Genomic DNA, 115,343 nt, shown 5'->3' with positions numbered 1-115,343 from the left:
GCGTACGACTTCAGCTCGCCAAAGCTGCCTTCATAATGCTTGTCGATGGTTTTACTCAAGTCGCCTTCGGCCAGCGCCCCCATCACCCGCACCACGTCATCGATCGAACCACCGGTGGTCGCCATCAACTGGTTCATGCCGTCACCCAACTCCTTCTGGAAGCCCTTCAGGCTGGACGCATCGATCCGCGACGTGAAATCGCCATGGTTGGCCGACTCCACCACGCGGCGCTGGCCTTCGATCACCAGGTTCAGCTTGCCGACGGTATTGTTGGCATAGGTTTTCAGGTTGCCGTACGCGCCTTCGTACTGGCGGGAAATCGTCTGGCTCAAATCCCCTTCGGAAATCGCGCCCATCACCCGGCCCACATCGTCGATCACCAGGTTGAGTTTGCCAATGGTGCTGTTGGTGTAGGTTTTCAGCTGGTCAAATGCGCCCTCGTACGGCTTGTCGATGGTTTTCGTCAAATCCCCCTCGGAGACGGCGCCCATCACGCGCACCACGTCCGCCACGCTGGCGCCGGTCGTCACCATCAACTGGTTGAGGCCATCACCCAGGTCTTTCTGGAACCCCTGCAAGCCGTCGGTATCAACCCGAGCATGGAAGTCGCCCCGGTTGGCGGCGGCCACCGCCAGTTTTTGGCCTTCCACGACTTTATTCAACTTGACCACCATGCTGCCCATGGCATTGAGCAACTGGCCGGTTTCATCGCGGCCGCCTTGCGCCACCTGCATGCTGACATCCCCCGCTTCCAGCCGCTTCGCCACCTCCACCGCTTCCCGCAGGGGACGCGTGATGGCCATGGTAATCAGCGCGGCGATGCCGATCGACACCAGTACCGCCACCACCGCCACGGTAATCACCAGCGTGCGCGTACTTTCATACGATGCGGCGACTTCGTCGCCCGAGCGGTCCATCAGTTCGGACTGGAAATGCGCCAGCGCATCGAGCGCTCCCCAGAACGCTTCATTGGCCGGCACCAGTTCGGCGCGCAGGAATTCCGCCGCTGCCTTGCGGTCGCTTTTGGCCAGCGCATAAAACGGTTCGTATTTGGATTCGGCCAAGGTGCGCTTGTCGTTGACGTCCTTCAGCAATTGCCGCCCGCGCTCGATGGTCACGAGTTTTTGCAGCTTGCCCAGCGCTTCCGCTATTTCCGTGCGGTTGGTTTCCGCCGCGCGGTGGGCCTTTTCCGATTCCGCCTCGCTGGTGGCAATCAGCATGGTGCGGAAGTGGCGCGCATTGTCGAGGGAATTTTTCACCACGTCCTGCACCAGCACGTATTTGACGTAGCGGTCGTCCAGGATCAGCCGGGTTTGTTCGTTGACTCCTGCCAGCCGTTGTACCGAGACAACAGCCAGTATCAGCAGTAGCGCAACCACACTGCCAAACCCCAACCCTAGCCGGCCGGCTATCTTCAAATTCCTGAACATAGTGATATCCCTGTTAAGCGAAACGCTTGGAGTACGGAAACCGCGGCGCGGTATCACGCAGCGGTATCAGCTGGGAGGAGTCAACAGGGACGCGGGGGCGGGGCGGCCTTTATTTCCGGCAAAATTTTTATTCCAGAAAGCAACTCCTGGAAATCATTATGCACATTGATCTGGCGCAGAAATCTATCGAAATGTCACATGATCAGATCAATGATCACTACGCCAATTTATTTGCCGGGATCAGCCACCATCCCAGTTGTTCGCGGATGCGCTCCGGTGCGGGCGGGGGAGTTTGTTCGATGCGGCGCTGTTGCATCAGGTCGCGGACAGCCTTCTTGGAAGGATGCGTGGTTTGCGTGGTGCTCTGGCTCATGATGGCCTCCTGCGTGGTCACTGTTTTGCTGCGGTACAGTGACATGGTGCGCCGGTGCAGGGCCGCGACAGGCTGGGAATACAAGCAGGTTCGCGGTGCTGTTGCAGCTTTAAGTGGTGCGCTTACCAGTATTAGCGACCGGAAACGGCTGTTTCATTAGCCAAAAGTTGTAACAACCAGTTGGGCGTGGCGGCCAAGCAACGGCCCAGCCGCGCCGGGCAACCACGTGATTTCGCACGCGGCTAATTTAATGCCGCCTCGACAACAGCTGCCGCATCCAGCAAGCGCCCTTCCGCCCCCGGCGCGCAGGCCAGCATGACCGCCGGCGCCAGTCCGGTCGCCGGGTCCATGAACTTCCAGGCCGGGATCGAGATGGCGGGCAGATCACAATAATTGCAAAACGTAATCGGCGTCACCAGGCCGTTCGGGCCCGGCCGCAAGGTCTTGCGGTTCATATCGCCATGGCGCGGCGCCAACATGCCCAGCGGTGGCAACAGCAACACGCCATCGCTGCCCAGCAAGGCGCGGTAGCGGGCGCGCGCCTGTTCAAATGTGGCCGCCAGCTTGCGCGCGGCGCGCTCGCTGTGCGGCTTGATCGCTTGCGCCAGGGTGGCGTTTTGCAGCAGCCACAGGAACAGGCCACGGTCGATGGTGGCGCGTCCCGTCAATTGCCGCAGCGCCTCGCCCCAGACATTGAAACACCCCGCCTCCGGCGTGCTCAGCAGGCGCTGCCATTCCTCGGCGCCATCGTGCAAGATGGCGGCCGGGACTTTGAAAAACAGGCTGCCGACATCGGCGAATTCCGCCTTGCCGGCCGGATCGCGGCGCAGGCCGGCGCCGAGCAGCGCCTGTTGCGCGGCGGCCAGCGCCATACCGATCGCGGCATCGTCAATCCGGAATGGAAACCCGTCCGGTCCGATCAGGCGCATGCCCTCGACGGAAGCCGGCGGCGGCGGCGCCTGGTTGGCAATCACGCCGTACACCAGGCGCGCATCGCGCACGCTGCGTGTCAATGGCCCGATGCCCAGCCAGTTGGCTGTTTCCCCCACCACATGGGGCCAGGTCCCTTCGCCATCGACGGCAGTCGAACACGGTTTGAATCCGACCACGCCGCAAAACGCGGCGGGAATGCGGATTGATCCCAGGATGTCGGAGCCCAGGCCGAACACGGCGGCGCCGGAGCCCACCAGGGCGCCCTCGCCGCCGGACGAGCCACCCGCCACCCGCTCCGGGTCGATCGGGTTATTGGTGCGGCCAAAGCGGAGATTGGTGGTTTCCCCGGTCATCGCAAACTCCGGCACGTTGCCGCGTGCGATGACAATCGCCCCTGCCGCTTTGAGCCGCGCCACCACGTTGGAATCCTGTGCATGCGGTTGCGGTGTCATGCGCATCGATCCTGCCGTGACGTTATGGCCGGCCATGCCAAAGGTTTCCTTCACTGAACAGGGCAAGCCATACAGCGGGCCGCGCGGCGCGCCGCTCAAGCGCTCCTGCTGCTCCAGCTGCGCCAGTTGTTCCTGCGCCTGCGTGCGCAGGATTGCCGTGGCGCCATTGATCAGGGGTTGGGTGGCCTCGAGCCGCGCCAGCTGGCGTTCCAGCAATTGGGCGGCGGACAGTTCGCCTTGGTCCAGCTGGGTGCGCAAGGCGACGGCATCGGTTTGCAGGTGTGCGGGGCGTGTCATGAGTAAATTTGATCCAGGTCAAGGAAATTGTGGGTTGCAACTACGACACTCTCAATATGGGGAGAATTGATATATGTACAAACACATTTTATTACCTGTGGACGATTCGCCGGCATCGGAAGCCGCCATTGCCTCGTGCATGCGCTTTGCCGCCTCGGTCGGCGCCCAGGTCACGGCGCTGCACGTGCAGCCTGACAGCCACGTGCTGTCCACCCACGCGCCCTGCCCCGACCACAGCGATTGCCCGCCGCTGGCGGCCGCAATGGCGGCGGCCCATACCCATGCGGTGCACTGCGTGCCGCTGCTGCGCTACGCGGCGGCACCACATGCGGCGATCCTGAAATCCGCGCATGAATTGCGCTGCGATTTGATTGCCATGGGCTCGCATGGCCGCATGGGACTGCATGGTCTGGTGAAAGGCAGCGAAACCCGCAAAGTGCTGTTGCACAGCACGGTCCCGGTGCTGGTCTTCCGCTCGGAGACGCCATGAAAATCGGCATCGTCGGCGCCGGCGCGGTGGGTGGCGCGGCGGCGTTTGCACTGATCAATCAGGGTATCGGCAGCGACATCGTGCTGGTGGACCGCAACGCTGCGCTGGCCGAAGCGCAGCACCTGGACCTGCTGCACGCAACGCCTTACTGCCATCCACTGCGCGTGCGCTGCGGGAATTTCGACGATTTACAGGGCTGCGCGCTGGTGATCCTGGCCGCTGGCATCAGCCAGGCGCCGGGCGAGACCCGGCTGCAACTGCTGCAGCGCAATGCCGAGGTGTTCCGCGCCCTAGTCCCGGACGTGGTGCGGGCCGCGCCGCAGGCGATCTTACTGGTCGCGACCAATCCGCTGGACGTCATGACGCATGTGGCCATGCGCCTGTCCGGACTGCCGCCGGAACGCGTCATCGGTACCGGCACGTTGCTCGACAGCGCGCGCTTCCGTGCCCTGCTGGCCGAACGCCTGGGCGTCGCCACCGATTCCGTCCATGCACAGGTGCTGGGGGAGCACGGCGATTCGGAAGTGCTGGTGTGGTCGGGCGCGCAGGTGGCGGGTTTGCCGCTGCAACGCTTTGCCTCCCTGCAGGGGGTAGCGCTGGACGAAGCGGCCATGGCGGACATCGATGCCGGCGTACGGCGCGCGGCATACCGCATCATTGAAGGCAAAGGGGCCACCAGCTATGGCATCGGCGCCGCTTTGGCGATGCTGGCGCGCTGCGTGCTGTTCGACGAAAAGCGGGTGCTGACCGTCAGCACCCACCGCGGGGAAATCGATGGCGTGCCGGACGTCACGTTGTCGATGCCGGTGCAGATCGACGCCTCCGGCGCCGCCCTCCACATCCCTCCCGCGTTATCCAACCTGGAGTTGCAGGCGCTGACACGCAGCGCCCGCGTGATCCGCGATGCCCTGGCGTCGCTGGGTTACTGATGAATTAGTAGCAACTAAGAATCAAAATTTCTTTCCATGCGGAAATAATGTGTCTATAATCGCATTGCGACAATGCACATTCCATTTCCTTTGCACAACCTGTCATCATGAAAATTATTCAACTAACCATTTACGACAATGAAGGCCTGTGCTGGACCATCCCGGCCGAAATCATTGAAACCCGCTTCCAGGACCACCAGTTTGCGGTGCACAAATCGCTGTCGACTTCCAACAATTCATGGGTGGTCACCCACGTGGAAACCGGCGCCAGCCTGGCGGAAGGCCAGGCCCGCATGTCGGTGGTGAATTCCGCGCTGGAAAAGCTGAGCCGCGTATCGTCCGACCAATTCAACAAGATTATTTCCCAGACGCGCGACAAAGTGGCGAAGGTGTCGGGCCAGCAGGAACGCAAGGCCGCGTAAGCCGTATCGCCTCACCCCATCGGCAACATAAAATCCGGATACTGCCTGCTGAGCGCATCGAGTTCCGACAGGGTGCCGGACAAATGGCCCCGCACCCACGCTTGCGCACCGGCGGGATCGCCGCGCCCGATGGCGCGGGCAATTTCCGTGTGCTGTTCCAGGATCGATTGCGCCTTGCCGTTCAGCGGCAAGTGCAGCCGCCGCAGCCGGTCCAGGTTGCCGCTGTTGCCACGCAGCCGCTGCCATAAACCGCCCAACAGTGCTTCGTCATACATGGCCTTGTGAAAATCGAGGTCGATCGCGGTGAAACGCGCCAGATCCCCCTTGTCCAGGCACACGCGCTGACGCGCGACAAATCCCAATAGATGCGCTTCCACGGCGGGATTCGGTTCCAGCGCCAGCGTATGCACGATTTCCAGTTCCACCGACAGGCGCAGGAAATGCGCTTCGCGCGCCGATTCCAGGTCGACCGCCCGCACCCGCGTCACATGCTGGGGGAACACTTCCACCAGCCGTTCATCATCGAGCCGCGACAGGGCATCGCGGATCGGCGTCAGCGACACCTTGAAATAATCGGACAGTTGCGGCCGCGCCAGCACGGCGCCCGGACTGAGCGCCAGGGTCACGATCAGCTCGCGCAAATGTTCATAGACCTGCACCGAGGCACTGCGCGATCGGTCGAGCCGGAAGGAACCCGGCAATGCGGCTTCGGACATGGGAAAAGGCGGCATGCAAAACTCAAATACTAGCATTCCAGCGGTGCGGTTGTTCCCCGCGCCTCCCACAAAATCAACCTGCTGAGCGAATCGCGGCGCCCGGTAGACGGCCCCGGGCAAACCCGGATAATCCACCGTCATACCACCCCATAACCAGCCCATGGCAACGTCCCGCCGCCATCCGGGCCGACTTTCTTCACCACACTAATATATTAGGACATGAGCCCCCGCCATCCATTCAGCCCCAAGCCGCGCCCCGTTGTCCTGCTGCTGGCCGCCGCCTTTGCCCTGCCGGCCCACGCCGAACGCACCGTCTATAACTTCAACCCCGGCTGGCGGCTGGCCGTGGCCGATCCGGCCGATGCCGCGCAAGCGACCTTCGATGACAGCGCATGGAAACCCGTCACCCTGCCGCGCGCCTGGAATGAGGATGACGCGTTCGGCAAGGACATCGTCGACCATTCCACCGGCATCGCCTGGTACCGCAAGCATTTCAAATTGCCCGCCGGCGCCGAGGGACAAAAGGTCTTCCTGGAATTCGAAGGCGCGCGCCAGGCCGCCGAAGTGTATGTCAACGGCCAGCGCATCGGACTGCATGAAAACGGCATCAACGCGTTCGGCTTCGACATCACTTCCGCGCTGAAACCCGGCGGCAACGTGGTGGCGGTGCGCACCGATAACCGCTGGGATTACCGCGAACAGGCGACCAACCAGCGCTACCAGTGGTCCGACAAGAATTTCAATGCCAATTACGGTGGCTTGCCAAAGAACGTGCGCCTGCATGTGACGGACAAGCTGTATCAAACCCTGCCCCTGTATTCGACCCTGGGCACCACCGGCGTGTATGTGTACGCGAAAGACTTTGATATTGCCGGCCGCCGCGCCACCGTGTGGGCGGAATCCGAAGTACGCAACGACCATCGGCAGCCACGCAGCTTTGCCTATGAAGTGAAAATCCGCGACAAGGATGGCAAACAGATCGCGCAATTCGCCGCACCGGCGCAAACCGTCGCGCCGGGCGCCACCGTCAGCGTCAAGGCCGGCGGCGTGGCCAGCGGACTGCAATTCTGGAGCTGGGGCTATGGCTACCTGTACAGCGTGGAGACCACGCTGAAAGTCAACGGCAAGCCGGTCGACACCGTGGTCACGCGCACCGGTTTCCGCCAGACTGAATTCACCAATGGCATGGTCAAACTCAATGGCCGCGCGATCCAGTTGAAGGGGTATGCGCAGCGCACCTCGAATGAATGGCCGGCGGTCGGCATGTCGGTGCCGGCATGGCTCAGCGACTACAGCAACGGCCTGGCGCTGGCCGGCAACGCCAACCTGATCCGCTGGATGCACATCACGCCATGGAAGCAGGACGTGGAATCGCTGGACCGCCTCGGCATGATGCACGCCATGCCGGCCGGCGATTCGGAGGCCGATGTCACGGGCCGGCGCTGGGAACAGCGCATTGATGCCATGCGCGACGCCATCATCTACAACCGCAACAGCCCCAGCATCGTGTTCTATGAAAGCGGCAACCGGGGCGTCAGCGAAGCGCACATGCTGGAAATGAAGGCGCTGCGCGACCAGTTCGACCCGCACGGCGGGCGCGCTTCCGGCAGCCGGGAAATGCTGACGGCGAAGCTGCAGCAGACCGCCGAATATGGCGGTGAGATGTTATACATCAATAAGAGCGCGCGCATTCCCATGTGGGCGATGGAGTATTCGCGCGACGAGGGCGCCCGTAAATTCTGGGACAGCCTGACACCGCCATTCCACCGCGACGGCGACGGTCCGCTGCACAAGGGCCAGGACGCCAGCGTCTACAACCGCAACCAGGATACGCATGCGATTGAAAACGTCAAACGCTGGTATGACTACTGGCGCGAACGGCCCGGCACCGGCACGCGGGTGTCGAGCGGCGGCGTCAACATCGTGTTCTCGGACAGTAATACCCATCACCGGGGTGCGGAAAATTACCGCCGCAGCGGCGAAGTGGACGCCATGCGCATTCCGAAAGACGGTTATTACGCGCACCAGGTGATGTGGGATGGCTGGGTCGATGTCGAACAGCCGCGCGCGCACATTGTCGGCCACTGGAATTACGCGCCGGGCACGGTCAAACCCGTGACGGTGATTTCCAGTGCGGAGCGGGTCGAGCTGGCCTTGAACGGCAAGCCGCTGGGCGCGGCACGGCAAAGCGAGCGCTTCCTGTTCACATTTGACGATGTCGCGTGGCAGCCCGGCGAACTCAAAGCCGTCGGCTATGACGCCGGCGGCAAGCCGGTGTGTGAAACCGTGTTGGCCACGGCCGGCGCGCCGGTGGCGCTGAAACTCACGAGCATCACCTCGCCCAAGGGCTGGCAAGCCGATGGCGCCGACCTGGCGCTGGTACAGGTGGAAGCTGTCGATGCGCAGGGCCGCCGCAATCCAGTTGCACTCCATAGCGTGAAGTTCGACCTGCAGGGCCCCGCTGAATGGCGCGGCGGCATTGCGCAAGGGCCGAACAACCACGTGCTGGCGCGGGAGTTGCCGGTCGAGGGTGGCGTCAACCGGGTGCTGGTGCGCGCCACCACGCAGGCGGGCAAGGTCGTCGTCAAAGCCAGCGCCGATGGCTTGGCGCCGGCCGAACTGGCGTTGACGTCAAGCGCGGCGCCAGTCAAAGACGGGCTGGCGCGCGCCCTGCCGTCCGACGGCCTGCCGCTGCACCTGGCGCGAGGCGCCACGCCATCCACGCCATCGTTCAAGGTGACGCGCGTGCCGGTGCGCGTGGTGGCGGCGATTGCTGCCAGCCATGGCGCCGATGCCGCGAAAACCTTCGATGACGATGAAACCACGTATTGGGCCAGCAAGCCTGGACAGGGCGAACCGGCCATCACCTATCAACTGGCGGAAGCGGCGACCTTGAATGAAATCGTGCTGAAACTGTCCGGCTGGCGCGAACGCAGCTATCCACTGCGCGTATGGGTCGATGGCGCAGAAGTGTATGCGGGCATGACGCCGAAAAGCCTGGGCTATGTGACATTGCCACTGAAGCCGCACAAGGGCGGCACCGTCAAGGTGGCGCTCAATGGCGTGGCCGACGAGAGCAACGCCATCAAGCTGACGGAAGTGGCGAACCAGGCCATCGTGGACACGGGCGCCAATCAGACACCGAAGGGCGTGCTGTCGATCGTGGAAATCGAGTTTTACAAGGCGCCATAGAAAGCAGGCAGGGCACTGTCGCAAGTTGCGATGTGGTCAGCATGGCACATCGTCATGGACGCCACAGCATGCGGCGACAAACGCATTGCCTGCCCCGCCCCTGCCCCCTACAATGACGGGCGGCGCTTATGCGCCGGCAACCCGCCTTGAAGGAATCCGCATGACCATCCTGGTACGCTCCGGCGTCCTGACCAACTTCATTGAAGTGGCGCAGCACCTTGGGCTCAATCCGCAGGCCGAATTGGCGCGCGTGGGGCTGAGCAAAGCCATGCTGCAAGACCCGGAGCAGGCGATCCCCGGCGCGGCGGCCGTGCAATTGCTGGAAAACGCGGCGGCAACCAGCGGTTGCCAGACCTTCGGCCTGCGCATGGCGGAATCGCGCCAGCTGTCGGATTTAGGCGCGGTCAGCCTGCTGCTGACGCACCAGCCTACCCTGCGCGACGGCTTGCAAGTGCTGCTGGAATACCGGCATTTGATGAACCGCGCGCTGGCTATCTATGTGGAAGAATCCGGCGGGCTGGCGGTGATCCGCGAAGAAGTGGTGACGGAATCCGCCGTGCCGCGCCGCCAAGCGACAGAACTGGCGATCGGGGTCATGGGCCGCCTGTGCGCCAATCTGCTGGGGCAGCACTGGCGCCCGGTGTCGGTCAGCTTCATGCATGACGCGCCGGACGATTTGCGGCTGCACCGCCGCATTTTTGGCTGTGACGTGGTATTCCGTGCGGAATTCAATGGCATCGCCTGCCCGGCCGCCTCATTGGCGGCGCCCAATCCGAAAGCCGACCCATCGATGGCGCAACTGGCGCGCCGCTATCTCGACACGTTGCATCCAGGCCGGGACATGTCGCTGGCCTTCGAAGTCCGCAAGGCGATTTATGTGCTGTTGCCGATGGGCCGCGCCACGGCGGAACAGATTGCGCTGGCGCTGGGACTGAATGTGCGCACCTTGCAGCGCCGCCTCGAAGGCGAAGGCTTCAGTTTTTCCGACCTGGTCAACGAAGTGCGCCGCGATCTGGCGCAGCGCTATATGCAAAGCCCGCAATACCCGCTGGCCCGCATCGCCGACCTGCTCGGCTATTCCGTGGCCAGCAGTTTCACCCGCTGGTTCACCTCGCAATTCGGCACCTCCCCCACCCAGTGGCGCGCCGACCACGGCAAGCCCTACCGCAACTGACCCACCATGGGGTCAGGCGTGCGTTCGTGCACTAAAACCGTGGGGTCAGGCGTGCATTCGTGCATTCATGATGCCTGCCCAACCCGCCAAACGGGCAAGCACCCTGCAACCACGGGCTGCCGCCATGCCGTCCAATAGGGACGACGGGAGCTGGCTGGCTGATTGCCGTCCGCCTGCATCGCATCGAATCCCGGCTGTCGCCTTCGGCGGAAAAAAATACTGCACGATTGCACGCCTGACCCCACAGGTTTTATGCATCAATGCACGCCTGACCCCATTGGGTGGGTTACATCCAGCGCAGCAGGAACAGCACCAGGCCGGCCAGGAACAGGGTTTCACCGATCATCAGCGCGACGGGTTTAAAGCCGACGCTAGCCAGTTCTTTCAGACGGGTTTTCATGCCCAGCGCGCTGATGGCGATCACCAGGCACCAGCGTGAAGCTTCATTGCCGCCCTGCTGCAGCGACATCGGGATAATGCCGGTACTGTTGATGCAAGCCAGCGCGAAGAACGCCACGGCAAACCATGGCAGCAAGGGCGGACGCGCTTCGCCCGGCTGGGCCCCTTGCGCGCGCGACACCATGGCGGCGCACAGGATCACCGGCAACAGCATGGCCACCCGCATCAGTTTCACCACGGTGGCCGCGTCACCGGTCTCGCGCGACATGCTGTAACCCGCCCCCACCACCTGCGCCACATCGTGGATGGTGCCGCCAAGGAAAATACCGGCCGCCTGCGGCGACAGGTCACACAGTTGCGCAATCATCGGATAGGCGATCATGGCCGCCGTCGACAGCGCCGACACGCCGATCACGGTAAACAATGTGGCCTTTTCCTTTTGCCGATGCGCCGGCAATGCGGCAGCCAGCGCCAGCGCGGCGGATGCGCCGCAAATCGCGGTGGCGCCCCCCGTCAGCAAGCCAAACAGTTTATTAAAGCCCAGCAGCCACGCGGCCAGCACCGACAGCGCGATCGTCACCACCACGATCACCACCACCAGCGCCACCGGTTTCCAGCCCAGCGCCGCCATCTGCGCCAGGGTCAACCTCAGGCCCAGCAGCGCCACACCCAGCCGCAGCACCGTGCGCGCGGTAAATTCAATTCCGGGCTGGCACTTGCCGTCTTCCGACAGGAAATTCAGCGCCATGCCCAGCAACAGCGCAAACAGCATCACGGGCGCGCCATAGTGTTCGGACAGGAACGCCGCTGCCGCCGCCACCATGGCGGAGGTCAGCATGCCGGGCGCCAGTTCGCGCACGCGCGCAGCACTGCGGGCGGCCATCGTCGGGGCCGCCGGGGTTTGCAAAATCGGATACATGATTTATTCCTTGCCCGGCAAGACGACAACCATGCCGTCCGGGTGTGGTTCGATGGGATAGACAACCGCTTTCAACGCGGGCGCGTTGCGCAGGCAGCCGGTGGCCAGGTCAAAGCGCAAGCCGTGCGCAGGACATTGCACCGCGCCCCCTTCCACCCTGCCCCCGGCCAGCGAGGCGCCCTGGTGCGGGCAACTGTCGGCCAGCGCGTGCCAGCCGTCCGGCGTGCCGAAGAGCGCGATACTGTGGCCATGCAGTTCCAGCACGGTGCGCTTGCCGGGCGGCGGCAGCCGCGCGGGATCGAGCAGCACGCGCCTGCAAGCGCCCGGCTCCGCGCTGCCGCCATCACCGCGGCCACCGCCACTGCCGCTGCATTCACTGCCAACGCCGCCACCGCCGGCCGCGCCCTTCACGCCGCCGCCCTGGCCGACAACGCCAGCTCCATCGCCGACAGCAGCGCCGCCGGCGGCTGCGCACCGCTAACCGACAGCCAGCCGTCCAGCAACAGGTGCGGCACGCCGCCCGGCGCCGTGCCGCCAATGCCGGGATTGAATGGCCGCAGCGCCCCCTGCATGGCAGGCAGCATGGCCCTGGCCGGCAAGCCGCAGCTCTCGGCCATGGCCAGCAATTGCGCGCCATCGCCGAGGTTTTCACCCAGCACGAAATGGGCCGCGTACAGCCGCTCCATCAATTGCGCCACCTGTGCAGGCGAACCGTCGCGGCACGCCAGCTGGAACAACCGGTGCGCATCGGCGGTATTGGGCATCAGCGCGATGCGGGAAAAGTCGATGCGCACCCCGGCCGGCTCCGCCGCCGCCAGCACCTGCGCCTGGCGGCGCCGCACCGCGCCTTCACTGCCGAGGCGGTCGCGGTAAAACGCGCCAAACGGCACGCCTTGCGCCGGCAGTTGCGGCAGCAATTGCACGCCATGCCAGCGCACCTGCGGTGTAATGTCCGGCCGGCTTTGCGCCAGCAATTCCAGCGCCAGCTGCAATTGCCGGTTGCCGATCAGGCACCACGGACAAATGAAGTCGAAATAGGCATCGATGGCCAGCATGCGGTTCATGCACTGTCTCCCTTGCCGACCGCGGCGCTGTCGGCATCGTAGTGGTTGCGGGCATAGGCAAACACGCAGGCCGCCAGCAAACTGGCCAGCGGCACCACGCAAAACGCGCGGTCCAGGCCAACGCGGTCGGCCAGCGCGCCGGTCAGGAACGGGCCGGGCGCCAGTCCCAGTAAATTGTTGGCCAGGGTTAGGGTGGCAAAGGCGGTGCCATGCACGGCGCCCGGCGTCAGGTTCGCCACCATCGCGCCGGCCGGACCGGAAGCGCCGGCGGCCAGGAACATGCCCCCGCCGATCAGCGCCAGTTGCACGGGCCCGGGCGGCAGCAGGAAGCCTGAACCCAGCAGTACCGCCGCGCCCATGCAATAGCACGCCGCCAGCGACGCCTTGCGGTTGTCCCGCGTGCGCGACAGCCGGTCGCTCAGCATGCCGCACAAGACCATGCCCGCGCCGCTGGCCAGCACCACCAGCGCCGCGCCGGCGCCGGCACGGTCCGCCCCCAGCGCGTAGTAGCGGTTCAGGTAACTCGGCATCCAGACGATGCAGGCGCCGCCCGCAAACAGTTGCAAGCCGCTGCCGATATATGCGGCGCGCAGCGCGCGGCCCCGGAACAGGCTGGCCAGTGGCGGCCGCGCCGCGCCGGCATTGTCACGGCCTGCGCCGCCACGGATGCGCGATGGCCGCACCAGCACCGGATAGACCAGCGCCAGCGCGAGGCCGAACAAGGCCATCGCGGCAAACGCCCAGCGCCATCCGACGTGCGCGGCAATCGCCCCGCCCAGCGCCATGCCCAGCACCGAGCCGAACATGCCGCCCGCCATGAAGGCGCCGGTCAGGGTCGAACGCAATTCGCGCGGGAACACCGACAGCACGACGGCAATGCCCACGCTGCCATACGCCGCCTCGCCGACGCCGACAAAAAAGCGCGCCACGAACATCTGGTTGTAGTCTTGCGCCAGCGCGCAGCCCAAGGTGGCCAGGCTCCACAGTCCCGCCATCAGCGCCAGGCTTTTCACCCTGCCCCAGCGGTCCGCCAGCAGCGACAACGGGAACGTCAGCAAGCCCACCATCAGCGCCACGATGCCACTCAGCAAACCGAGGCGGGCGTCGCTCAGTTGCCATTCGCTTTTCAGCAACGGGAACACGGCGTTGAGCACCTGGCGCGACATGTAGTCGGAGATCAGCAGGCCGAAGGTCAGCGCAAACACGGTCCACGCGAACGCGCGCGGTGTTGGCGCGGCATCGTCGGCGTGCCGGTCCGGCAGGGAGGAGGCGTAAGCCATGATCGGGGCCGGTCAGACGCCGCGCAGCGGCACGTTCTTCTGGCCACGCTGGCGGTTCGGCGCCATGCCATTCATCAGCAACGTCTGGTCCGCGTCCCGGTACTGCACGCCGATGCGGTAGATGGCGCGCGCTTCCTTGCCGCTCGCCACCTCACGTCCCAGTTCTGTTGCCACCCGCACGCACTGTTCGATCTGCTGCACCGACGTCATGCGCTGGCCATGCTGGCCGATCAGCGTATCTTCGGTGCCGCAGCGCGGGTGGAAGCCCATCGCCATCGCCATCATGTTAAACGGCAGCACGTTCTTCAGCAGAGATTCGGCCGTGATACAGGCGCCATCCGGCGCGCGGCGCAGGAAGTCCATGAAGTTGAACGGGTTTGGTCCATCGAAGCCGCCGCCAATGCCGATCCACGTCAGGTTCAACGGGCCGGTATAGACGCCCTTGCGCACCAGCCGGTCCAGCGTTTCCAGCGCATGCATGCCGGTCAGCTGGAAGTGTGGCTGGATGCCGGCCGCCTGCAGGCGCCGCAAGTGCTCCGCCACCCATGCCGGGCCGGCCGGCACCGTCATTTCGCTGTAGGCCGCGTGCATCATCGGCGACGCCAGCGACGTGCCCTCCAGGTATTCCGGATACAGCAGCTCCATGATATTCATTTGCGTGGTGTTGATGGCCACGGTCACCTGGTCCGGCTTCGGCTCCAGCTCGGCCAGCATGTGGCGGGTGTCGTCGCTCAGCCATTTCGCGGCCTGGCCGTCATCTTCCGGCGCAAACGAGATCGAACCGCCCACCTGGATAATCATGTCCGGCACGCGTGCGCGCACGCCGGCGATCAGTTCATTGAATTTCGACAGGCGCTTGCTGCCTTTGCCGTCAAGTTCGCGCACGTGCAAGTGCAGCACGGTGGCGCCGGCGTTGTAGCAATCGACCGCCTTTTGTACCTGTTCCTCCATCGTCACCGGGATATCTTCCGGGAAGTCCTCCGGCGCCCACTCCGGGCCATAAGGCGCAACGGTGATCACCACCTTGTCCTGGTTTTCCGGGTGCAGCGAATCGTCGAGGAATTGCATGTTGGGTCTCCTAGTATGAGGATGCCCGGCCTGAAGGCCCGGCACCCATTGTTTACCTTCGGATGCCCGGCCTGAAGGCCCGGCACCCATTGTTCATCTGCGGATGCCCGGCCTGAAGGCCCCGGCACCCATTGGGGTATCTATACTTAAAAAGTCGCTTCGCCGATGATGCCGGCGCGTTCCATCTTGCGGTGGCACGGCGGGTAATCCATCACGGCGTAGTGCTGGGTCGAGCGGTTGTCCCAGATCGCCACGCTGTTGGCTTGCCAGCGCCAGCGCACCTGGAATTCCGGGATGGCCGCCTGGCTGATCAAATAGCTGAGCAATTGACCCGCGCCCGGATTAGCGTCCTGGCCGAAGCGCACGCGCTGCGGCGTGTGGTAATTGGTGAAGTGGGTGGTGAAGGCGTTGACGAACAGGATGCGTTCGCCGGTGTCCGGGTGGATGCGCACCACCGGGTGTTCCGCGTCCGGGTATTGCTTCCTCAAAGCCAGCCGTTTTTCCAGCGGCATGGCCGCGCCAAACGATGCCTCGATGCTGTGGCGCGCCCGTAGGCCCGCGATGCGCTGCTTGACGTCGTCCGGCAGCATGTCGTAGGCCAGCACCATGTTGGCCCACATCGTGTCGCCGCCCACCGGCTGTGTCTCGACACAGCGCAGCACGCAGCCAAATGGCGGCTTCTCACGCCACGTGGCGTCGGTGTGCCACGCGTTTTCATAGCGGTCGTTCGGCTGGTCCGGGTTTTTATAGATGCGCACCAGGCCCGGGTGTTCCGGATCGCTGCCCGCCACCGGATGGTCTTCCAGTTCGCCGAAGCGGCGCGCAAACGCCACGTGTTCGGCGCGCGAAAAATCCTGGCGGCGCAGGAACAGCACGCGGTGGCGCACCAGTTGCGCGCGGATTTCCGCAAACAGGCCATCGTCATGGATGGCGTCCGCCAGGTTCACGCCGGTCAGTTCGGCCCCGATTGCACAGGTGAGTTGTTCCACTTGCATGGCGCGCTCCTCAGATCACAAAGATGGATGAACCCGTGGTCTTGCGCGCTTCCAGGTCGCGGTGGGCCTGGACCGCATCGTCCAGCGCATAGCGCTGGTTGATTTCAATGCGGATTTTTCCGGCGCCGACCAGGCCGAATATTTCATCGGCCAGCGCGGCCTTTTCCGCCGGGTCGATGATGTAATCGGCCAGCGCCGGACGGGTCACGAACAGCGAGCCTTTTTGCGCCAGCAGGATCGGATCGAACGGCGGCACCGGGCCGGACGCCGTACCCACGCACACCAGCAAACCACGGCGGCGCAGCGAATCCACCGATCCCATGAAGGTATCCTTGCCGACCGAATCAAACACCACATGCACGCCCTGGCCATCAGTCAATTCCCGCACCCGCCGCGCCACGTCTTCACGCGAATAGTCGATGGTGTGGGCGCAGCCATGGGCCAGCGCAATCTCCGCCTTGGCGGCGCTGCCGACCGTGCCGATCACGTTCAGGCCCAGCAGCCTGGCCCACTGCGACACGATCAGACCCACACCGCCGGCCGCCGCGTGCAGCAGGATGGACTGGCCCGGCTGGAAGTCATACAGGCGGCGCAACAGGTAAGCCGAGGTCAGGCCGCGCATGGTCATGGCGGCGGCTGTTTCAAAGGCGATCGTGTCTGGCAGCTTGATCAGCGGCGCCGCCGCCATCACCCGTTCCGTGCAATAGGCGCCCAGCGTGTTGAGGAAGCCGGTGTACGTCACGCGGTCACCCGGCGCCAGCCCCGCCACGCCGTCGCCAACCGCCGTCACCACACCCGACGCTTCGACGCCAATCCCGTTGGGTGTGGGCACCGGGTAGGTGCCGTTGCGGAAATACGTATCCGCGTAGTTCAGGCCGACCGCCACGTGCCGTACCCGCACCTGGCCGGGACCGGGATCGCCCACTTCCACCTGTTCCAGGCGCAGCACTTCCGGCCCGCCCGCCGCATGAAACCGTACCGCCTTTGCCATGCTGATCTCCTCGCTGTATTCGATTGTATGAATGTGATACCAATATAGTCCCGCCGTCCGCCAAGCGCATCGCATGGCGCGACAGCGATTTCGCATTTCACGACAGGTGCTCGTCCGGCTGCGCTTCCGGCAGCATCAAGCCCAGCGACAGCAGCAGGCGCGCCAGCAAATCCCTCCCCATCGGCCACGGGCCGTAGCCGCAGGCCGGGTTCAAATGCCCGACATCGCCCAGCTCCACCAGCTCGCTGCCCCACCCGGCCGCCATGGCCCGCACCGGCTGCAGGCCGGCCAGCGGGTCGGTGCTGCTGGCCGCGACGATGCTGGCAAATGGCAGCGGACCGCCAGGCAGCGGCGACCAGCCGTGTTGCGCCAGGGTTGCCGGGGATGGATATTTGGCGGGCCAGTCCGCCGCCAGATCCGGCGGCGCCGCCAACAGGGCGCCCCGCACCTTGCCGTTGGCGTCGCCGTGCCGCGCGGCCCAGTGCACCGTCATCAGCACGCCGGCGCTGTGCGCCACCAGCACCACGGGACCGTCAATCTGCGCGATTTGCGCATCGAGCGCGTCGACGCGGGCCCGCAGGCTCAGGGCGTTTTCCGTCAGCGGCGGCACCGCGCGGGAGCCCGGCAGGCTGGCCTGCAACAGCGTTTGCCAGTGGTCGGCCACATGGTCGCGCAGGCCGGGAACCATCAATACAGTGGCGTTTTGCATACGTTTACACTCCTTGCGCGGGGAAGCGGTAGTCGCGGAACATGTCCCGCAATGCCATTTTTTGCAGCTTGCCGGTCGCCGTATGCGGCAACTGGTCGACGAATTGCACGTCATCGGGCAGCCACCATTTCGCCACCTTGCCTGCCAGGTAGGCGAGCAGGATGTCACGGCTGGCGGCATGGCCGGCCTTCAGCACCACCACCAGCAACGGCCGCTCCTGCCACTTCGGGTGGGCAATGCCAATCACGGCCGCTTCCGCCACGGCCGCATGTCCCATGGCCGCGTTTTCCAGTTCGATCGAGGATATCCATTCGCCGCCGGACTTGATGACGTCCTTGGCGCGGTCGGTGATGTGCATGTAGCCGTCGGCATCCATGTTGGCCACGTCGCCCGTGTCGAACCAGCCATCGGCATCGACGGCCTGGCCGCCTTCGCCCAGGAAATAGCCGGCCGCCACCCACGGGCCTTTCACCAGCAGGCGGCCCGCCGCCTTGCCGTCGTGCGGCAATTCGGCGCCATCGTCATCGACGATTTTCAGCGTCATCCCGAACACGGCGCGGCCCTGCTTTTCCCGCACCCGCATGCGCGCCGCCGCGTCGAGCGCGTCATGTTTCGGCTGCAGCCGGCAAATGGTGCCCATTGGCGACAGTTCCGTCATGCCCCACGCGTGGATCACGTCGGCGCCAAAGGCGCTGTCAAAGGTGGCGATCATCGCGGCCGATGCGGCGGAACCGCCGATCAGCACGCGGCGCAGGCACAGTTCCTCCTTCGGGCGCAGGCCCTGCTGCTCCACGTGCTGGAACAGCCCCAGCCACACGGTGGGGACGCCCAGCGCCAGCGACACACGCTCGTCGCGCAGCAGGCCATACACACTCTTGCCATCCAGCGCCGGTCCGGGGAACACCAGTTTGGCGCCGCACATGGCGCCGGCATACGGCGTGCCCCACGCATTCACATGGAACATCGGCACCACCACCAGCAGGCTGTCGGCCGCGCCGATGCCCATGCCATCGACCGTGCACGCCGCCATTGCATGCAGCACGGACGAGCGGTGCGAATACAGCACGCCTTTCGGGTTGCCCGTGGTGCCGGACGTATAGCACAGGGCCGCCGCATTGTTTTCATCGAAGACCGGCCAGGTGTAATCTTCCGTTTCCGCCGCCAGCAATGTTTCATAGCACAGCAGGTTGGGCAGCGACGATGACGGCATATGGTCGCGGTCCGTCATCGCGACAAACCCTTTCACGTTCGGCAATTTCGGCGCCAGTTGTTCCAGCAGCGCGGTAAAGCCCGTGTCGAAGAACACGTACTGGTCGCCGGCATGGTTGATGATGTATTCCAGCTGTTCCGCAAACAGGCGGGGATTGACGGTGTGCAGCACCGCGCCCATGCCGGACACGCCGTAATACAGCTCCATGTGGCGATAGCCGTTCCACGCCAAGGTGGCGATGCGGTCGCCCTCCCGCACGCCGAGGCGGCCCAGCGCGTTGGCGGCCTGTTTCGCGCGGCGCGCCAGCGCGCCATAGGTGGTGCGGTGTAGCGGTCCTTCGCTGGTGCGGGACACGATTTCCGCCTGCGGATGGCAGCGCGCCGCATGGCTGATCAGGGATGAAATCAGCAATGGCTGATGTTGCATGTTGCCGAGCATAGGAACTCCGTTCAGATAGGTTGACTGCATTACTTGACTTGCTTGAGCAGGAAGTGCGACAGCGCAGGCACCAGCACCAGCGCGCCCACCATGTTCAGCGTGAACATGAAGGTCAGCAGGATGCCCATGTCGGCCTGGAACTTGATCGGCGACCAGGCCCAGCACACCACGCCGGCCGCCAGGGTCACGCCCACCAGCGCCACCACCTTGCCGGTGAATTGCAGCGCGTGGCGGTACGCTTGCGCCAGGGTGGCGCCACGGCGCTGCTGCGCCAGTTGCACCGACAGCAGGTACAGTGCGTAATCGACACCAATGCCGACACCGAGCGCAATCACCGGCAGCGTCGCCACCTTGACGCCCATGCCCAGCGCCACCATCAGCGCTTCGCACAGGATCGACGTCAGCACCAGCGGCAGCACGGCCACCACCACGGCGCGCCAGTTGCGGAACGTGATAAAGCACAGCACGATCACGGCGGCATACACGTACAGCAGCATGCGGGTATTGGCCTGCTTGACCACGATATTGGTGGCGGCTTCGATCCCGGCGCTGCCGGCCGCCAGCAGGAACCGGCGTTCAGGAGTTGAATGTTCGCGGGCAAACGTGTCGGCGGCCGCCACCACTTGCTCCAGGGTGCCTGCCTTGTGATCGGCCAGGTAGGCAATCACCGGCATCACCGAACAGGCCCGGTTGAACAGGTCGGGGTTGCTGGTGGACGCCTGCTGGGCGCCATAGTTCAGCACATCCTGGTTGCGCGACAAGGTCAGCCATTTCGGGCTGCCTTCCGATGCGCCGGCCGTGATCTGGCGCACCGCGTCGGCCAGCGAGACGGTCGCCTGCACGCCCGGCACCTGCTGCAGCGCCCAGCCGAGGCGGTCCGCCTCCACCAGGGTTTTCCAGTCCAGGCACTGTTCGTCCGGGGTTTTCACTATCACCGCAAACTGGTCGGACGACAGCGAGTAATTGGCCGTGATGTAGGCGTTGTCCTGGTTATAGCGGGAATCGGCGCGCAATTCCGGCGCGCCGGGATCGAGGTCGCCCACCTGCAACCGCGACGACATGGCCAGTCCACCGGCCGCCAGCAGCAAGGCCACGCCCACCACCATGGCGGCGCGGCGGGGCTGCGTGCATTGCACCAGCGCACCCAGCCATCGATCGCCGCCTTGCCGGTTGCCGGCGGTTTCCGCCCGCATGCTGCGCGCGGCGGCCGCCGGCGATACGCCCAGGTAGGACAGCAAGACCGGCAGCAGCAACAGGTTCGTGAAGATCAGTACCGCCACCCCGATCGACGCCGCCAGCGCCAGGTCGCGGATCACGGGAATGTCGATCGTCATCAGCACTGCAAAGCCGACCGCGTCCGCCAGCAGCGCCGTCAATCCCGCCAGGAACAGGCGGCGGAAGGTATAGCGCGCCGCCACCAGCAAATGCGTGCCACGGCCTACGTCCTGCATGATGCCGTTCATTTTCTGGGCGCCATGCGACACGCCGATGGCAAACACCAGGAATGGCACCAGGATGGAAAACGGGTCCAGTTCAAAGCCCAGCGCCGCCACCAGCCCCAGTTGCCACACCACCGCCACCAGCGAACAGGCCACCACCAGCGTGGTCGAGCGGGCGCAGCGGGTATAGCCATAGATCACGGCCGCCGCCACCAGCGCGGCCACGCCGAAATACATCAGCACTTGCCGCATGCCGGACAACAGCGCGCCCACCAGCCGGGCAAAACCCGTCACGTGGATCGTCACGCCGTCCGGCCCTTGTTCATACTTCGCCACCAGCGCATCGATGACCGCCGTCATCCGCGCATAGTCGATGGCCTGGCCGGTGGCCGGGTCCTTGTCCAGCAGTGGCACGAAGATCATCGTCGAGCGGTAATTGTTGCCAACCAGGCTGCCGACGATGCCGGAGCGGGCGATATTGGTTTTCAGCTGTTCCACCGCGCGCGGCGAACCGTCGTAATTGTCCGGCATCACAGCACCGCCGGAAAAGCCCTCTTCCGTCACTTCATTCCAGCGCACCGACGGTGTCCACATCGACTTCATCCACGCGCGGTCCACGCCCGGCGTCAGGAACAGCGCATCATTCACCTGGCGCAGCGTTTCCAGGTAACGCGCGTCATAGATGTCGCCGCGCGGATTTTCCACCACCACCCGCAACGCATTGCCCAGGCCGCGCAACTCCTGCTTGTTTTGCAGGTAGTGCTGGATGTAGGGATGGCCCTGCGGCAGCATGCGTTCAAAGCTGGCGTTCAAGGTCAGCCGGGTGGCGGCCAGCCAGCCCAGGATGACCGTCGCCGCCAGGCACAGCACCACCAGCGCCAGACGCCGGTTGAACACCAGCCGTTCCAGCAGGCTGCCGGACTTTTGGTCGAACTCGCTCAAGTCGCGGATCACCGGCATCTCGCCGATGCCGCTATTTCCCATATCCATTGCTATTTCCTTTCGTGGGCGAAGACGCCCCGCACGCCGCCCACCAGCAGGCCGCCGCCCGGCAGCGCCAGCGCGGCCGCCGCCGCTTGCGGCATGGCGAGTTTTTCAATGCTGAAACTGGCGCCGCCATCGCGGCTCACCAGCAACTGGCCGGCCTGGCTGAGCAGCGCCAGCGCACCGCCATCCAGTTGCACGCCCGCCGTCAGGCCGGTCTGCACGCCGGTGTGCGCGCGCAGCCAGGTCTTGCCGGCATCCGCGCTGGCGTACGCGTTGCCGCGCAAGCCAAACACCAGCACCGCCTTGGCATTGCCCGCCACGCCGAGGAAGCTGCCCTTGTACGGCGAAGGCAACTGTTTGAACTTGCCGTCGGCGCCACGCTGCAGCAGGATGCCTCGCTCGCCAGCGATATACACCAGCCCCCCCACCTTGCGGATCGCATTCAGGTGCAGGCTGTCCGGGTTGTCCAGCAGCGCTTCGCAATGGCGCCATAAGCGGCCGCCGTCGTCCGTGCACAGGGCGAGCCCGAACGCGCCGACCGCCATGCCGCGCCGCGCATCGTCGAACAGCACGTCCAGCAGCGGCGGCGCCTGGCCCTGCTGTTGCGCATCGGCGCGGCCGTCATACTGGCGCTCCCAGCTGGCGCCGCCGTCGGCGCTGTGCAGAATCACACCATCGTGGCCGACCGCCCAGCCGTGCTTCGCATCGGTGAAGGTCACGGCCGTCAAATCCGCCGATACCGGCACGTAGGCCTGGCGCCAGTTGGCGCCGAGGTCGTCGGAATACAGGATGTGGCCGCGCTGCCCGGCCGCCACGATGCGCTGGCCGGCGTCGGCCAGGCCATAGACCGGAGCGCGCCGCGCCAGCGGCGACCGGGCCGCCGGGGTATCGACCGGATCAGCGAAGGCCCGGGCGGCCGGCGCGGCGGCCACGGGAACAGCCAGCGGCAGTGCGCCCGCAAGGGCGCCGGCGGCCAGGCACGCCGTCAAAAGAATTCGGTTCATATTCGACTCTCGAAAAAAAAGCCGCCGGGCACGCAAGGCATGGTCGGCCCGGCGGCCCAAAGAGAACACTGTGCATTGCCGCCGCATGCGGCATGCGGCGGTTGACCTGTCAGCGCACGCCGGCGCCGGACAGGGCTTCAGGCGACCATTGCGATGCCTTCAGGGGATCGATGTATTTCAAGCCGCCGTGCGGGCCGGACATGCCGGTCAGGTTGTAGGCGCCGCTGACGAAGTCGTAGATCACGTGGTTGCCGGTGTAGGCCGCCTGCGCATCGTAGGCATACACCAGGTGGTCGAACGACGCGCGGTAAAGCTGGCCGCGCGCATCGTACTGGTCGGACGCCAGCGCCGCCCAGCTGTCTTCATCGATATAGAACGTGCGCTTGCTGTAGATATGGCGCTTGCCCTGTTTCAGCGTGGCTTCCACCACCCACACGCGGTGCAATTCCCAGCGCACGAAATCCGGATTCAGGTGGTTCGGCTTGACGATGTCGCCAACTTCCTTGTGGCCGAACAGCTTGTATTCGCTGTACGGCACCACCATTTCCTTCTTGCCCGCCAGTTTGAAGTCATAGCGGTCCAGCGCGCCATTGAAGACCCACGCGTCGTCATACGTCGAGGTGCCCGCCGAGCCCGGGTTCGGCGTATCGTAAGCCACGTCCGGCGCCAGTTTCACGCGGCGCTGGCCCGGCAGGTATTGCCAGACGCGGCGCGGCTGCACGGCCGGATTGACGGCGTCGAACGCCATCAGCGCTTCTCCCGCGCGGCGGGCCGGGGCCAGGTAATTCAGTTTGGTGCGGAAGAACACGTCGCCCTGCTTGGCCGGTTCCGTGACTTTCGGGTCCGACAGCGGGAATTCTTCCCAGATTTCCCCGGTGGTGGCCATGCTTGGCACACCGGCGGAATCGACGTTCCACGATTCGTATTTGGTGGTGAAGGCCTGGCCCTGGTAGCGCAGCAAGTGGTTCCACATCACTTCATGGCCGGTTTTCGGGATCGGAAACGGCACGCCCGCCAGCGCGCCTTCGACACCGGCGCCGCCCTCGGTCGATCGGGCGTTGACGGCATTTTTTGCCGTGTTCTCGAGGTAAAACTTCGGCATCGCCACCGGACGATGGGTCGGATATACGTCGATGCGGAATGACGGAAAGCGTTTCAGCAATTCTTTCGCGCCGGCCGTCAGCTTGTCTTCCATGCCTTGCAGGTTTTTGCCGGTGATGACCAGGCGCGGCTTGTCCGCCGCGAACGGGTCGGGCCGCACGCCGCTGCCTTTCACATAACCGGCCGGTAACGCGGTCAGGCCACCGGTATATTCAGGAATCGTGCCCTCCTTGTTGCCGGCTTTTTCCGCGCCCACCGCGGTGAGGGTTGCGCCCAGTTGGCGGGCTTCTTCCGGCGTGGCGGCAAAACCGCCGCCGCAAATGACAGCCAGCGCGGCGGCCAGCAAGGTATGTTGCAGTTTCATAGGGTCTCCGTTATCAGAAAGTCGTCTTGAAGGTCGCGGCCAGGAAGCCACGGTCGCGCAGCAGCGCCGTCACGCCGCCGTTGGACGTGATCGCGCCGCTGACCGGGTCCAGCGCGGCCGGGCCGAAGAAGTCCACGTACTTGAAATCCATGCGGTATTTCTGGCGGATGTCGAAGGACACGCCGACGCTGTAGTTGCCGCTGCCCTTGTTGCCGCCGGCCTGCACCATGGAATTGCCGCTCAGGCCACGGCCATAGCTGACGGGCATCGTCATGTCGACACCCGGCAAGACCTGGAACCAGGTCGGCGTCAGGTTGACGGTCAACCCGGCAAAGTGGTTCGACGGCTTGTCGATGCCGGTGTACGCGGCGCGGCCACGGTAAAACGCGGCGCCCTGCGAAATGCCGGCCAGGTGGTTCCACACCAATTCCGCGTTCCACACCAGCGCATCGGACAGCGGCGTTTCCGCCATGGTGCCCAGCAGGTTGATCACGCCATGCCAGGTATCGCCGCGCGCCCCCGACACCTGGCCTCGGCCCGGCGTGCCGGCCGCCGCCGCGACCATCGCGCCATTGAGCTTGCCGTTCAGGGCCGCCAGGATCGCCGGGTTGGTCCCGGCCGGCATCAGCAGGGCCGGGGTGCTGTACAGCGGCATATTGGTGCGGTACGACAAATCCGCCCCCACGGATATCCCGGCCACGCTCTTGGACAGCGACAGGCCATAGACGCCGATATCATTGCCATATTCCAGCTGGTAGCGGCTGGCGCCGCCCAGGGTGGCGGGATAAAACAGGCAATTCGCGCCCGCCACCACGGCGCCGGGAATGGCCGCCGCGCACAGCGCCGCGCCGCTGGCGCCAAACAGTGCGGTGGACAAACCGGCCAGGCGCACATTCGCCTGCGGCAGCAGGTCCGACGTCTTGCGGGCATAGAAGCCGGCAGTGCCGTCGAGCCATGCCGGGCTCCAGCGGGCCGAGACGCCCCAGTCGCCGGAGGTTGGCGCGCGGCTGTCTTGCTGGCGCACGGCGGCCGGGCCCAGCGGCCCGAGGATAAAGGTTTCCGCGCCCTGGAACGCGTAATCAAAGAAGCCAAGGAAGGAACCCGCTTCCGGCATGCGTGCCGGCTTCCAGTCGAAGAAATACTGTGCGGCCAGGGTCAGTTCCGTGCTCGGCGACACCTGCACCGATGCGGCCGAGCGCGGCAGGTACAATTCCTTGGCGTCCGAACCCGGCACCGAATACGCCTTGATAAAGTCCACCGCCGACTGGCCGAAGCTGATGCCGTGCACCGGTGAACTCAGGCTCTCGCCCCAGTACAGCGTATGGCGGCCCAGCTTGACGCTGACCGGCATTTCCGCCACGTCGAAGTTGCCGAAGATAAAAGCGTCGAGCACTTCGCCGGAGGCGCCGCCGTGATAGCGCTTCGCATAGCGCGACAGGCCGACGCCCGGCTTGCCGTTTTCCACATGGTTGGAGCTGGCCGGACTGGTGTTGTCCAGGGACTTGTAGGCGTGGTCATACCAGGCGGCGGCGGACACGCGGGCGCCCATGCGGCGGTCGTAGACGACATCGAATTCGGTCAGCAGGTCGACGCGGTTCGACACCGTGCCCCGGTTGAAATTGCGGTCGCCGTCGTCGAAATTGGCCGATTTCAGGATCGCGGGATCCTGGTGGTTCAGGCGGTGGCCGTAGTTGTATTTGACGGTATTGTCCCAGCGGATCGCGAGGTCGGGATTGTCGGTATCGATTTCCCCGGCCTGCGCGGCGCCGATCGCGCACAGGGCGGCGGCAAGCGCGGTCTGGATGGGATGGTGGGCCATGGTCATGCTGGTGTCTCCCTTTTTATTGGTGTGGTGTAGGGAAATCTTAGGGGGGCGGACACCAAACAGCATTGCCAATTCACGACGGGCGCTTCGCATTTTGCGACACCACCCGGTTGATTGCGCAGTCACCAAGGTAACGTTACCAGCCTCAAGCGAGAAGCGAACCGGCCCGGCGCGGTGGGCCGGCCGTCACACGCCGGCGCCGCGCAGCAGGCGGTACCACAGTGCGGCGCCGATGGCGGCCAGCAAACCGGCCGCGAGGAAAATCAACCGGAAATCACGGCCGCTCCAGTCCAGCAGCGCCCCCAGTCCCAGCGTAAACACCACTGTCAGCAACGCCGTGACGGAAGCGGAAAAAGCCGCCAGTTCGGAAAAGCGCGCGCGCGGCAATAGCGACGGCAGCAACGCCGCCGTGCCGGTCAGGTATGCCCCGGACAGTACGCCATGGGCGACAAACCAAACCAGGAACGCGGTGCGCCCCGCCACCAGGAAGTACGCCGCCAGCATGGCCAGCGCATACAGCGCCAGCACGGCCAGTCCGACTCGCAGCGGATGCACGCGGTCGGCCAGCCAGCCCAGCGGCAACGCCAGCACAATGGAAATGCAGTAGGTGACAGCGACGGCCTGACCGAAACTGCCACGGTCGACGCCGAACTGGCCGATCGCGTTATAGCTGTTGATGTTGACCGGCAGCACGCAAATGGTGGCAATCCCCACCGCGGCAAACAGTTGCAGGTAGAACGACGGATCATCCTGTGCCGATACGCGCAGGCGGCCAAGGCCGCGCCGGTACGGCTCGGCCGGTGGCGGCGGCAATGCCGGTTCGCGCACCCCGGCGCACAGCGCTAAAAATCCCAGCAGGTAGGCCGCCGCAATGCCCAGCGTGACTTCACGCGCCACGCCCAGTAAATTATTGCCAAATACAAAATAGAAAAACGCCGCGCCCACGCCCAGGCTGACGATGCGGAACAAGCCAAAGAAGCGGCCCAGCACGGCCGGCGGCACGGTGTCGTTGATCAGCGCAATGAACAGCGCATTGCCGAGGATGGAAAACAAGTCAAACAGCAGCCAGAACAGGGACATGCACGCCACGATGGCCAGGGTGGCATACGCAGGGCCGGCGCCGGTATAGGCCAGCAGCCACCGTCCCAGCGGTTCGCTGTACGCCAGGCCGCACAGGCACAGCGCCAGCAAGGGGGCGCCGGCCAGCAGGAATGGAATGCGGCGGCCCAGCCGGGTACGGGTGCGGTCGCTCCATGCGCCCACCGGCGGCCCCGCCACCATGGCCAGCACGGCGGGCAAGGCGCCAAACAGGATATTGAGCAGCACCGGGTGTTGACTGATCTCGCGCAACTGCGCTTTCACCAGTTCCTGCACGGCGCGCTCTTTCAGCGACCAGACCAGGTCGCCCAGCAGCAGCAGCGCGGCCAGCGGCAGCAAGGCGGCCAGCCCGGCGGCAGCCAGGACCTGCGGCGGCCGGACCGCTGGTGGCGCTGGATCTTCCTTGTTCACGACGTTGTGCCCCACCTTCCGCCTCCGCGCTACCGTTGCCGGGCACTCAGTCTGATTGCCGCTCCCTCCCCGCCATTATCGGCCAGTTTTGCCTGTCATAAACGGTCATTCCGGCAACGGCTCGGCGTGCCAATAGCTGCGCCAGCCCGTGTTGACACGGGCCAGCGCTTCCAGGTAGTGGTAGTCGCCCCACAAATTCGCCTCATCGACGCCGCGCCGCTCCGGCAAGCTGTAGACACCATGCAACAATAAACCGCCGCCGCCCTCGCCTTCGGGCGCCGTGCAATGCGTGGCCAGTCCGTGCAACAGGTGCAACGCCGCGGTTTCATAGCGCGTGCGCGCCGCCCCCGGCGCCAACTGTGCCGCCAGCTCCAGCAAGCCGCAGGCGGCAATGGCCGAGGCGGAACTGTCGCGCTGGGCGCTGCCGTCGCGCGGCAGCGACAAGTCCCACTGGCAAATGCCGTCGTCCGGCATGTTGGCCAGCAGGTAATCGGCCATGCGGGCCGACAAGTCCAGCAAACCCAGCTCCGGCGCATGGCGGTGGTTCAGCGCAAAGCCGTAAATACCCCAGGCCTGGCCACGCGCCCAGCACGAATCGGGCGCATGGCCCTGGACCGTGGACACCGCCAGCGCCGCGCCGGTACCCGGATCGACATGGCAACTGTGGGCGCTGGACCCGTCGGCGCGCACCAGCAACGCCGCACTGCGCGCCAGGTGCGCAGCGGCCGCGTCGCGATAGCGCGCCGCACCGGTCTGCCGGCCGGCCCAGTGCAGCAGCGGCAAATTCATGACCGTGTCGATGATGATGCGGCCCCGGTTACGCCGGTCGGCGCGGTCATCGAGCCTGCCCCAGGCCTGGAACACGCCGGCCCGGGGCAGGAAGCGCGCCAGCAAGACATCGGCGGCGGCCAGCGCCAGCGCACGCGCGCGCGCGTCGCCCGTGATGCGGTAGGCCGCCACGGCGCTCGGGCCATACAGGAACCCCAGGTCGTGGTGGTCCAGGTCGATCCGGCCGGCGATACGTTGCGCGTAGCCGGGATAATGGCTGGCCGCCCATTCGCCGAACCCGCCATTGCCGCTGATTTCATACGCCAGCCAGCCAAGGCCGGTCCAGAAACCCGTGGTCCAGCCGATATTCGCGCCGGCCTGGCGGCCCGCGCCCCGGCGCAGCCGGTACGCGCCGCCGGTGGTGGTATCGCCCGGAAATTGCGTGCCAAAGCGCAGCGCCAGGCCGGCGACGCGGCGCAGCGCGGCCGTCTGTGCCGCCTGGAACCGCCGGCTGGCGAGCGCGCCGGGCGGCGCCATGGGTGCATTCATCAAGGAACCTCCGTTGAATAAAAAGGCGCCCGGGGCTGACGCCCCGGACGCTAAAGGGATGACTCCCCTGGAGACGATACGGGTGCTTAGAACGCCATGTCGGCGCGCACCGAGAAGTAGCGCTGGTAGTCGCGCGCCGGCATCCAGTTGGTGATATTGACGGCCGCCACCGGATTCGGCGCCTTGGCGCTCCAGGTGCCGTTCACCAGGCCGTTGGACAGGTTGGTCGCGTAGGACTTGTTGAACAGGTTGTTGACATTGAAGGTCAGCTTGAATTTGTCCTGCTTGTCCTTCAGACCGGCGCCCAGGTTAAAGATGCCGTAGGCGCGCTGCACCGTCATCGGATCCTGGTTCAGGTTGAACTGGGTGGCGCTCTGCCAGCGGTACGCCGCCGTCACGAAGTAGTGATACGCCCCCTCGGTGCGGATGTCATGCTGGCCACCGAGGTTGAACTTGAACTTCGGTGCGTTGGGCAAGGTGGCGCCGGCCAGGTTGGCCACGTTGGTGTTGTTGTACTTCGGGTTCGGCGCGCAATTGCCGCCCGGGACCGTGCCGGTGCCCGCCGCGTTCAACACGCTGTAGCAAGGACCATTCTCGAACTCGGTGACGGTAGCCTGGGTATAGGCGAACGCGCCGTTCAACAGCAAGTCACGGGTGACACGCCAGTTCAGGTCCGCCTCGACACCCTGGGTCCGCAGGCTGCCGATACTGTGCAAGGTGGTGCGGAAGATGCCGTCCGGGTCGGTGAAGCCGGCCGATTGCTGGAAGCCCTTGAATTCCGTACGGAATACCGCCAGGTCCAGCGACATGCGGTTGTCCAGCAGGCTCATCTTCATGCCGGCCTCGATGTTCTTCGCATCTTCCCCCGGCACCGGCTGGGTCTTGGCGATGGCGGCGTTGAACGAGCTGGTCAGGTCATAGGCCTTGCCCTTGTGACCGGTCGAATACGTCATGTACGCCATGGTGGCCGGATCGACGCGGTGTTCCAGGCCGAGGCGGCCGCTGACCTTCTTCTCGGTGTCGTCGCCCCGGAACGATTCGGTCAGCACGCGCGCCGTTGCCGGCGGCGGCGCATAGCGGCTGAAGGTGTAGCCAGTGTCTTCCTGGTTGTAGCGCAAGCCGGCAATGATGCTGGTCCTAGGTGTCAGGTCGAAGGTGCCCTGGCCGAAGATGCCGTAGTTGGTGTTGTATGCGGTGGCGCCGTAATCGGTGACATAGGTGGTAACCGGGGCCCGGGTCAGTTCGCGCGCCAGTTCATTGTTGCCATACCATAGCCCGGCCACATAGCGGATCGCGCCCTTCTCCGGCGACGTCAGGCGCAATTCCTGGGTCTTGGATTTCACGTCGAACAAGCCATACTGGAACAGGCCGCCAGTAAAACCGGTGGGCTTGCCGCCGATCAGGGCCAAGCCCAGCACGTCGCTGTCGGTGCCGTCGCCATCCTGGTAATCGCGCATCTCGTAATGCGACCACGACGTGACGGAGGTCAGCGTGTGTTTGGCCAGGAAGCCGTCATCGCCGAACGCGTAGCTGACCTTCAAGCCGGCGCCCACGTCGCGCGCACTGCCGCCTGCCGGGAAATCGTTGCGGACCGACACATTGCCCGGGCCTGGCTGTATGCCCTTGAGCACCTGCGAGGCCGGCATATAGCTGCCGGCCGCATAGGTGGTGCCATTGTTCAGGTTGTACACGGCGCCGGCCATGTTGGACATCGAGCTCAGCGGCATCACGCAGCAATTCTTGGTGAACTTGCTGGCGCGCGGCGACAACGCCACGGTCCAGTTGTCATCCGGCGTCCACTCGAATTTGCCGGAAAAGTTGGTGTTGCGCGACCCATTGAGGTTCTTGCCATCGCTGAGGTTTTTCACGACCCCGTCGTGGCTGGTCTTGCCGACCGCCAGGCGCATCCGGGTGGTGTCGCTGGTGGCGCCGGAAATCGATGCGCCGGCGCGCCATTCACCGTCACTGGTCATCAGGGTCGACGCCTTGGTCTTCCAGATGCTGTCGATGGGTTTGGTGGTGATATTGACCGCGCCCGCGATCGCGCTTTTGCCGAACAAGGTGCTTTGCGGGCCTTTCAGCACTTCAATGCGGTGGACGTCGGCCAGGTCCTTGAACGCATTGGCCTGCATCGCGTACGGCACGTCGTCAATGATGATCGACACGTCCGATTCCACGCCGATGCCCAGCGAGAACGTGCCGATGCCGCGCATGTTGATGCTGTAGTTGCCGGGCTGGGTGCCGTACGACACGCTCATGGCCGGCGACAGCGCCGGCAAGTCGTCAAAATCCTTGACGTTGGCGCGCTGCAGGGTTGCATCGTTCAAGACCGTGATGGCCATCGGCACGTCTTGCAGGTTTTGTGCGCGCTTGTTCGCGGTCACCACCACGGTTTCCAGCTTGACCTCATCTTTGGCGGGCGGGTTGGTTTCCTGGGCCTGGGCCAGGCTGGCCAGCGCCAGCGCCACGGCGACCACCACCGGGCGCACCACCAGTCCAGCGTGATTGTATTTATTGGTATTCACAGCTACTCCTCCTGTTTGGAATCTTACACACGCTTGCGCCTTGGAAACCAGCGGCAGCGCAGCTAGGTTAACGTTATCAGTTCTGGTTTTAAAAATTGCGGCCCCGCTGCCGCATTCGATGTGATAACGATACCACTCAATCACACACGAACTCAAGCTTTTTTACTGGCTTCACATGAAAAAGCCACAGGGCATGGCCACGCCGCCTTATTTCGACACGCTGACCTTGACTGGCGCCGCCACCCGCGCCGCCATATTGTCCACGTATGTTTCCCACGCCTGCGCATCCGGGAAATCGCCGCCCTTGCTCCAGGCCGCGCCCAGGTAATACACAAAGGCCTGTGCCGGCCGCGCCTGCGCCAGCGCCAGGTAGTGGCCGTTTTTCACGGCATAGCCGCCCGCGCCAGGCACGATCACGGCGCACGCATTGCTGCCATGGTCCCCCATCGCAGGCTCCCAGTAGCTCATGGCATGGGGGCTTTGCCGGTAGCGGCCCTGCCCTTCGCGCTGCACGATGCCCACGCCGATGTTCAGCGGCGCGGGATGGGGCGTGACAAAACTGCTTTCGACCCGGCTGAAGTTGCTGCCCGCATCCAGGCTGACGCGGCGGGTCTCCGCCACTGGCCGGCCGGAGGCATCCCAGGCGTCATACTTTAATTCAAACACCGCGCGCAACGGGCCGTCCGCCAATACTTTCCAGCCGATGAAATTGCCGGACGTGTGCAGGGTTTCGCCATCAAACACGCCCAGGCCGCCGCAGCCGCGGGTCTTGCCGACGTGGTAAAAGTCCAGGCCTTCGCCCTTGTCCTTGTGGTATTCGCCGCCCCGGTACCAGGCATCCTGCACCAGTTTATGGCTGGACTTCGACCACACGTCGATGCCGCTCGACACCAGCAATTCCTTCGGATCGAGCATCACAGCCGGGCCATAGGTGCGGTGCGCCACGCGGTCATTTTCCCAGGCGAAGTCATCGAGCCGCTCCGGTACGAAACGCGCATGGGCGCGTGACACCACCGGCGGCACCGCCGGCAGGCGCTTGCGCGGCACCAGCAGGAAGCGGCGGCGCTCGCCCGGCGCCAGGTCGGTCTGGAACAGCAGGCTGTCGCCGACCAATTGGATCGGCAGGATCCGCGAGGTCAGCGCATCCATCACCGCCACATCGCCGGGATAGGCAATTTCCACGGTTTCTTCCAGGCGGCGCAGCGTCGTGTCATTGCTGACGGTGACCACGCGCGGCGCCCCGCCCTGTTCCAGTCCCATACGGTACAGCTCGCTACCAGCCAGCAGGAACGCGCCCACGGCAAACACATCGGTCGATTGCGGGTCGAAGAAGCGCGGGTCTTCGCCGATCGGTTGCACGTGGATCAGCTTGCCATCGGCATTGACGTGGCCGGCCAGCGCCTGCCAGGCGCGCTGGACCACCGGCGCATAGTGATCGCGCGGCAAGATGCCCTGGTTGACGCCCCACGCCAGCGCATAGGTGTACAGCGCGGTACCGCTGCTTTCCCGGTTGGTGTACGTGACCGGATCGAGCAGGCTGGAACGCCACAAGCCATCGGCTTGCTGCAAGCCCGCCAGGCGCGCCGCCATTTCACGGTATTGCCGGACAAAGCGCGCGCGTTCCGGATGGTGTTCCGGAATGTATTGCAGCATGCGCACCAGGCCGCCCATCACCCAGCCGTTGCCGCGCCCCCAGAACATTTTCTTGCCGTTGGCTTCGCGCTTGTCAAAGAAACGGCTGTCGCGGAAATACAGGTGTTCTTCCTTGTCGTACAGGTAATCCGAGGTTTTCCACCACTCCGCGATGGCGAAGTCCAGGTAGCGCTGGTCGCCGGTGGCGGCGGTCAGCCGCGCCCACGCCGGCGGGCCCATGAACAGCGCGTCGCACCACGCCCAGCGCTGCTGCACGCCGGGGGTCTTCCAGTTCAGCGAGCCGGGACGGGGAAATTCCAGCATGTGGTCGAACTGGGCGCGCAGCGGCGCGATCATGCGCGGATCGCGCATGTGCAGGTACAGTTCCGCATACATCTGGCCGACCACGTAGTCATCGGCATGGAACATGCTGGGGCCCGCCTTCCAGCGCTCCTTTTCGCCCACCGCGCGCATGGCTTCGCGGTATTTATCGCTGCCGGAAATGCCGGCCAGCGCCATGAAACCGGTATCGCCGACACCCTCGGTCCAGTCGTCGAGCGGATAGCCGGTCGGGTGCGCCAGTTGCCAGTCAGCCACTTTTTCCATGGCAGCCAAGACGGCATGCGGGGCAAAGACCGATACCTCGGCCACCTGCGCCGGCGCGGCAAACACCGGCATGGTGAACATCGCGGTGGCGCCGGCCAGGCACAGGCTGGCGCACAGGGTGGCCAGCGGCAGCGGGCGGCGGGAAATTCGTTGTGAGGACATGACAAGCATCCTTAGGTGAGTTGGCGCGGCCGGGCATCAACCCGGAAGAATAGGTTAACGATACCACATCCATTTCAGAAGTCATCCCCCGGAACATGGATTCCAATTAAATATGGTAACGCTACCTTATCGGCATATAAAAAATGGCGCGGCGCCAGTCACACGCCGCGCCGGCGGCCTGTCAGCCAGCGGCGCGCTTGCCCCGGCCGCGCCTGGTGGCCGAGACGGGTTCCGGCGCCGGCCCGGTCGATTCGCGCACCAGGAATTCACTGGGAAATTCAATCCGGTGGCGGCGGCCCGGTTCCCCCCGGATGCGCCGCATCAATTCCTGCACGGCGGCATGGGCCATCGCCTCGAACGGATGGCGCAAGGTCGTCAGCGCCGGATGCACCAGCGCGGCGGCGGGTATATCGTCGAAGCCGATCACGGACAAGTCTTGCGGTATGCGCAATCCTTTTTCGCGCGCCGCGTTCATGCAGCCCAGCGCCATGGTGTCGCTGGCGGCAAAGATCGCCGTGGGCGGGTCGGCCAGGGCGAGCAAATGGCGCCCCGCTTCCAGGCCGGACAGCTGATCGAAGTTCCCCTGGTAAATCAGTTCCGGATCCAGCGCCAGGCCCGCATCGGCCAGTGCCGCGCAATAGCCCCGCTCGCGCAAATCGCTCTGGCCGGTATACACCGTGCCCCGGATGAAGCCGATGCGGCGGTGGCCCAGCTCGATCAGGTGCGATGCCGCATCGTGGGCGCCGTTGACGTTGTCGCCCCGTACCACGGGCAACGTGGTTTCTTGCTTGAAGTAATTGATCAGCACGATCGGGCTGGTGCTTTTTTCCAACGTTTCCAGGTAATCGTCGGTCATGCGCGGCAACACGTACAGTAAGCCATCCCACAAGCCATGCAACATCTGGCTGACGCGCTTGCCCTTGCCATCGCCCATGTCGCCCAGCGAGTTGTAGATGAACAAATCCATCTCGACCTTGCGCACTTCTTCGCTCAGCGCCGTGACGAACGCGTTGACCACGGCCGACGACAAGTCATTGACCACCACCCCGATCACACCGGTCTTGCCGCCCTTCATCATGCGCGCCACCGCGTTCGGCGCATAGCCCAGTTCCTTGGCGGCGGCCTGCACCTTGACCTTGGTTTCCTCCGACGCGTAGCCTTCGCCGCTCATCGCGCGCGACGCCGTCATCACGGAAACGCCCGCCAGCTTGGCCACATCCACCAGTGTTACCCCGGCTTTTTTCTTCATTACCATCCTTTACGCTGTGGTTTTCCGTTAACGATATATATATTGTACCGGCATCGGACCGGATGCCAGGACAATACACACCGGGTGAACAGCCCGCCACGACATCAATCTGTTGCCAGGAAGTTACAATCAAGCTATCGTAAAGGTTGATTAACATCCAAACGCCAGCCCACCATCCGACGTTCACAACCGGAGTTGTGCAGTGATCCGTGCCCTGGAAAATATCGCAGCGCAGCCCCGGCTGGGCTGGAGCCTGGCGCTGGCGGCGACGCTCGCCGTCACCCTGGCCGCCGCGGCCGGCAGCCACGCCGTCCACGAGCGGGAACGCCAGGCACTGCTGGACAATGCGCTGCGGCGCCATGCCATCGAAGCCATGTCGCTCACGCTCGATGGCAACCTGATGGGCGCCATCGCCATGCTGGGATTGATCCAGCCCACCATCAAACAGGAAAGCATCGGCCAGCTTCCCCCCAATACCGCCGGGGTACAGCAAATGCTGGGCAGCGTGGGCCGCGCCTATGAAGCGCAAGGCCTGTTCGTGGTCGGGCTGGATGGCCAGGTGAAATCCTCGTGGGACGATAGCGGCAAGTCGTCCACCGGCCTGCAAGTGAAGTTCCGCCCTTATTTCGAAGCCGCCATGCGCGGCCGGGAAAATGTGTACGCCGCCATCAGCCTGGCGCGCGACGAACACGCGCTGTATTTCGCCGCGCCGGTCTACCCGGACATGCTGCGGGGCGGCAACCCCGTGGGCGTCGTGGTGGCCCGCACCGGCATGGAACAGGTCAACCGCCTGCTGGCGTCGACCGGCTATACCGCGCTGCTGCTGTCGCCGCAGGGAGTGGTGTTCGCCAGCAACCGCAAGGAGTGGCAGGGACGGCTGGCCGGCGCCGTGACGGCGCAGCGTACCGATGACATCCGCGCGCTGCGCCAGTTTGGCAAGTTGTTTGAGGCGCGCCCGCCGGTCAGCCTGCCATTCGACCCGCTCGCGCGGGTGGCAACGTTCGACGGCGCCCGCCATGCCATCGCGTCCGCTCCCGTCAACTGGCACGATCCGGCCGGGACCTGGCAACTGGTCTTGCTGGAAAACCTGTCGGCAACCATCGGGCCCGGTCCGGTCGTCCGCGATGCGCTGGCGGCGGGTGCGGGTGCGCTGCTGCTTGCGTTGCTGCTGCTGCGGATGCTGCGCAGCCGCGCCGCCCTGCGCCAGTCGTCGGCCCAGCTGGAACTGGTGGCGCGCGAACAGGAAGCGCGCAGCGAACGCAAAATGGCGTTGGCGCAAGTGGCGCTGCGCCTGCAGCAGGCCGATGGCCGCGACGAGGGCATCACGGTCTTCCTGGGCGAATGCCATCACCTGTTTGGCGCGCTGCAAGGCGCCGTGTATGGCGTGGAAGGCGACAGCCTGCAACTGCTGGGCAGCTATGCGGCCGGCGCCGCGCCCGAACGCATCGCCATTGGCGAAGGCTTGCTGGGCCAGTGTGCGCGCGAACGCCAGCCCCGGATCATCGATACCCATGAACAGGGAGGCGGACCATGGCTGATCCAGTCGGCCCTGGGCGCCGCCGCGCCGGCGGCCGTGCTGCTGGCGCCGGTGCTGCTGCAGGCGCGCCTGCTGGGCGTGGTCGAAGTGGCGCTGCCGGCGCCGCCGTGCCCCGCCACGTTGAAGCAATTCAACGCCGTGGCGGACTTGCTGGCGGTCCACCTGCAATTTGCCCGCCGCACCGCCCGCGCGGCGCAGCCCATGCCGCAGTGTCAACGGCCATAAGGAGAGCCCGTGTCCCGATTCCTGCAAAACCTGGAAAAGCTCAGCCTCGGCATCAAGCTGGCATTGGGCTTTGGCGGCAGCCTGTTGATCACCCTGGTTTTTGGCCTGCACTACATCAATACCCATGCGCGCCTCGGCAACGAAATGCTCAACCTGTACCGCAACGATTTACTGGGCATTTCCGCCGCCAAGGACACGCTGATTCATTTTTCCCAGCGTGGCCGCGCCTTGCGCCAGGCGATCCTGGCGCCGGACAAGGCCAGCCGCGAACAGGCGCTGGTACTGGTGGCCGATGCGCAAAACCGCCTGAACGCGGCGCTGGAAGAATTGCGCCCCCGTATCCTCAAGGATGAAAACAGGAAGAACCTGGCCGACTTTGAAGATGCCTATGCCAGTTACCGCCAGCGGGTCGGCGCGGCGATCGCCTTCCTCAAGGAGGGGGACGTGGAACAGGCGCGCGCCATCGTGTCGGACCAGGATTTCCAGAATTACGGCCTGAGGGCCAACGATGCGCTGAACCGCATCACCGAACTCAAGGAAGAAAACGCGCGCCGCCAGGTGGAGGAAATGCAGGCGCTGGCCATTGATGAGGCGCGGCTGACCTATGCATCACTGGCGCTGAGCCTGGCCATGGGCGTGGCGTTCGCGCTGCTGGTGGGGCGCTCGGTCCGGATGCCGGCCAGCCGCCTGCGCGCCGCGGTGGAAGCGCTGGCGCATGGCGATCTGGGGCACGCGGTGCCATTGACGGATTACCCGAATGAAATCGGCCAGTTGGCGCGCTCCATCGAAGTGCTGCGGACCGAAGCCATGAAGGTCGATGCCCAGCGCTGGATCAAGGCCAACCTGGCCGCGCTGTCAAATGAATTGCAAACCGCCGACAGTGTCGCCGCACTGGCCGACCAGACCCTGGCCAGCCTGGCGCCGCTGCTCAATATCGGCCACGCGGCGTTTTACCTGCACGATGAAGCGTCCGGACAATTGCAGCTCACGGCCGGCTACGCATTCCGCGGCCAGCCAGGCGCACAGCCCGGCATCGCGCCCGGCGAAGGCCTGGCCGGCCAGTGTGCGCGCGACCGCAAGCCGGTGATTTTCCGCCAGCCGCCGGCCGACTACCTGCGCGTGAGCTCGGCACTGGGAGGGATGGCACCGGCCAGCATTGCGATCCTGCCGGTGCAGCGCAACGAGCGCCTGCTGGGCGTGATGGAACTGGCGACCCTGGAACCGTATGGCGACAAGGCGCAGGCGCTGATGGACGGCGCGCTGGTGATCATCGCCATGAACCTGGAAATCATCGAACGCAACCAGCGCATGCACGCGCTGCTGGAAGAAAACCGCCGCGCCAACTTCCTCACCGACATCGCGCTGGAATTGACGGAGAGCGGCTACTGGGTGGTCGATTACAACGATCCGGAATACTACTTCCAGTCGGCGCGTTCGGCGCAGCTGCTGGGCGAAGCCGCCAAACCGGACGGCCGCTACCACCTGGCCACGGAGTGGCTGAACCGCATGGAGCAAGCCGACAGCGCCGTGGCCAGCGCCACCTGCCAGCGCTACCAGGACACGCTCGACGGCAAGTACGAGATGTACGACGCGATCTACCCATACCGCCGGCCGAACGATGGCCGCGTCATCTGGCTGCACGCATTTGGCCAGGTGGTGCGCGACGAAGCCAGCGGCAAGCCGCTGTACATGTATGGCGCCTACCAGGACATCACGGCGCAACGGAACAGCGAAGATGAACTGCGCGTGGCCAAGGAACAGGCGCAGGCCGCCACCCGCGCCAAGAGCGATTTCCTGGCCAACATGAGCCATGAAATCCGCACGCCTATGAATGCCATCATCGGCATGAGCCACCTGGCGCTGCAGACCGACCTCGATAAACGCCAGCGCAATTACGTGGAAAAAGTGCACCGCGCCGGTGAAAACCTGCTCGGCATCATCAATGACATCCTCGATTTTTCCAAGATCGAGGCGGGCAAGATGGCCATCGAGCACATCGACTTCGACTTGAACGACGTGATGGACAACCTGGCCGGCTTGGTCGCGTTCAAGGCCGAAGACAAGGGCCTGGAATTGCTGTTCCAGCTCGGCGCCGACGTGCCGATGTCGCTGGTGGGCGATCCGCTGCGGCTGGGCCAGGTCCTGATCAACCTGGCCAACAATGCCGTGAAGTTCACGGAAAACGGCGACATCATCATCGGGGTGGAAGCCATCGCCGCCGACACTGCGTCGGTGGAACTGCACTTCTGGGTCAGCGACACCGGCATCGGCATGACGGAGCAGCAGGCCGCCAACCTGTTCCAGTCCTTCAGCCAGGCTGACGCATCGACCACGCGCAAGTTCGGCGGCACCGGCCTGGGCCTGGTGATTTGCAAAAACCTGCTGGCCATGATGGACGGCAAAATCTGGGTCACCAGCACACCCGGCCAGGGTTCCACCTTCCACTGCCACGCGCGCTTCGGATTGCAAGCCAACCCGCGGCCGCGCCGCATGTTCCGCGCCGACGAACTGGCCGGCATCCGCGTGCTGGTGGTCGATGACAACGCGTCGGCGCGGGAAATCCTGTCGACCATGGCGCGCACCTTCGGCCTGGAAGTGGATATGGCCAACAATGGCCGGCAAGCCATTGAGCTGGTCGGCAAATCCGAACAACAGCAGTTGCCGTATGACGTGATTTTGATGGACTGGAAGATGCCGGGCATGGACGGCATCGAAACCGTGCAGCAGCTGCAGAGCACGGGGCTGGCGCACCTGCCCGCCGTGATCATGGTCACGGCCTATGGCCGCGAAGAAGCGCTGACGTCCGCGGCGGGGCGCGGCGTCGCACTGCATTCGGTGCTGACCAAGCCCGTCACACCATCAACCCTGCTGGAAGCGGTGGGACAGGCGCTGGGCAAAGGCGTCATCGTGGAAACCCACGCCAGCGGCAAGAACCAGCAATACAGTGAAGCCATGGCCAGCCTCCATGGCGCCCGCGTGCTGCTGGTGGAAGACAACGACATGAACCAGGAGCTGGCGATGGACTTGCTGGCCAAGGCCGGCATCACCGTGGTGCTGGCCACGCACGGCCAGGAAGCGCTCGATATCCTGGCCGCCGATCCGCAATTCGACGGTGTGCTGATGGATTGCCAAATGCCCGTCATGGATGGCTATGAAGCCACGCGCGCCGTGCGCGCCCAGCCCGCGTTCGACCGGTTGCCGATTATCGCGATGACCGCCAATGCCATGGCGGGCGACCGGGAAAAAGTGCTGGCGGCGGGCATGCAAGACCATATCGCAAAACCGATCAATGTGGCGGACATGTTTGCCACGCTGGCGCGCTGGGTGCATCCCTCCGGCGCCGCCGCCCCGCCCCCGCCGTCCGCGCCGCAGCCGCCGCAGCAGCCACTGCTTCAGCCGGTGGCGCCGGGCGGCATGCCGCTGCCGCCGCTGCCCGGCATCAATACCCACTCGGGACTGGCGACGTCGATGGGCAACGAGGCGCTGTACCGCCGCCTGCTGGCGAAATTCCGCGACGGCCAGGGCGGCTTTGCCGCGCAGTTTGCCGCCGCGCTGGCCGACGCCGATCCCGCCGCCGCCACCCGCGCCGCCCACACCTTGAAAGGCATGGCGGGCAATATCGGCGCCAGCGGCGTGCAGGCTGCGGCGCAAGCGCTGGAAACAGCTTGCGGCAACCGCGTGCCGGCGGACCGGTTGCCGCCGCTGCTGGCCGCGATAGAGGCGGAACTGGCGCCCGTGATGGCGGGCCTGCAGGCGCTGGCGGCCCCGGACGCGGCGGTGCCGCTGACCGGGCATGCCGGGCATGCCGGGAATGCCGGCGCTGGCGTCCCGCAGCCGGCGGTGGACCCGGCCGCGCTGCAAGGCCATGCGGGGCGCCTCAAGGCCCTGCTGGCCGACAGTGATTCCGAAGCGGCCGACTTGTGGGAAGCGCAAATCGACTTGTTCAAGGCCGCCTGGCCACGCCACTGGCGCCGCATTGAAACCGGTTTGTCCGACCTGGACCTGGACGCGGCGCTGGCCGCGCTCGACGAAGCAATGAGTGAAGGAGCAGCCGTATGAACGTGGAACTGATCGCCAGGAAAACCATCCTGCTGGTGGATGACGCGCCGGACAACCTGGTGCTGATGAACGATTTGCTGAAAGACCTGTACAAGGTCAAGATCGCCAACAGCGGGGAAAAAGCCTTGCGCATCGCGCAAGCGAGCATGCCCGACCTGATCCTGCTCGATATCATGATGCCGGAAATGGATGGCTATGAAGTGTGCCGCCGCCTGAAGGCCGATTCCGCCACGCGCGACATCCCGGTGATCTTCCTGACCGCGAAAGCCGATGCGGAAGCCGAGGAAATGGGGTTGTTGCTGGGCGCGGTCGATTACATCACCAAGCCGATCAGCCCGGCCGTGTGCCTGGCGCGCGTGCGCAACCATTTGCTGCTGAAAGACAGCGCGGACTTCCTGCGCGACAAAAACCAGTTCCTGGAAAACGAAGTGTTTTCACGTACCCAGGAAGTGATGGCGATCCAGGACGTGACGATCCTGGCGATGGCGTCGATGGCGGAAACGCGCGACCAGGAAACCGGCAACCATATCCGCCGCACCCAGTATTACGTCAAGGCGCTGGCCGAACACCTGAAGCCCCATGCGCGCTTTGCCGCCACCCTGACCGACACCTACATCAACCTGCTGTTCAAGTCCGCGCCGCTGCACGACATCGGCAAGGTCGGCATTCCGGACCGGATTTTACTCAAGCCCGGCAAGTTCGAACCGCACGAATTTGAAATCATGAAAACCCATACCACGCTGGGGCGCGACGCCATCGCGCATGCGGAAAAAGCGCTGGGCATGACCATGCCCTTCCTGTCGCTGGCCAAGGAAATCGCCTACGGGCACCAGGAGAAATGGGACGGTTCCGGTTATCCGCAAGGGCTGGCCGGCGACCACATCCCCATATCCGCGCGCCTGATGGCGGTGGCCGACGTCTACGACGCGCTGATCAGCCGGCGCGTGTACAAGGAAGGCATGCCGCACGAAAAGGCCGTGCAAATCCTGATCGATGGCCGCGGTTCGCACTTCGATCCCGATATCCTCGATGCGTTTATCGCACTGCAGGATGAATTCCGCGCGATTGCCGCGCGCTTCCACGATTCCGACGCCACCATGGCGGAGAAAAAGGAACAGGTTGAACGCATGACGGGAGGCGGACAGTGAGTGCACCCGTGTCCTGGCTGGCCTCCGGGCCATCGATGGCTTACCTGCGCCAGCTGGAACAGTCGGCCTACCTGATTGTCGACGACTTTGATTCGATGCGGCGCATCACCATCAACCAGTTGCGGCAACTGGGCGCCAAGCGCCTGTTTGAAGCCGCCAATGGCGCGGAAGCGCTGCGGATCATGAAGGCGGAGCAGATCGACGTCATCATCTCGGACTGGAACATGCCGGTGATGACGGGACTGGACTTGCTGCTGGCCGTGCGCGGCGATTCGAAATGCGCGGCCATCCCGTTCATCATGATCACGGCCGAGGCGGAACGGCAGCGGGTGCAGCTGGCGGTCGACGCGGGCGTCTCGGAATTGCTGGTGAAGCCGTATTCGGCGGCGCTGTTCGCCGACCGCCTGGAACGCGCCATGACGCGCATGCCGCCCCGGCCTGCGGCGGCGCGGGCCGACGCCATCAGCCGTGCATCCGGCGCCGCCGCTGCTTCTGCCGCTGTTTCTGCTTCTGCTTCCGCTTCCGCCACCAGTGCTGTTGCGGCGGCAATCCCGGCGCCGGCCGCGCCAGCGGCGAGGCAGCCCTTGCCCGCCGCGCCGGCGCCGGCCACCGAACCGTCACGCCCGACCATCCTCGTGGTCGACGACACGCCCGACAACCTGCACCTGCTGTCGCGCATGTTCAAGGATGAATACCGCGTCAAGATCGCCCACAACGGTGAAAAAGCGCTGTCCCTGTGCCATACGGACACGCCGCCGGACCTGGTCCTGCTCGACATCATGATGCCGGGCATCGATGGCTTCGAAGTGGCGGCGCAGTTGCGCGCCCACCCGTCATCCGAACACATTCCAATCATCTTTGTCACGGCGCTGGCCGACGACGCCAGCCGCCTGCGCGGCATGGAACTGGGCGCCGTGGATTTCGTCACCAAGCCGATCGACCCGGACGCGCTGCGCCTGCGGGTACGCAACTTCATGCGCTACGTCAGCCTGCACCGCGAATTGCAAGCCAACTACGACAGCATGCTGGAAACCGCGCGCCTGAAGGAAGACGTGGAACACGTCACGCGGCACGACATGAAAGGCGCGCTGGCCGCCGTGATCGGCCTGGTGCAGGGGCTGGCCGATGGCGCGCAGTTGCCGCCGGACCAGCTGGAACAATTGCTGCTGGCCGAACAGGCCGCGCTGCAAGCGCTCGACATGATCAACCTGTCGGCGGAAATCTACAAGATTGAAACCAGGCGCTTTGTGCTGCAGCCGCAGCCCGTGCCCATCGCGCAAATCCTCGGGCGGCTGACCGCGATGGCGGACACCACGTACCGGGCGAATCACGTGGCGGTCAGGTTGGTGCTGCCGGATAACATGCCTCCCGCCGCCTTGCTGGCGTGGGGCGACCCGATGTTCTGTTATTCGCTGTTCCAGAACCTGATTAAAAACGCCTGCGAAGCGGCCCCGCCCGGCACACCGGTGACGGTCACCATCAGCAAGGGCGATCCGATGTCGGTCACCGTCGCCAACCAGGGCGTGGTGCCGCCAGCGATCCGCGAGCGCTTCTTTGACAAATTCGTCACGTCAGGCAAGCACGGCGGCACCGGCCTCGGCACCTATTCCGCGCGGCTGCTGGCCGAAGCGCAGGGCGGCGCGATCGCCATGCGGACCAGCGATGCGGACCATGCCACGGCGGTGACGGTCACCTTGCCGCAATTGCCACGCTGATCCGATGGCGCATGGCCGCATGCGCCGCCGGGCTTGGCGGGTCAGGCCAGCGCCCCCAGCGCGATCTTCGCCGCGCCGGCAATCACGTCGTTGCGCGTCTTGCTGTCCTTGGCCGCGCCGGTGTAGTACACCACCACCACCAGCGGCGCCCTGCCCTTGGGCCACACCACGCCGATATCGTTGGTGACGCCATAGGAGCCGCTGCCGGTTTTATCCGCCACAGTGGCGCCGGCCGGGCTGCCGGCACGGATGCGCTCATCGCCGGTCAGGGTGCCCACCATCCAGTCCACCAGTTGCTTGCGCTGCGGCACGGCCAGGGCGTCGCCCAGCAACAGGCGGTTCACCGATTGCATCATGGCGGCCGGGGTGGTGGTGTCGCGCGGGTCGCCGGGAATGGCGGAGTTGAGTTCGGTCTCCCAGCGGTCCAGCCGGAATGCCTGGTCGCCGATGGAACGGGCAAACGCCGTGACCGCTTCCGGACCGCCCAGCACTTTCATCAGCAAGTTGGCGGCGGCGTTGTCGGAAACCTGGATCGTGGCTTCGCACAGTTCCGCCACCGTCATGCCGTCGGCCAGGTGCTCTTCTGTTTCCGGCGAATACGTGACCAGGTCGGCCTTGGTGTACTTGATGCGGCGTTCCAGCAGACCGGTATCTTTCTGGCTGCGCGCCAGGATCGCCGCCGCCACCATGGTTTTAAAGGTGCTGCAAAACGCAAAGCGCTCATCGGCCCGGTGCAGTACCTGCTTGCCGCTGCCGGTATCGAGCACCGCCACGCCCAGGCGGCCGCCGGCGGATCGTTCCAGCGCGGCCAATTTATCGCGCGCCGCCTCGGACGCCAACGCCGGGGGCGCGAATGGCACGGCGGCCAGGGACAGTAAAACAGTGCGGCGGGTGGTGGAAAAAGTCATGGCGGGCGCCCAGGATGGAAAGCGCGCAATGATATCAGAAAAGCATCACGCAGCGTGTCCCGGCCGGCCCGCGTCCGTCACCCCCGATGTTGCATTTCCTGCAGCAGCGCCATCAGGATCTCCTGGTGGCTGCGGGCCGTCACCGGCGGCAGCGCCGATTCCGGCACCACCGCGCCCGCGTTGGCGGGCGTAGGGAAGAAATGGTCATAAATGACCTGTCCCCCGGCCGCCTTCGCGATGTCCGCCAGCCGCGCGTTGGCCAGTGCGGTCCCGGCGCCATGTTCCGTCATGGGCATGGCATACGGCGTGACGGCGCTGCCCGACTGGTAGACCGTGGCAAACAGTTTGCCGCCGACCACCACTTGCCCGTGCACCTGATCCGGGTGACTGGCGGCGTAGCGGGCGCCGGCGGCTTCGCGCGCCTGCATTTGCTGGTCATACAAGGCCATTTCAGCGATCTGTTCCGGGGTTGCCTGGATCACGCCCTGCCCGCCATTGCGCTCCAGCATCTCCGTCAGGCGCACCACCGGCCCTTCGATCCGGTAGCGCTCGCGGTCCTGTTCCGCCGCCAGTGCGCCGGCAAATCCGGTGGACGACGGCTTCGCGGCGGCCACGCGCCGCTGCGTGGCATCGAGCATCGCGTCATAGGCAGTCGTGCGGTTCAATCCGTGCAGGGTCATGGGGAGCTCCGGGTCACAGTGTAGCGATGTCAAAATGCATCGTGCCACATGGGAAACTAGCTGCCAAGAAATTCAGACGCCATGCAAGTGACCCTGCGGCGAGCCGCTGCCTTACACATCGGAAAATACAATCATTGCAATAGGAAAATTTTAGTTGCCCAAAATCCAGTCATCCTTGTACTATACACATACTTGATAGTGCGAGCCCCGATCCCGCAGTACTGTCAAAAGACCAACCCTCTTTTGAACAGGAATGCTACATGGGCAACGCAATGCGTGGCGGCCTCGCCGCGGCTGTACTCTCGACTCTTTTCCTCTCTTCTTTCGCACACGCCGGCCTGATCGGCACGGCGACGGTTTCCGACATCACCCTTGGCGGCAGCGCGGCGGACGGGTTCCGGTATGCCAGCGGCGTTAACCCGCAACAGGGTAAGTCCGGCAACACCAGTGGTTTCAACAGCGCCTTCGCCAGCGATGGCACGGCAAGCTGGGGCCTGCTGTCAAAGTTCACTTCATCGGCAGGCGACAACACGTCGGCCAGCGCCGGCGGCTTGCAACTGGTGTTCGATAAAACCGACACCCGCCACGGCACGTGGAGTGTCACCAATACCAATGCGGCGCAGGATCTCATCCTGGACCTGGTGTTCGCCATGCATGCCGGGAACGGCAGCGGCGCCTGGCTGTTCGACAACCAGTTCATCGGCGCCGGCGCCACGCTGTCCGGCGTGTGGAACCTGAATATCTTCAACGATGGCAAGCAATATGCGGATTACTCGAACCTGACCCTGTTCGGCCGCGACAGCGTGCTGACCGCGCCGGCACCGGTCGCCAAGCCCCCCGCGCCAGCCGCTGCGGCCGATCCCGCACCCGCCGCAACCGCCCCGGCAGACCCGTCCAACGCCACCGCCAAGCCCGATCTGAGCGGCTTCGCACCACCATCGGAAGCGGCAACGGCCCTGGGGCAAACCAGCGCCGCCGCGCTGATGCCGCACATCCTGGGCGCAAGCGGCAACAACGCCGCGGCCAGCGTCGGGGAACCCGCCAGCCTCGGCATCATGGCGGCAGGCCTGGCCCTGCTGGCGCTGACTGTGCGCCGCCGCCCGGCAAAGGCCGCGGCGGCGGCGAAAGCCGCTTAAGTGGCCGGCAAGAACCGCCCCCGCTCGGCCGCCTCCATCTGTTGCGCCAGCAGCGCTTCGATTTGCTGCGGCGGCACCGGGCGGCTCAGCCAGTAACCCTGCATTTCATCGCAGCCATTGGCCTGCAGGAAATCGCGCTGCTGCACGGTTTCCACGCCTTCGGCAATCACCCGGACATCGAGTTCATGGGCCAGTGAAATAATGGCGCGGGCAATCGCACGGTCGTCCGCGCTGGTGTCGAGGTCGCGCACAAAGGACTTGTCGATCTTCAGGCGGCTGATGGGGAAGCGTTTCAGCGACGACAGGCTGGAATAGCCGGTGCCGAAATCGTCGATCGACAGCGCCACGCCCATGGTTTCCAGCTCGCGCATCTTGGCGACCGCCAGGCCGACGTCGCGCATGATCAGGCTTTCCGTGACTTCCAGCTCCAATAAACCCGCCGCCAGCCCGCTGTCCCTCAGGGCATCGGCCACGCGCGCCACCAGGCGCAAATCGTCGAACTGGCGTGGCGACACGTTGACCGACATCGTCATCGGCGGCAACCCGGCCGCCTGCCAGGCGCGCGCCTGGCGGCAGGCCTGTTGCAGCACCCAGTCGCCGATGGCGCCGATCATGCCGCACTCCTCGGCCAGCGGGATGAAGATATCGGGGCGGATCAGGCCGCGCTCCGGATGCCGCCAGCGCACCAGCGCTTCCACGCCGAAGATCAAGCCGCTGCGCAAGTCGGCCTTGGGCTGGTATTCCACCAGCAGCTGGTTGTCATCGAGCGCCTTGCGCAAGCCATCGAGCAGCGCCAGCTTTTCTTCCAGGCTGCTGTTCATTTCCTGCGTATAGAACTGCACATTGTTCTTGCCGGTTTCCTTGGCGCGGTACATGGCCGCATCCGCGTTCATCATCAGGGTATCGGCATCCTCGCCATCGTGCGGATAGGTGGCGACCCCGATACTGCAACTGACGCGCACTTCCTGTTCATCCAGCACCACCGGCCCGATCACGGCTTCGCGCACCCGCTCCAGCAGCGATGCGGTGGGCGCCATGTCATTTTTTTGCTGCGGCAGCACCAGCACGAATTCATCCCCGCCGAACCGGCCCACCGTATCGTGCTTGCGCAGGCAGGCCGCCATGCGCGCCGCCACTTCCTTCAACAGCAAGTCGCCCGCTGAATGGCCCAGGCCATCGTTGACCAGTTTAAAACCATCGAGGTCGATGAACGCGACATGGACCGCATAGTGATCGCGCTGCGCTTCGGCAATCGCCTGTTGCAGGCGGTCGCTGATCAGGCTGCGGTTCGGCAGTCCGGTCAGCGCGTCATGCAAGGCCATGTGGAAAATGCGGTGTTCCGCTTCCTTGCGCTCCGTGATGTCGCGCACGATCATGACGGCGCCCCCCTCCACGCCCACCACCTGCGCATGGATCCAGCCGGCATTCAACTGCGGCATGGTGTTTTCCCATTCCTCCTGCAACACGCCGCCTTCGGTGGCGATCCGCACCAGGCCTTTGAAAATGCCGTTGTGGCGCACCTGCGGCAGCCAGTTGCACAGGGTTTGTCCCTGCAACGCCTGTTTGCTGTGGCCGCTCATCTGTTCCGCACGGCTGTTGGCGGTGGCGATCTTGAAGTCCGCGATCGCGCCCTGGTTGTCATGGATCGCGCGCAACACGAAGAAGGCGTCCATATTGGCTTCCGATGCGGCCGCATAGGTTTCCTGCGCGCGGCGTATGTGGCGCCGCGCCCGCGCGCCCTGCCAGATCCAGAACCAGGCCAGCGCCGCCACCAGCAATACCACCAGCGTGGCGGCGCCCGCTTCCACCAGCCGTTCCCGGCGCTTGCCGTAAGCCGGCGCCATTTGCTCTTCTTCGGACAGGCCCACCAGCACCGACAACTGGTAGCGCGGCAGCGCGCGCAGGGCCGTATAGCGCGGCACGCCATCCCACGTACTGGCCACCGCTTGCGCCGCCGCATCCTTGCCCGGCACGGCGCCGATCCGCTGTCCCCAGCTGACCTGTTCCCCCACCCGCAACACGCGCGCCACGCCATCGGCGCCCACCAGTCCCAGCACCCCGTGCTCGCCCAGGCGCGCCCGCTCATACCCGCTGGTGAAGTAGCCGGGATCGACTTCGACCACCACCACCCCGGCAAAGTCGCCTTCCGGCGTGTTCAGGCGGCGCGTGAAATGCAAATGCCAATCCTTGTTGGCCAGGTCGCGCATCGCTTGCGCGATATAGGTGGAACTGGTGCGGCGCTGTTGGTGATACTTGAAGTACTCTTCATTCGCGACGGAAATCGGTTCCGCGGCGGGATTGCTGGCGATGATGCGTCCGGACGCATCGGCAATGCTGACGACAAACACCAGCGCCGGCGGCAACAGGTCGTTTTGCTGCAGTTCCGGGATGGCGCCCGCGGCGCCCTTCTTTTCCACCGCGTATTTGAGCACCTTGAGCGTCTGTTCGATGCCCTGCAGGTTGCGCACCACTTGCGCCTCATAAGTGTCGGACAACTCCAGCAGCGAATCGCCCGCCACGGTGCGCGCGGCGTCCAGTTCACTGTCGATGAAATGCAGGGTGGCGGCCCAGATCGCACCCAGCAGCACCACGGTAAACAAGGGCAGCGAGGCATAGGTTTCCAGCGCCATGCGGCGCCAGCGCGCCGTGCCCCCGGCGTTGCCTGTGTCGGCCGGGCCGTCCATCAGTTCACCACCAGCACCACGCGCACGCTGGCATCGACCGCGGCCCGGTCGACATAGCCAATCGCGCCAGGGTTTTCCGCCACCGCCTTGCGCACCGCGGTGGAGCCGGACAGCTCACGCGGCGGCTGGCCACGGCCGGTGAAAATTCGCTTGGTCCAGTACGCCTTCATCAGCGCGGGCGTGCGCGACGCGACTTTCTGGTAAAACTCGTTGCGCACCGGCGTGTTCAGGGCCTGGTCCAGCGCCTGCACTTCCGCGCCATCGGGAAAGCGCGTGGCTTCGCCCAGGAAGATATCGGCCACCTGGTCGGCGCGCAGGGTCGCCACCGGATTGTGCGCGGAAACAATCACCACCAGTTCGGCGGCGCGCGCCTGCCCGCCCGGCGCCCCCAGCGCCACCGCCAGCAGTATTCCCCCCAGTGTAGACAGTCGCATGTGCCGCCCCGTCAAAACACGAAGTCCAGCAGCACGCTGGTCACGCCCGCGTGCCGCCCGGAACGGAAGCCCGGTTGCACGTTGATGAGCGTGCCGGACGAACCGTTGCGCGTATGCAGCCGATCATACTGCAGTTTCACCGCCATGCCGGGGCTGACATCCCAGCGCACGCCGACCGCCACGCTGTCCTGCTGGGGAATCGCGCTCAGGTAAGTATTCAGGTAACCGTTCAGGTAAGCCGCGGTGGCGGCCACGGCAGGGGGTAAACCGGACAGCGGCAGGCCGGCGATTTGCGTCGGCATCAGCGCATGGGAACGGGCCGCCTGCACATACGGTGTCCAGGCGCCCAGCCGTACCCCGCCACTGGCATAGGCGCCGTAAAAATCGCCCAGCGCCGAGTTGTAATTGAAGCGCCCCGCCTCGGCCATGACAAACCAGTCGCCCGGGTCATAACTGAGCCCCGCGTTGACAACCAGCACGCGCTTGTCCCGGATTTCATAGCGCTCGGCCAATTGCTGGCCAACCGGGCCAAACTGGCGCAGACCGCTGAACAGCTCTTGCCCGACATCGACCGTCAGCGACGCCGTGGTCACCCCGCCACGCAGCATCAGCGCGCCTGACGTCACCGTGTGGGCGATGCCGGCGATGCCCTTGCCATGGGCGGTGTAGCCCGGCCCCAGCTGGCGTTTGGTCGAACCGTAAAACACTTGCGTGGTGTGTTTCATGCCGCCGCCCTGCCACAAGTAGCTCGCATCCACGCCGTCGCTGCTCGATATCGGCAGCGCCCCGTACAGTTCCACCGGCGGACGCACCCACGGCAAAGCAAAACCCGCCTTGCGGTAATCCCCCGCCAAAAACATGGGCAAGGCGATGCGGCCGAGGCGCACGCTGAGTTCCGGGCTGGCCTGGTATTTCACATTGGCCCACTCCACCACCGGCTTCCAGGAATTTTGCAGGTTGCGTTCGGAGACCACTTGCAGCACGGCGGACCAGCGCTTGTCGAGATGGACACTGAGCTGGGCGCCCAGGCGGCTGTCGACTTCCGGGCTCCATTGCTTGCTGTAGCCGGCCTTGCCGGGATATAGCACGTTGGCGGCATAGTCGGCCTGCTTTTCCGTCGAGTGCACGGCGCCGATGCTGCCAAAGCCCTGGAACGACCAGCTTGTTGAATTGTCATCGGTTTGCGCGTGGGCGCAGGCTGCCGCGCAAAGGGCCGGCAGCGCCAGCAATTGTAAGAACTGTCGGGCAACTGGAGTCATTGTCAAAGCGTAAATGACGGCGGCGTGGCGCCGCCCGGACTGTGAAACCGCGCTACCTTAGTACGGGGCTCGAGAACAGTCTATAGCTTTGGCGGAGGGATTATTGGTCGGTACGGAGAAATGCGGGCTGGACACTGGAAAGTGTCCGATGGCAACAACAGGCGACGGGCTGAATGTGCACAGGCTGACAACCATGCGCATTCAACAACATCAATCGACAACATCCATGCGGCGCGGGCTAGGCCAGTGTTTTTTGCCAATACCCGACATCGAGCCAGCGCCCGAACTTGTAGCCGACTTCCTTGAAATGGGCCGCCTTTTCATAGCCCATTTTCTCATGCAGCGCCACGCTGGCCTCGTTCGGCAGCGCGATGCCGCCAATGACAAGGTGATAGCCGCCCGCGCGCAGGCGCCCGAACAGCGCTTCATATAGCGCCGTGCCGACGCCACGGCGCGCCGCGGCCGGCGCCAGGTACACGCTGCTTTCCACCGAATGGCGGTACGCGTGGCGCACGCGCCACTTGGTGGCGTAGGCATAGCCGATCACGGCGCCGTCCAGTTCCGCCACCAGCCACGGCAAGCCGGCCGCCTGCACGTCGGCGACCCGGCGCGCCATTTCGGCATCTTGCACCGGGTCTTCCTCGAAACTGATGGTGGTGTCGAGGATGTACGGGTTATAGATGGCGGCAATGGCTGCCGCATCGTCCGGGGTGGCGTCTCGCAGGTTCATCGGTTTGGCGTCTCATGTCTTGTTTGCAACATGATAGCGGGCGTTTACTTATACGTCACGTTCTCCACAAACGGCCCCAAATTCAGTATGTTCGGCGCTGGTCCCGTGATCTTGCGCCCCGCCACCGTCACGTTGTCCAGCACGATATTGCGCACCTTGCGCGACGCGTCATAGCCATACATGACGGATGCGCCGGCCGACCCTTCGCCCGTGTAGCTGACGTTGCGGAACGTGATGTTTTCGATGCCCCGGCCCGGGCTGGTGTTGTATTTCGGCGTATAGGCAATGTGCAGGTTGAACAGCATGCCCTCTTCGATGCGCTCGACGCGGATATCCTCGAACACGACGTCGCGCACCAGGTTGTCGTCACCCGCCATGATGCCGAACGCGCCTTCGTATTCCGGATCGTCTTCGTCATGCTCGAGCACGTCGATGTTCGAGAAGCGGATCCGTTCCAGCACTTCCGCTTCCGGGTGTTCCTTGGTCGGCGTATTGCCGTGGATGCCAATCATGACGGCATGGGCCACGTCCGCCCACAAGGTGGAATCGCGCACGGTGATGTCGCGCGTATTGCCCCAGGTGTCCCAGCGGTGGTTGTACAGGGTGATGCAATCGTCGGAGGTGCGCACGAAACTGTCGGCGACGGTGACCCGCTCGCAGGCAAAGTGGCCCAGCCCGTCCGACCACTGGCCGCCGCCGATGGTGCGGATGCTGCGTTCCTCGAGGTCTTGCGAATTGAAGCACGCCATGGTGCCATGCAGCTGGTTGATGAATATCGGACCATCGATCGACACGTTGCGGGAGCGCCGCACCTGCATCTGTCCCGCCGCCATGAACAGGCCGTCGCTGACGACTTTCACGTTCTCCACGCCATCGATGATCAGCGGATTTTTCAGCACCGCCGCGCCATCGATATACACGCGGGTATTCGAGCGCAAACGGAATTCGCCTTCATGCAGGCCGGGGCCGAAATACACGACCGGCTGGGTAAAATCCGGTGTTTTCCCCTGCCCGGTCGACATGCCCGCCACCGGCTCGGCCGGACGGGGCATGTCCTTGCGGATCGCGTGCGTGAACAGGTGCAGATTGTGGTGGCGGTCGCCGTCGAATTCCACACTGAGGTTGTCCGGGCGCTGCAAGGTGAAATGCACGGTGTTGCCTTTCACCGTGTATTTGATGCCGCGCGCATCGGGACGGATCGCGACTTTGGAAAAGTTGCCGTTATTCTTATGCACCGACACTTCCACCGCGCCGTCAAAGTTGAAGTACACCATCGACGCATCCTTGACGGGCTTGTCCAGGTCCACCTTGACGTTGTACTCGTACAGGTCTTGCCATACGCCGCCCGGCGTGCGCACCTTGACCGTGTAATCGTCATTGTGGTGCGTGTAGCGCATCGCTTCCGGGAACGGGAATACCTGCAGCGCGTTGGCCGCCGCATTGGCCGCCTGCGCGGGCGGCAGCGCCGCGCACAGCATCAGGCCCGCCAGGGCCCACCAGCGTTTCATCATGAATCGTCTCCTTGTTAATTATGGGGTAATGCGGAAATAGTCAAAGTCCGCGTAGGCTTTATTGCCGGCGGCGGCCGGCGTGGTGGTGAACAGGCCCACCTGCGCCCCGACCCAGCGGCCGACACCGGCCCGGAACGGCTGGCCGACCGGCGTGAAGCGCTGGTTGTCGGTACTGTAGGAAAACTGCGCCATTGCGCCTTCGCCCACCCGCACGCGCAGGTACACCGGTTGCGCTCCCACCGCCGCCACGGTTTCAAGCTGTTCCACGCAAGGCAGCGCGGGTTGGTCACAGGTGGCGTACACCAGTTGCGTCGCATTGCCCTGGCGCCGCAGGCCCAGCCACGCGTAGCGGATCCCCAGCACCACCAGTCCGGCGCGCTGGCCTTCCTCGCCACTGAGCGACAGCACGGTATCGGCGGCAAAGGCTGGCGCGGGGAATTTCTGGGTCAGCACCGAGGGCACATCGCGCAAGCTGCCGCTGCCGGCCGGCGCTTGTGAAAACAGCCGCAACTGGCCGGGTTTGGCCGCCAGCGTGTACCAGTTGGACTTGAAATTGGCATTCCACTGCCACTGCAAACCCAGCGCCTTGCCGGTAAATTCATCGGTGGTGGCAGGATTCAATACGCCCCGGTTGGCGCCGGCCGGTTTCGCATGTTGCAGCACCGGTTCGCCCACACCATCGCCATCCGGATCGGCGCCAATGACCGGCCAGCCATCTTTCCACGCCATCGGCTGCAAGTGCACCACGCGGCCATAGGCGGCCTTGTCCTGGAAGTGGTAAAACCAGTCGCGCCCGTCGACGCCGTCGACCCAGGCGCCCTGGTGCGGGCCGTTAATCGCCGTCATGCCCTGCGCCATCACGATCCGGTCTTCATACGGCCCTTCGATCCGGCGCGCACGGAATACCGCCTGCCAGCCCATTTCCACCCCGCCGGCCGGTGCGAACACATAGTAATAGCCGTCCTTCTTGTGCAGCTTCGGCCCCTCGATGGTGAAATAGCCGGGCAGCCGGTCGCCGTGGATGATGTCGCGGCCCTTGTCATCGAGCAGGCGGCTGGCGTCCGGCGCCATGCTGCGCAGGGTCAGGATATTGTTGATGCCGGCGCGGCTCTTGGCCCAGCCATGTACCAGCCACGCCTTGCCATCGTCATCCCACAGCGGCGCCGGGTCGATAATGCCTTTACCGGCCAACAGCAACTTCGGCTGGCTCCACGGCCCGGCAAACTGTTGCGCCGTCATCACATAAATGCCCAGGTCCGGGTCCGGCCAAAAGATCCAGAATTTGCCGTCATGGTGGCGCAGGGCCGGCGCCCACACGCCCTTGCCGGGCTGCGGCTTGTTAAAAAAATCCTGCGGCGGCAACGCGGCCAATGCATGGCCCACCAGCTCCCAGTTCACCATGTCCGACGATTGCAACAGGGGCAAGCCGGGCGCATTGCTGAAACTGGACGACGTCATGTAAAACATGCCGCCAACGCGGATCACGTCCGGATCGGAATAGTCGGCATGCAGGATGGGATTGCGGTATTGGCCATTACCCAGGTCGGCCGACCAGGGCAATGACGGCTGGGCCGCCGCGTGGAACGCCGCCGCCAGCGCCGCACCGGCCAGCCACCATTTTTTGCCAGGGTTCTTCAACATGCCTCCGATGTATTTCTGTATTTCCTGTAATGCCGTTTGCCCGGATAGTGAAATTGCCCTGGCATTTTTGGCTGACTGGATTATTATATTTGTTATCGATAACAGGTGGCAAGCCATTTACTGAAAAACGAAACCATGCCAAATCAATATAGCTCGATGCAAAAGTCACATAAGAAATAGTAGGTCACTTTCGCCTAAGATTTTCTCTTGACGCAAGAACAGGGACCGGCGCGCAGCGCACGGCGCCCATCCAGAGACAACATCCTTACCGTGAGCCTTTCATGAGCACATTTTCCACCTTGGACCTCGTGGTCTTCCTGTTTTATTTCGTTTTGGTGGCCGGCTACGGCATCTGGGTTTACCGCCGCAAGCAAGCCGGTTCCGGCTCGGCTTCGCATGACTACTTCCTGGCCGAAGGGTCGCTGACCTGGTGGGCCATCGGCGCCTCGCTGATCGCCTCCAACATCTCGGCCGAACAATTCATCGGCATGAGCGGTTCCGGTTTCAAGATCGGCATGGCGATTGCCGTCTACGAATTGATGGCGGCCGCCACCCTGGTGATCGTGGCCGTGTTCTTCATGCCGGTGTATTTGAAAAACCGCATTTACACCATGCCGCAATTCCTTGAACAGCGCTATGGCAAGGCCGTGGCCACCACCATGGCCTTGTTCTGGCTCGGCCTGTACGTGGTGGTCAACCTGACCTCGATCCTGTACCTGGGCGCGCTGGCGATTTCCAGCCTGTCGGGTATCGCCCTGCTGCCGTGCATGCTGTTCCTGGCCATCTTCGCCGCCATCATCACCCTGGGCGGCATGAAAGTCATCGGCTATACCGATGTGATCCAGGTGACCTGCCTGGTGATTGGCGGCCTGGTGACGACCTGGCTGGCGCTGGACCTGGTGGCGGCCCTGGGCGGCAAGCAAGGCGCCGTGGCCGGCTTCTCCGAACTGTTCGTGCGCGCCGGCGAACACTTCGACATGGTGCTGACCCGCGACAATCCCAACTACATGGACTTGCCGGGCCTGTCGGTCCTGATCGGCGGCATGTGGATCGTCAACCTGAACTACTGGGGTTGCAACCAGTACATCACCCAGCGCGCGCTGGGCGCCGATCTGCCGACCGCCCGCAAAGGCTTGCTGTTCGCCGCCTTCCTGAAATTGCTGATGCCGGTGATCGTGGTCTTGCCAGGCATTGCCGCCTACGCGCTGGACAAATCCGGCTCCCTGGGCGACGCCATGCGCGTCGGCGGTGAAGTCAACCCGGACCGCGCCTATCCTGTCCTGCTGAACCTGCTGCCATCGGGCTTGAAAGGCATCGCCTTCGCCGCGCTGACCGCCGCCGTGGTGGCCTCGCTGGCCGGCAAGGCCAACAGTATCGCCACTATCTTCACACTGGACATCTATAACAAGACGTTCAACAAGCAAGCCACCGAGCAGCGCATGGTGTGGATCGGCCGCGTCAGCGTGGTGGTGTCGATGGCGCTGGCCGTGCTGATCGCGCCGATGCTGGGCATCGACAAGAAAGGCGGCTTCCAGTACATCCAGGAATACACCGGCTTCGTCTCGCCCGGCATCCTGGCCATGTTCCTGATGGGCTTCTTCTGGAAGAAAACCACGTCCGGCGCCGCCATGTTCGCCACCGTGGGCGGCCTGCTGGGCTCGATCGTGCTGAAATTCCTGCCGCAAATGATGGACCTGTCGTTCCTGATCCCGATCGGCTTTGCCAAGGTCACAGAAGCCGGCGTCGCTGAAATCCCCTTCCTGGACCGCATGTTCATCGTGTTCTGGTTCGTGATCGCCGGCATGGTGCTGATGAGCAAACTGGCGGAAGCCAAGCGCCAGGGCAACACCAAGGCGCTGCAAATCGACACCTCGCTGTTCCGCGTCGACGGCGCCTTTGCGTTCGGTTCGGCCGTGATCGGCGTGGCGCTGGCGGCGATTTACGGCATGGGCTGGTGATGCACTGGGCATGACACGGGAAAAACAACGCGGCGGTGCGCCGCGTTGGTCCAACCCATGAACGGGGGCGGCGCTTAGGCGGCCGCCCCTTTGCTTTTAGGACCTATGAATCTGCTTGGCATTTCAGGCTGACATAGGTATTATTGCTGTTATCGATAACAGGACTGACACGGGACCACCCGTATGGAGAACCTCGCCATGTATTGCAAGACTTTGCACGCCACCCACCCCGATATGATGGAACATGCCAGCAACGATCAATTGCGTGAGCGTTACCTGATCGGCGGACTGTTCGTGGCCGACAGCGTGCAGTTGAACTACTGCCATCACGAGCGCTTCGTGATCGGCGGCGCCGCCCCGGTAACCCGGGCGGTCGCCCTGCCCCGCCATACGGAACCGGCATCGGCCGCCGGCCAGCCTTACCTGGTGCGGCGTGAACTGGGCGTGATCAATGTGGCCAGTGGCGCCGGCCGCGTCACGGTGGACGGCGTGCCGTATGACCTGGCGCCGCGCGATGGCCTCTATATACCGATGGGCACCACCGACGTGACGTTTGAATCGCTGGACGCGGCCAATCCGGCGCGCTTTTACCTGGCGTCCACGCCGGCCCACATCCGCTATGAAACCCGCAAGATTTCCATTGCGGACGCGGTGCCGCTGCAACGGGGCAGCCTGGCAACGTCCAATGCGCGCACGATTTACCAGTACGTGGTGCCGGGCGTGTGCCAGTCGGCGCAACTGCTGCTCGGCCTGACCATTCTGGACACCGGCAGCGTCTGGAACACCATGCCGCCGCACCTGCACGAGCGCCGCTCCGAAGTCTATTTCTACTTCGGCCTGGAACAGGATCAGCGCGTCTTCCACTTCATGGGCGAACCGGATTCCGCCCGCCACATCATCGTGGCCGACCAGGAAGCCGTGGTGTCGCCGCCCTGGTCGATCCACATGGGCTCCGGCACGTCGAACTATGCCTTCATCTGGGCCATGGGCGGGGAAAACCTCGACTACACCGACATGAACGTGCTGGACATCTGCCAACTGAAGTAAGGAGCCGCCATGTCCGATCTGTTTAACCTGTCCGGCCAGACCGCGCTGGTCACCGGCGCCAACACCGGCCTGGGCCAGGCGATGGCCGTGGCGCTGGCGCGGGCCGGCGCCGATATCGTGGCGGCCGGCCGCAGCGCGGCCGACGAAACCCGCGCGCTGGTGGAAGACGCGGGCCGCCGCTTCCTGTTTGTCGAAGCGGACCTGTCAACCACCGCGCCGGTGCCGCACGTGATCGACGCCGCGCGCAATTTCCAGGGCCGCCTCGACATCCTGGTCAACAACGCCGGCATCATCCGCCGCGCCGACGCGCTGGACGTGACGGAAGACGACTGGGACGCCGTGCTCGGCACCAACCTGAAAACCCTGTTCTTCCTCAGCCAGGCCGCCGCCGGACACATGGCGCGGCAGGGCGGCGGCAAGATCATCAACATCGCTTCGCTGCTGTCGTTCCAGGGCGGTATCCGCGTGCCGGCCTATGCCGCCAGCAAAAGCGCGGTGGCGGGCCTGACGCACGCGCTGGCTAATGAATGGGCGGCCAAGGGCATCAATGTCAACGCGATCGCGCCCGGCTACTTTGTCACCAATAACACGCAGGCGCTGCGCGAGGACGCCCAGCGTTCGGACGCCATCCTGGCCCGCATCCCGGCCAGCCGCTGGGGCAATCCGTCCGACCTGGACGGCGCCGCCGTGTTCCTGGCCAGCCGCGCCAGCGATTATGTGCATGGCATCGTGTTGCCGGTGGACGGCGGATGGCTGGCGCGATGACCGCCGCCCGCGTCGTCTGTTTCGGCGAAGTGCTGGCCCGCCTGTCGGCGCCGCAGGGCGAGATGCTGCTGCAATCGCCCCAGCTCGATGTGTGCATCGGCGGCGCGGAAGCCAACGTCGCCGTGTCGCTGGCGCAATTCGGCCACGACGCCGCTGTCGTCAGCGCCCTGCCCGCCAATGCGCTGGGCACGGCGGCGCGCGACCGCTTGCGCGGTCTCGGTGTCGATACGCGCGGCATTGCCTTCCGCCCGGGCCGCATGGGCTTGTACTTCCTGACACCGGGCGCCGTCATCCGGCCCTCGGAAATCATTTACGACCGCGCCGGGTCCGTGTTCGCCACCAGCGGCCCGCAAGATTACGACTGGTCCGCATTGCTGGCCGGCGCCGGCTGGCTGCATATTTCCGGCGTGACACCGGCCGTGGGACCGCGGGCGGCGCAAGCCGTGCTGGCCGCCGCCCGCCATGCCAAAGACGCCGGCATCCGGGTCTCGTTCGACGGCAATTACCGCGCTTCGATGTGGGCCGAACAGGGCCAGGATGGCGCCGCCATCCTGCATGAACTGATCAGCCATGCCGATATCGCCTTTGCCGACCAGCGCGACATCGCGCTGGTGTTGCAGCGTCCACCACTGGCGCACCCCGACCAACGCGGCGCCGCCGCCGCCGCGGCCTTTGCCGCCTTCCCCCGCCTCGGTGCGCTGACCGCCACCGTACGCGTCCAGCACAGCATCGGCCACCACCACCTGGCGGCCACCTTGCATACGCGCAGCGGCGAATACGCGGCCAGCCCGGTCGCGGTGGACGGCATCGTCGACCGCATCGGTACCGGCGACGCCTACGCGGCAGGCATCCTGCACGGCATGCTGCAAGGCTGGCCCTACAGCGACGTGCTGGAATTCGGCCTGGCCGCCGCCGCGCTGAAACACGGCATTGCCGGCGACTTCAACCTGGCCAGCGCCGAACAGGTACAGGCCGCGCGGCAGGGAGGCTTCGATGTGCGCCGATAACGCGGGCAACGCCGTTTCCCCGGCCGCCACAACCGCTGATTTGGCGCACACGCCAGCCTATGGCGCCACTGCCGGCCCGGCGGAATTACCAGCCGACGCCGCAGCCGGCGCGCAGCGCCCGTGGCGCCTGCAATGGGCATTTGGCAGCGCCGAAGTGCAGCCGCTGGGCGGCATGCTGGGCCCGGTCACCCTGCTGCTCGATGGCGGCCGTGAGCTGGACATCATGCACGTGGCGCCGTGGCACGGCATGACAGCGGCCGATAACCTGCCCGGCATCCTGCGCCGCCTGCGCGGCGAATGGCCGTGCGTGCCGTTTGGTCGCACCGACCAGCCGCACGACTTGCCGCCCGGCTGGCACACCAAAGAGGCCGACGACGAGTGGGGCCATGGCTATGCATCGAACCACTTGTGGACCTGCGTGGAAGCGAGCCCCGCCAAAGTCCATCTCACCATCGATTACCCGGCGGCGTCGGCGATTGCCCGCGTGGAGCGCATCATCGCCGCCGATCCCCATGCGCCGGCGCTGGAGATCACGCTGATCGTCCACGCGCGCCGCGCCGCCCGGGTCCCGATCGGGTTGCACCCGACGTTCCGCCTGCCGCCAACGCCGGGCCGGGTGCAGGTACGCCTCGGCGGCAACGAAGGCATCCACAGCTATCCCGCCACCGCGCCGGGCGGCATTTCACGGCTGCAGGCCGATACCTGCTCGCACAGCCTGCACGCCATGGCCGGCATCGACGGCGCGCTGGATTTGAGCCGCCTGCCGCTGGCCGGACCGTGCGAAGAGTTGCTGCAGGTGCGCGCGCCGCAAAGTACCAGCGACACACCGCCTTTTGCGCTGCATTACCTCGATTACAGCGCCTGCGTCGGCCTGTGGTGGGAGCGTGCCCACCTGCCCGACCTGATGCTATGGATCAGCAACGGCGGCCGCATCAATTTCCCGTGGATGAGCCGCCACCTGGCCATCGGGGCCGAACCCGTCAACAGTTTATTCGACCTGGGCCGCGTGGCGCAGGCACCACAGCACCATCCGCTGGCGGACCGCCTTGGCGTGCCGTTGACGCCAGGCCAGCCCTGGCAAACCCGCTACCGTATCGCGGCCTGGAACGAGGCTGCCTAAACCGACCATGAAAAGTTCCACCATGCTTCCCGACTTCCGTTCCCGCGACACGCTGCTGTCGCACATCGCGCACACGATGCAGTTCTACCACCCGCGCTGCGTTGATCCCAGCGGCGGCTTTTACCATTTTTACCTGGACGATGGCGCCATCTACGACCGTACCACGCGCCACCTGGTGTCCAGCACACGCTTCGTGTTCAACTTCGCCATGGCTTACCGCCAGTTCGGCAAACCGGAATATCTCGACGCGCTGCGCCATGGCGTGCTGTTCCTGCGCAATGCCCACCGCAACCCGGAGACCGGCGGCTATGCCTGGCAGTTGCGCTGGGAAGATGGCGAAAAACAGGTGCTGGACGGCGACAACCATTGCTATGGCCTGGCCTTCGTCTTGCTGGCCTACGCCCATGCGCTGGCGGCCGGCATCGATGAAGCGCGTGGCTGGCTGGACGAAACCTTTGCGCTGATGGAGCGCCGCTTCTGGCAACCGGAACACGGCCTGTATGCGGACCAGGCCAGCGCCGACTGGTCGGTGCTGGATCCGTACCGGGGCCAGAACGCCAACATGCATGCATGCGAAGCACTGCTGGCCGCCTTTGAAGCGTCCGGCGAAACGCGCTACCTGCACCGCGCGGAACGGCTGGCCGCCAACATCACCGTGCGCCAGGCCGCGCTGGCCGGTGGCAAAATCTGGGAACACTACCGCCCCGACTGGTCGGTGGACTGGGATTACAACAAGGACGACAAGACCAACATCTTCCGTCCCTGGGGCTACCAGCCGGGCCATTTCACGGAATGGGCCAAGCTGCTGCTGATCATGGAACGCCACGCCGCGCACCTGGCCGGGCCATCGGACTGGCTGGCGCCGCGCGCGGTGGAATTGTTCGACATGGCGCTCGCCAAGGCATGGGACCACCAGCATGGCGGCATCGTCTATGGCTTCGGTCCGGAAGATGAAGTCTGCGATGGCGACAAGTATTTCTGGGTGCAGGCCGAAAGCCTGGCCACCGCCGCCGTACTGGCCGCGCGGACCGGCGACGGCCGCTACTGGGACTGGTATGACAAGATCTGGACCTACAGCTGGCAACACATGATCGACCATGTGCACGGCGCGTGGTACCGCATCCTGTCGCGCGACAACCGCAAGCTCAGTGCCGAGAAAAGCCCGGCCGGCAAGGTCGATTACCATACGATGGGTGCCTGCTATGAAGTGCTGAACGTGATCGGGGTGCATGATGACCGCCTTGCCTGACGTATTCCCCGAGTTCGTCGCCGCCGGTGAAGCGCTGACCGACATGATACGCACCGGTCCGGACGACTGGCGCAGCCTGGTGGGCGGCTCGACCTGGAACGTGGGCCGCGTGGTGGCGCGCCTGGGCATCCCCAGCGCCTTTGCCGGCGCCGTCAGCCGCGACGTGTTCGGCAACGCGCTGGCCACCGCCAACCGCGAAGCGGGCCTCGACATGCGCTTCCTGCAACAACTGGATAAATCGCCGCTGCTGGCCATCGTGCATGAATTATCGCCGCCGCACTATTTCTTTGTCGGCGACGACAGCGCCGACTTGCATTTCGACGCGGAACAATTGCCGGCCGGCTGGCGCCAGCAGGCGCGCTGGGTGCACTTCGGCGGCATCAGCCTGGCGCGCCAGCCCTTGTCCGCCAAGCTGGTGGCGCTGGCCGAACAATTGAAGGCCAGCGGCGTCTCGATTTCCTACGATCCGAACTTCCGCGCATTGATGGATGAGCGCTATGACCCCGTGCTGCAACGCATGGCGGCGCTGGCCGACATCATCAAGGTGTCCGATGAGGATTTGTGCGGCCTATACCGCTGCAATGACCCGGAACCGGCCTTCAACGCCCTGCGCGCATTGAATCCAGGCGCGACTTACCTGTACACCCGTGGCGCGGACGGCGCCAGCCTGCACACCCCCGAAGGCGTATGGCGCCAGGCGGCGCCGCGCATCGCCGTGGCGGACACCGTGGGCGCCGGCGACGCCAGCATCGGCGGCCTGCTGTACAGCTTCATGCGCATGCCCGGCGCCACGCCACAGGAACGCTTGCGCTTTGCCGTGGCGTCCGGCGCGGCCGCCTGCCTGGCGCCCGGCGCCTCGCCGCCCGCGCTGGCGACAATACAACAACTGTTTGAACAATCAGGAGTCGTAGCCCAATGAAATCCCTGTTGCTATTGATCGCGGGATGGCTGCTGCACACCTGCGCGCTGGCGCAAGTCAACGAGCAGCCGGGGTTGGCCAGCGTGGCGTCCCCGGACAACCATGTCCGCTTCGTGTTTTATCAAAAGGCCAATGCCGCCGGCAAACGCGAACTGTATTACCGCGTCACCTATAAACACAAGGCCGTGATCCTGGATTCGCTGCTGGACTTGCGGCTCGATAACCACCTGTCGGAAAACGCCATGGCACTGAAGGTCGACCGCCAGGAAAAGTGGTTCGACAACCTGAAAATCGGCGCCATCACGCACTCAACCCATGACAGCACCTGGCGGCCGGTGGTCGGGGAGCGCGCTTCGGTGCGCGACCATTACAACCAGATGACCATCAACATGGTCAAGGACGACAACCCGATTTACCCGCTGGCGCTGGAAGTGCGCGCCTATGACCAGGGCGTGGCGTTCCGCTATACGTTCCCGGAAAACGAAAAAGGCACGTATTACCGCATCACGGCGGAAAACACCGAGTTCACGTTCCCGGTCGAGACCAAGGCGTGGTTCCACGCATGGGGCCAGGCGCCCTACCAGCAACTGCCGCTGGCCAACTGGCCGGATCAGTCCGAGCGCCCGTTGACCCTGGAACTGCTGGGCCGCATCCACGTGGCGCTGCTGGAAGGCGGCATGACCGACTATTCCCGCACCAAGTTCAAGCTGCACAAGGACAAGCCGAATACACTGGTCACGGCAATGCACGACCCGGCCGACCTGATTTCGCCCTTTTCCACGCCGTGGCGCGGCATCATGGTCGCGGAATCGGCTGGTGCGCTGGTCGATAACAATGACTTCATCCTGAACCTGAACCCGCCCACCGCGATTGCCGACACGTCATTCGTCCAGCCCGGCAAGATCATGCGCGTGATGGTCCAGACCACCGCCAGCGCGAAAGCCAATATCGATTTCGCGGCGCGCCACCAGCTGCAATACATCCTGTTTGACTGGAAGTGGTATGGTCCCGCGTTTTCGTTTTCGTCCGACGCCACCAAGGTCGCGATTCCCGACTTCGACCTGCCCGGCATTATCAAGTATGCGGCCGACCGGGGCGTCGGCGTCTGGCTGTACGTGAACCAGCAGGCATTGCTGGCCCAGGGCGACACCCTGTTCAAGACCTACAAGCGGTGGGGCGTGAAAGGCGTCAAGTTCGGCTTCGTGCAAGTCGGCTCGCACCGCTGGACCACCTGGCTGAACCAGGCCGTGCGCCAGGCCGCCGACGCGGGCCTGATGGTCAATATCCACGATGACTGGCGCCCGACCGGCGAACAGCGCACCTGGCCCAACCTGATGACGTCCGAAGGTATCCGTGGCAACGAGGAAATGCCGGACGCCACCCACAACACGGTGCTGCCGTTCACCCGCTTCCTGGCCGGCGCCGCCGACTACACGATTTGCTACTACAGCCCGCGCATCAAGACCACCCATGCGCACCAGCTGGCGCTGGCGGCGATTTATTACAGCCCGCTGCAAACCCTGTACTGGTATGACACGCCGGACATGTCGGCGCACGAACCGGAACTGGCGTTCTGGGACCGCATTCCCGCCAGCTGGGACGACAGCAAGCTGGTGCAAGGGTATCCGGGCCGGTTCGTCACCACCGCGCGCCGCAAGGGCGCCGACTGGTTTGTCGGCACCATCACCAATAACGATGCGCGCATGGTTGCAATCAAGCTGGACTTCCTCGAACCCGGCAAGCGCTATACCGCCACCGTGTACGAAGACGATGGCGCCGCGCCCACCAAGACCAAAGTCGGCATCCGCACCGTGCAAGTGCAGGCGGATTCCGTCATTGAAGCAAACCTGCCGCCGTCGGGTGGACAGGCGATCTGGCTGACACCGGCCAAGTAAGGACTGATCATGACTAGCAGGCAATCCAATTACCGCTTCCTCAGCGCGCTGATCTTCGTGTACTTCTTTTCACAGGCGATGAGCATTTCGCTCTTGACCCTGTGGCTGCGCAATTCGTTGAACCTGAGCGGGACCGAGACCGGCATCGTGTTGGGCGCCAATTTCGTCGCCGCCATGTGTTCGCAGCCGATCTACGGCTTCGTCTCCGACCGGATCGGCTTCCGCAAGCACATCCTGTGGACCGTCAGCGCGCTGGTGGCGCTGTGCGGGCTGTTTTTCCTGTATGCCTATGGCCCGCTGCTGAAGATCAATATCTGGTTCGGCGCGGTTGTCGGTGGCATTTACCTGGGCGTGACCTTCTATGCCGGCAGCTATGCGCTGGAAACGTATGTGGACCGGGTCGGCCGCCGCCATGGCTTTGAATACAGCCGTGTGCGCATGTGGGGTTCACTGGGCTTTGCCAGCGCCGCCGCGTTTTCCGGCCGCTTGTTCAATATCGATCCGTCGATTAACTTCTTCTTCGCGTCCGGCGCGGGCCTGGTCATGCTGGCCATGCTGTTGCTGTGGCGCGTGAAACCCGAAGAAGGCGGTCTTGCCCAAACCGGCGCGGCGCCTGACAAGGTCAAACTGGCCGACGCCCTCGGCCTGATGCGCGATGCGAAATTCTGGCGCTTCATGGTGTTTATCCTCGGCGTGACCAACATCTACCTGGTGTTCGACCAGCAATTCCAGGCGTACTTTGTTTCGCTGTTCCCTGACCGCAAGGTGGGCACGAACATGTTCACCTACCTCAATTCCGTGCAAATCTTTATCGAAGCGGGCGGCCTGTTCCTGTCGCCGATCCTGGTCAAGCGCATCGGCGCCAAGAATGGCTTGCTGCTGGCCGGTTCCATCATGCTGGTGCGCATTGCCGGCTCCGGCCTGGCGGCCGGGCCACTGTCGATTTCCGCCTTAAAACTGCTGCACTCGGTGGAATTGCCGATCCTGGCGGTCTCGGTCTTCCGCTATATCGCGCACCACTTCGACAACCGCCTGGCGTCCACGATCTACATGGTGGGCGTGAGCTTTGGCCATTCGCTGGGGCTGGCGATCCTGTCGCCGCTGGCAGGCTTCAGCTACGACATGATCGGTTTCCCCGCCACGTACCTGGGGCTGGCCGCATTGGGCTTGCTGTTCCTGTCGGCATCGGCCTGGGCGCTGGCGCCCACGCCCGCTGAAATCAAACGCAGTGGCGCCGCCGGCCCGGCAGAAAAACCCACTGCGGAACCCGCCGCGCCCGCGCACTGACTGCGCGTGACAACGAGATTACTGAAGGAGTTAGACATGTCTGTATCCCTGACCACGGCCCACCTCGAGCCGCTGGCCGCCCGCGCCTGGCCGTCCGCCCCCGGCAAGGCGGAACTGGAACGCGCCATCGAGCGCACCCTGGCCTCGATCGACCGCAACCTGCAATACTTTGGCGCGGACTTCCCCGCCCCGTCCAGCAGCCAACTGGTGTACCCGGCCATCGGCAACATCGAATGGACCAATGGCTTCTGGACCGGCATGCTGTGGCTGGCCTATGAAGTGACCGGCGCCGCGCGCTACCGCGACGCCGCCGAGGGCCATGTGCGCAGCTTCCATGCCCGCCAGCTGGAGCGCCACAACACCAACCACCACGACCTGGGTTTCCTGTACAGCCTGTCCTGCATCGCCGCCTACAAGCTGACGGGCGACCAGACCGCCTATGACGCCGCCATGGGTGCGGCGCGCCTGCTGATGGAACGCTACCAGGCCAAGGCCGGCATCATCCAGGCCTGGGGCGACTTGAACGACCCGGAACAAAGCGGGCGCATGATCATCGACTGCAACCTGAACTTGCCGCTGCTGTACTGGGCCGGTGAACACAGCGGCGATCCTTCGTTCAAGGCCGCCGCCGACCACCATATCGAAGCGGCGGCGCGCCATATCGTGCGCCCCGACGGCTCGACCTTCCACACCTTCTTCTTCGACGCCGCCAGCGGCGCGCCGCGCCACGGCAAGACCCACCAGGGCTTTGCCGACGATTCTTGCTGGGCGCGCGGCCAGGCGTGGGGTATCTCCGGCTTCCCGCTGGTGTACCGCCACAACGGCGATGCGCGCCTGCTGGATGTGGCGAAAATCGTCGCAAACTATTACCTGAACCGCTTGCCGGAAGACGGCATCAGTTACTGGGACTTGATCTTCACGTCCGGCCCGGAAGAGCGCGACAGCTCGGCCGCCGCGATTGCCGCCTGCGGCTTGCTGGAACTGGCGCGCAACCTGCCGCAAGACGATCCGCTGCGCGCCGCGTACGAGCAGGCCGCCGGCGGCATGGTGCAAGTGCTGTCGGACAGCTATTTGATCGGCGATGGCGCGCCGGGCAGCGGCTTGCTGAAACACGCGGTGTACCACAAGCCGCAAGGCATCGGCGTCGATGAGTGCACGATCTGGGGCGATTATTTTTATTTTGAAGCGCTGGTGCGCATGACGCGCAACTGGCAGCCGTACTGGTAACCTGGCAAGGAAGGTTTTGAAGATGGTAATGACGCAACGATTGCTGGCAATCGACGAAGGCCGCCAGCGCCTGCATTTGATCGACACGCACAACCCCGACGCGGGCTGGAGCCGCGACATGGCGGACTTCCCGCTGCCGCGCGCGCTGCAGCGCATCAGTCCTCAGCGCGTATTGGTCGGCTATGACCGGGGCTTTGTGGAACTGGATATCGAGACTGGCGACGTGCTGCGCGTATGCGAGCGCTGGACCGGCGTGACGGCGGTGCATCGCCAGGACGACGGCAGCACGCTGGTGGCGGGCATGGACCTCGATGGCGGCCAGAATGGCATTCATATTCTCAAGCTCGACCGCGACTTGTACCTGATGGACAGCGTGCGCCGCGAAGGCGACTACGTGCGCGGCATGACGCGCACCGGCAGCGGCTACCTGCTGTGCACCAACGACCATATCCTGGAAACCGACTTCGCCTTGCAGCCGTTGCGCAAGCTGGCCGCGCCGGGCTTTGAACACGCGTGGAAGGCGCACCGCTATGCCGATGGTTCAACGCTGGTGTCGGCCGGCTATGGCGGCTTCATGGCGCGCTTCGATGCCGATGGCCGGTTGACCGGCACCTTCGGCGGCCGGGGCAAGGTGCCGGACGATGTGGCGCCGTTCTTTTATGCCACGTTCGTGGTGCTCGACAATGGGCACATCCTGGTGGCCAACTGGCAGGGGCATGGCGAGGACAACGGGCACAAGGGGCGGCAGTTGCTGGAGTTTTCCGCGGACGGCGAACTGCTGGGGAGCTGGTCGGATGGCGACCGGATATCGTCGCTGCAGGGAATTTTGCCGGTGTGATGCACGCGTGGCGGCTTTGCAAAAGCCGCCCTACCGGTTCACGTCCCGGGACAACAGATGCTGTGGCGCCGTCACCGCGTAGGGCGGTTTCCGCAACGCGGAAGCCGCCATGCCTGCGCTTCCGCAAAACAAACCTACACAACAGATCCCGAAGACTCCCGCGTCACGAGCGTATACGGCAACAGCTTATGCTGCACCCCGCCCACGTCGCCCGTGCGGCGGTTGCGGATCAATTCCACGATCAGGTCCACCGCCGCCCGCGCCATGTCCTCAATCGGCTGGTGGATCGTGGTCAGTTCCGGCCACACCGTGGTGGCGACCGGCGTATCATCGAAACCGCAAATCGTCACGTCGCCCGGCACGTCGAGGTGCAAGCCATGCGCCACCGCGACGGCGGCCGCCGCCATATCATCGTTGGCGGCAAAAATCGCCGTGGGTTTGGACTTCTTGCCCAACAACTGGCGTGCAGCCTCCAGGCCGGAGCGGTACGTAAACAGGCCAGGCGCCACGCGCTCCGGCTGCACCGGAAAGCCCGCTTCTTCCATCGCATCCACATACGCCTTGTAGCGGATCTGCGCCGGGGTGTGTTTCGGATCGCCCTGGATAAACGCGATGTCCTGGTGGCCCAGCGACATCAGGTAGCGCATCATGTCGCGCGCGCCGGCATAGTCGTCAATGCGCACGGCCGACATGGTGGCAACGGGTTTGCCGGTTGCGATCGCGACGCTCGGGATGCCAATCTGGTCCAGCTGTTTCAGCGCGGACTTCGAATCGCACAGTGGCGGCGGCACCAGGATGCCGTCCGCGCCGTTGGCAATCAGCTTGGCAATGGCGGCGCGCTGGCTGCGCAAATCGTCGCAGCGCTCCAGGATCAGCTGGCCACCGGTCTGGCTGCAGCGGTCCATCGCACCGACCAGGAAAGTGTTCAGGTAGGCCGAACTGGGGTTGCTGTACAACAGGCCGATGCCCATGGTGCCGACACGCGCCGCGCGGGCGGCCGTGTTGACCTGGTAATTCAGCGATTCAATCGCCGCCATGACCTTGGTGCGGGTGACATCGGACACGTGGGCATTGCTGTTCATGACGCGCGAGACCGTCATGGCGGACACGCCCGCCATCCGGGCCACGTCGTAGATCGTTGCGCTGCTCTGGGCGCGCTCTGGTTTCTTAGTCACAGGTACCATGTTCCCTTGCCGTACCGCCTCGCTGCGGCGCGGCGCTTTCTTATGTAGTGAAGGCCTGCATTATAGCCTTGCGTTGTCGTTTTCCCATCCCGCCTGTGCCAGTTGATACGGTAGGGCCCGAATGCAAACGGCAGGAAGCGTGTAAAACACGCTTCCTGCCCCGATCAGCCAGCTGCGCGGCAGCCGCCGATGTTAGCTACCGAACTTGTAGCGCAAGCCGAGAACGAAGGTGCGGCCGTTGCCATAGTGCTGCAGCTCGATGCCGGTTTTATAGTCCGGCTCGCCGATGTAGCGGTGCAGCGCCTTGTTGGTGATGTTCTTGGCGTTGAACGACAGCGTCAGGTTGTCGGTGATTTCATAGTTGACCGAACCGTCCAGAATACCGTAGGCGTCGATGGAACGGCTGTCGATCGGATTGACCGCCACATCGTTAAACAGCGACATCGAACGCCACGTGTAGGCCAGGCGGGCCGACAACTTCTTGTCCTCATACATGCCGGACACGCTGTAGTTGTGCTTGGACTGGAACGGCTGCGCCATGCGCACGACGCGGGGTGCCGCAGCGGTGCCGAAGTTGAGCGGATTGGCCGTCGTCACGTAGGTGTACGATCCGGACACACCGAAGTTCTTCAGGATGCCTTCCGCGCCGTCGAAGAAGTACTGGCCGGCAACTTCCACGCCGCGCGCATAGCCTTTCTCGGCATTGACGCGCTTGCTGACCGCATACTGGCCGCCGCTGCAACCGTTGCCGGTCGAACCGGTGTATGGCCCGGCGACCGAAGGGTCCAGCGTCTGGCACGACAGCAGGTTATTGAAGAAGCCATCGATCTGTTTATCGAACACCGCGACCGACGCGTAGTTGGTCTTATTGAAGTAGTGCTCCAGCGACAGGTCGAAGCTGTCGGCGACCAGCGGACGCAGTTCCGGATTGCCGACGTTGGCGGTGCCGGTGGCGGTGTTCACGCCGCTGATGGACGGATTCAGGTCGCCCAGGCCGGCGCGGGTCATGCCGCGGCCATAGGCGAAGCGCACCAGCGATTCTTTCGAGATGTCGTAGGTGGCGTTAAACGTCGGCAAGGAATTGGTGTACGAAGTCTTACCCACCACATCCACCAGCGCGCCGGTGGCCACGTTGACCGCTCGGGCCACGGAGGTGCCGTTGGTGCGCACCACGCGCACGCCGACACTACCCTTGAGGCGATCGTCCATTGCCGAGAATTCGCCCACCAGGTAACCGGCCAGCGTGCTCTCTTCGACGTAGCGGCGTTCGCCCGCGAGTTCCGGGTAGTTGCCATCGGCTACGATACCGGCTTTCGGGAAGGCGGTGGCCACCTGGTTACCCAGCAGTGCATCCGGCGAGTAGACCGCGAAGCCGCCCGCATAGCCGGCGTCGCCACCCATGAAGTTGGTCGGTGCCTGCTGGATCACGTTCGCCATCGACGACGCATAGATCGCGTTGGAGCGGTTGCCGGTCAGCGCCAGGCCGTCCGTGGTCAGCGGCTTGCCAACGAAGCGGTAGTTCTTGTACACGCTTTCCATTTGCGCATAACGGGTACCGAACTTGAACTTGTTGAACGGACCGACATCGGCGCTATAGCTGCCGCTCAGCGCGGTGGCATTGCCCTTGTCGTTCCAGCTCTGGTTGGTGCCATTGTCATACGAGCGGAACACCCAGTTGGACGCATCGGACAAATCCGGGCCGGTGAAGGTCAGCTGGTGCGGTGCGCCATCGGCAATCCGGTTGGTGCTCCACAGTTTGCCCGGCGCCGAATCCATCGTCACCGAACGGTTGTCCTGGGTCTTGTCGGACTTGATGTACGAGAAGTCCGCCTTCAACGACAATTCCGCCGTTGGACTCCATTCGGCGCCGGCTGCGCCGACCCACGTCGTATAAGGCGTGTGTTCGTCGCCGCCCAGCGACGTCATCGCCGAGTTCAGGAAGCTGCCGCTCAACAGGCGCTTGCTGACCAGCACGTCGTTGCTGCCGCCGTTGATGTTGCGGTTGGCCAGCGCCTCGGTGTAGTTGAACGGCGTGGTCTGCAAGTTTTGCACGTTGGCGCCGTCAACCGAGTTCAAGCCACGGTAGTTCTGGTGGTACAGGTAGTACACATAGTTCGCCTCGGCGTAGAAACGCAAGGTGTTGCTGACGCGGTAGTCGCCCGCCAGGTTCAAACCCTTGCGCTCGCGCATGATGGTTTCCTGGAACACGTTGTTGTTCACACCCGTGGCCGAGATCACGTTGCCGATCTGCTCAGCGCTCAGGCCGCTCAGGTTGGGCATGTTGGCGCCGGTGGTGCCGATATTGTCCAGGAAGTTGACGTCGCTGCGGCCCACATAGGCGGACATCGGCTGGAACGGGCTGTTGGCCGTGTTGGCGGCGGCGCGCGTCGCGTATTCGGCGCTGTCGGCGCGGACCGCGCGCTTCAGGCTGCCGCCGCGGTTGGCCGGGTTGTTGTCCGAACGGCCGGTGCTCTTCTGGTAGACCGCCGCGCCCATCACGCCGATGCGGCTGCCGCCGCCCAGGTCGAAGCGGTTGGCGCCCATGACGAACAACTCGGGATCGGTCTTCTTGGCCAGATCATTGCTGCCGAAGCTGATCGACGCCGCGACGGTCGGGCCCTTGAAATCGCTTGGGTTGCGGTTGCGGATATTGACCAGACCGCCGATACCGCCTTCGATGTGTTCCGCCGACGGATTTTTATACACGTCGACGCCGGCGATCATGCCGGGAATCGCGCTCTCGATATTGAATTCGCGGCCGCCGGCCGTATTGAACGCGCGGCCATTGATTTGCGATGCGGTCTGGTTACTCAGGCCACGGATGGTCAGGCCGGAACCGGCGCCCACCGGCGACGCGCCCTCGCCGCCATAACGGTAGCCCTGCACGCCCGGCACACGGGTCAGCGTTTCCGCCACGTTCAGGTCAGGCAGCTTGCCAATATCTTCCGCAGTGATGGAATCGACCACTTCCATCGTGTCGCGCTTGATGGCCACCGACGAGCGCGCACTGGCGCGGATACCGGTCACCACCACCGTAGTATCGGCTCCCTGCGTCTGCGCCAGCGCGCACGGCGCCACCATCAGGCTTTGGCCAATCGCCAGCGCCAGTGCGGCAACCTGGGCGGACGTTTTCACATTCATGTTCATGCTGCAATCTCCGTTTTTATTTATTGAGTATGTGGCGGATCATTTCCCGCCAGCCGCGCCCCCTCTGAAGCGCACTCGTTATCGATAACAAACTGTCGTGTATTTTACGGTCAACTTGCATGACCGTAGCATCTTCGCCAGTCATTTATTTACTGCTTGTAGCTTTTTTCCTACGCCTCCCCAAAAAAATGCCGGCGGCGGTGGCGCCGCCGGCGCAAGGGAGACGGGCATCAGGAGGGATGCCCACCGACTAAGAGCTATCGGAGCACCTTTCAAGGTCCATCACTGGCAAGTTCGACCAAGAAAGTTATCGATAACAAATTCATCTTAGCATGGCATTTCTGCCAGTTCAAACAAAAAACGTATTCCAGATTTGTATTTACCTATGCCAAATAGTACGTGCTATCCTGAGCAGGTTATCGATAACAAACTCTAGATGGTGATATGAATCCCTTTTCCAAATTCCCGCTCGCGGCGACCGCCGCAATGCTGCTGCCGGTGGCGGCGCTGGCTGCCGACGCGCATTTCGCCTACTTCAAGTATGACGGCAAAAGCCAGGAAAGCGCGCAACTGCGTCCTGCCCCCACCCAATTCATCAATCCCGTCATTTCCGGCTATGCGCCGGACCCCAGCATCGAGCGCGTGGGCGACGATTACTATATGGTGACGTCGAGCTTCGTGCACTTCCCCGGGTTGCCGGTTTACCACTCGAAAGACCTGGTGACGTGGCGCCAGATCGGCAATGCCATCGACCGCCCCGGCCAGGTGGATTTCACCGGCATGAAAGTGTCGGGCGGCCTGATGGCGCCCGCCATTTCCTACCGCGACGGCCTGTATTACATCGTTTGCACCAACCGCAAGAATTTCGTCATCACGGCCACCAATCCCGCCGGTCCGTGGTCCGATCCGGTGACCTTTGACTTCGACGGCATCGACCCGTCGCTGTTCTGGGATGACGATGGCAAGGCCTATATCCTCAACAATGGCGCGCCCGGCCAGCCGGCCCTGTATCCCGGCCACCGCTCGATCTGGCTGCAGGAATTCGATCCGAAAACCAAAACCATGACGGGTCCGCGCACGGAAGTCATCAATGGCGGCGCCGATCTTGCCACCAAGCCGTTCTGGACCGAGGCGCCGCATGTCTACAAGAAGGATGGCTATTACTACCTGATCGCGGCCCAGGGCGGCACCGGCGACCAGCACTCGGAAGTCGTGTTCCGCAGCCGCGCCATCACGGGGCCGTATGAAGCCTTCGCGGGCAATCCGATCCTGACCCAGCGCGACCTGCCGGACAGCCGGCCCAACGCCATCGGCACGGCCGGCCACGCGGATTTCGTGCAGACGCCGGATGGCCAGTGGTGGGCGATCTTCCTGGCCACCCGCAATTACGGCCCGGACTTGTATAACATCGGTCGCGAACCGTATTTGTTGCCGGTGACGTGGAAAGATGGCTGGCCCGTGATCCTGGAACAGGGCAAAACGGTACCCTATGTGCTGAACCGCCCCAACCTGCCGCCATCGGCCCGTCCCGCGCAGCCGCTCAGCGGCGACTACGCCTACCAGGACGACTTCAACGGCGGCAAGCTGGGACTGGGCTGGATGAGCGTACGCATTCCGCAACAGCCGCGCCATGCGCTGCGCCACGGCGAACTGGTGCTGCAAGCGAGCCTTGAGGCGGTGGGCGATATCCGCAACGTGCCCTCGTTCATCGGCCGCAAGCAGGCGCACGCGATCGCCACCGTCAGCACCTCCATGCGCTATTCGCCTGCGCATGCGGGCGACCGCGCCGGCCTGGTCGCCATGCAAAACGACGATGCCTACCTGTTCCTCGGCGTGCAGCAGCAGGATGGCAAGCCCGTGGTGGCGCTGTCCGTGCGTAAGACCAGCGCGGACCCGCAGCAGGGCCGCATCGTCGCCAGCGCGCCGCTGCCCGCGTCAGCAAAGGGCAAGCCGGTGTACCTGAAACTGTCGGTGGATGGCGGCGTGCTGAGCGCGGCATACGCCCTGCGCAGCAATGCCTGGCAAACGCTGGCCGGCAAGTCCGACGCCACCTTCCTCAGCACCAAACACGCCGGCGGCTTCGTCGGCACGGTGATCGGGCTGTATAACGAACAGGGCAAGTAAGCGCCTCCGTCACGGCGCGCCCGTCTGCGATAACCAAATTATCGTCCGCGATGAAATGTTGCGCAGCCGGGCGCCAACCCCTCCAACGCCCCCTGCTCCGGTGTTATCGTTATCTATTCGCGCAAACCGATAACCGTTTTGCGCGGCGGCCCCGCTCCATGGTGGCCGCCAGCATGGGCTAACAACAACGGAGACCACATGAAAATACGCACCCTCGTTACTTCCATCGCACTGGCCATGGCGGCCATCGGCAACGCCCCGGCCGCCGACGCGCCGCGCCAGCTGCGCATCGTGCAGAAAGTCGCGCCCTTGGGCGCCACCGCTGTCCCGGCGGAAAAGGACATGAAAGGCTATCTGTTCACCTACTTCAAGGATGAAGACCATTCGCTGCACTTCGCCACCTCCACCGATGGCTATTCGTTCACGGACCTCAACGATGGCCAGCCGGTCTTGCAGGGTAAAGGCATCTCGGAACAAAAAGGCATCCGCGATCCCCATATTATGCGCGGGCCGGACAATGCGTTTTACCTGTCAATGACGGACTTGCACATCTTTGCGCAGCGGGAAGGCTTGCGCCAGACGGAATGGGAGCGGCCCGGCGCCGACTACGGCTGGGGCAATAACCGCGCGCTGATCCTGATGAAGTCCTATGACCTGATCCATTGGACGCACGCGCTGGTGCACGTGGGCGAACTGTTCCCGGAATACAGCGACCTGGGCGTGGCGTGGGCGCCGGAAACCATTTATGACAAGGACAAGAACAAGCTGATGGTGTACTTCACCACGCGCCATAAGCTCGGCCGTGATCACATGGTGTATTCGTACGCCAACGATGCCTTCACCACGCTGGAAACCACGCCGCAGCGCTTGTTCACCTACCCGAACCCGGATAAAAGCACCATCGACGGCGACATTATCAAGGCCGGCGACAAATACCACCTGCACTATGTGGCGCACGACCAACCCGGCGGCTTGCGCCACGCGGTGTCCGACAAGATCAACGGGGGCTTCAAGTTCGATCCGGCCAAGGTCGATCCGGAAACCGTGGCGTGCGAAGCGCCGACCGTCTGGCGCCGCATCGGCACCCAGTCGTATGTGCTGATGTATGACGTGTTTGGCGCGAAACCGAACAACATGGGCTTCTCGGAAACCACGGACTTCGTGCACTACAAGAACCTGGGCCGTTTCAACGACGCGGGGTCGCCCATGAAGGCCACCAATTTCTCCGGTCCGAAACATGGCGCCGTCATGCATGTGACGGCGGAGGAATTGCAACGGCTGAAGGCGTATTTCGCGGCCAAAGGCGCGTAAGCAGCCGGCGCCCGCCCCATCGCACAAGGCCACCCGCGGGTGGCCTTGTCGTTGCGGGCGGCGGCGCCGCCCTGCTCACCCGTGGCGAATCAATGCGGCAAGGGATCGGCGTTGAAGCGCTGAGCAATCGGCTGTACCGCCTGCGCCGGCGCAATCACGAAGCGGTAGCTGGCCGGGGCCAGCGGGATACGGTATGGGACGTGCGAGCGCGCCGCCAGGCTCCAGCCCTCGTCCCCACCGACGCCGATCTGCGCCATGTCGATCAGGACGCTGGCGGCGCCATGGGGCGCCACGTCGGAACTCTTCCAGGCGCCACGCGGACGCTGGTACAAGTCTTCATAGGGGAAAGCCAGCGCGTTGAACGCGAACGGCGTATCGGCGCTGACCTTGACACCGGCGCCGTCGCCCCGCAGCAGCTGGAACCAGCGCACATCGGTCTTGTTGCCGCTCTCCTGGGGACGGATATAGCCGTGATACTGGTCCGCCAGCTTGCCGCCATAAACGCCCAGCGCGGCGCCGGTCTTGCGGTCCGCATACGATTCGTGCGGCCCGCGCCCGTACCAGCGTACGCTGTCCATGGCGGCCGGGCTGTCGAAGCGCAGGCCCAGGCGCAATGGATCGGGCAAATCGGCACGCAGCGGCGTGAAGCTGGCCTGCACGTCGAGACTGCCGTCGGGCCGCATGCGGTAAGTGTTTTCCCAGTGGGCATCGCCTGAATTGAAGTTGAACAGCACTTTGATGGCGCCGCCATCGGCCGTCACCGAACGCACTTGCCGCTGCTCGGTGAACTGGCGCCAGATCCGGTGGGTCTTGTCCACTTTGGCGCCTTCATCGTTCTCCGTCAGGCCGCGCCAGAAATTCGGCGAACCGCCCTGCAGCATGACCTGTCCGCCCACGCTGTAGGTCACCAGGCCCGTGTCGCGCGCCAGGCGCAGCACGGCGTTGCCGGCGCGCAGCTCATAGGCATTGCCGGCCGAAACCGGCGCCACGCCGGCGGCGTCGCCGGCCGCACCGGCAACGGTGGTCGCCGCGCCTGGTACGATCGCAGGCGAGGCGGCCGGCAGCACAAATTGAGACCAGCCCACCACGCTGCCCTGCTCCACGCCCGGCTGCGCCTCCTTGCTGCGCGCACGCACAGTCAGCACGTGTTCGCCGCCCCGCGCCAGTTGCGGCAGGCGCAGCGCCAGCGACTGGCGCTGGCCTGGTTGGGTATTCGCATCGTCCAGCTTGCCGCGCGCGGCCACCACGCCGTCGCGCAGCAATTCCCACTCCAGCGCCAGGTGCGACAAGTCGCGGAAATCGAAGCGGTTCACCACCTCGATCGCGCCGGACAACGGATCGCCCTCGAACACCACCGGCGAATACACTTTCTGCAATTCGTAATACTCGGGATCGGGCGTGCGGTCCGCGCGCAGGATGCCGTCGCCCACAGGCGCATTGTCGCCGCGCGCCGGATTGACATCAAAGCCCTGGGCCCAATAGCTGCGCCCTTTGCTGTCGCGCGCATAAACGCTCTGGTCCACCCAGTCCCACACAAAGCCGCCCTGCAGCTTGCGGTGCGAACGCATCAGGCGCCAGTAGTCGTCGAAATTACCCAGCGAATTGCCCATGGCGTGCGCATATTCGCACTGGATCATCGGCTGCGTGAACGCCGGATCGGCCGCGTAATCGGACATCTGTTCCATGAAGCCATACATGGGCGCATAAATGTCGGCATAGGCGGAGGTCTGGTGGCGCCCGCTGATTTCACGGATGCCCAGGTAGCTGAGCAGGCGGTCCGGGTGGTTCTTGCGGATCCAGGCCGCCGCTTCTTCGAAGTGCGTGCCGGTGCCGGATTCATTGCCCAGCGACCAGAAGATGATGGATGGCGCATTCTTGTCGCGTTCGACCATGCGCGTGATGCGGTCCAGGTGCGCGTTGCGCCATTCGGGCTTGTAGCCCAGCATGATCGTCGCGCGCTCCTTGTCGTCGCGCGCCTTCCAGCCCTTCTCCATATAGCCGTGCGACTCGATATTGGCTTCGTCCATCACGTACAGCCCGTATTCGTCGGCCAGGTCGTACATCCTTGGATCGTTGGGATAGTGGGACATGCGCAGCGCATTGACATTGGCGCGCTTCATCAGTTCGACGTCCTTGCGCATGGTCTCCATCGACAGCACCCGGTACGTGTCCGGATCGTGTTCGTGCCGGTTGACGCCCTTGATCATCACGCGCTTGCCATTCACGCGCACTTCGCCATCGGCCACTTCCACGGTGCGGAAACCGATGCGGCGCGATGTTGCCGATACCAGCTTGCCCTGCGCATCGAGCACTTCGATCAGCAAGGTGTACAGGTTCGGCGTCTCCGCCGACCACGGTTTTACTTGTGGTATCGCGCCGCGCAGCACGGCCTTGCGGTCCGCGCCCGGCGTGGCGGACGCTTGCAGCACGATGCGCCCGCCATCGCGCACGGTGGCCCGTACCTCGACGTTGGCCGGCGCGCCGGCGATATCCGCCGCCAGTTCAAAACGCCCGTCGCGGTAGGATGGTTTATCCAGCGACGCCGTGACCTTGTAGTCGCGCAGCCGGGTTTTCGGTTCCGCGTACAGGTAGACGCTGCGCTCGATGCCGGACACGCGCCAGAAATCCTGGTCTTCCAGGTACGAGCCGTCGGCCCAGCGGTACAGTTCAATGGCGATGGTATTGCGCCCCGCGCGCACGTAACGGGTCAAGTCGAACTCCGACGGCAGCTTGGAATCTTCCGAATAGCCGACCCGCTGGCCGTTGACCCACACATAATAGGCAGCGCCCGCCGCGCCAATCTGCAGGAACACGTCGCGGCCGTTCCAGTTGGCAGGCACATCGAAATCACGCCGGTACGATCCGACTTCATTGAGCTCGTGCGCAATGAACGGTTCATTGGCCGGGAAAGGGTACTCGATATTGGTGAAGATCGGCTTGCCATAGCCCTGCGTCTGCATCATGCCGGGGACCTGGATGGCGCCCCACTTGCTGACGTCGTACGACGGCCGGTAAAAGTCCTTCGGACGCGCTTCGGGCGTAGGCGAATACTTGAACGCCCAGGCGCCATCCAGCGGCAGGTAATAGCGCGAAGTGGCCTTGTCGCCGGCCAGCGCCAAGTCGCGTGATTCGAAATTGAAGAAGGTGGCCTTCATCGGCTCGCGGCCCTGCGCCACCACTTCGGGTTGCTCCCATTCGGCGCGGACCGGATTGGCCGCCGTCGCCGGCAGCGCAGGCGCCACGCCCATCATCGCCATGGCGACGGCCATGGACAACTTATTTAACAACATAGAATTCCTTGTGTATATCAGCGGGCGCCCGCAGGCGCCCGCCGCCGATTAACTGTTGTACAGCGCCAGCACCTCCGCCGCGCTCAACGCGCCACGGTAGATACGGAACTCGTCGATCTTGCCGTTGAAGTAAGGATCGGCATACTGCGAACGTCCGATCCAGTTCTGGCTGGTGCCGCCCATGCGGAACGGCGCATGGAACATATTGGCATTGCTGCCCACACTGGCGCCGTTGACATACAGGGTGCCGGTCTTGCCGAACAAGGTGACAGCCACGTGCACCCACTGCCCGGTCGGCAGCGCCGCCGTGTGATCGATGCACAATTCCCCCCTGCCACTGTTGACAGTGATGGAAAAGCGCGCCACGTTGCCACTGTTACGCGGCGTCAGGAACATGTACTGGCCGGTGCCATCGCCGAAGTCGAAGATGCGCTGCCATTTGCTCGACGTGTTCCAGTACACCCAGGTCGCGATGGTGAAATCGCCGACGTCGGTCATCAAGTTGGCCGGCAGGCTGACGTAACCGGAGCTGCCGTCCAGCGATACCGCATTATTTTTCTTGCCGGCGACCCAGCTGGCGCCGCCGATCAGGGTGCCGGTGTGGCCCAGGCCCGTCGCATCGGCGGCGGTGGTGCCGCTGCTGGCGTCGAATGGCAAATAGGTATGCAGCGGCGTGCCGGTAATGATGGTGGCCTGGTTCGACGGCGCGCTCTCGCCGGACGGATTGACCGCGGTCACCACGTAATAATTGGCGCCGGCCGGCGCGGTGGTGTCGGTAAAGGTCAGCAGGTCCGTGATGCCGGTCTGGATGGTGGTGTACGGACCGCCCGATACCGTGGCGCGCTTGACGTTGTAGCTGGTGGCATAGGCGCTGCCCCACCATGACAGCACCGGCAAGCCAGCGCTGACATAGCCGGTCAGGCCGCTCGGCAAGGCGCCGGCGGCGATCGGGTCGCGGGTGCAAGTCAGCGTGCCCAACCCCAGCTGGTCATAGCCGCCGCTGGTCGAACCCAGGCCGCCGCCTTCCGGCTGCACCACCAGCGCGAACTGCTTCGAGTATGGCGCCGCCAGCCCCATGCGGTTGACATAGTGGTTGTATACCAGCGCCCAGCATGCCCGTCCCATGCCTTGCCCTCCGGTCGCAAACACGGTCTGGTTGACGTAGTCGACGTTGTTGTAGGTCACGTAGGGTACGGTGTAATACGTGGTGCCGGACTGGATCAGGTTGGACTTGGCGACATATTCGGCGCCCGCCAGGAAGCGGTTGTTGTCAAAGCCGTACAGGTCCACGCCCTGGTTCCACGCCATCTCGCAGATGGCGCCGCCCAGCACGATGCCGAGCGTGGCGTGGCCCTGGTCGCGTCCCGACTCTTGCCATTGGCCGAGATAGCCCGGGTGCATGTAATACACGGCCTTGAATATGCGGCCATTGCCGCCGCCGCTCTTGAAGTAATTGACAGCTTCATCGAACTTGGCGCCGTCGTCGCACAGCACGCCAATGGCCATGATGCTGGCGATGGCGCACAAATCCCAGTTGGCCCAGTAATGGGTCCATTCGGTGCCATAGTGGTTGATCAGGAAGTCGTGGCAGATCGGATAGAAAATCGCCGCCATCATGTTCTTGAAGTCGGCCTGGTCGGCCGCCGCCCAGCCGCTGTAGCTGCGCATGATTTCAGCGGCGTTGGCGAACTCATAGCCATACAAGCCGGCCGCCAGCAGCGCGTTGGTATTGCCACCGATGCCGGCCAGGGGTATCCAGGCGTTCAGGATTCTCACCGCGGCGTCGGCATAGGCGGTGTCTCCCGAGATTTTCCAGCGCAGTGCGCACTGGTAGGCGGCGCACACGTCGTGCATCAGCCGGGAGTAATTTTCCGGATGCACGCCGTCGTACCCGCGGTACACCCAGTCTTGCGGCGACGCCACGTACGTCGACTGCGCATGCCAGTTGTTGATCAACAGGGTCCAGCTGCCGGACCATGGACTGGTGGTGTACTTGGCCGCCATGCGCGTGAAATCGGCGTCCGTATGCAACAGGCCCGGATGGACAAAAGGTGTGGGTGCGCCGGCGGCGCGCGGCGCCGGGCTTGACACCAGCGCCGCCAATTGTTCGCCCGCGCCGCCGCCGCAACCCGCCAGCGCCAATGCGCTCAGGCTGTACAGGAAACTGCGGCGCGACACGTGTTGTTCCAGCGCGGTGTGTGGATCGGAAGGGACGGAAACGGAATCGGATGGGTGGTTCTGCTTGATCATTCGTGTTCTCCAAAAGATGGGACGACAGTAGACAGCAAGAGTTGAACAGGGCGCGTGCCGCAAGCGGCGCGCCCTGGATGGCCGTCAGCGACGGTCAGCCGGCCAACGCGGCAAGTTCGCCACGCCCGCCTCCGCCGGTGGCGTGGGCGCGGCCGCGCCGGCGCGAGACCAGCATCATGGCCGCCAGGCCGATGGCCATCAGCAGCCAGTCCGACGGTTCCTGCACCACGGTGACGCCGTTATCGGACACGTTGGCCAGCATGGCGTCGTTGCCGGTCACGGTCGGCGACGGCGTCCACAGGAACGTTGCAAGCGCCCCCGTGACAGGATCGAAGTCGCCGAGGTAGTTGACGCCATCGAACGCCGCCACCTTGAAGGCCGACACGTAACTGGCGCTCGCGTCGTAAGCCCCCGTGATTTCCAGGTCGAACGACAGCATGCCGCCGAAGCTGGCCGCATGCGACAGCAGGTTGAGCGTGTCGTTGCGGAACCGGTAGCCACCGCTCACCGTGTCGACGTCCCACTGGATGTCCGGCGTTGCGGCAAAGCCCACCAGGTTGGTGACTGTCGCCGTGGCCAATGGCGCGCCGGCGGTGGCGCTGAACTCCATATCGATGTAGCCGCTGGCCACCCCGAGAGTGGAGGTATCGATGGCGACATGGATCATGCTGGCCGACGCGGCGCTGGCGCTTGCCGCCATGGCCAGCGCCAGCGCCACGCGCCGCAGCAGGGTTGCTGCCTGGTTTTGAAGATTGAAATACATGGCAAGTCCTCCTTAGAAATTGCCCTTGAACAGGGAAGGCGTATAACCAATAACCGCGCGGTTCGGGTTGCTGAACGTCAGCGGCACGCTGACAGAAGCGCCCGGGGCCAGTGCGGAATTCAAGGTGACGTAGGGCGCACCGCTGCCATTGACGCCACTCGCGTTATCGAGCGTGATGCCGGACGCCAAGCCACCCAGTTGCACCTGTAACGGCGTGCCCAGGGTCGAGCCGGTGTTGTTGGTCACCGTCACACTGCCGACGTACTTGCCGGTGGCCCGGTTCAGCGTCGCGCCGTATTGCGTGAACTTGGCGCTGGCAGTCAGGTCGATCGGGCCGATATTGATGGACACCGAGCGCGCCGCTTCCGCATTGCCGGCCTGGTCCACACTGGCGAATTCCACCGTGTGCGTGCCCTTGGCGCTCAGCGTCACCGCATTGCCGCTTTGCTGCGCGCCGCCGTCGACCTTGAACCAGGTGGTGGCGCCGCTGTTGGCATCGGCGGGGGCGAAGCCCAGCGACACGTCCGAGCTGTACCAGCCATTGGCCGGCGCGGCCGGATTGCTGGTCACCGTGGTGACCGGCGCGCTCTTGTCGATGGTGAGGCTGGCGCTCTTGGGCTGCTCGGTGTTGCCGGCCTTGTCCACGCTCCAGTACGACAGCGCGTAGGTGCCCTCGGAAGTGAACAGCGCCGCGTTGCCGGTTTGCTGGGCGCCGCCGTTGACCTTGAAGTACGTCGCGGCCGTGCCGGAGCTGTTGTCGGTGACGGTGAAGGACACCGTGGTATCGACTTTGACAGGGACCTTCGGCGCATTGTCGGTGGTGACCGGCGCCGCGGTATCGGCGCCTTGCACGGTGCCGTGGAAGCGCACTTCGTTCAGGTTGCCGTACCAGGTGGTGGCGTTCCAGATTTTGATGTAACGGTATGGCACGCCACCCGTGACCGGCAAGGTTTGCCACTCCAGCGTGGCCGCCGCCGTGTTGGTCAGCGTGGTCCAGTTGGTGTTGTCGTTCGAGCCTTGCACCACCGTGTAGCGGGCACGGGTGTACAGCGAGTCTTGCCGCGCCAGCAGTTCGACGCCGGTCAGCGTGGCCTGGTTGCCCGCCTTGAAGTCGAAAGTGATGGAGCTGCCGGTGCCGCTGGTGCCAAGACGGTAGTCGGTCCCCGTGCTGACGTTGGCGTCGAACAGGGAATTCGTGATCGACAAGGTGCTGGCCGCAGTCCGGTTCGACGTGGTGTCGATCAAGGTGGCAATGCTGGTCACGTTCTTGATCACATCCGACTCGTCGACCAGGTACAACGCGCTGCCGTCACTCACCGCGCTGAGCGGGAAGCCGGACTTGCCGGTCGAGGTTTTGTACTGGACCTCGAATTTCACCTGGCCCGGCGCGGTTCCTTGCGGCAGCAAGGCGGTGGCGACGAAGTTGATGTTGTCCGTGGTGGTCACGGTGGCCGGCACGCCCTGGATGGTGGCGGTGACGTTGTTGACCGCTTCCTTGGCCGCGAACGTCAGCTTCACGGTGTTGCCGGGCACGATGCGGGTACGCAGCGCCTGGGTTGAGCTGATCGAAGCGGTCGCCATCAAATTGGTCGATTCGATCACGCCGTACAGCTTCAGCTCGTGCATGTTGCCAAACCAGTTGCCGCCATTCCAGACCCGGATGTAGCGGTAAGGCGTGCTGCTGGTACTGGCCAGGGTCTGCCATTCCAGCGTCCCCACCGCCGCGTTGGTGATCGTTTCCCAGGTCGCATTGTCATTGGAGCCCTGGATCACGGCGCCGTTGATCCGGCCATAGAAGTTGTCCTGGCGGGCCAGGATTTCCGCCCTGGACAGTTTCACCGTGCCACCGCCCTTGAAGTCGAAGTTGACCCAGCCGCCGTAACCGCTGCCGTTAACACGGAAATCGGTGCCGGTCGTAATATTGTTATCGAACAGGTAGCCGGCCACGGTCAGCAGGTCGGCCTGCGTTCTGCCGTTCGAATCCGTCACCGTGGTGATGGCCAGCGGATTGCCGATCATGCCGGTCTCGTTGACGAAGACCAGCGACGTGGCGTCGGTGGTAAACAGGGTCGGCTCGGCATCGGCGCCGTCGGCGGTCTTGTAATTGATGAGGAACTTCACCTCGCCTTCCGCCACGCTGTTGTTGGCGATCCAGGTGGCGGTCCAGGTCAGGTTGTCGGTGGTGGTCACGGTGGCGGGCTGGCCCTGTACCGTTGCCACCACGTTGCTGATCGCCTCGCTGGATTTAAAGGTCACCTTGACGGTGTTGCCGGCCACCACCCGTTTCCGCATCGCCTGGTCCGAGCCGATCGATACCGACGTGAGCTTGTTGACCGTCGGATAGCGCGTGCCGAAAATCCGGAACTCGGTCATCTCAAAAATCGCGTACGGCTGGTACACGGGGACGAACGGCTCAATCATATGCAACTTCAGGAACCGGAACTTCGTATTCTTGACTTCTTCCGAGACCGGCAAGTCCTGCATGTTGTCTTCCCTGGTGGACAGGCCCGGGGTCAGGCGGGTCCAGTTTTCCTTGTCGTTGGAGCCGAAGATGGCAACACCGCCGGCGCGTTCCGGGAAGGGGCCGACCGTGCGCAGCTTGAAGTCATTGGCGGCAACCTTGAAACTGGGTCCGAAGTCGATGTTAAAGGCCAGGTTCGGGCCCCAGCCACCGGCCGTATCCTGGTTGTTGTCCACCAGGTTGCCCAGGTTGTTGAAGTCCGAACTGACGAACATCTTGCGGAAGTCCAGGCTGCCATCGCTCAACAGCGGATTGATTTGTTCCAGCCCCGCGGCCGCGGCCCGCAGCGCCTCCAGCTTCTGGTAGAACACCGCGTCCGTGGCGCTGCCGATCACGCTCATCATGTCGGCATACGCGGCGTTATACGCCGGCAAGGTCGTGGCGACATACGGTGTATCCGCCTGGTATGGCGCGGTGGCCCGGTCGACCGCACCCTGGCGGCTCGCGTCCACGATCACGGTGACGGTCTTCATCGTCACCGTGGCGCCGTCCGATGCGCCGACGTAGAAGGTGTACGTGCCGGCCTGGGTTGGATTCCAGGAGAATGCCCCGGTCGACGTGTTCAACGTGGCGCCCGCAGGCAGGTTGTCGGCCTGGTAAGTGATGGTTTCGCCGGCGCCCGGGTCGGTCGCCGACAAGTCCAGGGCGACCGCCTGCGTGGCGCCCGCATAGCTGTACAGCGTCTGGTCGGCCGTGCCGATAGTGAATACCGGCGGGGTCAGCAAGGTGCTTGCCTTGACGTTGACATGATCGACGTCGACCGTGGTGCCATTGCCGGTGAACGTGAGCGGTATGAAGTCATCCACATTGCCCGTGAAAATCACGTAGCGCCACTGGCCATGGGTGTCCGGCAACGGGATGGTCTTGCCATAGTTGTCCATCAGCGCCGTACCATTGGTGCGGATACGGATGCCGTAGTACGTCGCGCCATAGCCGTAGCCATATACCGAAAACCTGGTGCCTTCCGGCGCCGCCGTGGCCCGGATAAAGGTCGCGGAGCCGTCGTTCATGACAGCGGAGCGGCTATCGAGCGACCGGTAGCGGTCTTCCACTTCGCGATACGGGTCGGTGGTCGGCTTCGCCAGATAGGTGGCGCCTTCGGCTTCGGCCGCCTTGGGAATGCCGATCCAGAAGTCGCCGCCGCCGTCCCCGCTGTCCCAGCCGTACCCGACCCGGTCTGTGAAGAACTTGGTATAGTTGGGCGCGCGCTGCGCCATATCGAGGCCCCGGGCATACTTGTAGTAATAGAACGGCTCCGATTGGTTGGTGCCGGATCTGCCGCGATATGCCCACGACACGCTCTTGTAAACAATGGTCGGGTTGCCGGCTTCGTCGGTGTGGGAGGCGGTCGGAATCCACGGGATCGCCACACCGGTCATATAAGCGCCGAACTGTTCGTTAGCGTCGAGAATGCGGTCATTCAGGAATTCATACGGGCCAACCGCATTGGCTTCGGAGGATACCGTGCCATCCACTGGATCGACCTTGGTGCCCTGCGCCATCATCAACCGCGCCAGGATGCCGGCATTGGTGATATCGCCGCCGCCGTGGGCCTGGTCGCGGCCCATTTCAACGTGCTGCACCGCTGGTGTCACTTCTTCGCCGGTCAGGTCGTTCCTGGTCACCAGGCGGAACAATTGCTTGATGGAGCCGGTCTGTCCCTGGTCCACCGCGTCCTTGTTGACGGTAAACCATTCGACCGCCTTGTTATAGGTGTCCCTGTCTTCGGCAAAGATCGCGCCGGTCATCGCGCCGATCGTCGTGTAGAGGTGCTGGTTCATGAACCGGCAATTGCAGCTGTTGAAGATCTGGACCACCGGCAGCACCAGGTTACCGGTGAATTTGGCGGTGTCGTCATCGGTCCACGCCAGCGCCGGCGTCTGCGTGCTGGTGTAACGCAGGATTTCCGCCCCGCTCACCATCTTCTGGAGCGGGATACCGGTGTGAATATGGGAATCGGTGAAATACGCGTACTGGGCCGGATCCATCTTTTCGTACAGCCGGATGATTTGCATGGCGTTGGCGCGATAGGTTTCGTCGCCGGTCACGTAAAACAGGATGGCCTGCGTATACACCGTGTTCGCATCCGCAATGAACGCGGAATTCATGCCCTGCGACGCGAGACCGTAATATCGTGGCTGCGTGGTATCGGCGCCGATGTTCTTGATCGCCGGCGTCTTCGAGGCGGCGTTGGAGAGCAGCATGCTGTTGAAATAGGTATTCCAGGGCTCTTTTTGCGCCCGCACCTGGGTTCGCATGTTTTCCAGCATGTCCCTGGTGAAGCCGATGCCAGGATGCTTGAAGCCGCTCGCATCGACCCGCTCGCTGAGCGTCGGCTGGTAACTGGTGGCCAGCGTCTGGATCGTGTCCGCCGCATAGGCGGCGCCTATCTGCAATGGCAGCAAGGTCGCGACGATGCTTGCCGCAAAGGCGATCCGGGTCAGGCGCCGGACCGAACGTTCAAATCTCGGTTTTTTCATTGTTCCCCTCCGTTTTTATTAAACTGCCGTGAAAAAGTGGTATTGCGGATACGACGTTAAGTTATCGATAACAATTAGAGCTAAAAAAACACCGGCAACGCGTTCCCGTTATGCGCGCCGGTCGACTCGCGCGTGACCAGGGTATAGGGCAGCACGCGGTGGCGGGCGCGCCCGCGTTCCCTGACCGCTTCGATCGCCAACAGCACCGCCGCACGCGCCATCTCATCGATGGGCTGGTGTATCGTGGTCACCCCGGGCCAGACCGACGCCGCGATCGGCGCATCATCGAAACCGCACACCGCCAGGTCTTGCGGCACGCGCAAGCCCATGCCTTGCGCCACCGCGATCACGGCCGCGGCCATGTCGTCATTGCAGGCGAAGATGGCGGACGGCCGGTCCTGCTGCTCCAGCAGTGTCTGTGCGGCCGCCAGGCCGGAACGGTAGGTCAACACACCTTCCGCGACGCGTTCGGGACGCACGCGCATGCCAGCGACCCGCATGGCGTCGCAATACGCGTGGTAGCGCAACTGTGCCGGCGAGTGGCCCGGCTCGCCCTGGATGAAGGCGATGTCGCGGTGCCCGGCCGCAAACAAGTGATGCATCATGGTTTTCGCCGCCTGGTAGTCATCGATGCGCACCGCGGAAATATGCGCTGCCGGCCGGGCGCTGGCGACGGCCACGATCGGCACGCGCAAGTCGTCCAGTTGCCGCAGCGAGGCCTCCAGGTCGCACAGCGGCGGCGGCACCAGGATGCAATCGGCCGCGTTCTCGACCAGCCTGGCTGCCGCCGCGCGCTGGCTGTCAAGGTCGCCGCATTTTTCAACGATCAGCTGGGCCCCCTCCTGGCTGCACTGGTCCATCGCGCCCAGCTGGAAATCGCTCATGAATGCCGCACCGGGGCTGCCCAACAGAAGGCCGATGCGCAAGACGCCCTTGCGGGCCGAGCGCGCCGCCTGGTTGACCTGGTATTGCAGCGATAGGATGGCCGCCTTGACCCGGTCACGGGTCGTCTCGTCAACGTTGATGCCGCCATTGATCACTCGCGATACCGTCATTGCCGATACCCGGGCCTTGCGTGCGACGTCATAGATGGTAGCTGCGCTCAATCCATCCTCCGGTTATCGATAACATTTCCATGATCAAGCCTGGTTTAAATTTTTGCATCGTCCGTTCGGACTAGGCCAGCACACCATTGAGCAAAACCCGCACCAGTTCGCTCTGCCTGCTGACACCGGTCTTGGAGAAAATCGCCCGCAAATGCGCACGCCCCGTGTTGCGCAGGATGCCCAGCTTCCCGGCCGCTTCGTCCAGGCTCAGGCCATTGAGCAGTTCGATCGCCAGGTGGGCCTCGGCGGGTGTGAAGTCGAACATCTGGCGCGCGATATCGTGCACCGGTTCGGCCAGGGTATCGGGGTCGCGCAGGAAGATCGCCATGGCGGGCCGCACGCGTCCATCGGACTCCTTCGCCCGTGGGAAACCGCGCACCACCGCCGCCAGCTTGCGGCGCCGGGATGGGCGGCTCAGGCACATCGCCGCGACCCGCGCCGGATGCTCGCGAACGCTGTCGAGCAGCCGCTGCAATTCGCTCGTCTCGGCCAGCGTACTGGCCGCCAGGTAGCGGCCGGCCAGCTTGAGGCCATCGGCGCTATCGAGCATCTGGCGGGCGGTGGGGCTGGCCCGCAACAGCTGGGCGGTTTCGTCGAGCACGATCACGCCGATGTTGAGCCGCTCCAGTCCTTCTTCATAGATCTGCATTTGCAGCGCGTTGCCGTTCAAATGCGCCGCCAGGGTCATGGCCTGCTTTATATGCGGCACGAACATGGCGAGGCGCTGCCTGTCCTCGATGCTGAAGGGAGGACAATGCCGCAAGCGGTGTAGCCGCAGGCGCATCATGGTTCCCGCCTGGGGGCTGATATTGACCCCCATGACATGGCCGGCGTCGGAATCACGGGAAAATTCACTACCCTGCCACTGCGCATCCGTCACGATGTCCGAGGCCAGCACCACGCGTTCCGGCGGCGCGTCCATCAAGGGATCGAAGTGGTGCCATTGACTGCGGTACGCCCGCTCCAGCGCCGCGCCGCCGGCCGGCACGCACACCATGTAGCCGGGACAGCTGGCGGCGGAAGGCGGCACCACGATCGCCGCGTGTGCACTGCGAAAACACTTCACCATCAGCGTGAGCCAGCAGCGCCACGGATCGTCTCCCTGTACCGATTGATAGACGGCATGGATGGTCCGGTTGAACAAGTCCGTGCTGTCGCCGGTCGCCGGCGACGAAGGGGTCGGGAGAGTCATAGGGTTGAATCAGTCCGTTTAAAATACATAGCGCGCTTGCACGCCATAACGCTTGTTCAGCGGCACATAGTTCATTTGGTTATGGCTATTGCCGTAGTGCTGCTCGATGCGGGCGCCGGTCACATTGGCGCCCTCCAGGGTCACGGACAATTGCTTGCTGATGTCGTAGCCAATCGAAAAGTCCAGCGTACCGAACGGCCTGGCAAAAACAGGCACGCCCTGCGCGCCGGACGAACTGGTGGTGGCGACAAAGCTGCCCCGGTGGCTGTAGGCAAGGCGCGCCCTGGCCTTGCCCCGCTCATAGATGCCGGTCAGGTTGCAGCTGTTCCTGGACAAGCCCGCCAGCGGCACGGTCCGGCCGGCGATGGACGATGGCGCCTGCGACGCCACATACAGGCAATTCGCCTGCATGCCCAGGCCGTTGAATGGCGCTGGCAGCCGGTCGAAGAATTGCTGGTAAGCGATTTCAATGCCCTTGATCCTGGCGAGCCCCGCCGGCTTGAAGGCCGTGACGTTGTACTCTTCCCCTTCGATGAGCCGTTTTTCAGCCACGGTCTGGACCAGGCCGTTGACCAGTTTGTAGAACATGGCCAGCGCCGCCATTCCCCTGGCGCCGAAATAATGTTCCAGCGACCAGTCGGCATTCCTTGACGTATACGGCTTCAAGTCCGGGTTGCCCTCCTGGGCATCGTGCTGGACCGGGTTCAAGATCCTCACGGTCGCGTTCAGGTAGGAAAAATTGACCTGTCCCATGGTCTTCGATGCCGCCAGCCGGAATAACACGTCGTCCCGCAGGCGGATGTTGGCATTGAACGATGGCAGCACGTCGCGGCGCGCGGAATCGCTGGCCAGCGGCGCCAGCGTGCCGGCCGCATCCATGCCATAGGATTCGCCATGCAGCGAGGTGGCGACATGGCGCACCCCGATATTGCCGCTGACAGGGCTGCCGGCGAGGTCCACGGCATAATTGAACTTCACGTAGGCTGCCGTGGTCTTTTCATGATTGAGCTGATCATGTTCAGGCATGTGGGCATCCACCGCCGGTAGGCCATACAGGGCGCGCAGGGCCGCCTGCTGGCGCACGGCGGCGCTCGCAAAGGTCGGGTAGGCGCCGACCTCGCGCGACTGGGCAGCGGGCACCTGGTGCAGCAGCGCCGGATCGGCCGCCGCCAGCGACTTGCCGCCGTTGCAGCCGTCTATGCAATACAAATGGACGAAACCGACCGCCCGGCGCGTATGGTCATTAACCCGCAATCCAAAATCTGCCGAGCGGATCGCCGGGTGCGCAAAGCGGTAATTGACGTCAAGCGTGGCCGCGGTATTTTTCTGCGTCCCGTCCGCGGCGATGGCCAAAAGATAGGCGGGATGGTAACTGGCGGCGTCCGCCAGGTCGACACCGGATACCGACACGCGCGACGGCGCGCCATCGTTGATCGCCAGCCGCATCAATGGAACATTCGCGTGCATCCCCCATTCGAACAGGGAATTGCGCACCGCCGTGTCGTTGTGGCTGAGGCGCGCCTCGATGGCCAGCATGCCGCCGCTGCTCCATTTTCCGCCAATATCGACCAGTTTCACCTTCCGGCCTTCGTTGGCGACGACCGATGCGTTGGTCATCGTGTTGCCGGTGAACGTCCCGCGCCGCAGGTTGTCGCTGCCATCGCTGTTAACATCCCCCCACAAGGCGTAGTCCGGAGTTGGGAGGCCGACATAAAAGCGCGCCGTCTGGAATTGCTGGCCCAGCAGGTAGTTGACGCCGAAATAGTTGGCGTAAAAACTCGCGTTGGCGCCGGGGCGCCACTGGAACGCCGCAACGTAGCTGCCGCGCTCACGCTCGCCATTGTGGCCGTTACCGGTGAAGATGCCGATCGGCAGCGTGACCGCTTTGCCCGACCCGGCATAATTGACGGCCAATTGGGGACGCTGCACTTCATCCTCGGTCAGTCCGAACACGCTGCCGGCATGCACCACGTTGACCAGCGCGCCCATTTCACCAACGCTGGTATGCCAGCGCTTGCTGATCAGCCCGGAGACCTGTGCACGAGTCTTGCTATTAAAACCAGGCGCCATCCGGTAGTTCGTGGCCTTCACCGCCAGGTTGGCCGTCGGCTCTTTGAAATCAAACGGCTGGCGGGTCCGTATATTCAGATAGCCTCCCAGGCCGCCTTCGATATCGCTGGCCGTGGCGCTCTTGCCGACGTCGACACGGGCCAGCACGTCAGCGGGCAAGTCCTCGAGGTCAAGATTGCGGCCATTGTATTCACCCGACTGCGCCTTGGCGCCATACACTTCCAAGCCGTTCAACAACACTTTGGACTGCTTCAGGCCGCGAATCGTGAAGGCGCCCCCTTCCTCCAGGTAGCGCTGCACCTGGACACCCGTGACACGCTGGACGGCTTGCGCGGCATTCTGGTCTGCCAGCCTGCCGATGTCGTCGGCGTCGATCGACTCGACCATCGCGTCATTGTGGCGCTTCCTGTCGCGCGCGTTGTCCATGCCGCCGCGCAGGCCGCTGACAACCACGGTGGCCGGTTCGCCTTGCGGTTCGAGCGACGCCCTCGGCGTCGGCCTTGCGGGCGCTGGCGCCGGTGCGGCCGGACGAAAAATCAGCACCGCATTGCCGCTGTCACGCACGACCTGCAATGGCGTCCCCTGGAGCAGCAGCGACAAGGCGGCTTCCGGCGCCATCTTCCCCTTGACCGCCCGCGCCACCAGGCCATCGACTTCGGCCCCCCGGTAGAGCAGTTGCACGCCGGACTGCGCCGCATACAGATCGATGGCAATTTTCATATCGCCTGCGGGAATATTGAATTCACGGGCAGGCGACTGCGCCATGACATCCATGCTGACGGCTAGCATGCCCGCCACCATTCCCCTTGCAATAATAGAAAATTGTCTCATTTGTTCTCGTTACAAGGCTGTATTGCCCCTTCCCTGGTATGACGAAACAGGCTGGAAAATCCCCCATCCCATGCGAATTTTTTTTCAACCATGGTTGCCAGAGTGTGGCATGCTATTTCCATGTCTCCCGAATTACATGAAGCGCTGGACAATTGGTTTGTTCAAGCAGTGCTGCCCCTTGAACCCATGCTGACCGCCTTTCTCCGGCGTCATTGCCGCGAAACCCATGACATCGTGGATCTGCGCCAGGACGTGTATGTCCGCGTGTACGAAGCGGCGGAAACCGGCCTGCCGGACAACCCAAAGGCTTTCGTCTTCGCTGTCGCCAGGAATTTGCTGGTCGACCGGGCCAGGCACCAGCAAGTCGCTGCGATCGTCGCGCTGGCGCCTTCCGGCGAACTGCCCGACCATGTCGATGAATTGTGCCCCGAGCGCCACGCCATGGGCCGGCAAGACATTGAATGCCTTGAGCAAGCGTTTTCCGACCTGCCCCCAAAATGCCGTGAAGTCGTCGAGTTACGCAAGATCGCGGGAATGTCGCAGCGGGAAGTGGCCGTCCGGCTGGGCGTGACCGAAGGCACCGTCGAAAAACAGATTGCAAAAGGCATACGTTTTTTAGCCGCGGCACTTGGCGCCAAGGGCGGCAAAGTGAAAACGATCATTGAACCCGAGGTCGCATGAGCCAGCATTTGAAAATTGAACAACAAGCGGCGGCGTGGCTGGCCAGGAAAGATGGCGAAGGCTGGTCCGCGGCTGAACAGACACAGCTCGATCAATGGATCGCCCTGTCAACGGCCCATCGGGTTGCCTACCTGCGCCTGGCGGCCGCATGGTCCAAGACGGCGTTGCTTGCGCCTGGCGCCAGCACGCCCACCTCCCCGCAGGCGCAGCCCGAGCCTGCCCCGGCCGAAACGGCACGCCGCGCCCTGCCGCGCTTTTCCCAATGGCGCATCGCCGCCGCGATGCTGGTGACGGTGGGCGCGGCCGCGGGATTGCTGGCGGTGCGGGACAATTTTGCTGAAGTGCGCTACGAAACCCGGCTTGGCGCCCATCAGACCCACGCGCTGAAGGACGGCAGCAAGCTCACATTGAACACGGCAACCTTGCTGCGCGCCCGCGTCAGCCAAGGCGAGCGCACGGTCTGGCTCGATCAAGGGGAAGCCTATTTCGACATCGCGCACGACACGGCCCACCCGTTCGTGGTGATTGCCGGCGCCAACCGGATCACGGTGCTGGGCACCCGATTTACCGTCCGGCGTGAAGCCGGCGGCACCAACGTGGTGGTGGTCGACGGCCGGGTGCAGGTCGAGAACGGGCAGGCTTCCAGCCAGCCGCCGGTGATCCTGGTGAAACATCAAAAGGTCGTTGCCACCCCGGCCACCATGCTCAAATCCGACGAAAGCGATGCCAGCATCGAACAACTGTTGAGCTGGCGGGAAGGCAAGCTGATTTTTGACCAGGTCACGCTGGGCTACGCCGCCAGCGAGTTTAACCGCTACAACAAGAACCGGCTGGTATTGGCCGACGCCGAGGCGGCCGGGATGAAAATCAGCGGGCGTTTCGATGCAGGTAACGTCAAGGGCTTTGCCAGCTTGTTGCAGCGCGGCTTCGGCCTCGACGTGCGCGCGACCGGCGACACGATCACCGTCGCCAGTCACAAGCCGGGACACGCGCCCTGACCCCGCCGGGACGTACCGCCGTCCCGGCCCGCTCTCCCCAGCCAAAAACTTTGCCCCGCCTAGTCCGAACGGACGATGCGCTACGCCATCTAAAACTTGACCATTCCAATTGTTATCGATAACCATGACATTGGACCTTGATGAAAACAATAACAGGAAAATTGCTGGCGGTGTCCGCGCTCTTCGCCGCCGTCCACGCGCTGGCGGCAACCCAGGTCGCGACCGCGCAATTGCACGCCAACCAGCCCGGCCCGCAAATCGCGCGCTATATCTACGGCCAGTTCTCGGAACACCTGGGCAGCGGCATCTATGATGGCATCTGGGTCGGCGAGAAATCGGCCATCCCGAACCTGCGCGGCATCCGCAGCGACGTGGTGCAGGCGCTGCGCGAGCTGAAGGTGCCCTTGATCCGCTGGCCCGGCGGCTGCTTCGCGGACGACTACAACTGGCGCGACGGCATCGGCCCGCGCGACAAGCGCCCGGGGCGCAAGAACAACTGGTGGACGGGCAAGCACGAAAGCAACCAGTTCGGCACCCACGAATTCATGGACTTTGCCGAACAGGTGGGCGCCGACGCTTATATCGGCGTCAACCTCGGCTCGGCCCCGCCGCGCGAGATGCGCGACTGGATGGAATACATGACGTCCGACGGCAACAATGCGCTGGCCAACGAGCGCCGCAAGAATGGCCGCGAACAGCCGTTCAAGGTGCCGGTGGTTGGCATCGGCAACGAAAGCTGGGGCTGCGGCGGCAACATGCGCCCGGAATACTATGCCGACGAGTACCGCCGCTTCCAGACCTTCTTCCACAACAATGGCCAGGCCGCGCCGGCCGCCATCCGCGTGGCCGTCGGTCCCGACCGGGAAGACTACAACTGGACCGACGTCGTCATGAAGCAGGCCGGCACGAAGATGGATGGGCTGTCGCTGCACTACTACACCCTGCCGCCCGCCGACTGGAAGGAAGGCGGCAAGGCCACGCGTTTCAGCAAGGAGGAATGGGCCACCATCCTGGCCGGCGCGCTGCGCATCGACGACATCATCAGCCGGCACTCGGCCATCATGGACAAGTACGACCCGAAGAAACGGGTCGGCTTGTATGTCGATGAATGGGGCACCTGGTACAAGAGCGATACCGGCAGTTTCGACTGGGACCTGCGCCAGCAAAACACCTTGCGCGACGGCGTGGTGGCGGCGGCCCACTTCAACATTTTCCACCGCCACGCCGACCGCGTGAAACAGACGTCCATCGCGCAAACCATGAATGTGCTGCAAGCGATGATCCTGACCGACGGACCGAAGATGGTGCTGACGCCGACCTATCATGCGTTCAAGATGTACGTGCCGTTCCAGGACGCGACCTCCCTGCCGCTGGACGTGTCGTCGCCCTCCTACCGCATCGGCGCCACCGTGATCCCGTCGATTAACGCCTCGGCGGCGAAAGGCAAGGATGGCAAGATTTATATCGGCATCGCCAACATGAACCCGGACGATAACGTGCACTTCTCCGTCAACCTCGGCACGCTCACCGCATCGAAGGTCAGCGGCCAGGTATTGACCGCGCAGCGGATGGACCAGTTTAATGAATTCGGCAAAGCGCCCACGGTGACGGCGCAGCCCTACCGGGGCGCGGCGCTGGCCGACGGCACGCTGAAACTGGACTTGCCGGCGAAATCCGTCGTCGTCATCAGCCTTGAATAGGAAACAACAATGAAACGCAGAGAATTTACCCACGCCCTCGCCGCCGGCATGCTGGCCACCGCCGCCGCCCCGCGCTCGTTGGCCGCCGCCAGTGGCGGCAAGCCAGCCAGGCTGGCAAACGTCGTCCAGCAGATCGCACCGCTGGCCGGCGCCAGGCCGGCCGCCGAAAAAGACATGCAGGCTTACTTGCTGTCGTACTTCAAGGACGAGACCCATTCGATTTACTTCGCCACTTCCAGCGACGGTTATACGTTCACGGACGTCAATAACGGCGAACCAGTTTTCCTTGGCAAGGACCTGGGCGAACAAAAGGGCGTGCGCGACCCGCACCTGATGCGCGGCCCGGACAATGCGTTCTACCTTGCCATGACCGACCTGCACATCTTCGCGCAACGCGAAGGCTTGCGCGGCACGGAATGGGAGCGCCCGCGCGAAGAATACGGCTGGGGCAACAACCGTTCGCTGATCCTGATGAAGTCGTATGACTTGATCAACTGGACGTATGCGCTGCTCCGCATTCCCGACCTGTTCCCGGAATTCAGCGACATCGGGGCGGCCTGGGCGCCGGAAACCATTTACGATGCCGAGCGCAAGAAACTGATGGTCTACTTCACGGTACGCCACAAGGGCGGGCATAACTACATGGTCTATGCCTATGCCAACGACGCCTTCACCCGGCTGGAAACCACGCCGAAACAATTGTTCACCTATCCGGACAAGACCAAGAGCACCATCGACGGCGACATCACGAAGGTCGGCGGCAAATACCACTTGTACTATGTGGCCCATGACAATCCGGGCGGCCTGCGGCACGCTGTTTCGGACAAGATCAACCAAGGCTACCGGTTTGACCCGCGCAAGGTGGACCCTGAAACCGTGGCGTGCGAAGCCCCCATGATGTGGCGCCGTATCGGCAGCGACCGCTACGTCCTGATGTACGACGTGTTTGGCGCCAATCCCAACAACATGGGCTTTTCAGAGACCACCGACTTCGTCAACTACAAGAACCTGGGCCGCTTCAATGATCCCGGTTCACCGATGAAGTCGACCAATTTCTCGGGGCCCAAGCATGGTTCGGTTACGCATATCACGGCGGAAGAACTGCGGCGCCTGCGAGCGCATTTCGCCGCATGACAAGGATGGCGGCCGGGCGCACCCGGCCGCCGCTCCTTTACAGACTGCCTTTGTACAGCGCCGGGCTATAACCAATCACCGCGCGGTTCGGGTTGGTGAAGGTCAGCGGCACGCTGACGGACGCGCCCGGGGCCAGCGAAGCGCCCAGGGTGACGTACGGCGCGCCGTTGCCGTTGACGCCGCTGGCGTTGTCGAGCGTGACGCCGGACGGCAACCCGCCCAGCAGCACCTGCAACGGCGTCGTGATGGTCGAGCCGGTGGTGTTGGTCACCGTCACGCTGCCCACGTACTTGCCGGTCGCGCGGTTCAGGGTGGCGCCATATTGCGTGAACTTCACGCTGGCGCTGAGATCAACCGGGCCGATGTTGACGCCGACACTGCGCTCCTGTTCCTTGTTGCCCGCCTGGTCCACGCTCCAGTAAGCCACCGTGTGGCTGCCCTTCGCGCTCAGCAGGACCGCGTTGCCCGCTTGCTGGGCGCCGCCGTCGACCTTGAAGTACGTAGTGGCGCCGGCCTCGGCCCCAGAGAAAGTCAGCGTGACATCCGACGCATACCAGCCATTGGCCGGCGCGGCCGGGGTGCTGGCCACGCTGGTGACCGGCGCGCTGCGGTCGATGGTCAGCGATGCGCTTTTCGCCGGCTCGACGTTGCCGGCCTTGTCCACGCTCCAGAACGACAACGCGTAGACGCCATCGGCCGTGAACAGCGCGGCATTGCCGGTCTGCTGGGCGCCGCCATTGACCTTGAAGTACGTCACGGCCACGCCGGAACTGTTGTCGGTCGCGCTGAAGGACACGGTGGTGTCCTGGTTCACCGGCGCGGCCGGCGCGTTGCTGGTGGTGACGGGCGCCGTGGTGTCCGCGCCCTGCACCGTGCCGTGGAAGCGGACTTCGGACAGGTTGCCGAACCAGTTATTGCCGTTCAAGACGCGGATATAGCGGTAAGGGACGCCGCCGGTGACCGGCAGGGCTTGCCAGTCCGCCGTCGATGCCGCGCCCGCCGTCAGGTTGGTCCAGTTGCTGTTGTCATTCGAGCCCTGGATCACCACGCCCTTGGCCCGGGCGATCTGGTCTTGCCGCGCCGCCAGTTCCACGCTGGTCAAGGTGGCCTGGTTGCCGGCCTTGAAATCAAACGTGATATAGCTGCCGGCCCCGGAATTGTTGCTGCCGATGCGGTAATCCGAGAACGAACCGAGGTTGGCGTCGAACAGCGCATTCGTTTGGGACAGCGTGGCCGCCGCGCTCCGGTTCACGGTGGAATCGATCAAAGTGGCGATGCTGGTCACGTTCTTGATGGTGTCCGCCTCATCCACCAGGGTCAGCGCGGTGCCGTCCGTGGTGGCCGAATTCGGATAACCGGTCTTGCCGGCGGCCGTCTTGTAATTGATGGCGAACGTCACCGCCCCCGCTGCCGTGCCCTGCGGCAGGGTTGCCGTCGCGGTGAAGTTGACATTGTCCGTGGTCGCCACCGTGGCTGGCACACCGGAAATCGTCGCCGTCACATTGTTGATGGCTTCCTTGGCCGTGAACGTGACCTTGACCGTGTTGCCCGGCACGATGCGGGTGCGCAGCGCCTGGCTGGAGCTCAGCGAGGCGGTGGCGATCATGTTGACCGATTCCACCGCGCCGTACAGGCGCAATTCAGCCATGTTGCCGTACCACTGGTTGCCGTTGGTGACGCGGATATAGCGGTACGGTTGCGTGCTGTTGATCTTCAGCGTTTGCCAGTCCGCCGAACCGTTGGCGGCGGGCGAGATCGTGTCCCACGTGTTGTTGTCGTTCGAGCCCTGCACCACGGTGCCATTGATGCGCGACGCGTACTGGTCCTGGCGGCCAATCACTTCAATCCGGTTCAGGGTGGCCTGGCCGCCGCCCTTGAAGTCGAACTTGATCCAGCCGCCATAACCGGAACCGTTGACGCGCATGTCGGTGACGGTACCGAGGTTACTGTCATTGAGCGTGTTGAGCTCAGCCAGCATGTCGCTCACGTTGCGGCCGGACGAATCGCTGAGCGAAGCCAGGCTGGTCAGGCTGGCCACGTTGAGCAGGCCGGTCTGGTCGGAGACCAGCAGCGACGAACTGTCCGTGGTGAAGATGGTCGGTTCGGCATCGGCGCCGTCGGCGGTCTTGTAGTTGATCGCGAATTTCACATCGCCGGCCGGCGCGCCGGCATTGACCACCCAGGACGCGGTCCAGTTCAGGTTGTCGGTGGTGGTCACGGTGGCGGGCTGGCCCTGCACCGTCGCCACCACGTTATTGATCGCCTCGCTCGACTGGAAGTTCACCTTGACGGTATTGCCGGGGACCACCCGTTTCTTCAAGGCCTGGTCCGAGCTCAGCGATACGGCGGTCAGCTTGTTCACGGTCGGATAGCGCGTACCGAAAATCCGCAGCTCGGACAGTTGCAGGATCGCGAACGGCTGGTACACGGGAACGAACGGCTCGATCATCTGCAGCTTGAAGAAGCGGAACTTCACATTCTTGAGGTCTTCCTGGACCGGAACGTCTTGCATCGGATCGAGCCTGGTGGTCAGGGCCGGGTTCAGGCGGGTCCAGTTTTCCTTGTCGTTGGAGCCATAGACGGCGACGCCGCCAATCCGCTCCGGGAAACCCGACACGGTCCGCATCTGGAAGTTATTGGCGGCCACCTTGAAGCTGGCGCCGAAGTCGATGTTGAAGGTCAGGTTCGGGCCAAAACCGCTGGAGCTGTCCTGGTTGCCATCGACCAGATAGCCGGGCGACGTGCCGAATTCGGACGCAAAGAACATGTTGCGGAAGTCCAGGCTGCCGTCGTCCAGCAACGGATTGACTTCCTGCAGCCCTGCCGCCGCGGTCCGCAAGGCCGCCAGCTTCTGGTAGAAGACATCGTCGGCCGCGCTGCCGATCACGCTCATCATGTCGGCGTAAGCGGCGTTGTAGGCCGGCAAGGTCGACTCGACATAGGGCGTGCCCGCCTTGAACGGCGCAGCGGCGCGGTCCACCGCACCCTGCCGGCTCGCGTCGACAATGATCGTGATGGTTTTCATCGTCACCGTGGCGCCGTCGGACGCGCCGACATAGAAGGTGTACGTGCCGGCCTGGGTCGGATTCCAGGAAAACGCGCCGGTGGCCGGATTGAAGGACGCGCCCGCCGGCAGGTTATCAGCCTGGTAGGTGACGGTTTCGCCGGCGCCCGCGTCGGTGGCCGAGAAATCGAGCGCGGTAGCCAGCGTGGTGCCGGCATAGCTGTAGAGCGTCAGATCCGCCGTGCCCATCGTGAATGCCGGCGGGGTCAGCAAGGTGCTGGACTTGACATTGATATGGTCGACGTCGACCGTCGTGCCGCCGCCGGTAAATGTCAGCGGCAGGTAATCATTGACGCCGCCCGGCAGCACCACATAGCGCCACTGGCCGTGCGTATCGGGCAAGGGGTATTTGGTGCCATAGAGGTCCATCACCGCGACGCCATTGGTGCGGATACGGATGCCGTAATTGGTCGCGCCATAGCCATATCCGTAGACGCCGATCTTGCTGCCTTCCGCGCTTGCGGTGACACGGATATATGATGTTGCGCCGTCCTGCACGGTCGCGGAACGGGTATCGAGCGCCGTGTAGCGGTCTTCCACTTCGCGGTACGGGTCGGTGACCGGCTTGACCAGGTATTGCGCGCCTTCGGCTTCGGCCAATTTCGGAATCGCGATCCAGAAATCGCCGCCGCCATCCGCGCTGTCCCAGTTATAGCCGATCCGGTTGGCGAAGAATTTCGTGAAATTGGGGGCGCGTTGGGTCAGGTCGACACCACGGCCATATTTGTAGTAGTAGAACAGTTCCCAGTAATTCAAGCCGGACCTGCCGCGATACGCGCCCGACACGGTCTTGTAGACAATGGTCGGGTTGCCGGCTTCGTCGGTGTGCGACGCGGTCGGGACCCACGGGATCTCATACCCGCTCATGTAAGAACCAAACTGTTCGGCGGCGTCGAGGATGCGGTCGTTCAGGAATTCGTATGGGCCGACGGCATTGGCGCCGGTGGACACGGTGCCCTCCGCCGGATCGACCTTGGTGCCCTGCGCCATCATCACCCGCGCCAGGATTTCCGCATTGGTGATGTCGCCACCGCCATGGGCCTGGTCGCGCCCCATTTCAACGTGCTGGACCTGGGGCGTCACGTCTTCGCCGGTCAGGTCGTTCTTCGTCACCAGCCGGAACAGGCGCTTGATGGAACCATTCTGGCCCTGGTCCACCGCGTCCTTGTTGACGGTAAACCATTCGACCGCCTTGTCATAGGTGGCCCGGTCTTCGGCAAAGATCGACCCCGTCATGGCGGCAATCGTCGTGTACAGGTGCTGGTTCATGAACCGGCAATTGCAGCTGTTGAAGGTCTGCACCACCGGCAGCACCAGGTTGGCGGTGAATTTGGCGCTATCGTCGTCGGTCCATGCCAGCGCCGGCGTCTGCGTGCTGGTGTAGCGCAGGATTTCCGCCCCGCTCACCATGCGGCTCAGCGGAATACCGGTATGGATGTGGGAATCGGTGAAATACACGTATTGCGCCGGATCCATCTTCTCGTACAGCCGGATGATTTGCATGGCGTTGGCGCGATAGGTTTCGTCGCCGGTCACGTAATACAGGATGGCTTGCGTAAAGACCGTGTTGGCATCGGCAATGAACACCGAATTCATGCCCTGCGAAGCAAGGCCGTAGTAGCGCGGCTGCGTGGCATCGCCACCGTTGATGTTCTTGATCGACGGCGTCTTCGAAGCAGCGCCGGAGAGCAGCATGTTATTGAAATAGGTGGTCCACGGTTCTTTTTGCGCCCGCACCTGGGTTCGCATGTTTTCCAGCATGTCCTTGGTGAAACCAATGCCGGGATGTTTAAAACCGCTGGCATCGACCCGCTCGCTGAGCGTCGGCTGGTAACTGGTGGCCAGCGTCTGGATCGAGTCCGCGGCATAGGCGCTGTGTATCGGCAATGGCAGCAAGGCGGCGGCGATGCTGGCCGAGATGGCGAGCTGGCCAATGCGCCGGAATGAATTTGCAAATCGAAGTCTTCTCATTGTCCCCTCATATGTTCCGAAATTGACATTCAGGGCGGGGATGCGGCCGCCCCCTCCGCGCTTATTTCCCTGGCTTCCCGATCTGCGCCGGGTCGAGCCGCACCGGCGCGATGGCGCCATCGGCCCCATATTCGAGCGGCGCGTAGGTGATCGAGCGGCGCATGCTGTCCCCGCCCGGCAATAGCTGGTCGTGATAGAACACGTAGCTCTTGCCTTTATATTCGATGATGGCCTGGTGGTTGGTCGAGATATTCAGGTAATCGATGACGACGCCACGATAGGTGAACGGTCCCAGCGGCGAACTGCCGGTGGCGTACACGATCTGTCCCGGCCAGCCGGTTGAGAACGTGAAGTAGTACACGCCATTGTGTTCATGCAGGAATGGCGCCTCGCCGTATTTTTTCTTCGGATCCGACGCGGGCCATTCTTTGACCTCCACGTTTAAAATCGGACCTGCCAGCTGCGTCATATCGGCGGCCAGCTTGACCACTTTCGGCACGCGGGTGCCGAAGTACATGTACGCTTGGCCATCCTTGTCGACAAACACGGCCGGGTCGATCGGTTCATCGCCGGCATTGGCGTCGCGCGCCTTGTCGACCAGCGCATCGGTGCGGGCGTCCGTGAAGCCGCCATCGGGACGGTTCGATACCGCCACGCCGATCTTGTCGCCGCCGACCGGCGCATAGAAGTAATACTTGCCGTTGCGGTAAGCCGCTTCCGGCGCCCACGCCTTGGCGTCGGGACGGGCCCACTTGAACACGGAGACCGACAGCGGCACGCCGGCATCGGTCCACGCCTTCATGTCCGGCGACGTGTACAGGCGCCACGTGATCGAATCCCAGTATTTGCCGGAATTGGACGCGTCGTCGGTGGCGTACACATAAAAGCGGCCCTGTTCGCCCGTGCCGAAGTAATGGGGCGACGGGTCGGCATTGAAGCGCTGCGAGATCGGCTGCGCCGCCTGCACCGCGCAGGCGGCGCAGGCCAGCGCCATGGCGGCGGCTAAGATTTTGGTTAACACCATCATTTCTTTCAAAAAAATTGGCCTTGCGGCCAATTTGCGCCGGGCCAGGCCCGGCGCCATGTGACTGGACTGGCGTGACGCCGGCGTTAGAAATTGCCCTTGTAGAATGCCGGGCTGTAGCCGATGATCGCGCGGTTCGGGTTGGTGAACGTCAGCGGTACGCTGACGGAAGCGCCCGGGGCCAGCGAAGCGCCCAGGGTGACGTACGGCGCGCCGTTGCCGTTGACGCCGCTGGCGTTGTCGAGCGTGACGCCGGACGTCAACCCGCCCAGCAGCACCTGCAACGGCGTCGTGATGGTCGAGCCGGTGGTGTTGGTCACCGTCACACTGCCCACGTACTTGCCGGTCGCGCGGTTCAGGGTGGCGCCATATTGCGTGAACTTCACGCTGGCGCTGAGATCAACCGGGCCGATGTTGACGCTGACGCTGCGCGCCGCCTCGGTATTGCCCGCCTGGTCCACGCTCCAGTACGCCACCGTGTGCGTACCCTTGGTGTTCAGCAGCACCGCGTTGCCCGCTTGCTGGGCGCCGCCGTCGACCTTGAAGTACGTGGTGGCGCCGGCTTCGGCTCCCGAGAAGGCCAGCGTCACGTCCGACGCATACCAGCCGCTGGCCGGTGCGGCCGGGGTGCTGGCCACGCTGGTCACCGGCGCGCTGCGGTCGATGGTCAGCGATGCGCTTTTCGCCTGCTCGACGTTACCGGCCTTGTCCACGCTCCAGTACGACAGCGCGTACGTCCCGTCGGCCGTGAAGAGCGCGGCGTTCCCGGTCTGCTGGGCGCCGCCATTGACCTTGAAGTACGTCGCGGCCACGCCGGAACTGTTGTCGGTCGCGCTGAAGGACACGGTGGTGTCCTGGTTCACCGGCGCGGCCGGCGCGTTGCTGGTGGTGACGGGCGCCGTGGTGTCCGCGCCCTGCACCGTGCCGTGGAAGCGGACTTCGGACAGGTTGCCGAACCAGTTATTGCCGTTCAAGACGCGGATATAGCGGTAAGGGACGCCGCCGGTGACCGGCAGGGTTTGCCAGTCCGCCGTCGATGCCGCGCCCGCCGTCAGGTTGGTCCAGTTGCTGTTGTCATTCGAGCCCTGGATCACCACGCCCTTGGCCCGGGCGATCTGGTCTTGCCGCGCCGCCAGTTCCACGCTGGTCAAGGTGGCCTGGTTGCCGGCCTTGAAATCAAACGTGATGTAGCTGCCGGCCCCGGAATTGTTGCTGCCGATGCGGTAATCCGAGAACGAACCGAGGTTGGCGTCGAACAGCGCATTCGTTTGGGACAGCGTAACGGCCGCCGTGCGGTTCACCGTGGAATCGATCAAAGTGGCGATGCTGGTCACGTTCTTGATGGTGTCCGCCTCATCGACCAGGGTCAGCGCGGTGCCGTCCGTGGTGGCCGAATTCGGATAACCGGTCTTGCCGGCAGCCGTCTTGTAATTGATGGCGAACGTCACCGCCCCCGCTGCCGTGCCTTGCGGCAGGGTTGCCGTCGCGGTGAAGTTGACGTTATCCGTGGTCGCCACCGTGGCTGGCACACCGGAAATCGTCGCCGTCACGTCGTTAATGGCTTCCTTGGCCGTGAACGCGACCTTGACCGTGTTGCCGGGCACGATGCGGGTGCGCAGCGCCTGGCTGGAGCTCAGCGAGGCGGTGGCGATCATGTTGACCGATTCCACCGCGCCGTACAGGCGCAATTCAGCCATGTTGCCGTACCACTGGTTGCCGTTGGTGACGCGGATATAGCGGTAAGGCTGGGTGCTGTTGATCTTCAGCGATTGCCAGTCCGCCGTGTTGCCGGCCACCGTGGAAATCGTTTCCCACGTGCTGTCATCGTTGGAGCCCTGCACCACCGTGCCATTGATGCGCGACGCATACTGGTCCTGGCGTCCGATCACTTCCGCGCGGGTCAGGGTCGCCGTGCCGCCGCCCTTGAAGTCGAACTTGATCCAGGCGCCGTAGCCGGAGCCATTGACGCGCATGTCGGTGACGGTACCGAGGTTGCTGTCGTTCAGGGTCACCAGTTCCGCCGCCATGTCGGTGACGTTGCGGCCGGACGAATCGCTCAGCGAAGCCAGGCTGGCCAGGTTGAGCAGGCCGGTCTGGTCGGACAGCATCAGCGCCGAACTGTCGGTGGTGAAGATGGTCGGTTCCGCATCGACGCCGGCCGCCGTCTTGTAGTTGATGACGAACTTCACCGCGCCGGCAGGCGCGGCGGCGTTGGCCACCCAGCTGGCGGTCCAGTTGATATTGTCGGTGGTGGTCACGGTGGCAGGCTGTCCCTGCACCAGCACGTTGACGTTGTTGATCGCTTCCGTCGACTTGAACGTGACCTTGGCGGTGTTCCCCGGAACAATGCGGTTCTTCAGGCTCTGGTCGGAACTGATCGACACCGCCGACAGTTTATTGACGGTCTCATAGCGCTCACCGAAGATGCGGAACTCGCCCACCTCGAAGATCGCGTACGTCGGCCGCACCATCTGCATCTTGAAGAAGCGGAAGCGCTGGTTTTTCAGGCTGTCCTGCACTTGCAGGGTTTGCATGTCATCGGAGATCACCGTCAGCTCCGGCGTCAAGCGGGTCCAGTTCTCGTTGTCGTTGGAGCCGAACATCGCCACGCCGCCGATCCGTTCCGGGAAGCTGGCGCGCACCTGCATCTGGAATTGCGATGCCGACGCCTTGAAGCTCGGGCCGAAGTCCATGATATGCGCGAGGTTGGGCGCATAGGTGCCAGGTGCGGTGGACCAGCTGGTCGGTGTATTGTCCAACAGCAGCGGCACCGCGGTGCCAAAGGTGGACGTGGTGAACATGTTCACGTAATTCATGCTGCCATCGGTCAGCAACGGCGTCAGTTCCTGCAGCGCCTTGACGGCGCTGTCGAGCACCGCCAGCTTTTGCTGGAAGACCGTGTCGGTGGCGCTTTCTGCCGCAGCGACCATGTCCGCGTAGGCCGCGTTATAGGTATCGAGGGTCGACGCCACGTACAGCGCATTCGGCTTATACGATGCAATGACGGTGTTGATGGCGCCCTGGCGGTCGCCGGCCACGACGATCTTGACCACCTTGCTGGTGACCGTGGTGCCATCGGTCGTGGTGACCACGAACGAGTAAGTGCCGGCCTGGGTTGGCAACCATGAGAAAGCGCCGGTGGTGGTGTCGAACGTGGCGCCGGCCGGCAAACCATCCGCCTGGTACGTCAGCACGTCGCCGGCGCCCGCATCGGTGGCCGCGAAGCTGTGGTTGACGGCGGCGCTGGACGTGGCATAGGTCACCACGGTCAGGTCCGCGTCGCCCTCCGTGAACAGTGGCGCGGTAAAGGAACTGCCAGACACATTGATATGGTCGATGTCGACCCGGGTGCCGGCGCCCTTGATGGTCATGAACAGCACGTCGCCCAGGCCGTGGAAGGCGTCGAACGCGTAATTGATATAGCGCCACTGGCCCTTGGTGTCCGGCAGCGCGACGGTTTCGCCAAACGCTTCCAGCGACGCCACGCCATTGGTGCGGATCTTGATGGCGATGTTTTTATTGCCGGTGCCATAACCCACCACGGCCAGCCGGGCGCCGGCCGACGTGGTATTGACTTGCAGGTAACGCGCGGTCTCGTCTTGCATGGCAGTGACGTCGCCATCGAGCACGGTGAAGCGGTCTTCCACTTCGCGCAACGGGTCGGTGATCGGCTTCATCAGCAACTGGCCACCTTCCGCCGTGGCGGCCGCCGCGGGAATGAACAGCCAGTAGTCGCCGCCGCCATCCACACCGTCCCAGTTGTAGCTGGTGCGCATCGAGTACATGTGGCTCAGGTAAGGTGCGCGCTGCGCGATATCGACGCCCTTGACGTACTTGTAGTAGTAGTACGGCTCCCACATGCTGGAGAACATGCGGCCCCGGTAGGCGCCCGCGATCTCGCGGTAGACCACGGTGGGATTGCCATTGATGTCGGTATGCGATGCGGTCGGAACCCACGGCGTGTCGTAGCCGGTCATGAAGCGGGCAAAGAAATCGGACGCGTCCAGGATGCGGTCGTTGAGGAATTCATAGGGTCCCACCGCGTTGGGCGCGGTCGACGCCGTGCCCTCCACCGGGTCGACCTTGGTGTCCTGCCCGTTGAGCAGGCGCGCCAGGATGCCGGCATTGGTGATGTCGCCGCCGCCGTGGGCCTGGTCACGCCCCATTTCCACTTGCTGTACCACCGGCGTGACCGCTTCGCCGGTCACGTCATTTTTTACGACCAGGCGGAACAGCGCCTTGATGGCGCCGTTCTGGCCCTGGTCTTCCGCCGTCTTGTTGACGGTGAACCATTCCACGCCCTCGTTATAGCGCGCCCGGTTGCCGGTGAAGATGTAACCCGACATCGCCCCCAGCAGCGGATACAGGTGCTGGTTCATGAAGCGGTAATTGGTGTGCTGGAAGGTGTCGATGACCGGATTGATCAGGTTCGTCGAGAAGTTCACGGTATCCTGTTCGGTCCATGCCAGCGCAGGCGTCTGGCAACTGGTATAGCGCAGGATTTCCGCCGCCGCCACCATGCGCGACAGCGGGATGCCAGTGTGGATATGCGAATCGACGAAGTACACATATTGCGCCGGGTCCATTTGCGCCCAAATGCGAATGATGGTCATGGCGTTGGCGCGGTAAGTCTCGTCGCCGGTGATGTAGTACAGCAGCGCCTGGGTATAGGCTTTCTGGCCGTCGGCGATGAACTTGCCGTTGAAACCCTGGCTGCTGAACGCCAGGCTGCCCGGCTTCGTCGGGTCGCTGCCGGCGTTGCTGGACTTGACGGTCTTCGACGCATTGGCCGACAACAGCATGGCGTTGAAGTGGGTGTTCCACGGCTCCTGCTGCGCCAGCACCTGGGTGCGCACGTTTTCCAGCATCTCCTTCGTCAAGCCGACCCCTGGGTGTTTGAAACCGCTGGCGTCGATCGTTTCAAAGATCTGTGGCTGATAGGCCGTCGCCAGGGTCGTGATGGTGTCGGCGGCCAGCGCGTACTGTGGCGCCGGCAAAATCATGGTGGCCAGCGCCAGGGTCACCGCCGTGGACAGGATGCGCTTGCGCGCGCTACCGGGTTGGAAAGAAAACATGCTATCCCCTATCGTCATCGAATTTTGTAGTTGTTGTATTTATCAGGCCGCCATCGGCTTGCCACGACGGCGCACCAGCGCCAGTCCCGCCATGCCCAGGCCCAGCAAGGCCAGGCTGGCCGGTTCCGGCACCACGGTGACGTTGGCGTCGGACACATCGAGCACCAGTTGACCGTTGCCGCCCGCGGTCAATGCCGGCGTCCACAGGAACGTCGCCAGCGCGCCGCTGACCGGATCGAAGTCGCCCAGCAGGCCGAACGCTTCATCGAATGCCGACACGGTGAACGGCGAGACAAAGGTGCCGCTGGCGTCCGCATCGCCGCCAAAAGTCAGGTCGAATGACAGGACGCCACCGAAGTTCACGGCATGGAACAAGTCGTTCGACGTATCGTTGCGGAACAGATAACCACCCGATGTCGGCGTGACGCCCCACGAATCGATGAAGGCGGAACTGTCGAAGCCCACCATGTTGCTGACTTCCGCCGTGGCCAGCGCGCCGCCCAGGCTGGCGCCAAACTGCATGTCGAGATAGCCGCTGGGGGCGCCAAAACTGCTGGTATCAATCGAGACGTGAATCACCGAGGCGGAAGCGGCGCCGCCAGCTGCCGCCAGCGCCATGGCCAGTACCAGCGCCAGCACGGCATGGAAACGCTGGCGCAGCAACGAGCAGTTTTTGATGAAAGCGTTGAACATGATCTGATCCCTTAATGAAATATGCGGACGAGCGCCACCCTGGCATGCTGCGCCATCCATTTGTTATATCCGCGCGGTCCGGCGCGGTGTCGGTGTTACTGCGGTTGTCGGCCCGGGGCCGCGTCAAACGCCCACGCGGCGGCTAGCTGCCGGGAGGAATATGGAATGAGGAGGAATGCACAAGGGGATGCCTGGCGGCGTCCGTCGTGCTGTGGAGGTATTGGCTGCACATGGTTGTCTCCTTGCCAGCATCTTGATTGCGCCGGCTTGTTATCGATAACAACTTTAACAACAAAAAAAATGCGTACTGCCCATGAATTGTAACGACACTGATTAGCTTGCATGTATGAATTTTTTCGCGGATAGGCCGCGAATTCGGCATAGCTTGCGCAAGTCAGTGGCTTTACTTTAGCAAGCTAGGCGGCCAATGTGGGCAGTCAGGAATAAAATCAGGAAATCCTGACGCCACGGACAATCAGCGATCCGGCAATCCTTTCCCATTGACGATCGGCTCGCCAACATCCCCGGGCTTGAACGGGACCTGCAGCGGGTCCATCGGCTGGATATTGCCGGCGCTGTCGAATTCCATGCGCGCCAGGACCGTCTGGCGCTGGTAGCCACCACCCTGGGGCAACGCATGGCGGTGATAGGCCACATACCAGCGGTCGGTGCCGGGCACATTGACGATACTGTGGTGCGCCGTGCCAACCGCCGCGCCATGGCGCTGCAGGACAATGAAATTGCTGGCCGGCGATTTCACCGGCCCCAGCGGGGAATCCGCCACGCCCCAGCCGACCCGGTAATCCGGGCTGCGCGCGTCGTCGATCGACCACATGAAGTAATACTTGCCGCCGCGCTTGAACACCACGACCCCTTCGCGGAAATCCTGCAGCACTATCGACGCCGGCGGTCCATCGACCGACACCATGTCCTGGTTCAGCTTGTAGACATTGGCCAGGCGCCCGTTACCGTAATACAGGTAAGCCTGGCCATCGTCATCGATGAACGGATACGGGTCGATGGTATTGCTGTCGATGCCACTGCCCTTGCGCAGCAGCGGCTTGCCCAGCGCATCGGTAAACGGGCCGATCGGACTGTCGGCGCTGGCGACGCCAATCTCGTGTTTGGCGCAAAAATAGAAATAGTATTTGCCATTGCGCTCGATCGTATCGGGCGCCCATGCTTCGATATTGCCCCACTTGAGGTCGCGCACGACGTCCAGCACCATGCGCTCTTTTTTCCATTCGACCAGGTTTTTCGAGGACCAAACTGAAAAATCCGTGGTTTGCCAATGGGGCTTGTCCGACGTCGGATACAGGTAATAGGTGTCGCCAAACACGCGGATGGCCGGGTCGGCGGTAAAGCCGTCCAGCGCGGGCGCCGGCGCCGGGACCGGCTCGACACCGGACGAACCGGGTCCGGCCGCCGCCAGCTCTTTCACCAGCCACGGCGGCGCCCACAGCACGCCGCCCTCCCCCGCGCCATCCGCCCGCACACCGTCCGCCGGGGCCGGCGCGCCCGGCGCGGCCACCCGCGGCTTGCCGAACGCCTTGAAGTCTGTGGTGGTCACCGTGTAGCGGCGGCTGGCCGCGCCAGCGCCGGCGCTCCAGGCCAGCAGATACCGGCCAGCCTTGCCGTCATACGATAGCGCGGGGACGGCGGCGCGCGCCCCCGTAGGGAGCCGGCGCTGGGCGGACCAGTTCACCAGGTCCGCCGAGGTGGCGTACGCGATCCCCTTGCCGCCCATGTCCCACACCAGCCGGAACAGCCCGTCCGGCCCGCGCATCAGGTAAGGGTCCCGCATCGCGCCGTGGCCGGCAGCGGGCTTGAGAAATACGCGGTCGAGATCGCGCCATTGCTTGCCGTCTTCGCTGACGGCCAGGTGCAAGCCGTTGCCCTGGGCGGTAGCCCTGATCCAGGCGTCGTCCGGCCATTCAGGATTGGCTGCGCGCACGGATGCCGCGCCAAACAGGAAGGCCAGCGCCAGGCAGGGAAGTATTTTTTTAGCCATGGAATAGTTGCTCATTGCAGCTCCAGTACCGTCACGGATTTCGCGGGAATGTCGGCCTGCAGCTGGCCATTGACCACTTTTGCACCGCGCAATGGCGCCGGAACAAACCGGTCCGGCGCGCCGAAATCATTGTGGGAATCCATTTTTTCCGCCGTCAGCACGCGGCCGCTGACACTGCGCGGCGTGACGCCGAGCAGCCGCGCAGCCACCTTGACGCTGCGGTGCGGATCGAGATTTGCCACCGACACGTGGATTTTCCCCGCGGCGTCGCGCGATGCGGACACGCTGAGGGCCGGCACCGTGTCCTGGCCATGGGTGTAGGACGGAGACGCCAGTTCGACGGGGATATGCACGGCATCCTGGTGCACCTTGTACATCTCGAACACGTGGTAGGTCGGCGTCAGCAGCATTTTTTCCTTGTCGGTCAGGATCACCGCCTGCAGCACATTGACCATTTGCGCGATGTTGGCCATGCGCACCCGGTCCGAATGGTGGTGGAAGATATTCAGGGTGACGGCCGCCACCAGCGCATCGCGCAGCGTGTTTTGCTGGTACAACGCGGACGGGGCATTCTTTTCCCCCTTGTACCAGGTGCCCCACTCATCGACGATCAGGCCGACTTTCTTCGTGGGATCGTAGCGGTCCATGATGGCGCTGTGCTTGCGGATCAGCTCATCCATGGTCAAGGCGCGCCGCAGGGTCGAGATCCATTGCTTTTCTTCAAAGCCGGCCGCGCTGCCATTGTTGAACCAGTCATTGCTGGTCAGCGTATAAAAATGCAGCGCCAGTCCGTCGAACAGCGGCTTGTCGACGTTGTACAGCAGCGGCGCCACCGGTTTTTCGCGCCAGTCCATGGCGCGGGCCATGACGGTTTCCGTCCAGTGGTAATCGTCGGAATCCGGTCCGGCGGCGATGAAATACGGCTTGTTTTTCGACAGGCCATGCAGGAAACCCTGGAACAGGCGGTACTGGTCCGCATAAAACTCGGCCCGCATCTGGCCGCCGCAACCCCAGCTTTCATTGCCAACGCCGACAAACGGGACCTCCCACGCCGCCTCCTGGCCATTGTGCTGGCGCGCTTTGGCGGCCGGCGTACCCGCCGGCGCCGTCATGTACTCCATCCACGCCTTGCCTTCGGCTGGCGTGCCGGTCCCCATATTGATGCCGACATAGGGTTTGGCCCCGATCTGACCGGCGAAGTCCATGAATTCATGGGTGCCGAACGCATTGGTTTCCGGTGCGTTGCCCCAGCTGGTATTGGTGCCCAGCGGGCGGTTGCCGCGCGGGCCGACGCCATCCTGCCAGTGGTGCACGTCCGCGTAGCAGCCGCCCGGCCAGCGCACCACCGGCACGTTCAGCTTGCGCAGCGCCGCCACCACATCATTGCGGATACCGCGCGTGTTCGGAATGTCCGATTGTTCCCCAACCCAGATGCCTTCATACACGCCCCGCCCCAGGTGTTCGACGAAATGGCCGTACAGGTTGCGGTCGATTTTTGCCGCGGGCCGGTCGGCGCGCACGGCGAAAACGGCTTCCAGCGGCGCGGCAAATGGCGCCGATACAGCGGCCAGCGCCAGCGCGGCCGCCATCAAACTCTTATAAAACATGATCTCCCCGTTCTTATTGATATCGATAACTGCATGAACCATATCCCAGCCAGGCCAGTTGAGGGATGAATTTTTCTGCGCGACCGATATCGATTTGGCATACCGGCATGGCGTACTCCGGATGCGCGGCTATGATGGGCCATGCGCCCCGTTCCCCTGCCCTTCCGCCACCCGCTCGCCGCCTGCTTCGCCTTCATGGCGTTGATCACAGGGCCGCAGCCGGAGGCCCGTGCGGTGGAATTCACGCTGGCTACCCGCCATGCGGTGGCCGACATCGTGTCGGAAGACAGCGCCACCATGCGGCTGGCGGGCGCCTTGCTGCAGCGCGACCTGCAAGCCGTCAGCGGCCAGCCGGTGCGGCACCTGACACGGCTGGACGATTGCACCCGCACCTGTATCGTGATCGGCCGCCACGATGGGCCGCTGCTGCAAGCCGTCGCCCGCGACGAGGGCATTGACACCAGCGTTCTCCAGGGCGAATGGGAACGCCACCTGCGCATTGGCGTGGTATCGCGCCGGCGCCCTGGTGTGAACCTGCTGGTGATTGCCGGGTCGGATGCGCGCGGCGCGGTGTATGGCGGCGTGGACCTGTCGCGCGAGATCGGCGTGTCGGCCTGGGAATGGTGGGCCGATGTGAAACCTGCCGTGCGCGCCACCGTGGCGGTGCGCGGCGAACGGCTGCTGTCGGCGGCGCCGTCGGTGCGCTACCGGGGCATCTTCCTCAACGATGAAGACTGGGGCTTGCAGCCGTGGGCCGCCAGGACGTTCGATCCGGCTGGCGATATCGGCCCCGCCACCTATGGGCGCGTGTTTGAATTGCTGTGGCGCCTGAAGGCCAACCTGGTCTGGCCCGCCATGCACGATTCAACCAAACCGTTTTACCAGGTTCCCGGCAATGCGCAGGCGGCGCGCGATTACGCCATCGTGGTCGGCACCTCGCACGCGGAACCGATGATGCGCAATAACGTGCGCGAATGGGACAAGGCGGATGGCCCGTTCAACTGGTTCAGCAACCGCGATGCGCTGGTGCGCTACTGGCGCCAGCGCATCGAACAAGTGCAAGGCACAAACGTCATGATGTCGATGGGTATCCGTGGCGTGCACGATTCCGCCATGGAGGGCGCCAGTACCATCGAGCAGGCGCGCCAGGGCATGCAAGACGTGATCGCGGTCCAGCGCGCCATGCTGCCCAAGGAAACCCCGCAGGCATTGACCCTGTACAAGGAAGTACTGGACATCTACAACCACGGGTTGCAAGTGCCGGACGACATCACGCTGGTCTGGCCCGATGATAATTACGGCTACCTGCACCAGTTGAGCAATCCGGCCGAGGCGGGCCGTCCCGGCGGCGCGGGCTTGTACTACCACATCTCGTACTGGGGCCGTCCCCATGATTACCTGTGGCTGGGCAGCACGCACCCGGGCCTGGTGCGCGACCAGTTGCAGCGCGCCGTGCACACAGGGGTGGACCGGCTGTGGGTGGTCAACGTGGGCGACATCAAGCCCAATGAATACCTGATGCAGTATTTCCTCGATGCGGCATTCGACCGGCGCCAGCTGGACCGGGAAGCCCGCCAGCATTTGCGGGACTGGGCCGCCGTGCAATTTGGCGCACCGCAGGCGGACGCGATTGCCGCCATCATGCAGGAATACTATGCCCTCGCGTGGGAGCGCCGCCCCGAATTCATGGGCTTCAGCCATACCGAACCGACCACGCCGACGCGCCAGGCCGATTACCTGCAAGCGGGCGGCGAGGAAGCGGAATGGCGGCTGGCGCGCCACGCGGCATTGGCGCAGCGCGCGCAGGCGATTGCCGACACCTTGCCGCCGGCATTGCGCGACGCCTACTTCCAGCTGGTGCTGTACCCGGTGCGGGCCGCCTCCAGCCTGAACCACCGCATCCTCAAGCTGGACCTGGCAGCGCAATATGCGCGCATGGGACGGCCATCGGCGCAGTTGTACGCGCGGCAGGCCGAGGCGGCGCAGGCGGCCATCGTGGCCGATACCGCGCAATACAATGCGCAGGCCGGTGGCAAGTGGCGCGGCATGATGGATGCGGCGCCGCGCCGGTTGCCGGTGTTCATGGCGCCGCTGTTCCCCACGTACCCCGTCACGGCCCGCGCCGATAAAGGCTGCGGCATCGTGTATCCGTCGCCCTTGTCGGCGCAGGGCGATGCGCTGGTGTTGACCAGGGGCCGGGCGGAAACCAGGACCGTCACGCTGGTGCAGTATGGCGCCACACCGGTGGCATGGCGCGCCGTGGGCGCTTCCGGCGGAGTGGCGCCGGTCCAGCGGGAAGGATCGCTCGACAGCGCCAATGGTTATGAACAGCGTATCGATGTGCATTACAACGGCGGCGCGGCCTCCGCGTTCAAGCTCGCTTGCGGCGCCACGGAAATCAGGGTGAACCTGCGCCTGGCTCCCGGCGCCGCGGAGGGCGTCGCCACCGAGCATGACCGCATCATTACCCTGCCGGCCAGCGCGGCGCACACCAGCAGCGGCTGGACAGCCATCGACGTGGGCAGCACCGGGACAGCCATGCGTTCCTCGCTGGACGCTCCGGGCAGCGACGCCGTGTTGCGTTTCCGTTTCCACAGCCATACGGCCGGCGCGGTGCAAATCCGGCTGATCGGGCTGCCCATGCATCCGCTGACTTCCGCCAGCGGCATGCGCATCGCCGCCAGCATCGATGGCCAGCCGGCCCGGGAACTGGATTTCGCAACGGCCGGGCGCAGCGATGAATGGAAGAACAATGTGCTGACCAACACGGCGGTGCGCACGATCGGCTTGCCGGGGCTGGCGCCCGGTGAACACACGCTGGAGGTGCGGGCGCTGGACCCGGGATTTGCGCTGGACAGGATCGACATCCGCTTTGATGGCGCGCCTGTCTATTATGGAACGCCGCCGCTCCGGCGCTGATGGACATTTGCCGGCGC

Annotated in this window: 73 protein-coding genes and 1 pseudogene (1 of these 74 only partly in view); 29 read left to right on the top strand and 45 right to left on the bottom strand. The window is 64.0% G+C overall.

The window, feature by feature from the left end; genetic code table 11:
* The 3 genes from AC1RRC_RS26305 to AC1RRC_RS26295 all read right to left on the bottom strand — a co-directional run.
* A protein-coding gene (locus tag AC1RRC_RS26305; RefSeq protein ID WP_493058561.1) for a methyl-accepting chemotaxis protein crosses the window boundary here: on the bottom strand, positions 1-1,430 show its 5' portion. It extends 889 nt beyond the left edge of the window; the window shows 1,430 of its 2,319 coding nt (coding positions 1-1,430); its start codon is at positions 1,428-1,430; its stop codon lies beyond the left edge, outside the window.
* A gap of 217 nt (positions 1,431-1,647) precedes the next feature.
* The gene (locus AC1RRC_RS26300; protein ID WP_493058560.1) at positions 1,648-1,803 is read right to left on the bottom strand and encodes a hypothetical protein; all 156 of its coding nucleotides are present in this window, start codon (positions 1,801-1,803) and stop codon (positions 1,648-1,650) included.
* A gap of 242 nt (positions 1,804-2,045) precedes the next feature.
* Positions 2,046-3,485 (bottom strand): amidase, encoded by a 1,440-nt coding sequence (locus tag AC1RRC_RS26295; RefSeq protein ID WP_493058559.1) that lies wholly within the window; start codon positions 3,483-3,485, stop codon positions 2,046-2,048.
* A 73-nt stretch (positions 3,486-3,558) separates the two neighbouring features.
* On the opposite strand from AC1RRC_RS26295, the gene AC1RRC_RS26290 reads away from it, so the two are divergent.
* From AC1RRC_RS26290 to AC1RRC_RS26280, 3 genes are all read left to right on the top strand, one after another.
* Positions 3,559-3,975 (top strand): universal stress protein, encoded by a 417-nt coding sequence (locus AC1RRC_RS26290; protein WP_493058558.1) that lies wholly within the window; start codon positions 3,559-3,561, stop codon positions 3,973-3,975.
* Positions 3,972-4,904, top strand: a complete 933-nt coding sequence (locus tag AC1RRC_RS26285) for an L-lactate dehydrogenase (protein ID WP_493058557.1) — start codon at positions 3,972-3,974, stop codon at positions 4,902-4,904. The genes AC1RRC_RS26290 and AC1RRC_RS26285 overlap by 4 nt, the downstream gene beginning before the upstream one ends.
* Positions 4,905-5,011: 107 nt before the next feature.
* Complete coding sequence (locus AC1RRC_RS26280; RefSeq protein ID WP_493058556.1) at positions 5,012-5,326, top strand: hypothetical protein; 315 nt, start codon at positions 5,012-5,014, stop codon at positions 5,324-5,326.
* 11 nt (positions 5,327-5,337) lie between these two features.
* Here AC1RRC_RS26280 and AC1RRC_RS26275 read toward each other — a convergent pair whose 3' ends face one another.
* Complete coding sequence (locus AC1RRC_RS26275) at positions 5,338-6,057, bottom strand: GntR family transcriptional regulator (protein WP_493058555.1); 720 nt, start codon at positions 6,055-6,057, stop codon at positions 5,338-5,340.
* A 204-nt stretch (positions 6,058-6,261) separates the two neighbouring features.
* Here AC1RRC_RS26275 and AC1RRC_RS26270 point away from each other — a divergent pair, with 204 nt between their 5' ends.
* The 3 genes and pseudogenes from AC1RRC_RS26270 to AC1RRC_RS26260 all read left to right on the top strand — a co-directional run bounded on the left by AC1RRC_RS26270 (position 6,262) and on the right by AC1RRC_RS26260 (position 10,408).
* Entirely contained in the window at positions 6,262-9,234 is a 2,973-nt protein-coding gene (locus tag AC1RRC_RS26270) for a glycoside hydrolase family 2 protein (RefSeq protein WP_493058554.1), read from the top strand.
* Positions 9,235-9,346: 112 nt separating this feature from the next.
* Positions 9,347-9,991, top strand: a pseudogene (locus AC1RRC_RS26265) (AraC family transcriptional regulator); the annotation flags it as partial.
* A gap of 33 nt (positions 9,992-10,024) precedes the next feature.
* Positions 10,025-10,408, top strand: a complete 384-nt coding sequence (locus AC1RRC_RS26260; protein WP_493058587.1) for a helix-turn-helix transcriptional regulator — start codon at positions 10,025-10,027, stop codon at positions 10,406-10,408.
* A 286-nt stretch (positions 10,409-10,694) separates the two neighbouring features.
* Here AC1RRC_RS26260 and AC1RRC_RS26255 read toward each other — a convergent pair whose 3' ends face one another.
* The 18 genes from AC1RRC_RS26255 to AC1RRC_RS26170 form a co-directional block, all read right to left on the bottom strand.
* Complete coding sequence (locus tag AC1RRC_RS26255; protein ID WP_493058553.1) at positions 10,695-11,726, bottom strand: YeiH family protein; 1,032 nt, start codon at positions 11,724-11,726, stop codon at positions 10,695-10,697.
* Between the two features lie 3 nt (positions 11,727-11,729).
* Positions 11,730-12,137: a Rieske (2Fe-2S) protein gene (locus tag AC1RRC_RS26250; RefSeq protein WP_493058552.1), complete on the bottom strand. Its 408-nt coding sequence runs from the start codon at positions 12,135-12,137 to the stop codon at positions 11,730-11,732.
* Positions 12,134-12,790, bottom strand: a complete 657-nt coding sequence (locus AC1RRC_RS26245) for a DsbA family protein (RefSeq protein WP_493058551.1) — start codon at positions 12,788-12,790, stop codon at positions 12,134-12,136. The genes AC1RRC_RS26250 and AC1RRC_RS26245 overlap by 4 nt, the downstream gene beginning before the upstream one ends.
* Positions 12,787-14,070: an MFS transporter gene (locus AC1RRC_RS26240; protein ID WP_493058550.1), complete on the bottom strand. Its 1,284-nt coding sequence runs from the start codon at positions 14,068-14,070 to the stop codon at positions 12,787-12,789. Before AC1RRC_RS26240 ends, AC1RRC_RS26245 begins: the two co-directional genes overlap by 4 nt.
* Before the next feature lie 12 nt (positions 14,071-14,082).
* On the bottom strand, positions 14,083-15,138 hold the full coding sequence (locus AC1RRC_RS26235; protein ID WP_493058549.1) for a beta-keto acid cleavage family enzyme: 1,056 nt from the start codon (positions 15,136-15,138) through the stop codon (positions 14,083-14,085).
* A 146-nt stretch (positions 15,139-15,284) separates the two neighbouring features.
* The gene (locus tag AC1RRC_RS26230) at positions 15,285-16,133 is read right to left on the bottom strand and encodes a TauD/TfdA dioxygenase family protein (protein WP_493058548.1); all 849 of its coding nucleotides are present in this window, start codon (positions 16,131-16,133) and stop codon (positions 15,285-15,287) included.
* Positions 16,134-16,143: 10 nt separating this feature from the next.
* Positions 16,144-17,124 (bottom strand): quinone oxidoreductase family protein, encoded by a 981-nt coding sequence (locus tag AC1RRC_RS26225; RefSeq protein WP_493058547.1) that lies wholly within the window; start codon positions 17,122-17,124, stop codon positions 16,144-16,146.
* A 97-nt stretch (positions 17,125-17,221) separates the two neighbouring features.
* Entirely contained in the window at positions 17,222-17,833 is a 612-nt protein-coding gene (locus tag AC1RRC_RS26220) for an RBBP9/YdeN family alpha/beta hydrolase (RefSeq protein ID WP_493058546.1), read from the bottom strand.
* Positions 17,834-17,837: 4 nt separating this feature from the next.
* On the bottom strand, positions 17,838-19,481 hold the full coding sequence (locus AC1RRC_RS26215) for a 3-(methylthio)propionyl-CoA ligase (protein WP_493058545.1): 1,644 nt from the start codon (positions 19,479-19,481) through the stop codon (positions 17,838-17,840).
* Between the two features lie 29 nt (positions 19,482-19,510).
* Entirely contained in the window at positions 19,511-21,904 is a 2,394-nt protein-coding gene (locus AC1RRC_RS26210) for an efflux RND transporter permease subunit (protein WP_493058586.1), read from the bottom strand.
* 8 nt (positions 21,905-21,912) lie between these two features.
* Positions 21,913-22,911, bottom strand: a complete 999-nt coding sequence (locus AC1RRC_RS26205; RefSeq protein WP_493058544.1) for a WD40/YVTN/BNR-like repeat-containing protein — start codon at positions 22,909-22,911, stop codon at positions 21,913-21,915.
* 109 nt (positions 22,912-23,020) lie between these two features.
* Complete coding sequence (locus tag AC1RRC_RS26200) at positions 23,021-24,376, bottom strand: DUF1329 domain-containing protein (protein ID WP_493058543.1); 1,356 nt, start codon at positions 24,374-24,376, stop codon at positions 23,021-23,023.
* Positions 24,377-24,389: 13 nt separating this feature from the next.
* Positions 24,390-26,201 carry a DUF1302 domain-containing protein gene (locus AC1RRC_RS26195; RefSeq protein WP_493058542.1) on the bottom strand — a complete coding sequence of 604 codons (1,812 nt, stop codon included), beginning with the start codon at positions 26,199-26,201 and terminating at the stop codon, positions 24,390-24,392.
* A 186-nt stretch (positions 26,202-26,387) separates the two neighbouring features.
* Complete coding sequence (locus AC1RRC_RS26190; RefSeq protein ID WP_493058541.1) at positions 26,388-27,725, bottom strand: MFS transporter; 1,338 nt, start codon at positions 27,723-27,725, stop codon at positions 26,388-26,390.
* A gap of 90 nt (positions 27,726-27,815) precedes the next feature.
* Positions 27,816-29,027, bottom strand: a complete 1,212-nt coding sequence (locus AC1RRC_RS26185; RefSeq protein ID WP_493058540.1) for a glycoside hydrolase family 88 protein — start codon at positions 29,025-29,027, stop codon at positions 27,816-27,818.
* An 86-nt stretch (positions 29,028-29,113) separates the two neighbouring features.
* On the bottom strand, positions 29,114-31,552 hold the full coding sequence (locus tag AC1RRC_RS26180) for a TonB-dependent receptor (RefSeq protein ID WP_493058539.1): 2,439 nt from the start codon (positions 31,550-31,552) through the stop codon (positions 29,114-29,116).
* A gap of 207 nt (positions 31,553-31,759) precedes the next feature.
* Entirely contained in the window at positions 31,760-33,952 is a 2,193-nt protein-coding gene (locus AC1RRC_RS26175; protein WP_493058538.1) for a glycoside hydrolase family 88 protein, read from the bottom strand.
* A 181-nt stretch (positions 33,953-34,133) separates the two neighbouring features.
* Positions 34,134-35,201 (bottom strand): LacI family DNA-binding transcriptional regulator, encoded by a 1,068-nt coding sequence (locus tag AC1RRC_RS26170; protein WP_493058537.1) that lies wholly within the window; start codon positions 35,199-35,201, stop codon positions 34,134-34,136.
* 202 nt (positions 35,202-35,403) lie between these two features.
* Between AC1RRC_RS26170 and AC1RRC_RS26165 the strand changes: the two genes are divergently transcribed.
* From AC1RRC_RS26165 to AC1RRC_RS26150, 4 genes are read left to right on the top strand one after another with little or no spacing between them, the layout of a single operon-like run.
* Positions 35,404-36,963, top strand: a complete 1,560-nt coding sequence (locus AC1RRC_RS26165) for a GAF domain-containing protein (RefSeq protein ID WP_493058536.1) — start codon at positions 35,404-35,406, stop codon at positions 36,961-36,963.
* Between the two features lie 9 nt (positions 36,964-36,972).
* Positions 36,973-41,022 carry a response regulator gene (locus AC1RRC_RS26160; RefSeq protein ID WP_493058535.1) on the top strand — a complete coding sequence of 1,350 codons (4,050 nt, stop codon included), beginning with the start codon at positions 36,973-36,975 and terminating at the stop codon, positions 41,020-41,022.
* A complete protein-coding gene (locus tag AC1RRC_RS26155) occupies positions 41,019-42,170 on the top strand; it encodes a response regulator (protein WP_493058534.1) in 1,152 nt (383 codons plus the stop codon). The genes AC1RRC_RS26160 and AC1RRC_RS26155 overlap by 4 nt, the downstream gene beginning before the upstream one ends.
* Positions 42,167-43,885: an ATP-binding response regulator gene (locus tag AC1RRC_RS26150; RefSeq protein WP_493058533.1), complete on the top strand. Its 1,719-nt coding sequence runs from the start codon at positions 42,167-42,169 to the stop codon at positions 43,883-43,885. The genes AC1RRC_RS26155 and AC1RRC_RS26150 overlap by 4 nt, the downstream gene beginning before the upstream one ends.
* Positions 43,886-43,926: 41 nt before the next feature.
* Here AC1RRC_RS26150 and bla read toward each other — a convergent pair whose 3' ends face one another.
* Both bla and AC1RRC_RS26140 read right to left on the bottom strand, forming a co-directional pair.
* The gene (bla, locus tag AC1RRC_RS26145) at positions 43,927-44,793 is read right to left on the bottom strand and encodes a class A beta-lactamase (RefSeq protein ID WP_493058532.1); all 867 of its coding nucleotides are present in this window, start codon (positions 44,791-44,793) and stop codon (positions 43,927-43,929) included.
* 77 nt (positions 44,794-44,870) lie between these two features.
* Positions 44,871-45,473 carry a hypothetical protein gene (locus AC1RRC_RS26140; RefSeq protein WP_493058531.1) on the bottom strand — a complete coding sequence of 201 codons (603 nt, stop codon included), beginning with the start codon at positions 45,471-45,473 and terminating at the stop codon, positions 44,871-44,873.
* 260 nt (positions 45,474-45,733) lie between these two features.
* On the opposite strand from AC1RRC_RS26140, the gene AC1RRC_RS26135 reads away from it, so the two are divergent.
* Positions 45,734-46,609, top strand: coding sequence for a hypothetical protein (locus tag AC1RRC_RS26135; RefSeq protein WP_493058530.1), 876 nt, complete (start codon positions 45,734-45,736; stop codon positions 46,607-46,609).
* Here AC1RRC_RS26135 and AC1RRC_RS26130 read toward each other — a convergent pair.
* The 6 genes from AC1RRC_RS26130 to AC1RRC_RS26105 all read right to left on the bottom strand — a co-directional run bounded on the left by AC1RRC_RS26130 (position 46,606) and on the right by AC1RRC_RS26105 (position 54,868).
* Positions 46,606-49,293, bottom strand: a complete 2,688-nt coding sequence (locus AC1RRC_RS26130) for a bifunctional diguanylate cyclase/phosphodiesterase (protein WP_493058529.1) — start codon at positions 49,291-49,293, stop codon at positions 46,606-46,608. The genes AC1RRC_RS26135 and AC1RRC_RS26130 overlap by 4 nt on opposite strands.
* Entirely contained in the window at positions 49,293-49,727 is a 435-nt protein-coding gene (locus AC1RRC_RS26125; protein ID WP_493058528.1) for a type 2 periplasmic-binding domain-containing protein, read from the bottom strand. The genes AC1RRC_RS26130 and AC1RRC_RS26125 overlap by 1 nt, the downstream gene beginning before the upstream one ends.
* Before the next feature lie 11 nt (positions 49,728-49,738).
* The gene (locus tag AC1RRC_RS26120) at positions 49,739-50,986 is read right to left on the bottom strand and encodes a hypothetical protein (protein ID WP_493058527.1); all 1,248 of its coding nucleotides are present in this window, start codon (positions 50,984-50,986) and stop codon (positions 49,739-49,741) included.
* A 238-nt stretch (positions 50,987-51,224) separates the two neighbouring features.
* Entirely contained in the window at positions 51,225-51,716 is a 492-nt protein-coding gene (locus tag AC1RRC_RS26115) for an arsinothricin resistance N-acetyltransferase ArsN1 family B (protein WP_493058526.1), read from the bottom strand.
* A gap of 44 nt (positions 51,717-51,760) precedes the next feature.
* On the bottom strand, positions 51,761-53,227 hold the full coding sequence (locus AC1RRC_RS26110; RefSeq protein WP_493058525.1) for a glycoside hydrolase family protein: 1,467 nt from the start codon (positions 53,225-53,227) through the stop codon (positions 51,761-51,763).
* A gap of 18 nt (positions 53,228-53,245) precedes the next feature.
* The gene (locus AC1RRC_RS26105) at positions 53,246-54,868 is read right to left on the bottom strand and encodes a glycoside hydrolase family 43 protein (protein WP_493058524.1); all 1,623 of its coding nucleotides are present in this window, start codon (positions 54,866-54,868) and stop codon (positions 53,246-53,248) included.
* A gap of 281 nt (positions 54,869-55,149) precedes the next feature.
* Here AC1RRC_RS26105 and AC1RRC_RS26100 point away from each other — a divergent pair, with 281 nt between their 5' ends.
* The 11 genes from AC1RRC_RS26100 to AC1RRC_RS26050 all read left to right on the top strand — a co-directional run bounded on the left by AC1RRC_RS26100 (position 55,150) and on the right by AC1RRC_RS26050 (position 68,180).
* Positions 55,150-56,826, top strand: a complete 1,677-nt coding sequence (locus AC1RRC_RS26100; protein WP_493058523.1) for a sodium:solute symporter family transporter — start codon at positions 55,150-55,152, stop codon at positions 56,824-56,826.
* Between the two features lie 198 nt (positions 56,827-57,024).
* Positions 57,025-57,873: a 5-dehydro-4-deoxy-D-glucuronate isomerase gene (kduI, locus tag AC1RRC_RS26095; RefSeq protein WP_493058522.1), complete on the top strand. Its 849-nt coding sequence runs from the start codon at positions 57,025-57,027 to the stop codon at positions 57,871-57,873.
* Between the two features lie 9 nt (positions 57,874-57,882).
* Positions 57,883-58,638, top strand: coding sequence for a 2-dehydro-3-deoxy-D-gluconate 5-dehydrogenase KduD (gene kduD / locus AC1RRC_RS26090; RefSeq protein WP_493058521.1), 756 nt, complete (start codon positions 57,883-57,885; stop codon positions 58,636-58,638).
* Entirely contained in the window at positions 58,623-59,645 is a 1,023-nt protein-coding gene (locus AC1RRC_RS26085; protein ID WP_493058520.1) for a sugar kinase, read from the top strand. The genes kduD and AC1RRC_RS26085 overlap by 16 nt, the downstream gene beginning before the upstream one ends.
* Positions 59,632-60,765, top strand: coding sequence for a hypothetical protein (locus tag AC1RRC_RS26080; RefSeq protein WP_493058519.1), 1,134 nt, complete (start codon positions 59,632-59,634; stop codon positions 60,763-60,765). The genes AC1RRC_RS26085 and AC1RRC_RS26080 overlap by 14 nt, the downstream gene beginning before the upstream one ends.
* A gap of 7 nt (positions 60,766-60,772) precedes the next feature.
* A complete protein-coding gene (locus tag AC1RRC_RS26075) occupies positions 60,773-62,014 on the top strand; it encodes an AGE family epimerase/isomerase (RefSeq protein WP_493058518.1) in 1,242 nt (413 codons plus the stop codon).
* Between the two features lie 43 nt (positions 62,015-62,057).
* A complete protein-coding gene (locus AC1RRC_RS26070) occupies positions 62,058-62,933 on the top strand; it encodes a carbohydrate kinase family protein (RefSeq protein WP_493058585.1) in 876 nt (291 codons plus the stop codon).
* Positions 62,930-64,828, top strand: coding sequence for a glycoside hydrolase family 97 protein (locus AC1RRC_RS26065; RefSeq protein WP_493058517.1), 1,899 nt, complete (start codon positions 62,930-62,932; stop codon positions 64,826-64,828). The genes AC1RRC_RS26070 and AC1RRC_RS26065 overlap by 4 nt, the downstream gene beginning before the upstream one ends.
* Before the next feature lie 9 nt (positions 64,829-64,837).
* Positions 64,838-66,115 (top strand): oligosaccharide MFS transporter, encoded by a 1,278-nt coding sequence (locus tag AC1RRC_RS26060; RefSeq protein WP_493058516.1) that lies wholly within the window; start codon positions 64,838-64,840, stop codon positions 66,113-66,115.
* Between the two features lie 36 nt (positions 66,116-66,151).
* Entirely contained in the window at positions 66,152-67,342 is a 1,191-nt protein-coding gene (locus AC1RRC_RS26055; RefSeq protein ID WP_493058515.1) for a glycoside hydrolase family 88 protein, read from the top strand.
* Between the two features lie 28 nt (positions 67,343-67,370).
* Positions 67,371-68,180: a hypothetical protein gene (locus tag AC1RRC_RS26050; protein WP_493058514.1), complete on the top strand. Its 810-nt coding sequence runs from the start codon at positions 67,371-67,373 to the stop codon at positions 68,178-68,180.
* A 134-nt stretch (positions 68,181-68,314) separates the two neighbouring features.
* Here AC1RRC_RS26050 and AC1RRC_RS26045 read toward each other — a convergent pair whose 3' ends face one another.
* Both AC1RRC_RS26045 and AC1RRC_RS26040 read right to left on the bottom strand, forming a co-directional pair.
* The gene (locus AC1RRC_RS26045) at positions 68,315-69,355 is read right to left on the bottom strand and encodes a LacI family DNA-binding transcriptional regulator (RefSeq protein ID WP_493058513.1); all 1,041 of its coding nucleotides are present in this window, start codon (positions 69,353-69,355) and stop codon (positions 68,315-68,317) included.
* Positions 69,356-69,556: 201 nt separating this feature from the next.
* Positions 69,557-72,511 (bottom strand): TonB-dependent receptor, encoded by a 2,955-nt coding sequence (locus AC1RRC_RS26040; RefSeq protein WP_493058512.1) that lies wholly within the window; start codon positions 72,509-72,511, stop codon positions 69,557-69,559.
* A gap of 444 nt (positions 72,512-72,955) precedes the next feature.
* Between AC1RRC_RS26040 and AC1RRC_RS26035 the strand changes: the two genes are divergently transcribed.
* Both AC1RRC_RS26035 and AC1RRC_RS26030 read left to right on the top strand, forming a co-directional pair.
* Positions 72,956-74,635, top strand: coding sequence for a glycoside hydrolase family 43 protein (locus AC1RRC_RS26035; protein WP_493058511.1), 1,680 nt, complete (start codon positions 72,956-72,958; stop codon positions 74,633-74,635).
* A gap of 198 nt (positions 74,636-74,833) precedes the next feature.
* Positions 74,834-75,946, top strand: a complete 1,113-nt coding sequence (locus AC1RRC_RS26030) for a glycoside hydrolase family 43 protein (RefSeq protein WP_493058510.1) — start codon at positions 74,834-74,836, stop codon at positions 75,944-75,946.
* An 89-nt stretch (positions 75,947-76,035) separates the two neighbouring features.
* On the opposite strand, the gene AC1RRC_RS26025 is transcribed toward AC1RRC_RS26030, so the two are convergent.
* The 7 genes from AC1RRC_RS26025 to AC1RRC_RS25995 all read right to left on the bottom strand — a co-directional run bounded on the left by AC1RRC_RS26025 (position 76,036) and on the right by AC1RRC_RS25995 (position 92,449).
* The gene (locus AC1RRC_RS26025; protein ID WP_493058509.1) at positions 76,036-79,236 is read right to left on the bottom strand and encodes a glycoside hydrolase family 2 TIM barrel-domain containing protein; all 3,201 of its coding nucleotides are present in this window, start codon (positions 79,234-79,236) and stop codon (positions 76,036-76,038) included.
* 48 nt (positions 79,237-79,284) lie between these two features.
* Positions 79,285-81,486: a LamG-like jellyroll fold domain-containing protein gene (locus AC1RRC_RS26020; RefSeq protein WP_493058508.1), complete on the bottom strand. Its 2,202-nt coding sequence runs from the start codon at positions 81,484-81,486 to the stop codon at positions 79,285-79,287.
* Positions 81,487-81,580: 94 nt separating this feature from the next.
* Positions 81,581-82,249 (bottom strand): NF038129 family PEP-CTERM protein, encoded by a 669-nt coding sequence (locus AC1RRC_RS26015; protein WP_493058507.1) that lies wholly within the window; start codon positions 82,247-82,249, stop codon positions 81,581-81,583.
* Positions 82,250-82,261: 12 nt separating this feature from the next.
* Positions 82,262-87,250 carry an OmpL47-type beta-barrel domain-containing protein gene (locus AC1RRC_RS26010; RefSeq protein ID WP_493058506.1) on the bottom strand — a complete coding sequence of 1,663 codons (4,989 nt, stop codon included), beginning with the start codon at positions 87,248-87,250 and terminating at the stop codon, positions 82,262-82,264.
* Positions 87,251-87,330: 80 nt separating this feature from the next.
* On the bottom strand, positions 87,331-88,356 hold the full coding sequence (locus AC1RRC_RS26005; RefSeq protein ID WP_493058505.1) for a LacI family DNA-binding transcriptional regulator: 1,026 nt from the start codon (positions 88,354-88,356) through the stop codon (positions 87,331-87,333).
* A 70-nt stretch (positions 88,357-88,426) separates the two neighbouring features.
* Positions 88,427-89,548 (bottom strand): helix-turn-helix transcriptional regulator, encoded by a 1,122-nt coding sequence (locus tag AC1RRC_RS26000; protein WP_493058504.1) that lies wholly within the window; start codon positions 89,546-89,548, stop codon positions 88,427-88,429.
* Positions 89,549-89,566: 18 nt separating this feature from the next.
* Positions 89,567-92,449 carry a TonB-dependent receptor gene (locus AC1RRC_RS25995; RefSeq protein WP_493058503.1) on the bottom strand — a complete coding sequence of 961 codons (2,883 nt, stop codon included), beginning with the start codon at positions 92,447-92,449 and terminating at the stop codon, positions 89,567-89,569.
* 120 nt (positions 92,450-92,569) lie between these two features.
* Between AC1RRC_RS25995 and AC1RRC_RS25990 the strand changes: the two genes are divergently transcribed.
* The 4 genes from AC1RRC_RS25990 to AC1RRC_RS25975 all read left to right on the top strand — a co-directional run bounded on the left by AC1RRC_RS25990 (position 92,570) and on the right by AC1RRC_RS25975 (position 96,962).
* Entirely contained in the window at positions 92,570-93,130 is a 561-nt protein-coding gene (locus AC1RRC_RS25990) for an RNA polymerase sigma factor (protein ID WP_493058502.1), read from the top strand.
* On the top strand, positions 93,127-94,128 hold the full coding sequence (locus AC1RRC_RS25985; protein ID WP_493058501.1) for a FecR family protein: 1,002 nt from the start codon (positions 93,127-93,129) through the stop codon (positions 94,126-94,128). Before AC1RRC_RS25990 ends, AC1RRC_RS25985 begins: the two co-directional genes overlap by 4 nt.
* A gap of 140 nt (positions 94,129-94,268) precedes the next feature.
* Positions 94,269-95,828 (top strand): alpha-N-arabinofuranosidase, encoded by a 1,560-nt coding sequence (locus AC1RRC_RS25980; RefSeq protein ID WP_493058500.1) that lies wholly within the window; start codon positions 94,269-94,271, stop codon positions 95,826-95,828.
* Between the two features lie 9 nt (positions 95,829-95,837).
* Entirely contained in the window at positions 95,838-96,962 is a 1,125-nt protein-coding gene (locus AC1RRC_RS25975; protein ID WP_493058499.1) for a glycoside hydrolase family 43 protein, read from the top strand.
* A gap of 37 nt (positions 96,963-96,999) precedes the next feature.
* Here AC1RRC_RS25975 and AC1RRC_RS25970 read toward each other — a convergent pair whose 3' ends face one another.
* From AC1RRC_RS25970 to AC1RRC_RS25945, 6 genes are all read right to left on the bottom strand, one after another.
* The gene (locus AC1RRC_RS25970) at positions 97,000-101,997 is read right to left on the bottom strand and encodes an OmpL47-type beta-barrel domain-containing protein (protein ID WP_493058498.1); all 4,998 of its coding nucleotides are present in this window, start codon (positions 101,995-101,997) and stop codon (positions 97,000-97,002) included.
* Positions 101,998-102,058: 61 nt separating this feature from the next.
* A complete protein-coding gene (locus tag AC1RRC_RS25965; protein ID WP_493058497.1) occupies positions 102,059-103,024 on the bottom strand; it encodes a family 43 glycosylhydrolase in 966 nt (321 codons plus the stop codon).
* A gap of 83 nt (positions 103,025-103,107) precedes the next feature.
* Positions 103,108-108,096 carry an OmpL47-type beta-barrel domain-containing protein gene (locus tag AC1RRC_RS25960; protein ID WP_493058496.1) on the bottom strand — a complete coding sequence of 1,663 codons (4,989 nt, stop codon included), beginning with the start codon at positions 108,094-108,096 and terminating at the stop codon, positions 103,108-103,110.
* Between the two features lie 42 nt (positions 108,097-108,138).
* Positions 108,139-108,789, bottom strand: coding sequence for an NF038129 family PEP-CTERM protein (locus AC1RRC_RS25955; RefSeq protein ID WP_493058495.1), 651 nt, complete (start codon positions 108,787-108,789; stop codon positions 108,139-108,141).
* A 475-nt stretch (positions 108,790-109,264) separates the two neighbouring features.
* Complete coding sequence (locus AC1RRC_RS25950) at positions 109,265-110,815, bottom strand: family 43 glycosylhydrolase (RefSeq protein WP_493058494.1); 1,551 nt, start codon at positions 110,813-110,815, stop codon at positions 109,265-109,267.
* Entirely contained in the window at positions 110,812-112,407 is a 1,596-nt protein-coding gene (locus AC1RRC_RS25945; RefSeq protein WP_493058493.1) for an alpha-N-arabinofuranosidase, read from the bottom strand. Before AC1RRC_RS25945 ends, AC1RRC_RS25950 begins: the two co-directional genes overlap by 4 nt.
* A 141-nt stretch (positions 112,408-112,548) precedes the next feature.
* Between AC1RRC_RS25945 and AC1RRC_RS25940 the strand changes: the two genes are divergently transcribed.
* Positions 112,549-115,326: a glycosyl hydrolase 115 family protein gene (locus AC1RRC_RS25940; RefSeq protein ID WP_493058492.1), complete on the top strand. Its 2,778-nt coding sequence runs from the start codon at positions 112,549-112,551 to the stop codon at positions 115,324-115,326.
* Positions 115,327-115,343: the final 17 nt, after the last annotated feature.

The sequence above is a fragment of the Pseudoduganella sp. GW821-FHT12E03 genome (genome assembly GCF_058807115.1).
Note: the sequence above shows the minus strand (reverse complement) of the source record. Positions and strands in the feature narration are given on the sequence as shown.

Coding starts and splice junctions, on each gene's coding strand:
- AC1RRC_RS26300 (WP_493058560.1), bottom strand. CDS start 1,803: ATGAGCCAGAGCACCACGCAAACCACGCATCCTTCCAAGAAGGCTGTC.
- AC1RRC_RS26295 (WP_493058559.1), bottom strand. CDS start 3,485: ATGACACGCCCCGCACACCTGCAAACCGATGCCGTCGCCTTGCGCACC.
- AC1RRC_RS26290 (WP_493058558.1), top strand. CDS start 3,559: ATGTACAAACACATTTTATTACCTGTGGACGATTCGCCGGCATCGGAA.
- AC1RRC_RS26285 (WP_493058557.1), top strand. CDS start 3,972: ATGAAAATCGGCATCGTCGGCGCCGGCGCGGTGGGTGGCGCGGCGGCG.
- AC1RRC_RS26280 (WP_493058556.1), top strand. CDS start 5,012: ATGAAAATTATTCAACTAACCATTTACGACAATGAAGGCCTGTGCTGG.
- AC1RRC_RS26275 (WP_493058555.1), bottom strand. CDS start 6,057: ATGCCGCCTTTTCCCATGTCCGAAGCCGCATTGCCGGGTTCCTTCCGG.
- AC1RRC_RS26270 (WP_493058554.1), top strand. CDS start 6,262: ATGAGCCCCCGCCATCCATTCAGCCCCAAGCCGCGCCCCGTTGTCCTG.
- AC1RRC_RS26260 (WP_493058587.1), top strand. CDS start 10,025: ATGGCGCAACTGGCGCGCCGCTATCTCGACACGTTGCATCCAGGCCGG.
- AC1RRC_RS26255 (WP_493058553.1), bottom strand. CDS start 11,726: ATGTATCCGATTTTGCAAACCCCGGCGGCCCCGACGATGGCCGCCCGC.
- AC1RRC_RS26245 (WP_493058551.1), bottom strand. CDS start 12,790: ATGAACCGCATGCTGGCCATCGATGCCTATTTCGACTTCATTTGTCCG.
- AC1RRC_RS26240 (WP_493058550.1), bottom strand. CDS start 14,070: ATGGCTTACGCCTCCTCCCTGCCGGACCGGCACGCCGACGATGCCGCG.
- AC1RRC_RS26235 (WP_493058549.1), bottom strand. CDS start 15,138: ATGCAATTCCTCGACGATTCGCTGCACCCGGAAAACCAGGACAAGGTG.
- AC1RRC_RS26230 (WP_493058548.1), bottom strand. CDS start 16,133: ATGCAAGTGGAACAACTCACCTGTGCAATCGGGGCCGAACTGACCGGC.
- AC1RRC_RS26225 (WP_493058547.1), bottom strand. CDS start 17,124: ATGGCAAAGGCGGTACGGTTTCATGCGGCGGGCGGGCCGGAAGTGCTG.
- AC1RRC_RS26220 (WP_493058546.1), bottom strand. CDS start 17,833: ATGCAAAACGCCACTGTATTGATGGTTCCCGGCCTGCGCGACCATGTG.
- AC1RRC_RS26215 (WP_493058545.1), bottom strand. CDS start 19,481: ATGCTCGGCAACATGCAACATCAGCCATTGCTGATTTCATCCCTGATC.
- AC1RRC_RS26210 (WP_493058586.1), bottom strand. CDS start 21,904: ATGGGAAATAGCGGCATCGGCGAGATGCCGGTGATCCGCGACTTGAGC.
- AC1RRC_RS26205 (WP_493058544.1), bottom strand. CDS start 22,911: ATGAACCGAATTCTTTTGACGGCGTGCCTGGCCGCCGGCGCCCTTGCG.
- AC1RRC_RS26200 (WP_493058543.1), bottom strand. CDS start 24,376: ATGAAACTGCAACATACCTTGCTGGCCGCCGCGCTGGCTGTCATTTGC.
- AC1RRC_RS26195 (WP_493058542.1), bottom strand. CDS start 26,201: ATGACCATGGCCCACCATCCCATCCAGACCGCGCTTGCCGCCGCCCTG.
- AC1RRC_RS26185 (WP_493058540.1), bottom strand. CDS start 29,027: ATGAATGCACCCATGGCGCCGCCCGGCGCGCTCGCCAGCCGGCGGTTC.
- AC1RRC_RS26175 (WP_493058538.1), bottom strand. CDS start 33,952: ATGTCCTCACAACGAATTTCCCGCCGCCCGCTGCCGCTGGCCACCCTG.
- AC1RRC_RS26170 (WP_493058537.1), bottom strand. CDS start 35,201: ATGAAGAAAAAAGCCGGGGTAACACTGGTGGATGTGGCCAAGCTGGCG.
- AC1RRC_RS26155 (WP_493058534.1), top strand. CDS start 41,019: ATGAACGTGGAACTGATCGCCAGGAAAACCATCCTGCTGGTGGATGAC.
- bla (WP_493058532.1), bottom strand. CDS start 44,793: ATGACTTTTTCCACCACCCGCCGCACTGTTTTACTGTCCCTGGCCGCC.
- AC1RRC_RS26140 (WP_493058531.1), bottom strand. CDS start 45,473: ATGACCCTGCACGGATTGAACCGCACGACTGCCTATGACGCGATGCTC.
- AC1RRC_RS26135 (WP_493058530.1), top strand. CDS start 45,734: ATGGGCAACGCAATGCGTGGCGGCCTCGCCGCGGCTGTACTCTCGACT.
- AC1RRC_RS26130 (WP_493058529.1), bottom strand. CDS start 49,293: ATGGACGGCCCGGCCGACACAGGCAACGCCGGGGGCACGGCGCGCTGG.
- AC1RRC_RS26125 (WP_493058528.1), bottom strand. CDS start 49,727: ATGCGACTGTCTACACTGGGGGGAATACTGCTGGCGGTGGCGCTGGGG.
- AC1RRC_RS26120 (WP_493058527.1), bottom strand. CDS start 50,986: ATGACTCCAGTTGCCCGACAGTTCTTACAATTGCTGGCGCTGCCGGCC.
- AC1RRC_RS26115 (WP_493058526.1), bottom strand. CDS start 51,716: ATGAACCTGCGAGACGCCACCCCGGACGATGCGGCAGCCATTGCCGCC.
- AC1RRC_RS26110 (WP_493058525.1), bottom strand. CDS start 53,227: ATGATGAAACGCTGGTGGGCCCTGGCGGGCCTGATGCTGTGCGCGGCG.
- AC1RRC_RS26105 (WP_493058524.1), bottom strand. CDS start 54,868: ATGTTGAAGAACCCTGGCAAAAAATGGTGGCTGGCCGGTGCGGCGCTG.
- AC1RRC_RS26100 (WP_493058523.1), top strand. CDS start 55,150: ATGAGCACATTTTCCACCTTGGACCTCGTGGTCTTCCTGTTTTATTTC.
- kduI (WP_493058522.1), top strand. CDS start 57,025: ATGTATTGCAAGACTTTGCACGCCACCCACCCCGATATGATGGAACAT.
- kduD (WP_493058521.1), top strand. CDS start 57,883: ATGTCCGATCTGTTTAACCTGTCCGGCCAGACCGCGCTGGTCACCGGC.
- AC1RRC_RS26085 (WP_493058520.1), top strand. CDS start 58,623: ATGGCTGGCGCGATGACCGCCGCCCGCGTCGTCTGTTTCGGCGAAGTG.
- AC1RRC_RS26080 (WP_493058519.1), top strand. CDS start 59,632: ATGTGCGCCGATAACGCGGGCAACGCCGTTTCCCCGGCCGCCACAACC.
- AC1RRC_RS26075 (WP_493058518.1), top strand. CDS start 60,773: ATGAAAAGTTCCACCATGCTTCCCGACTTCCGTTCCCGCGACACGCTG.
- AC1RRC_RS26070 (WP_493058585.1), top strand. CDS start 62,058: ATGATACGCACCGGTCCGGACGACTGGCGCAGCCTGGTGGGCGGCTCG.
- AC1RRC_RS26065 (WP_493058517.1), top strand. CDS start 62,930: ATGAAATCCCTGTTGCTATTGATCGCGGGATGGCTGCTGCACACCTGC.
- AC1RRC_RS26060 (WP_493058516.1), top strand. CDS start 64,838: ATGACTAGCAGGCAATCCAATTACCGCTTCCTCAGCGCGCTGATCTTC.
- AC1RRC_RS26055 (WP_493058515.1), top strand. CDS start 66,152: ATGTCTGTATCCCTGACCACGGCCCACCTCGAGCCGCTGGCCGCCCGC.
- AC1RRC_RS26050 (WP_493058514.1), top strand. CDS start 67,371: ATGACGCAACGATTGCTGGCAATCGACGAAGGCCGCCAGCGCCTGCAT.
- AC1RRC_RS26040 (WP_493058512.1), bottom strand. CDS start 72,511: ATGAACATGAATGTGAAAACGTCCGCCCAGGTTGCCGCACTGGCGCTG.
- AC1RRC_RS26035 (WP_493058511.1), top strand. CDS start 72,956: ATGAATCCCTTTTCCAAATTCCCGCTCGCGGCGACCGCCGCAATGCTG.
- AC1RRC_RS26030 (WP_493058510.1), top strand. CDS start 74,834: ATGAAAATACGCACCCTCGTTACTTCCATCGCACTGGCCATGGCGGCC.
- AC1RRC_RS26025 (WP_493058509.1), bottom strand. CDS start 79,236: ATGTTGTTAAATAAGTTGTCCATGGCCGTCGCCATGGCGATGATGGGC.
- AC1RRC_RS26020 (WP_493058508.1), bottom strand. CDS start 81,486: ATGATCAAGCAGAACCACCCATCCGATTCCGTTTCCGTCCCTTCCGAT.
- AC1RRC_RS26015 (WP_493058507.1), bottom strand. CDS start 82,249: ATGTATTTCAATCTTCAAAACCAGGCAGCAACCCTGCTGCGGCGCGTG.
- AC1RRC_RS26010 (WP_493058506.1), bottom strand. CDS start 87,250: ATGAAAAAACCGAGATTTGAACGTTCGGTCCGGCGCCTGACCCGGATC.
- AC1RRC_RS26000 (WP_493058504.1), bottom strand. CDS start 89,548: ATGACTCTCCCGACCCCTTCGTCGCCGGCGACCGGCGACAGCACGGAC.
- AC1RRC_RS25995 (WP_493058503.1), bottom strand. CDS start 92,449: ATGAGACAATTTTCTATTATTGCAAGGGGAATGGTGGCGGGCATGCTA.
- AC1RRC_RS25990 (WP_493058502.1), top strand. CDS start 92,570: ATGTCTCCCGAATTACATGAAGCGCTGGACAATTGGTTTGTTCAAGCA.
- AC1RRC_RS25985 (WP_493058501.1), top strand. CDS start 93,127: ATGAGCCAGCATTTGAAAATTGAACAACAAGCGGCGGCGTGGCTGGCC.
- AC1RRC_RS25980 (WP_493058500.1), top strand. CDS start 94,269: ATGAAAACAATAACAGGAAAATTGCTGGCGGTGTCCGCGCTCTTCGCC.
- AC1RRC_RS25975 (WP_493058499.1), top strand. CDS start 95,838: ATGAAACGCAGAGAATTTACCCACGCCCTCGCCGCCGGCATGCTGGCC.
- AC1RRC_RS25970 (WP_493058498.1), bottom strand. CDS start 101,997: ATGAGAAGACTTCGATTTGCAAATTCATTCCGGCGCATTGGCCAGCTC.
- AC1RRC_RS25965 (WP_493058497.1), bottom strand. CDS start 103,024: ATGATGGTGTTAACCAAAATCTTAGCCGCCGCCATGGCGCTGGCCTGC.
- AC1RRC_RS25960 (WP_493058496.1), bottom strand. CDS start 108,096: ATGTTTTCTTTCCAACCCGGTAGCGCGCGCAAGCGCATCCTGTCCACG.
- AC1RRC_RS25955 (WP_493058495.1), bottom strand. CDS start 108,789: ATGTTCAACGCTTTCATCAAAAACTGCTCGTTGCTGCGCCAGCGTTTC.
- AC1RRC_RS25950 (WP_493058494.1), bottom strand. CDS start 110,815: ATGAGCAACTATTCCATGGCTAAAAAAATACTTCCCTGCCTGGCGCTG.
- AC1RRC_RS25945 (WP_493058493.1), bottom strand. CDS start 112,407: ATGTTTTATAAGAGTTTGATGGCGGCCGCGCTGGCGCTGGCCGCTGTA.
- AC1RRC_RS25940 (WP_493058492.1), top strand. CDS start 112,549: ATGCGCCCCGTTCCCCTGCCCTTCCGCCACCCGCTCGCCGCCTGCTTC.